Below are 112221 nucleotides of genomic sequence, written 5' to 3'. Positions count from 1 at the left end.
GACCCGGCGGATCGGTCCGTTGCCGCCGCGATGCCGTTCGAGCCAGCGCCACACCGCCGCATTGCCGCGCGCTTCCGCCGGCACGATCAGCGTCGGCCCATCCGCGGTGGTGACCAGTTGCGCGTTGAACAGATAGGAGGCGATCGCATCGGCCAGGCTGACTTCGGCCGTCGGCACTTCGACGATCTCCACCTCCGGCATCAGCCGGCGCAGTTCGGCATAGACGCCGTCGCGGTCCGCGAACGCCTGTTCGTGCGCCAGCAGGACGCGCTCGTTGGCGACCGCGACCACGTCGTTGTGGAAGGCGCCGGCTGCGATCGCCGCGGGGGATTGCTCGACGAACAGGGTCCGCGCGGGATCGAGCCCGTGCCGCCGTGCCACCGTCGCGCTTGCCTCGGGATGCTGGCGCGCGGGGAAGAGGCCTCCGGGCAACGTATAAACGAACACCTCGATTCCGGGCGCGCCATGCTCCGGACACAGCCGCATGTGATTGGCCGCGCCTTCATCGCCGAACGGTGCCGGCACCGGGCCGTGCACGGCGAAGGCGGGATCGGCAAAGGCGAGGCGAAGCTGCGCCAGCGTCTCCGGCCATTCGTGGCTGCGATGCGCCATGGTCATCAGATTGGCGACGCTGAGGTGGCAGCGACCGTCGGTGCTATCCATCGCGGGCGACACCGTCGCCGCATTCGCCGCCCACATCGCCGAGGCGGACATCGCCTGCGCCTGGAGCAAAGGCGACGCCTCCTCATAGCTGGTCGCCAGCCGGGCAAGCCAGTCGCGATCCGGCCGCCGGTGCGGCAGCAGAATGCCCTGCGTCAGACCCAGCGCCAGATTGGCGCGCATCTTCGCCAGTCCCTCCAGCGCCGCCGCGCGGGGATGCGACAGCTGGCCGGCGTTGCTGGTCGCGGCGAGATTGCCCGCCGACAGGCCGGCGTAATTGTGGCTTGGCCCGACGATGCCGTCGAAGTTGATCTCGGTTACCATGCCGGTCACCAGCGCGGAACGTGGAGGACGAGGTCGTCTTCGCCGACGCCGAGCAGATCGGCGCAGTCGGCTGAGAGGACGATCCGCTCGCCCACTTCGCGGACGCAGCCGAAAGCGCAGCGGAAGTCGTCGAGCCGGCCGACCGCGACGAGCGATTCGATGCCACCTTCGCCGTCGATCGCGACGATCCGGCTCGCCCGTGCCTCGGCGATCGACCGGACGCGATCGGTGCGGGCGGTCATCGTCGGACCGCCGTCGAAGATGTCGACGTAGTTCTCGAAATGAAACCCCTCGTTTTCCAGCATGCGCATCGCCGCCCGGCCGCTCGGATGCGGCAGGCCGATGGCGCCCCGCGCCGCCTCCGACAGCATCGCGGTGTAGATCGGATGCTTGGGCATCAGGTCGGCGATGAACTGGTGACCGTTGACGGCATTGAACTGGTCGGCATCCTGAAAGTTCATGCCGAAGAAGCGGCCGGCCAGCCCGTCCCAGAAGGGCGATCCACCCGCCTCGTCGATGACGCCGCGCAGCTCGGCGAGGATGCGATCGGCGAACCGCTCGCGATGCGCCCGGATGAACAGATAGCGGCTGCGGGCGAGCAGCAGACCCAGGCCGCCGGCCCGCTCGCCGGGATGGAGGAACAGGCCGCCGACCTCGCACGATCCTTCCAGATCGGTGGTCAGCGTCAGCATCTCGGCCCGGAACGTGCGGCCGAGCTCGCGGCTGTGCTGAGTCAGCGTGCCGATGCGATAGCTGTAGAAGGGATGCTGTTGGCCGACCTGGGTGAAGATCTGGCTGGTGCCGCGCACCTCGCCGGTGGCGGCATTCTCCAGTATCAGCACGAACAGTTCGTCGGACAGCGGCCCGCCATCGCTGGCGAACGCCTCTTCGCTGCGTTCCAGCTTGGCGCGCAGCGCCTTGCGGTCGGGCGGCAGGTTGGTGAAACCGCCACCGGTCAGCTTCGCCATTTCATAGAGGTGCGACAGGTCACGACCCGTGCCGGCGCGGATACGGAAGGTCATGCATCATCCCCTGTCACGAGCCGCCCGATCGTCAGCACGGACAGCGCCGCCCGTTCGACCAGGCTGTCGACGATCAGAAATTCGTCCGGCGAATGGATCGCGCCGCCCCGCACGCCCATCGTGTCGACGACCGGCACGCCCGTCGCGGCGATGGTATTGCCATCGCAGACGCCGCCCGTGGCCCGCCAGCCGACGGTCAGCCCGAGGTCGCGTCCTGCCGCGACGACCTGCGAGAAGAGCGTCTCGCTGGCCCCGGTCATCGGCTTGGGCGGCCGGTTGAAGCTGCCGTGGCGGGCGATGTGGACGTCGTGCGCCGCGCGCACGGTTTCGATCGCCGTCGCGATCGCGGCATCGGCCCGCGCGATCGCCGCCGCATCGCGCGGCCGGAAATTGACCCGCAATACCGCCAGGTCGGGCACGACATTATTCGGTCCGCCGCCGTCGATCCTGGCCGGATTGACGCTCAGGCCGTCGCCCGTCGCTGCGGCGAGGCGCAGGGCGAGGTCCGCTGCCGCGACCAGCGCATTGCGGCCGTCTTCGGGGTTGCGACCGGCGTGGGCGCTGCGGCCGCGGACCACGATCGAGAAATTGCCGGTGCCGCCGCGCGCGCCCGCCAAGGTGCCGTCGGGCAAGGCGGGCTCGTAGGTCAGCCCCGCCAGCTTGCCGCGCGCGGCGGCGACCAGTAGCCCGGCCGAGGCGAGCGAGCCCGTCTCTTCGTCCGAATTGATCACCACCTCATAGCCCAATCGTGCGGCGAACGGCGTCGTCTCCACCGCCTGGAGCGCGGCGAGCATCACCGCCAGCCCGCCCTTCATGTCCGAGACGCCCGGCCCGTTGACGGTACCGTCGGCGCGCTCGGTCACCTGTTGAAAGGGGTGATCCGTCGCATAGACGGTGTCCATGTGGCCGGTGAAGAGCAATTGCGCCGGCGCCTCCGGGCGGACGCGCAGGTGGAGATGACGACCATGCGCGATTGTCTCGACCTGCCCGGCGGCGGTGATCGCCTCGACCGGCGCGGGCTCGACCAACCGGCACTCGCCGGGCAATGCGCCGAATGCATCGGCAAGCACGTCCGCCATGCGGGCGAGCCCGTCGAGATTGCGCGTGCCGCTGTTGATCGCCGCCCAGCGCTGCGTCTGCGCGAGCATCGTCGCGCCATCCAGACCATCAATGAGCGCACGTGCCGCGCTGGTTCTGCTCTCCATCGGCGGCTTGCTAGCCGACCCGGCGGCAGAAGGGAAATGGCGGTGTCCTTGCGAACCTTCCGCTCAGAAGCTGTAGACCAGCGACGCGCGACTGGTGGTGTCGGTCGACACCGAGCCGACCGGCGGTTGGCTTTCGTACTGCACGTTGTAGGACAAGGCGGCCGACAGCGGGCCGATTAATTTGGCGTTGAGCGCGGTGGTGCCGCTGACCGTCGAGTTGAATCGTTCGACATAGGCGGCGGCATTCTGCGTCACCGACAGGCCGGGCAGCAACCGCCAGCTGAACGCCATCGTGCCGCGCGCGGCGAGACTGCTCTCGAGCAGGTCGTTGGTGAAATTGGTCCGCCGGAATGCCGGGCCCAATTCGACGTCGAGGCGGACTCGCGGCGTCTTCACCGCGCTGTAGCCGATGCCCGACGAAGCCGAATAGCGGTCGAAATAACCGAGGAAGCGATCGCTCTCATACTGGGCGGCACCGTAGACATAGACACGGTCGTCGATCTTGTAGTTTGGTTCGTAGCTCGCGAGGTAATGTTCGCGGGTCGGAATGCCGGCATTCTCCTGATAGTCCGCCTGGACGTGGAATTTGTGCCGCCACTGCAGGCCTTCGCGCGTCAGGTCGAGGACCGCGCTGCCGCCCTTCGAATCGGTGTTGCCGGTGGTGACATAGCCGCCCAGCTCGGCGCGACCGGTCCACAGGTCGAAGATGTTGGCCTGGCGGATCGTCGCGTTGCGCGCCGCGGCGCGTTCGTTGCGCCACTTCTGCGCGATCGCGAGCACCTGGTCGGCGCTCGCCGGATCGGCCAGCCGCGCATATTTGACGACGACCGACACGTCGCCATCGCTGCCGCTCTCGATCGCCGCGTCGAGCATCGCCTTGATCGGCCCTGGGATCGGCACCGCATTCTGATCGGCCGCCGGCGTGCCCTCGGCGTTGGCGAGCAGCAACGGAAGCAGGAACAGAGACATCGCACGGCGCATGATCGCGGGCTCTAGGCGACGCGATCCGGCAGGCAACGTTACCATCTTTCGCTTGCGGTGAGGTGAGGCCGGAATGCGGCGAGCACCGCCTCATAGAGCGCCGTCTTGAAGGGTACGATCATCGCCGGCAGATCCTGCGGATCGGCCCAGCGCCAGGCGCGGAATTCCTGGTGCTCCGTCGCGATGTCGATATCGCTGTCCTGGCCCAGGAAGCGGAACAGGAACCAGCGCTGCCGCTGCCCGCGCCATTGGCCCTTCCACACCTTGCCGACGAGATCGTCGGGCAAGTCGTAGAACAGCTCGTCGGGCGCCTCGGCGATCAGTTGCACCTTATCCGGCACGACGCCCGTCTCTTCGCCCAGTTCGCGGATCGCGGCGGTCAGCGCGTCCTCGCCGGCGTCGATCCCGCCTTGCGGCATCTGCCAGGCCTCCAGCGTCGAATCCATCCGCTGGCCGACGAAGACCCGCCCTTCGGCGTTGATCAGCATCACGCCAGCGCAGGGGCGATAGGGTAGATCGGACTTGCTCATGCCGCCGCTCCGGCGGCTTGGCGTTGTACCCGCGCCGCTTCCGCCTCGACGATCGCCGGCTTCAGCGTCGCCAGATAGGCGGCGACGTCGCCTTGGCTCGACGGGATCGCCTTGCGCAGCGTCGCGAAGCCATGGATCGTCCCCACCGCCTCGCGGAAGACGACGGGCACGCCGGCCTGCGCCAATGCCGCGGCATAGGCGCGGCCTTGGTCGCGGATCGGATCGAGGCTTGCGGTGACGATCACCGCCGGCGGCAGCCCGGCGACGTTGCCGAGGAGCGGCGATCCCCGTGGATGGGCGATATCCGCCTGATAGGCGTCGACGAACCACAGCATCGTGTCGCGGGTGAGCAGATAACCGTCGGCGAATTCCTCGAACGAGGGATAGAGGCGCGACGTGTCGGCCGCGGGATAGATCGGTGCCTGCAGGATCACCGGCACCGTCGCGGGTCGATCGCGCAGATCCATCGCGGCAACGATCGTCAGCGTGCCTCCTGCGCTGTCGCCGGCAAGCACCAGTGCGGTGACACTGCGCCCAAGCGCGGCCGGGCTGCCGGCGACCCAGCGCGCCGCCGCCTCGCAATCGTCCGGCGCCGCGGGCCAGCGGTGTTCGGGCGCGAGTCGATAGTCCACCGAGATCACCGGCAGGTCGAGCACCCGCGCGATCTCCGCGCACAGGCTGGCGTGCGTATCGATGTTGCCGATGACGAAGCCGCCGCCGTGGAAGAACACCACCGCCGGGCCCGGCTCGCGGCTTTCGCGCGCGTCGAACAAGCGCGCGGGGATCGTGCCCGCAGGCCCCGGTATCGCAAGATCGCGCATCGTCGCCAGCTCGCCGACGGCCAAGTCGGCGACGTCCTTCATCGCGACGAACACCTGTCGCGCCGCCTCGGGCGTCATCTGGTGCGTGCGCGGGCCGGGAACGGAGGCGAGATAATCGAGAAAGGCGCGAACGTCGGGGCGGACGAACGGGGCGGGGTCGGTCATGCACGGGTCCCTTGGGCAGCCTGCGGTGGCGCCCTACCTAGGTGGCGTGATCGCCGTCGTCCATCATCCCGCCTATGTCGCGCCCGCCCCGGCGCGATCGACCTACCGCTGGAACAAGAACGGCCTGATCCGCGACCTGTTGCTGGAGCAGGGGCGGCGGATCGAATGGCACACGCCCGATCCGATGCCGACGCGCTGGCTGGAGGCGGTTCACGACCCGGACTATGTCGCGGAGGTGCTGGAGGCGCGGGTCCCGCCGCTCAAGACGCGGCGCATCGGCTTTCCGGTGACCCCGGAGGTGGCGGCACGCGCGCAGGCGGTGCCGGGCGGCACCTGGCTGGCGGCGCATCTGGCGCTGCGCCACGGCTTCGCAGCCAATACCGCCGGCGGCAGCCATCATGCGCTCGCCGACACCGGGGCAGGCTATTGCGTGTTCAACGATCTGGCGGTGGCGGCGGTCCGGCTGGTCGAGGAGGGGACGGTCGACCGGCTCGCCGTCGTCGATTCCGATGTCCACCAGGGCGACGGCACGGCCGCCTTGCTGGCGGGCCATCCCGGCATCGTCACCTATTCGATCCACGCCGAAAAGAACTTCCCCGCCCGCAAGGCGCGCTCGACGCTCGACGTGCCGCTCGCCGACGGGCTCGGCGACGAGGCCTATTTGACGACGCTGGAAGAGACGCTGACGCCCTTCCTCGCCGAGCACCGGCCGCAGCTGGTCCTCTATCAGGCGGGGGTCGATCCCTTCGCCGATGATCGGCTCGGCCGATTGTCGCTCAGCCTCGACGGCCTTGCCCGGCGGGAGCGGCTGGTCGCGCGGCTGTCGCAGGCGGCGGGGGCGCCGCTCGCCAGCACGGTCGGCGGCGGCTATGGCGACGATGCGCTGGCGATCGCCCGCCGCCACGTCGATGCCATCCTAATCCTGGGCGCCGCCTTCGCCTGACCGTCTTTCGCCCGACCCGATCCTCGGGCATGAGCGCGCGGATGACCGGCCTCCTGTCCCGCACGATCGCGCCTCCGTTTCACCGCCTGCTCGATCGGATCGACGCCGGACTGGCGAGCGGCGGGATCGAGGCGCGCCTGCCCGACGGGACGCACCGGCTGCTCGGCGGCCGCGCCCCCGGTCCGGTGCCGATCGTCACCATCGTCCGCTGGCGTGCGCTGCTGCGGCTGGCGACGGAAGGGTCGGTCGGCTGGTATCGCGCCTGGGAGGCGGGCGAATGGTCGAGCCCCGACCCGGTGCCGCTGTTCGACCTGTTCATGCGCAACCGCACCTCGCTCGGCGGAACGGCGCGGGCCGGCGGCATTCCCAGGGCGGCGCTGCGCCATTGGCACCGCCTGCGTCGCAACGACCGCGGCGGCGCGCGGCGCAACATCGCCGACCATTACGATCTCGGCAACGACTTCTACCGGGAATGGCTCGATGCCTGCCTGACCTATTCGAGCGCGATCTACGACCGTGGCGACACGCTGGAAACGGCGCAGCAGCGCAAGCTCGACGCGATCCTCGCCCGCACCGCGACCCGTCCCGGCGAGACGATCCTGGAGATCGGCTGCGGCTGGGGTTCGTTCGCCGCCACCGCCGCGGCCGCCGGCCGCAAAGTCCATGGCCTGACCCTGTCGACCGAACAGAAGGCGGCGGTCGATGCGCGCGGACTGCCCGGCGTCTTGGTGTCGCTGACCGACTATCGCGACGTCACCGGCAGCTATGACGCGGTCGCGAGCATCGAGATGGTCGAGGCGGTCGGCCAGGCCTATTGGCCCGCCTATGTCGACACGCTGGCCCGGGTGCTGAAACCCGGCGGTCGCGTCGCGCTCCAGTACATCAGCATCGCCGACGACATCTTCGAACGCTATGCGAACGGCGTCGACTTCATCCAGCGCTATATCTTTCCTGGCGGCATGCTGCTGTCCGAAAGCCGCTTCCGCGCCCTGTGCGAGGAACGGGGCTTCGCCTGGACCGATCGTCACGGCTTCGGGCTCGACTATGCCCAGACGCTGCGCCACTGGCGCGAGCGTTTCGACAATGCCGACAAGGCCGGGCGCCTGCCGGCACGACTCGACGCGCGCTTCCGCGACCTGTGGCGCTATTATCTGATGTATTGCGAGGGCGGCTTCCGCGGCGGCGGGATCGACGTCGCGCAGGTCACGCTGATCAAGGCCTAGGACCGGTCAGCCGACCCGTTCGACATGGCCCGGATCGAAGCCGTCGCTCGCCAGCGCCACGATCCGCGCCGCCACCACCTCGGGCGCCTTGACCGCCTGCGGGTCCTCGCCCGGATAGGCGCGGGCCCGCATCTTGGTCCGCGTCGCGCCGGGATCGACGATTGCGGTGCGGATGCGGCTGATCTCCGCGGTCTCGTCGCCATAGGCGCCGAGCAATGTCTCGAACGCCGCCTTGGATGCGCCATAGGCGCCCCAATAGGCGCGGGGCGTGCGGCCGACGCTCGACGTCAGGCCGATCACCCGCGCGCCCGCCGACCTGCGCAGCATCGGATCGAACGCCGCCAGCATCGCAGCCTGTGCGCTGACGTTGAGCGTCAGCACCTGCGCGAACTCCTTGGCGTCGATCGCCGGCACTGCCGACAGGCTGCCGAGCATCGCCGCGTTGAGCACCAGCACGTCCAGCGCCTGCCAGCGCTCGCCGATCGCGGTCGCCAGTCGGGCGATCGCGTCGCTCTGCGTCAGGTCGAGCGGCGCGATCGTTGCCGAGCCGCCGGCCTGGAAGATCGTCTCCTCGACCGCCTCTAGATCCTTGGCGGTACGCGCGGTCAGCACAACATGCGCGCCCGCTTCCGCCAGCGCGATCGCGGTCGCGGCGCCGATCCCCCGGCTCGCGCCGGTCACCAGCGCGAGCTTGCCGTCCAATGTTTTGGTCATCGCGCTCAGTTCACCCGCTCGGCGAGCATCGCGAACTGGTCGACGGGACCGGTGTCGTCATGATCGGTCAGCGTCGTCGGATAGTCGCCCGTGAAGCAGGCGTCGCAATATTTCGGGCGGATGTCGGCACGCTGCGCCTCGCCCAGCGCCTTGTACAGCCCGTCGATCGACACGAACGCCAGGCTATCGGCGTGGATGAAATCGGTCATGCCGCCGACGTCGAGCTTCGCCGCGAGCAGCTTCGCCCGCTCCGGCGTGTCGACGCCGTAGAAGCAGCTGTGACGCGTCGGCGGGCTGGCGATCCGCATGTGGATCTCCGCTGCGCCGGCATCGCGCATCATCTGCACGATCTTCAGGCTGGTCGTCCCGCGCACGATCGAATCATCGATCAGGACGATGCGCTTGCCCTCGATCAGCGCGCGATTGGCATTGTGCTTCAGCTTGACGCCGAGGTGGCGGACCTTGTCGCCCGGCTGGATGAAGGTGCGGCCGACGTAATGCGAGCGGATGATGCCGAGCTCGAACGGAATGCCCGATTGCTGCGCATAGCCGATCGCCGCCGGCACGCCCGAATCGGGCACCGGGATCACCAGGTCCGCCTCCACCGGGGCCTCGATCGCCAACTGCGCACCGATCTCCTTGCGCACCGAATAGACCGACTGGTCGCCTGCGATCGAATCGGGCCGGCTGAAATAAACCCATTCGAAGATGCAGGGCCGCGGGGCCATCGGCGCGAACGGCTTGATCGAACGGATTTCGCTGCCCTGCACGATGACGAGTTCGCCGGGCTCGACCTGTCGTTCGAAGGTCGCGCCGCAGACGTCGAGCGCCACCGTCTCCGACGCGAAGATGATCGCCTCGTCCAATCGCCCCATTACCAGCGGCCGGATGCCGAGCGGATCGCGGCAGGCGATCATCCCCTCGGGCGTCGTCACGATCAGCGAATAGGCGCCCTCGATCTGCTTCAGCGCGTCGATGAAGCGGTCGAGCAATGTACGATAGCTCGAGGTCGCGACCAGATGGATGATCGTCTCGGTATCGCTGGTCGATTGGAAGATCGAGCCACGGCGGACCAGCTCGCGACGCAGTTTCATCGCGTTGGAGATGTTGCCGTTATGCGCGACCGCGAAGCCGCCGGTCGACAGATCGGCGTAGAGCGGCTGGACGTTGCGCAGCGCGGTCTCGCCCGTCGTCGAGTAGCGGACATGGCCGACCGCGATACTGCCCGGCAGCGCGCGGATCACGTCGTCGCGGTCGAAATTGCCCGCCACATGCCCCATCGCGCGATGCGTATGGAACAGCGTGCCGTCGAAGCTGGTGATTCCCGCGGCCTCCTGGCCACGGTGCTGCAGCGCGTGCAGCCCGAGCGCGGCAAGCGCGGCGGCGCTGTCGCTGCCGGAAACACCGAAGATGCCGCATTCTTCACGCAGCTTGTCGTCGTCGAAGGGATGAGTGGTCAGCATGGCCCGGCCCGATGTCGTGCGAGCGGCCATATAGGCAGCCGAAACGCATTTGTCGCGTGTTTGTCACGCTTTTCGGACCGATCGTGGACGACTGGCGTTGAGCGGGCGCAAGGAGACCCGCGATGGCCAAGGATCACGGCAGCCAGATCAAGGACGATTCGCTCTACGAGGAGCTGCGCAAGCAGGGGAATTCCAAGGAGAAAGCCGCCCGCATCGCCAATGCCAAGGCGAACGGCTCGCTCGACCACCGATCGACGCATCTCGAAGACCGCAGCAAGGCCGATCTGATGAAGGAGGCGCGGGAGATCGGCATCGAGGGGCGGTCGAAGATGGACAAGGTGGCGCTGGTCAAGGCGATCCGTAACCACAAGTGACCGAACCTCCCCTCCCGCTGTCGGGAGGGGCTGGGGGAGGGCAGTCGCCCCTCCCGCAAGCGGGTGGGGGAAGCGCTCGCTTAACAACCCCGTGACGCTCATCTACCGACCCGCTAATCCCGCGGCATGCCCGATCCGCGCGAAACCGAGCTTGTCCTCGATCCGAAATATGATGCCGCCGGCCTCGTCACCGCCGTGGTGGTCGACCGTGCCGGTGCCCCGCTGATGGTCGCCCACATGAATGCCGATGCGCTCGCGGCGACGCAGGCGAGCGGGGAAGCGACCTTCTGGTCGCGCAGCCGCGGCCGGCTGTGGCGAAAGGGTGAGACCTCGGGCAATGTCCTCCGCGTCGTCGAGATGCGCATCGATTGCGATCAGGACGCCATCTGGATCATCGCCGATCCGGCCGGTCCCGCCTGCCATACCGGCGCCGCCAGTTGCTTCTACCGGCGGATCGACGGCGATCGGCTCCTGCCCGTCGCATGAGGCGTCTGGCGCTCCTCGCCCTGTCGCTCCTCGTCGGCTGTCACCAGCCGGAGGCGCCGGCGGGTGGCGATACGGCCGGCGCGCGGCTGGAACGGGCGGCGACCGCCGCCGGTATCGTCGCCGATCCGGCTCGGATCAGTCTGGTCGGCGCCTGGGCGCGCGATACCGATCGGCTGTGCGTCGTCGGCGCTAATTCGGGCAGCCTGCGCGTCGGCGTCTTGGTCGACTATGGCGAAGGCCAGGGATGCGCCGCGTCGGGCATCGCCCGCCAGCGCCGCGAAACGCTGAGCGTGAGCTTTGGGGGCTGCCGCTTCGACGCCCGCTCCGACGGGGAGCGGATCGTCTTCCCCGCGACGCTGCCATCGGCCTGCGATTCGCTGTGCACCGGCCGCGCCAGCCTGTCGGCCCTGTCGGTCGACCGGATCAGCGCCGCCGCCTCCGAAGCCGCACAACTGCGTGCGACGGGCGGACGGGCGCTCTGCGGCGGTTGACGTTGACGTAAAGGTAAGTTATCTGCCGTGGCATGGATTTGACGCCTGCCTATGCGCCGATCGCGCCGCGGGACGACCGCGACAGCTATACGATCTCCGATCTGTCGGACGAGTTCGGCGTCACCGCCCGCGCGCTACGCTTTTATGAGGACGAGGGGCTGATCGCCCCCGAACGGCGCGGCACGCAACGCATCTATTCGCATCGCGATCGGGCGCGGCTCGCCTGGATCCTGCGCGGCAAACGCGTCGGCTTCAGCCTCGGCGAGATCCGCGAGATGATCGACCTGTACGACGTCGGCGACAATCGCCGCGCCCAGCGTCAGGCGACGATCGACCGCTGCCGCGGCCGCATCGCGCTGCTCGAACGGCAGAAGCAGGACATTGATGCCGCCATTGCCGAACTGACCGAATTCGTGACCGTCGTAGAAGCGGTCCACGCCCAGGACGCCTGAGAGGAAGCCCCTAAATGCCCCAGTACACGCCCCCCGTCCGCGACACCCGGTTCGTGCTCGAACACGTCGTCGGGCTGCAGAATTACGCCAATCTGCCCGGCTTCGATGCGGCCACGCCCGATGTCGTCGATGCGGTACTCGAAGAAGGTGGACGTTTCGTCGCCGAGGTTCTGTTCCCGCTCAACCAGTCGGGTGACCAGGAAGGCTGCACGCGTCACGACGACGGCAGCGTCACCACGCCCGCCGGCTTCAAGGACGCCTACAAGCAATATGTCGAGAGCGGCTGGGCGACGCTCGGCAACATGCCCGAATATGGCGGGCAGGGGATGCCGCACGTCGTCTCGACGGCGTTCCAGGAATATATGATCTCGTCGAACATGGCCTTCGCCATGTATCCCGGCCTGACCCATGGTGCGATCGCTGCACTGCTCGCGCAGGGCTCCGACGAGCAGAAGGCGATGTACGTCCCCAAGATGGTGTCGGGCGAATGGGGCGGCACGATGAACCTGACGGAGCCGCAGTGCGGCACCGATCTCGGCCTGATCCGCACCAAGGCGGAGCCGCAGGCGGACGGCAGCTATGCGATCACCGGCACCAAGATCTTCATCTCGGCCGGCGAGCATGACCTGACCGACAACATCATTCATCTCGTGCTCGCCAAGACGCCGGGCGCGCCCGACAGTTCGAAGGGCATCAGCCTGTTCGTCGTGCCCAAGGTGCTGGTCAACGACGACGGCTCGCTCGGCGAGCGCAACGCGGTCACCTGCGGCTCGATCGAGCACAAGATGGGCATCCACGCCAATTCGACCTGCGTCATGAATTATGACGGCGCCAAGGGCTGGCTGGTCGGCGAGGAGATGAAGGGCCTCGCCGCGATGTTCATCATGATGAACGCCGCGCGCCTCGGCGTCGGCCTGCAGGGCCTCGGCGTCGCCGAGGTCGCCTACCAGAATGCGGTGCAATATGCCGGCGACCGTCGCCAGGGCCGCGCGCTGACCGGCCCCAAGGAGCCGAACGAAAAGGCCGACACGCTGTTCGTCCACCCGGACGTGCGCCGCATGCTGATGGAGGCCAAGGCGTGGACGGAGGGGCTGCGCGCGCTCTGTCTGTGGGGCGCGCTCCAGGTCGACCTCGAGCACCACGCCGCGACCGAGGAGGACCGCCAGCTGGCGGCCGACCTCGTCGGTCTGCTCACCCCGGTCATCAAGGGTGTCGGCACCGACAAGGCCTATGAGGTCGCGACCAACGCGCAGCAGGTCTATGGCGGCCACGGCTACATCCAGGAATGGGGGATGGAGCAATATGTCCGCGATGCCCGCATCGCGATGATCTACGAAGGCACCAACGGTGTCCAGGCGATGGACCTGGTCGGCCGCAAGCTCGCCCAGAAGGGCGGCCGCGCGGTGCAGGCCTTCTTCAAGATCGTCGGCGAGGAAGCGGCGGCGGCCAAGGGCGACGAGGCCACGGCGGTGATCGCCGAGGCGCTCGAGAAGGCGCTCGGCCAGCTGCAGGCGGCGACCATGTGGTTCATGGCCAATGGCATGAAGAACCCGGAGAATGTCGGTGCCGGCGCGGTGTCGTACATGCACCTGACCGGTATCGTCGCGGTCGGCCTGATGTGGCTGCGCATGGCCAGGGCGGCGGCGGCGGTGCAGGCGGCCGGGGAGGGCGACGCTTCGTTCCTCGACGCCAAGCTCGTCACCGCGCGCTTCTTCGCCGAGCGGATCATGCCCGATGCGGGGGCGCTGCGCCGCAAGATCGAAGGCGGTGCGGAGACGATCATGGCGCTGCCGCCGGAGATGTTCCGCGCGGCGTGATGGCGCGTCCTCCCCCGCTTGGGCGTGCGGGGGAGGCGCGGCGTGGCGTTACGGCGTGCCGGTGGGCTTGGCGGATGTGGCGGCGGCCGGCTCGCCCTTGCGACGCACGCCGCCCAGCTCCGTCGGTCCACGCGGATCCGTAGTCGGTTTCGGCGTTGCGACCGGCGTCGCGGTCGGCGCGGCGGCGGGCGCGAGCAACACTTGCCGCTTCATGCACTGCGTCCGGTCGGGGCGCGGCAATTGCTCGCAATTCCAAAGGCTTTTTTCGACCCCGGCCGGGCGGTCGCGCAGATAGCTGAACGTCATCGCCGCCACCTGCTCCGATGAGAGCGGCAGGCTGGTCGGTACCTTCGCCGCGTCGAGCCAGGCGGAATATTTGCAGGTCGGCCGATCGCCACAGGTCTTGGCCGCGATCGCCGGAAAATCCTCCGCGAGCGTGGCGCGCGGCAACGCGACGAGAAAACTGTCCGCGGCCCCGCTCACCGGTGCCGGCGCCTCGCCGCTGCCGCCGGCGGTCGCCGCCTCGGCCAATGCCGCCTGCGCCTGCGCAAGGGCGGCGCCGGTCTTATGGGCATCGGACAAGGGCGCGAGCTGGGTTATCACCGGCTCACCGGCCACCAGCCGCCGGTTGAAGGCGGGCGGAGTGCCCCACCAGCCGCTCCAGCGGAAAAACAAATGGCTGTGCACCGCGACGATCTTGTCGAGACTGGCCTGCCAATAGGGCACCACCCAGTCGGTATGGTAATGGGTGGCATAGCCGACCGGCCGATAGACCGCGCCCGACAGCGCCATCTGGGCGACCGCGCGAGCGCGCCGCCACGCCGCATCGCCGGGCGACCAGCGGGTCAGCGCACCGTCGCAGGCGAAGGTGAACTGACAGCCGGTGCGTCGCTCCTGTCCCTCGAACACGACACCGCAGACCGTCTTGGGAAAGGCCGGGTGGCGCAGGCGGTTGAGCACGACCTGGGCGACGGCGCGCTCGCCGACCGCATCGTCGCCCGCCTCGTAGAGGACGCCGGCGGCCAGACAGTCGGTCGCCCGGGCGAGATCGTCGCCGCTGCCGGCATAGCGGAACGGCCGCGCCGCCGGATTGGGCGCGGTGGAAAAGGGCACCGACGCGTTGAAGGCGCGGGCCTCGTCCTGCGACAGATCGACCAGCCGCACCGGCTCGACCGGCGGCAGTTCGGCCGGCGGCACGACGCGGCGGGGCGGCAGGGCGATCCGCCGCGCCGGCGTCGCCGGGATCGCCGGCGGATGCGTCACGACCCAGCCGGGCACGGCCAGCGCTACCGCCGCCGTCGCCGCGAGGATGACGTGGATCGTCGCGCCGCGCGACGGCCGCGCCGGTCGCCGGGCGCGACCGGCATCGGTCGGCTCCGCCAGGTCGCCGGGACTGTCTGCGCCGGCAGCAGGCCCCGGCTTGCGTATCGGTGCGCTCACTGTTCGGGCAGGAAGTCCGGCACGGAGAGGTAGCGCTCGCCGTTATCGTAATTGAAGCCGAGCACGCGCGCGCCGTCGGGCAGGTCGGGCAGCTTCTGCAGGATCGCCGCCAGCGTCGCGCCGGACGAGATGCCGACCAGCAGCCCCTCCTCGCGCGCCGAACGCCGCGCCATGTCCTTGGCGACCGCGGCATCGACCTCGATGACGCCGTCCAGCACCTCGGTATGCAGGTTCTTGGGGATGAAGCCCGCGCCGATTCCCTGGATCGGGTGCGGCCCCGGCTGACCGCCGGCGATCACCGGAGAGGCGGCCGGCTCGACCGCGAACACCTTCAGCTCCGGCCAGTGCTGCTTCAACACCTGCGCGACGCCGGTGATATGGCCGCCGGTGCCGACCCCGGTGATCAGCACGTCGATCGGCGAATCGCGGAAGTCGTTGAGGATCTCCTGGGCCGTCGTGCGCACGTGCACGTCGACGTTGGCGGGATTCTCGAATTGCTGCGGCATCCAGGCGCCGGGCGTCTGCTCGACGATCTCGAGCGCCCGCTCGATGGCGCCCTTCATGCCCTTCTCGCGCGGGGTCAGGTCGAAGCTCGCCCCATAGGCCAGCATCAGCCGGCGCCGCTCCAGCGACATCGATTCGGGCATCACCAGCGTCAGCTTGTAGCCCTTCACCGCCGCGACCATCGCCAGGCCGACGCCGGTGTTGCCGCTGGTCGGTTCGACGATGGTGCCGCCCGGCTTCAGATCGCCCGACGCTTCCGCCGCCTCGATCATCGCCAGCGCGATGCGGTCCTTGATCGAGCCGCCGGGGTTCGACCGTTCGGACTTGATCCACACTTCGCTGTTCGGGAACAGGCGCTGGATCCGCACATGCGGCGTGTTGCCGATCGTTTCCAGGATCGTGTTGGCCTTCATGGCTTGGCTTCTCCGTGTTGGGGTTCGACCTGTAACATGTCGGGCGGATCGAAGGTCCGCGCCTGCCGTAGCTCGGGGAAAAGACGCGACCAGAGGAGCGTGACGACGATCGCCGCGCAGCCGCCGAACACCACCGCGCCGACCGGTCCGAGCAGCGACGCCATCAACCCGCTCTCCGCCTCGCCGAGCTCGTTGGATGCCGAAATGGTGAGCTGCGACACCGCACTGACCCGGCCGCGCATCGCGTCCGGCGTATGCAGCTGGATCAGCGACTGGCGGACGTAGACCGATACCATGTCGGCGCCGCCCGCGACGATCAGCGCGACGAGGCTGAGCGGGAACCAGGTCGACAGGCCGAAGGTCAGCACCGCCAGCGCGAACACGATCACTGCGATCAGCATCTTGACCCCGACGTTCGACTTCATCGGCCGGAACGAGAACCAGATCGCGGTGCTCGCCGCCCCGATGCCCATGCCGGCGGCCAGCACGCCCAGGCCCTGCGATCCGACATGCAGGATATCGCGCGCATAGATCGGCAACAGCGCGGTCGCCCCGGCGAGCAGCACGACGAACAGGTCGAGCGTGATCGTCGCCAGCACCAGCCGGTTGTTGCGGACGTATTGGAAACCGTCGAGGATGCGGTGGATCGGCCGCCGATCCTTCTGCGCCGGCGGTTGCGGCACCTTGCCGATCAGGAAGATGGTGGCCAGCGCCAGCACGAACAGGCCGGTGATGCTGGCATAGGCGACATCGGGATGGATGGCGTAGAGCAGCCCGCCGACGCTGGGCCCGGCGATCGACCCGACCTGCCAGGCGATCGACGAGATGGCGATCGCGGTCGGCAGGCTTTCGCGCGGGACGAGATTGGGGGCGAGCGCCGAATAGGCCGGCCCGGTGAAGGCGCGCGCCACCCCGATCAGCACCGCGGCGGCGAACAGCGCCGGCAGGGTCAGCGAACCCGCCCAGGTCAGCACCCCCAGCATCGCCGCGACGGCGACGATCAAGGCGGTGGTCGCACGCACGATCCAGCGGCGATCGACGCTGTCGGCAACCAGGCCGGTGACCGGCGTCAGCAGGAACAGCGGCACGAACTGCGCCGCGCCGATCATGCCGAGCAGGAACGCCGCCTGGCGGATGTCCATCGTCTGGCGCGCGAGACCGTAGACCTGCCAGCCGATGACGATTGCGAGTGCGGTCTGCGCGATCGTGCCGGACAGTCGCGACAGCCAATAGGCGCGGAAGTTGGCGATGCGGAACGGGTGGGTGGGCTTGTCCATCTGCGATGCGGTTTGGCGCGGGCGCGCGCAAAGGGCAACAAACTTGCGCTATCGCCGCGTGCGGTGAGGGCTGTCCTACACGCGACGGGTTTGCGAGGGTACAGGAATGGAGCACCCAACGCGTCATCGCCGGCAGACGTGCAGGTTCGCCGGCGCGCCTCTTCCACTTTCCCGGCGCCTCCCACTTCCCCGGCAAAGGCCGGGGGTCCACTTGGGGACGCTGCCAAATCGGCGCCGTCCGCCGCCACAGCAGCCTTTCCATCTCGACGCTGGCCTGCTCCGGGGGAAGAAGCAAAGGCCCGGCGATGAAAAACCCCGTTCAGGCGTCAATTCTGTCAAGACTCGCCGGGCAGCGGCTGGCCCGGAAACGCTACGTCACAGCCATCTTGAGCCAGGGAATTGATGTTCCCGCAGAAGCCGGACTATAGGCGCTCCCACATTCCCCCAGGACCGTTGAGGTAATCCGTGGCCAAATCGCCTGCCGCTCGTCCCGCCGAACCGCCGCTCACCAACCGTGAGCGACCGGCCGAACCCAAGCCGTTCGAGGCGAACAAGGACCAGCTGCTCGACTTCTACAAGCAGATGCTGCTGATCCGCCGTTTCGAGGAAAAGGCGGGCCAGCTCTATGGCCTCGGCTTCATCGGCGGCTTCTGCCACCTGTACATCGGCCAGGAAGCGGTTGCCGTCGGCCTGCAGTCGGCGCTGAATGGCGACACCGACTCCGTGATCACCGGCTATCGCGACCACGGCCACATGCTCGCCTATGGCATCGATCCCAAGGTGATCATGGCCGAGCTGACCGGTCGTGCCGCCGGCATCAGCCGCGGCAAGGGCGGGTCGATGCACATGTTCTCGACCGAGCATAAGTTCTACGGCGGCCACGGCATCGTCGGCGCGCAGGTCAGCCTCGGCACCGGCCTCGCCTTCAAGCACAAGTACAGCGGCGACGGCGGCGTCTGCCTCGCCTATTTCGGCGACGGCGCGGCCAACCAGGGCCAGGTCTACGAGAGCTTCAACATGGCGGAGCTGTGGAAGCTCCCGATCATCTTCGTGATCGAGAACAACCAATATGCCATGGGCACCAGCGTCAACCGCGCCTCGTCGGAAGACCAGCTCTACCGTCGCGGCGAGAGCTTCCGCATCCCCGGCATTCAGGTCGACGGCATGGACGTGCTCGCCTGCCGCGGCGCAGCCGAGGAGGCGCTCGCCTGGGTTCGTGCGGGCAAGGGCCCGGTCATCCTCGAGATGAAGACCTATCGCTACCGCGGCCATTCCATGTCCGACCCCGCCAAATATCGCAGCCGCGAGGAAGTGCAGGCGGTGCGCGACAAGTCCGACCCGATCGAGCACGTCAAGAAGCTGCTCGAAGGGCACGGCGTCGGCGAGGCCGACCTTAAGTCCATCGAACAGGAGATCCGCAAGGTCGTGAACGAAGCCGCCGATTTCGCCGAAAGCACCCCCGAGCCCGATGCGGGCGAGCTGTATACTGACGTGCTGGTGGAGAGCTACTGAGATGGCGATCGAGATCAAGATGCCCGCGCTGTCGCCGACCATGGAGGAAGGCACGCTGGCCAAGTGGCTCGTCAAGGAAGGCGACACGGTCAAGTCCGGCGACATCATGGCCGAGATCGAGACCGACAAGGCGACGATGGAGTTCGAGGCGGTCGATGAAGGCACGATCGGCAAGCTCGTCGTCGCGGAAGGCACCGACAATGTGAAGGTCGGCACGGTCATCGCGACCCTGCTCGCCGACGGCGAGAGCGCCGACGATGCCGCCGCCGCGCCCGCCGCGACCAAGGACGACGCGCCGCAGGGCGATGCCAAGGCCGACGAGACCAGGAAGCCCGACACGGTCGAGGATTCGGCCCATCCGGCGCAGGAAAAGGTCGAGACCGGCGCGCGCCAGCTGTTCGAAGCCGCCAAGCACGACGGCCGTCAGGATCCGTCGATCCCCGAAGGCACCGAGATGGTGAAGCTCACCGTCCGCGAGGCACTGCGCGACGCCATGGCCGAGGAAATGCGCGCCGACGACCGCGTCTTCGTGATGGGTGAGGAAGTCGCGCAATACCAGGGTGCCTACAAGGTCACCCAGGGGCTGCTCGAGGAGTTCGGCGACCGTCGCGTCATCGACACGCCGATCACCGAATATGGCTTCGCCGGCGTCGGCACCGGCGCGGCGATGGGCGGCCTGCGTCCGATCGTCGAGTTCATGACGTTCAACTTCGCCATGCAGGCGATCGACCACATCATCAACTCGGCGGCCAAGACCAACTACATGTCGGGCGGGCAGATGCGCTGCCCGATCGTGTTCCGTGGCCCCAACGGCGCGGCGAGTCGCGTCGGTGCGCAGCACTCGCAGAACTATGGTCCGTGGTATGCGAGCGTCCCCGGCCTGATCGTCATCGCGCCCTATGACGCGGCGGACGCCAAGGGGCTGCTCAAGGCGGCGATCCGCTCCGAAGACCCGGTCGTCTTCCTCGAGAACGAGCTGATGTACGGCCGTTCGTTCGAGGTGCCGAAGCTCGACGACTATGTCCTGCCGATCGGCAAGGCGCGGATCATGAAGCCGGGCAAGGACGTGACGCTGGTCAGCTATTCGATTGGCGTCGGCATCGCGCTCGAAGCCGCCGAGACGCTGGCGGGCGAGGGCGTGGATGCGGAGGTCATCGACCTGCGCACGCTGCGTCCGCTCGACAAGCAGACGGTGCTGAAGAGCCTCGCCAAAACCAACCGCCTCGTCGTCGTCGAGGAAGGCTGGCCTACCTGCTCGATCGCGTCGGAAGTGGCGGCGTTCGTGATGGAGGAAGGCTTCGACGACCTCGACGCGCCGGTGCTGCGCGTCACCGACGAGGACGTGCCGCTGCCTTACGCCGCCAACCTCGAGAAGCAGGCGCTGATCAACGCCGCCAAGGTCGTCGAGACGGTCAAGAAGGTGGTCTACAAGAAGTAAGGGGAGGGGGCTTCGGCCCCCCTCCAGCGCTGCTGCGCACGCAGGAGCCCATGGTCAGGCGCTGTCGATCGCGGCTCTGGGCCCCTGCGTCCGCAGGAACCCGGCTCAGTCCGCGGAGACGGGAATTCCCGACACCGCCTTCGCGGTCCGGATCGTCAGCGACGTCTTCACGCTCGCGACATTCGGTGCCGGAGTCAGATGCGTGGTCAGGATTTCCTGGAAGCTCTTCAGATCGGCGGCGACGATCTTGAGAATGAAGTCGATCTCGCCGTTGAGCATATGGCATTCGCGAATCTCGGGAATGCCCGCGACATGCGCTTCGAAGGCGGCGAGGTCGTGCTCCGCCTGGCTGCGCAGCGACACCATCGCGAACACGGTGATCGGGAAGCCCAGGCTGGCCGGGTCGAGATCGGCGTGATAGCCGCGGATCACGCCCGCTTCTTCCAATGCGCGAACCCGGCGCAGGCAGGGAGGGGCGGTCAGACCGACGCGCTCGGCGAGTTCGACATTGGTCATCCGGCCATCTGCTTGTAGATGGGCAAGGATCTGCCGATCGATCCGATCGAAGGACATTGCGCGCAACTCTCCCAAAACTCGCCGAACGACGACGACGGCTCCCCTTAGACATAAGAAAATTGCGGTGCAACGCAATTGTCCCACATTGCGACGGGCGGCAAATCGCTGCTTGCGCGGCGATTCCGCTTCGCTAGGACAGGACGAATGACGCGTCCCGACGGACGGGGCGCAGGAGCCGTGCGTGCGTTTCGATGACAGCCTCAAGACCGTGCTCTCCGCCGATATGGAGAGTGGGTTCGGCGCGCGTTCGGCGTGGCGGCAACTCGTCGACCTGATCGGTCGCGGCCGCGCCGCGCCGGATGAAGCCGCCCTGACGCGTCTGCGCGCGCTTCGCGAAATCGTACCGGTCGAGATCCGCGCCGCCAGCGGCCGAGCACTGGCCTTCGCGATGCCGCCGGCGCCGCTGGTCGCCTTGTTTGCCGAGGACGGCCTCGCCGTCGCCGCGCCGGTGCTGCGCACCGCACGGCTCGACGCGAGCGCGTGGCTCGATTTGTTGCCGAAGCTCAATCCAGAAGGGCGCGCGCTGCTTCGTCACCGTCGCGATCTGCCGCGCGAGGTGATCGATGGGCTCGCCGCCTATGAGGCGGTGGATTTCGTCCTCCCCGCCGCAGAAACGACGGCCACCGCGACGGAAAGCCAGCCAGCGGCAGAGGCTGAGCCCCTGCCCGACACGGTGCAGCCTCAGGGTGATGCGTCCGAACAGGACGTGCGTCCGGCACCATCCGTCATCAATATGGACGCGTTTCGCGACGCAGTGCCGGCAAGATCGCCGGCCCCGGCACCGGCGACGGAGCCGTCCGCCCCCGATCTCAGCCCGGCCCCGCACGGCGGCTTCCGCATCGCCGATGTCGTCGCGCGCATCGATGCCTTTCAGCGTCAGCGCGACGAGGCGCCGATCGCCGAACCGGCCGCGGAGCTGGACGCCTTCCGGTTCGAGACCGACGCGCAGGGGCTGGTCGTCGCCATCGATGGCGGGGCGCGCGGGGCGCTGATCGGCGTATCGCTGGCGGTGGCGATGCGGCAGGGGTCGGTGACGGTCGATACCGCGATCGTCGACGCCTTCCTGCGCCGACGGCGGTTCTCGGGCGCGCGGCTGGATATCGCCGGCCGGTCGGAGCTCGCCGGCGGGTGGCAGGTCGCTGGCCTGCCCCTGTTCGACAAGTCTGGCCGGTTTACCGGCTATCTCTGCACCACGCAGCGGCCGGCAGGCGGCGATCTGAACGAGGGCGCCGAGCGCCGGCGTGGTTCGGAACTCCTCCGGCAGCTCGTCCATGAACTCCGCACGCCGACCAATGCGATCGCGGGCTTTGCCGAGCTGATCGAATCGCAATTGCTGGGTCCCGTTTCCGACGCCTATCGCGGCCATGCGTTGACCATCCAGGCGCAGGCCGCCCGGCTGATCGGCGCGATCGAAGATCTCGATACCGCCGCACGGATCGAGGGCGAGGCGTTGGAACTGCACCCCGAACCGGTCCCGATCGAACCCCTGCTCGCGCGTGTCGCGCGCGACCTCTCCGCATTTGCCGACGCTCACAACACCGCCTTCGACCTCCACCCGATGGGCGGTCACGCCGCATTGACGGACAGCCGGGCCGTCGAGCGGCTGCTGTCGCGCATGTTGGCCGCTCTCGCCGGCGCGGCAGCACCGGGTGAGCGGATCGACATCGCCGAAGCGCCGGCTGACGACGGCGAGGTCGCGATCTGCTTCGCGCGTCCGGCGGCACTCGCTGCAATCATTGACGACGATTCGCTGCTCAGCCTTGGTGACCACGACGGTGGAAGCGACGGGCCTTTGCTCGGCGCCTCCTTCGGGCTGCGGCTCGCCCGCGATCTCGCACGCGAACTTGGCGGCGGCCTGTCGGTCGGCAAGCATTTGCTCACCTTGCGCCTCCCCGCCGCCGTTCCTGCCCTCGTCGGCGCGCCGGCCTGATCGTCACGCCGGTGCCGCCTTTCTGTCCGTTGCCACCCTCACCGGACGCGATCGTCGACTGGCCCGCCGATTTCGGCCGGCGCTACACGGTCTTCGTCGATGTCGAGGAGGAGTTTGACTGGACCGCACCGCTCAGTCGCGACCATCGCGCCGTCACGGCAATTGGCGCGCTTCCCGAGGCTTGCCGGCGCTTTCGCGACTGCGGCATCGGCCTGGCCTTCATGGTCGACTATCCGGTAACGGAGGACCCCGCTGCGTGCGACATCCTTCGTGAGGTGCTCGAAGAACCGCGAAACACGCTCGGCGCTCAACTTCACGCCTGGGTCAATCCGCCCTACTTTCCCGCATCGCCAGGTGACAGCTATGCGGGCAACCTGCCCATTGCGAACGAGGCGGCGAAGCTCGACGCGCTGACCGGGCGGCTCGAGCAGGCCTTCGGACGTCGGCCGCTCGTCTATCGTGCCGGACGTTATGGTCTCGGTCCCGCAACGATCAAATTGCTGGCGGAGCGGGGCTATCGCATCGACAGTTCGATGCGTGCGCGGTACGACTATACCGCCGACCTCGGGCCGGACTTCTCGCAAATCGGCAATGCCGCGTTCCGGACGGGAAATTTGCTCGAACTGCCGCTCACCACGGTGTTCACGGGCGCATGGCGCCGGCACGGCGGATCCTTATTTCCCCTGACGGGTCGCCTACCTCCGGTACGCGGCGTGGTGGCGCGCGCGGGCCTTCTGCAACGGGTCGCACTGACCCCGGAGGATATGCCGATTGAAGCTGCGCTAGAGGCGGTCGAGGTGGCGGCGGAGCGTGACGATCTGCGTCTGCTCACTTTCTCCTTCCATTCGCCTTCGCTGTCCCCCGGCCATACCCCCTATGTCCGTGATTCGGCGGATCTGGCGATTTTCTGGCGCTGGTGGAGCCGGATGTTCGAACAACTGGACCGGTTCGGCTATGCTCCGGCGTCGCTCGACGAAATCCTCCACGCCGTGGACAACATCTAGAAATATCTTCAATTTCTATCTTGAGTCGTCGGGCGAAAGCTTCGTTCGACAGTATAGTGCAAAGAATCATTTTGCGATGCGGCAATAGTCTGGCATGGGAAAGCCTCACCAGTGAAGGGGAGTTTTATGGTTTCGAAGGCTTTGATGGCGGTCGCGGTGGCCGCTCTCGCAGTGGCTCCGGCTGCCGCCGCTCCGGCAAACCCGGCCGCGAGCCTGTCGGTCGCCAAGTCGGTCCGCACCGGTTCGGCCTCGGCAAAGAAGAACGAGCTGGCAGGCGGCGGCCTGATCGTGGCCGTGATCGCCGCTGCGGCGGTTGTCGCGGGCATCGTGATCATCGCTGACGACAACAGCAGCAGCAACTAAGATCGCTGCGGCATAGCGGGGTTCCCAAGACGCACCGCGACGCCATCGTTGATCGCGCAAGGGGGGCTGCGGCCCCCCTTGTTGTACCTGCAATCGGTGCTCGGTTCACCGCCAGCCCAGCGCCGGTGCAACGTGGCGCAGGATGCTTTCAATAACATGGGTGTTGTACGCCACGCCCAATTGATTGGGGACGGTGAGCAGTAGCGTGTCCGCTTCCGCGATCGCCTCGTCGGCACGGAGCTGCTCGATCAGCGTGTCGGGTTCCGCTGCATAGGACCGGCCGAACACGGCCCGCATCGAGTCGATCACGCCGATCTGATCGCCGCCCTGCTCGCGGCCGAAGTAGGCGCGATCGCGGTCATCGACGATCGCGAAGATCGAGCGCGAGACGGAAACGCGTGGCGTTCGCGCATGACCGGCGGCGGCCCAGGCCTCACGATAGGCGCGGATCTGCTTGGCCTGCTGGACGTGGAACGGTTCGCCCGTCTCGTCGGCCTTCAGGGTCGAGCTTTGCAGGTTCATGCCCTGCTGTGCCGCCCAGACCGCCGTGGCGTTGGACGCCGATCCCCACCAGATCCGCTCGTTCAGTCCGGGTGCGTGCGGCTCCAGCCGCAACAGCCCCGGAGGATTGGGAAACATCGGGCGCGGATTGGGCCGTGCGAAGCCCTTGCCGGCAAGCAGCTGCAAGAACACTTCGGCATGGCGCCGACCCATATCGGCGTCGCTCTCGCCATCCGCCGGCGCATAGCCGAAGTAGCGCCAGCCTTCGATCACTTGTTCGGGCGAGCCCCGGCTGATCCCCAGCTGCAGCCGTCCGTTGCTGATCAGGTCGGCCGCGCCCGCATCCTCCGCCATGTAGAAGGGGTTTTCGTAGCGCATGTCGATCACGCCGGTGCCGATCTCGATCCGCTGTGTCTTGGCGCCGACCGCGGCGAGCAGCGGGAAGGGCGAGGCGAGTTGCTGGGCGAAATGATGGACGCGGAAATAGGCGCCATCGGCGCCGAGCTCCTCGGCCGCCACGGCCAGGTCGATCGACTGCAGCAGGACGTCCTGCGCGGAGCGGGTCGCCGAATGCGGGGTATCGGACCAATGGCCGAACGACAGAAAGCCAATCTTCTTCATCTTCTCGCATAGCTCCATGCGAAGCGCGTGCCATCGCTCGCGTTGGTTGAGGAGCGATGTAGGCTTGCAGCTACGAGAAAGCAGTGGCGCGGTGGTAAACCCAGCGTTTCGCTGGGCGGTCGTCTGTCTGGGGAGGTGGGCAGCGACCGGGATGCGCTGCTTGGCAGCGACGACAAGGTGATGCAAACCTCAATCTGTCAACGCTTTACTTGGTTAATGTAGTGATTTTCTAGTTAGGGAAGGCATCCCCGAATTTGTTTCGGAGTAATAAACAGAAGATTGGCGCGAAGGTAGTGCTTTGCTGCTTTTCCTTGTCAGGGACGCCATTGATGCCGCCACCCCGGCTTCGGCGGGGTGGCGGGGTAAACTTCCATGTCGCACGACCCGTGAAAAGAGCACGGCGTTCAACGCCCGCAGTGGGAAAAGCTCAGCCGCACGCATCCCGCCGAACCACGAGGAGGCGAACTTGCCGCAGGGCTTAATCCTGTCGAATCAAGGCGCTTTCTGCGACGATCAACGCCCCAGATAATGCGCGTGCGCGGCGTCGGTGGCGTTGATCGCCAGGATCGAGCGCGCGTCGCCCGGCGAGCGGACATGGCCGCGCCCGTCGCTGCTCGCGGCGATGACGCGACCGAGCAATTCCTGCCCCTCCTGCCACCAGCCGAGGCCGCTGGCGGCATTAAGATGCCCCTGCGCGCCCGCATCGATGAAATGGCTGCCCCAATTGGCGGCAAGGCTGTGCGCGCGATCGATCGTGATCCACGGATCGTCGCGGGAGGCGACGAGGATCGAGGGAAAGGGCAAGGGCGTCCGGGGCGAGGGGGCGAAGCCCTTCAGCGCGGCCGGCGCGTCGGAGCGGTCGACATCCGCCGGCGCGACCAGCAATGCCCCGGCGACCGGCCAGCCATAAGGCTGGGGGCTCAGTTCCGCCCACCACGCCACCGCCAGGCAGCCGAGGCTGTGCGCGGCCAGGATCACCGGCGCCTCCGCGGCGCGGATCGCCTGGTCGAGCTTGGTCACCCAGGCGTTGCGATGCGGCGTGTTCCACATGCCGAGTTCGACACGCACCGTGTCCGGCCGCGCCTCTTCCCACAGGCTTTGCCAGTGCGAGGGGCCGGAGCCACCCAGGCCAGGCACGGTCAGGATCGTCGGACCGGCCGATTCGAACATCGCGAAACCCGTCATCTTGCATCTCCCTCAAGGAAGGGCGTGACGAACGCATACCGTGCAGGAGCGGCTTCGTTCGGCACGCCCCCCAAGACCGAAAGTTATACCCACTATTCCGATGGGCAATAGCGACTGCGCCGAAGCGATGGCGGCATGCGGCGGGTGGATCGGCGACGATGATGCCGCTATGCGCACGGCATGGCGAAGACCCGCGTGGACCAGATGCTTGTCGATCGCGGCCTCGCCGAATCGCGGTCGCGCGCCCAGGCGCTGATCATGGCCGGGCTGGTGTTCGCCGGCACGCGCAAGGTCGACAAGCCCGGTCAGACGCTGCCGGAGGATGCGGCAATCGAACTGCGTGGTCGCGATCACCCCTGGGTGTCGCGCGGCGGCATCAAGCTCGCCCATGGCCTCGACCATTTCGGCTGGGACGTCGCCGGCGCGGTGGCGATCGACGTCGGATCGTCGACCGGCGGCTTCACCGACGTGCTGCTGAGCCGCGGCGCGGCGCGTGTCTATGCGATCGACAGCGGCACCAATCAGCTCGCCTGGAAGCTGCGGCAGGACCCGCGCGTCATCGTCCACGAACAGACCAGCGCCCGCATTCTGACCGCCGATCACATCCCGGAGCCGGTCGATCTGATCGTCTGCGACGCCAGCTTCATCGGCCTCGCAAAGGTGCTGGAACGCCCGATGCAGTTTGCGGCGACGGTGGCGAGGTTGCTGGCGCTGATCAAGCCGCAGTTCGAGGCGGGGCGTGACGAGGTCGGCAAGGGCGGGGTGGTGCGCGACCCGGCGGTGCATGCCCGCGTCTGCGACGCCGTCGTGTCATGGCTGACCGGGGCCGGCTGGACGGTGGCCGGCGTCACCCCCAGTCCGATCACGGGACCGGAGGGCAATGTGGAATTTCTGGTCGCGGCATCCCGTTTCGGACCGCAATCGGAACGATAATCGAACCGGACGCTTTACGAAGGCTGCGGGGCGGGGCAGAGCGCGATCTGTGCCATTCGGCATCGTGCGGTCGGGGTCCGTCGGCACCAACCAATCGGCTGTGCCGTCCGGCACACATCCAATCGGCTGTGCCGTCCGGCACAGGGGACAAGGAGTATCGGGTGAGCGTCGTCGCTTCCAAGGGTCAGTTGCGCATGTCGTTTCTGCGCTGGGCGGCCGTGAGCGTGCCGCTGATCCTGCTGCTCGGCTTCGCCTCGGGCCGGTCGGTGCCCGCCGGGGCGGAGAATGCCTGGTACGAAGCGTTGCGCAAGCCGGAGGTGACACCGCCCGGCTGGGTCTTTCCCGTTGCCTGGACGACGCTCTACGTGCTGCTCGGCCTTTCTCTGGCGATGATCCTCCATGCGCGCGGCGCGCGCGGGCGCGGCGTCGCGATCGGGCTGTTCGCGGCGCAGTTCCTGCTCAACCTCGCCTGGACGCCGCTGTTCTTCGGCATGCACAAGGTGCACCTTGCGCTGATCGTCATCGTCGGGATGCTGATCCTGGGCGTTGCGACGACAATTGCCTTTTCCCGAATCCGGGTGGTCGCGGCGTGGCTGCTGGTGCCGTATTTGGTCTGGATCAGCTTTGCCGGCGTGCTGACCTGGCGGATCGGGCAGCTCAACCCGGACGCGGAAACCCTTGTGCCTGCGGCGCATACGTCCCAGATGCTCTGACGACACGACGACCCGTACCGGAAAGACCCAGCATGCAGACCGAAAACCGCCTGTTCGATGATTTCGTCAAGTTCGTGAACGGCGCCGCCGGCACGCTGGCGGGGGTCGGCCGCGAGGCGGAATCGAGCGCCCGCTCGCGCGCCCGCGAATGGATCGGCGGGCTGGACTTCGTCAGCCGCGACGAATTCGACGCCGTCAAGGCGATGGCGGTGGCGGCACGCGACGAGGCCGACGCGCTGCGCGCCCGGCTGGATGCGCTCGAGGTTAAGCAGGGGGGCGCATCGGCCGATCCGCTGCCGACCGCCTGACTTTTCCACAGCTTTATCCCCGACCTTGTCCGCACCCCGGCCGGGGTGGGTTGCCGCGGCGATTTTGCCGCGGCAGCGTGACCGTGCGATAAGGACGCATGGCCATGCTCGATCACCCCGACCACGACCAGGATGCCGCCGCCCCCATCGACATGCTGGAGGCCTATTACGCCGCGCATGGCTGGGACAATGAGCGGCACGACGATGAGATCGTCGCGACGGTCAAGGGAAGCTGGACGACCTACGAGCTGCGCGCGCTCTGGCGCGAGGACGACAGCGTGCTGCAGTTCCTCGCCTTCCCCGACATCAAGGTCACCGACGATCGCCGCGGCGCGGTCTATGAGGCGATCGGTTTGGTCAACGAGCAATTGTGGATCGGCCATTTCGAATTGTGGTCATCGTCGGGCGTGCTGCTCTACCGCCATGCGGCGATGATCGACGGCGAAGATGCGGGCACCATGTCGCTGGGCGCGACCGAACTGCTGGTCGAATCGGCGATCGAGGAGTGCGAGCGCTTCTACCCCGTGTTCCAATTCGTGCTGTGGGGCGGCAAGACGCCGAAGGAAGCGCTGGCCGCCGCGCTGATCGAGACGCAGGGCGAGGCATGAGCGCGCTGCCGCAGGGCCGGATGCTGCTCGTCGGCGCGGGCAATATGGGCGGGGCGATGCTGCGCGGCTGGATCGCGGCCGGGCTGGACCCGGCGCAGGTCACCGTCGTCAGCCCGAGCGGCCGGCCGATGCCAGACGGCGTCCAGGTCGTGCCGGTGGTCCCCGCTGCCGGGGAAGGTGCGCCGTTCGACCTGATCATGCTCGGCTTCAAGCCGCAGCAGATCGGCGGATTTCGCGGCGGTCCGCTGACGGCGCATCGCCCCCGCATCCTCGTCTCGATCCTCGCCGGGGTCGAGGAGGCGACGCTGGCCGCGATGTGCCCCGCGGCCAACGTCGTCCGCGCGATGCCCAATCTTCCCGTGGCGATCCGGCAAGGCGTCGTCGCGCTGTACAGTTCGGCCGCCGATCCGGCGGCGCGATCCGATGTGCAGGCGCTGATGGCGACGCTCGGCCATGCCGAATGGATCGACGACGAAGCGCGATTCGACGACGTCACTGCGCTCGCCGGCTGCGGTCCCGGCTTCGTGTTCCGCTTCGCCGATGCGCTGACGCAGGCGGGTACCGCGCTCGGCCTGCCGCAGGAACAGGCGGCCCGGCTGACGATCGCGACGCTGGCCGGCTCGGCGGCAATGGCGGCGGCCTCGTCCGACACGCCACACGTCCTGGCCGACCGGGTCGCCAGCCCCGGCGGCTCGACCCGCGAAGGGCTCAACGTCCTCGATCGTCCCGATGGGCTGGTCGGCCTGCTGATCGAGACGCTGGCGGCCTCGGCGAAGCGCAATCGCGAGATGGCGGCCGCGGCACGCGGCTAGATTATCGGCCCGTCTCAATAGCCCAGTAGTTTGATATTGAATCGCAATAGCGTCGATATTAGTCCGCCCCTCCGATCCAGGGGGGGACGCGATGACACCTATTTTCCGCCTGCTGCTCGCCAGCGCTGCCGTGGCCATCGCCATGCCGAAGCCGGCCGTGGCGCAGGATCAGCAACCGTCGCCGCGGGACGCCACATCGTCCGACGATATCGTCGTCATCGGCGAGAAGTCGAACCGTCGCGTGCAGGACACGCCGACGAGCGTGGCGATCACCACCCCCGATCGAATCCGGCAGGAGAACCTCCTGCAGATCCAGGATATCTACGACCGTACCGCCAATGTGGGGCAGACCTGGGGCGCGTCCGGCTTTTCGATCCGCGGAATCAGCAATCGCGGCATCGGCGCCGGGGGCGCGGCCGACACGACGACCGTCTATGTCGACGGCGCGCCGATCCCGGCGCAGGCGCTGTTCGGCGGCCCGACTGATTTGTGGGACACGGCCCAGGTCGAAATCCTGCGCGGGCCACAGTCGACCATCCAGGGGCTCAACGCGCTGGCGGGGGCGATCATCCTGACGACACGCGACGCCTCGACCACCCAGACCAGCGCCGACGCGCGCGTCCTGTGGACCGATCATACGGCACGGACGCTGTCGGTGGCCGCCGGCGGACCGCTGATCCGCGATGAACTGGGCCTGCGCCTGTCGGCGGAGCGGCGTGCCGATCGCGGCATCGTCCGCAACCTGACCATCGACGATTTTGCCGACGCGCTGCGCTCGCTCAACCTGCGCGCCAAGCTGCACTGGACCCCCGCCGCGCTGCCGGGGCTGGACGTCCAGGCGACGGCGAACCGGGTGCGGCGGGACGGCGGCTATATGTTCCAGTATGTCGACGTCGACCAGCCAAACTATTTCGCCGATCGCCACGTCCGCGGCAATCAACCGGATCGCGGCTATGTCAGCAGCGACATCGCCGGTCTGACGATCGGCTATCCAATTGGCACCGGGCTGCACCTGAGCAGCACCACCTCGTTCAACCGAACCACGGCGATCATCGTCGCCGACGGTGACGGTACGCCGACCGACCGCCTGGTGTTCTTGAACGACAACAGCTTCCGGACCTGGACGGAGGAATTGCGGCTCAACATCGACGGGCCGCGGCTGAGCGGCGTGCTCGGCGCCTGGGCCTATAGCCGCGCCGGCGGCCTCGTCGCCGACAGCCGCGTGGCGGTGCCGACACCGGTCGGCACGATCGCCGGCCTGCTGCGGGCCGGAGGGTTTCCGGTTACCACGGCCAGCCAGCTCGCCACGGCTTATGCCCGCGCGTTGCCGTGGATCCCGCTTCATTACACCGCGGACCAGCCCGAGCGGGTGCGCAATGCGGCACTGTTTGGCGACCTGCGATTGCGCCTGACCGATCGCCTGTCGCTGCTCGCCGGTCTGCGCTACGACCACGAGGAAAATCGCTACGGGGCGCAGACCGATACCGCCTTCACCGGGCAGTTGCCCGATCCGTCGGCCTTCGCCACGCCCGGCACGCCAGTCTATGTGGCGGTGGGTGCGATCAACCGCGGCGTGCTGGCGATCGTAGCCGATGCGGCGGCCGCTCCGGCAAGCCGGGCGCGCCGCTTCGACGCCTTCCTGCCGAAGGTCGGCGTCAGCATGGCGTGGTCGCCCGATCTCTCGACCGCTTTCACCGTCCAGCGGGCCTATCGGTCGGGAGGCTCGTCACAGAATCCGGCGCGGGCCACGCTCGTGCCCTATGAGCCGGAATATAGCTGGAATTATGAAGCGTCCTTGCGCTCCCACTGGTGGGGAGGGCGGCTGTCGCTCAACGCCAATGTCTTCTACGTCGATTGGCGCCAGCAGCAAGTGGTCGCCTATTTCGGACGCAATGCCTATGACTATAACACGGTCAATGCGGCCGCGTCACACCTCTATGGCGGCGAGCTGGAGGTGCAGGCTCGGATCGACCGCCACTTCGATGCCTATGGGACCGCGGGCACGGTGCATACCCGCTACGATTCCTTCACCCTGCCGACGGGCTCGACCAGCCAGGTCGAATTGGCGGGGAGCCAATTTCCCTATGCGGCGCCCCTGACGCTGGCCGGTGGGATCGATGGCCATGCCGGTCGCTGGCGCGCCAATGTCAACGGTAATTACCGCGGGCCGGTGTTCACCGACATCGGCGCCCAACAGGGACGGTCACGCGTGCCGGGCCGGACCGTGGTCAACGCCCGGCTCGGCTATGATACGGGGGGATGGACGGCCTTCGCTTTCGCGCAGAATCTGCTCGATGCGCGCTACGTCCAATATCAAGCCTATGGCGTGCAGCGCGCGCTGCTCGGCGACCCACAGACCTTCGGCGCCGGATGGGAGCTTCATCTGTAGCGTCGGCCGGCAGCCCGGCAGCCGGTCAGTTGCGCAAGGCCTCGATATGGGCGCGCTCGGCGTCGGGGATCATGCCCTCGAGCACCGCCCAATAGCCCGACACGGCATCCTGGCCGGCCGACTGGTAGGCCGCGGACATGCGCGTGCGCACCGCCTCGAACAGTTCCGCCTCCATCCGCACGCCTTCCGCGGTCAATCGCAGCAGCCGCTGGCGCCGGTCGCGCTCGCCGGGGCGAGCCTCGACCAGCTTGCGGTCGTTGAGCTCGTTGAGTACGCGGCCAAGCGATTGTTTGGTGATCGCCAGCAGCGCCAGCAACTCGCTGACCGTCAGGTCGGGCTTGCGGGCGATGAAGTAGAGCGCACGGTGGTGGGCCCGGCCCAGACCTTGCGCGGCGAGGCCCTGATCGACGGAGCGGGTAAGGTGACTGTGACCGAAATAGAGCAGTTCCATCCCGCGGCGGAGTTCGGACTCGCGGAGGAATTGGGCGGGGGCGGAGGAGAGAGCTGTGGCAGCCATGTTGACCGGTTTAGCCACCGCTCCTACCCGACTGCAACCCCGAAAGCCTGAAGGATGATGATGACAGCCGATCTTCCCGCCTTTCGTTTCGATCCCAGCCAGACCCCGGTCGCGGCCAATGAGCGGGCGGCGCGGCTCGTCGATCCCGGCTTCGGCCGCGTCTTCACCGATCATATGGCACTGATCCGCTTTACCGAGGGCAAAGGCTGGCACGACGCGCAGATCACCGCCCGCGCTCCGCTGACCGTCGACCCGTCGACCGCGGTTCTCCATTATGCCCAGGAGATCTTCGAGGGGCTGAAGGCCTATCGCCTCGACGACGGCGACATCGCGCTGTTCCGCGCCGATGCCAATGCCCGGCGCTTCCGTGATTCGGCGCGGCGGCTGGCAATGCCCGAACTGCCCGACGCGCTGTTTCTGGAAAGCTGCCGCCGGCTGGTCGCCACCGAGCGCGACTGGATACCGTCGATCGACGGCGGCGCGCTCTACCTCCGGCCGTTCATGATCGCCAGCGAGGCGTTCCTCGGCGTCAAGCCGTCGGCCGAATATATCTACATGGTGATCGCCTCCTCGGTCGGTGCCTATTGGAAGGGCGGCGCGCGCGCGGTCTCCATCTGGGTCAGCCAGGAGTATAGCCGCGCCGCCCCCGGCGGCACCGGTGCCGCGAAATGCGGCGGCAATTATGCCGCCAGCCTCGCCGCCCAGTCCGAGGCGATCCGCCAGGGCTGCGACCAAGTCGTCTTCCTCGACGCGGTCGAGCGCCGCTGGATCGAGGAATTGGGCGGCATGAACATCTTCTTCGTGTTCGACGATGGCAGCCTGGTCACCCCGCCGCTGACCGGCACGATCCTGCCCGGCATCACGCGCGATTCGATCATCCGCATCGCCCGCGATCAGGGCATCACCGTGCGCGAGGAGCTGTACAGCCTCGACCAATGGCGCACGGATGCGGCGAGCGGCCGGCTGACCGAGGCCTTTGCCTGCGGTACCGCGGCGGTGGTGACGCCGATCGGCACCGTGGCGAGCCCGGAAGGGCGTTTCACGATCGGCTCGGGCGGCACCGGCCAGCTCACCCAGCGCATGCTGGATTCGCTGACCGCGATCCAGCGCGGCCGGATCGCCGAACCGCACGGCTGGTTGCAGCGCCTCGGCTGAGGCGCGGCGCGCGAAAAACGGTGGTCGGCGGGGCTTCCCAACGCCGCCGCGGCGGCTATAAGGCCGCCCTTCTTGCTGGGGCGTCGCCAAGCGGTAAGGCAACGGTTTTTGGTACCGTCATACGCAGGTTCGAATCCTGCCGCCCCAGCCAGTCTCCGAACACCATCATAGTCCGCGATGTGTGAGACCTGTTGCGGCGCTCGCGGCACGAACGTCAGCGCTGGCGCGACCATGCTGCACCCAAATTCTTTCGGGGGAGACCGGCTCGCATCTGCGCAGGGTCCGGATCGAGGCCAAACTTGGACCGCATCGCGATCAGCTCGGCCCTTACGCTATTTGAGGTGCATGAACAGCGTCAGGGCGTTGCGCTCGGCATCGGCGAAGCGGTCGTAGATCGCCCGCGCCACCTGGGCGATGCCGAGTTGGCGATCGCGGCCGCCCCTGGCAAAGACCGCCACGGCGAGCCGGCGACCATCGGGCATGGTGATGAAGCCGACGTCGTTGGTGATGCCGTCGAGCGTGCCGGTCTTGTCCTCGACCCGCGTGCCTGCGGGCAGCAGCGCCCGGATCCGGCGTGTGCCGGTCGCGCATCGGCCCATCAAACCAAACAGCAAGGCGCGGCTGTCGGCGGTGAGCAGCGATCCGTTGTTGAGCTTGTACAGCAGGGACACCATGGCGTTGGGCGTGGCCACGTCCTTGCTGTCGAGCAGATGGCCGCGCTCGCGCAGCAACTGCGCGATACTGCGGTCGACGCGAATGCCGGCGATGCCATTGGCGGACAGCCATTGCTGGACCGCCGCCGGGCCACCCACCGTGGCGAGGAGCAGGTCGGCGGCGCGATTGTCGCTGTGGATGATCATCGCTTCGAGCAGCGTGGATGCAGACCGTCCGGCGACCATGTCGGTCAGGCGGCGGCGGCCATGATCGACATCGGCGAGGTAGACGCCGGCGATCGCGAGCTTGACCGTGCTCGCCATCGGATAGGCGATGTCGCCATTCAGCGAGACGGCCGAGCCGTCGCGTAGGTCGAGCGCCGCGATGCCGTAATCGCTGGGATGGCCCGATACCAGGGACGCCAATGCGCGTTCGAGCCCGATCAGTTCGGGGGAACTCGCCATCGCGGGGGCCGGGGCCAGTGTCGCGGCGGCCAGGCAGCACAGAAGCAGGCGAGGGCAGAAGGGCAGGCGCATCGGTTGCTCTTGTGGGTGGTTCTTCGAGAACTGGCTACAAGAAAGATCATAGCGCAGGACACCGGCCTCTCCCACGCACCTGATCGCGAAAAATCGACGAGCCGAGCGCCGTATCGACAGCCCGTGGCGGCAGATCGGCGGCGACTGGCGATCTTCTGACGAGCGAGCGGCCGCCCGAACCTTTCCCTCCGAAGTCCGGCCGCACAATTATACTCACTCACATGTGAATGAGATTGACAGCCTCGTCGCAAGGATGCCAACATCGTCGTCACGCGCCGGAGAGCGCGGCCCTTAGAGAGGAAGTTTCGATGCGCTCGTTGCTGCTGACAGTTTCGGTGATCGCGATGGCGATGCCGACCGCCTCCTTCGCCCAGACCGCGCGCGACCATGCGTCGGAGACGACGGGGGAGGGATCGCAATCGTCGCAGAATCCCACCGACGCCGCCTCGCCGCAGGTCGCGCCGGGTGCGGTGGATACCAGCGACATCGTCGTCACGGCCGAACGCCGTTCGACCAGCCTGCAACGCACCGCAGTCGCCGCCTCGGTCCTGACCGGCGAGGATCTGGTCAGGAAGAGCGTCAACACGGTCGAGCAATTGCAATTCTCGACGCCGTCGCTGACCGTCAACACCTCCGGTCAGGCGAACAGCTTCAACATCCGCGGCATCGGCAAATCGGAAATCTCGAGCTCGGTGGGCGTCGGCGTCGTCACCTATCGCGACGGCGTGCCGGTCTTCCCCGGCTATTTCCAGGGCGAGCCCTATTATGACATCCAGTCGGTCGAGGTGCTGCGCGGACCGCAGGGAACGTTCGCCGGCGGCAATGCGACCGGCGGTGCGGTGTTCATCACCGAGACCAACCCCACGTTCGATTCAGTCAAGGGCTTCGCCACGGCGCAGATCGGCAATTACAATCAGGTCAAGGCGCAGGGCGCGATCAACCTGCCGCTGAGCGACACGCTCGCCATCCGGCTGGCGACGAACCTGGAAAAGCGCGACAGCTTCTTCACCATCACCGGTCCCTGGACCGGCAATCCCGGCAACCTCAATTCGGTAAGCGGCCGGGCGAGCCTGCTGTGGCAGCCGGACAGCCATCTCAAGCTGCTGGTCAAGGGCGACTACAACCACATCAACGTCGGCGGCTATCCGAACAGCCCGGCCTATTTCGGCACCGCCAATGCGCCGACGCTCAACACCAGCGATCCCTTCACGATCAGCAGCAACGCCTATCTGTCCGGCCAGGACGAATTCGGCCGTATCTCCGCCAACCTCAGCTACACGTTCGACAGCGGCCTGATGATCCGATCGATCAGCGCGTTCCAGAAGGGTACGCTGCAGGAGACGATCGACGCCGACGGCACCGCTGCCCGCAATGACACGTTTCAGGATTTCGCCAACGAGCACGTCTGGTCGCAAGAGGTCAACATCATCTCGCCGGACACCGGCCGCTTCACCTGGCTGGTCGGCGGCTTCTGGCAGTACGACAAATACGAATTCCCCGTCGGCAACGGCTATGTCTCCTTGTCGCCGACCGGGGTGGTCCGATCCCTGCGGATCGAGGGGACCAATCCGCATACCGCGCTCGCCGCCTTTGCGCAGGTCGGCTACAAGCTTACCGATGCCCTCCAGGTCACGCTCGGCGGGCGCTGGTCGCGCACCACTTCGCGCAACGACGTCAATTATCCGATCGAACTGTTCCTGGGCGCGCTGCCGACGTTCAAGACGACGTTGGTCCAGCATGACTTTGCCGCCAACAGCAACGTCGACGGCAAATTGTCGCTGAACTGGACGATCAACCCGGATCATTTCCTCTACGCCTTTGTCGCGACCGGCACCAAGGCAGGCGGGCTCAACGGTGCCAATCTATTCGGCACGACGCCGCGCGGCTTCGTGCCCGAAAAGGTCACCGACTATGAACTGGGTTGGAAGGGGACGCTGCTCAACGGTCATCTCCGCACGCAGCTGGGTGGCTATTACAACGTCTATCGCAAGTTCCAGGTGCTGATCGTCGATCCGGCCACGCCCAATTTCACCTCGATCTTCAACGTGCCGAACGTCACCAAGCTCTATGGCGTGGAGGCGTCGGCGCAGGGATCATTCGGCAATGTCCTGATGGATGTCTCGACATCGATCTCCAATTCGGAGCTGGGGCAGTTCTTTGCGCGAGATCCGCGCAAGGGCACGACCGGAGTCTGCGATCCGATCAACGGCCCCGCCAATGCCGCAGGCTGCATCAATCTCGGCGGCCGGCGCCAACCCTATGCGCCGCAATTCACGCTGAGCGCCGGTGCGCAATATGCCATCCCCGTCGCCGAAGGCCTTACGCTGACCCCTCGGGTCGATTATGCCCACATCTCGGCAGTCTGGGGCACGCTGTTCCAGGCGGCCGAGCTCGGCGATTATCTGAAGGCCCGCAACATCGTGAATGCGCAGGCGACGCTCGACAACGGCACCTGGTCGATCGCGGCGTTCAGCACCAATCTGACCGACCAGCATTATATCGGCTCGCTCAACGGCATCCGTCGGCTGGCGGCGCCGCCTCGGCAATATGGGCTGCGCGTCAGCACCAAATTCTAAGATCACCGGGCGGGCGCGTCCGCGCGTCCCGCCCGTTCCAAGCATCCTTCCCGAAAGTCTCGTCATGCTCCCCGGATCGATGCAACCTTATGCACTGACCCTCGACAAGTTCATCGACCACGCCGCCAAATGGCATGGCGACACCGAGATCGTGACCGGCGGCCAGGGCGACAGCCAGCGCATCGGATATGCCGCATTGCGCGATCGCGCCAATCGGCTGTCGGGTGCGCTGATCGCGCTGGGCCTGGCGCGCGGCGATCATCTGGCGACGCTCGCCTGGAACAGCCAGGCGCATATGGAAATCTGGTATGGCGCGATGGGGATGGGCGTGGTCTGCCACACGCTCAACCCGCGTCTGGCGCCGGCGCATCTGGCCGCGATGATCGACCAGGCGCAGGACCGGGTGCTGGCGGTCAGCCCCGGTCTTGCCCCGCTGGTCGAGGATCTGCTCGCACGATGCCCGTCCATTGCGCACGTAATCCTGCTCGACGAAGGCGGGGCGCCGGCGGATCGGCCGGTGACGACGCGCGCGCACATCTGGGATTGCGACGAGCTGCTTGCGCAGCACGGCGCGGTGGCCGCTTGGGGCGGGTTCGACGAGCACGCGCCCGCCGGCCTGTGCTTCACCTCCGGCACCACGGGTCGGCCCAAGGGCGTGACTTACACGCATCGATCCAACTATCTGCATACGCTGCACATGCTGTCGGCCGACGTGATCGGCGTGACGGCGCGCGACGCGGTGCTGGTCGCGGTGCCGATGTTCCATGCCAACGGCTGGGGCTTCGCCTTCGCCGGGCCCGCCGCTGGCGCCAAGCTGGTCTTGCCGGGCCGCCATCAGGACGGCGCCAGCCTAGCGCGGCTGATCGACGAGGAGGGCGTCACGGTGGCGGCGGGGGTCGCGACCGTGTGGCTGGGGCTGGTCGATCACCTCGAGCAGACGGGCGGTACGACCCCATCGCTACAGCGCATCCTGCTCGGCGGATCGCCGGTGCCGCAAGCGCTGATGGACCGGCTCGAACAGCGGCTCGGCTGCGTCGTGCAGACCAGCTGGGGCATGACCGAATTGTCCCCGGTCGGCACCGTCACGCCCGCGAACGTGCCGTGCCGGGTCTCGGCCAAGTCGGGGCGCCCGCCGATGGGGGTCGATCTGCGCCTGACCGACGAGGCGGGACGGCCGCTGGCCGAGCAGCGCGACGGCGAAGGACGGTTGTGGGTGCGCGGGGCGAGTGCGGTCGAACGCTATTTCGACCATATCGAGCCGGCGACCGATGCCGACGGCTGGTTCGACACCGGCGACCTCGCGCGGATCGACGCCGACGGCAATCTCAGCATCACCGGTCGCGCCAAAGATTTGATCAAGTCGGGCGGCGAATGGATCAACCCCGGCGAGATCGAGGCGATCGTCGGTGCGCTACCCGATGTCGCATTGGTCGCCGTGGTCGGGCGGGCCCATCCCAAATGGGGCGAGCGCCCGGTGCTGGTGGTCGAACCGCGCCAGGGGGCGACGCTGTCGGACGACGCGCTGATCGACGCGTTGCGCGGGCGTATCGCGAGCTGGTGGCTGCCCGATGCGATCATCCGCGTTGCGGCCATGCCGCTCGCGCTGACGGGCAAGATCGACAAGATGCGGCTGCGCGCGGAGCATGGCTGACGCGCCGGTCAGTCGCAGCCCTTGACCGGCGGCAGCGGCGACAGCGGCGCGTAAAGGCCGACGTTCCAGTTCCACGGTACCGTGGCGGCGGCGCGGCGGCGGCAGACGACCTGCTCGTTGAGCGCGAACATGCCGGGCATCAGGTCGCGCGACGGCGTCGGCGTGGCGGCGAAATGCATATAGGCGCGTGTTCGGTCATAGGCGGGCCAGGCCGCGGCACGCGACGCGGTCGGATGGCCGTCTCGGACGAAGGACGCCCAATAATCGGTCATCGCCGAGGACAGCGACCGTTCCGCCTCGGTGTCGGGCACCCGCGGCCAGCGCGGCGGCGTTCGGTCGAACGTGCCGAAGACATAGGGCAGTTCGCTGGCGTGGAAGGCGTGCAGGCCGGCATCGTCCGCAGCGGGATAGCTGTGGTCGAACAGATAGAGATAGGCGCTTTGTCCCCGCGCCGACTGAGTCCTCGCCACCCGTTCCGCCGTCCAGCCGTACAGCGCGTCCCGCGTCGTGGCGAGGATGCTCTCCGGATAAGTCGTCGCCGGATAGAGGCGCAGGAACGGCGCGGCGAGATCGCCGTAGCGGGCGCGGATGTCGCGCTCGTAGCTCGCCGCGCCTTGCGGGGCTTTCGGCGCCAGCATGCGCAATGAACGGATTTCGCCCTGGTTGAAGCCGATCAACACGGGGACCGCAGCCTGCCGGCCGGCATCGAACGCCGCCACCATTTGCTCCGGCAGCAGCGTGCCGTCGACTACGCCGAAGGGGGCGAAGCCCAGCTTCGGTGCGCTGTCGGTCAGCGTCTGCGCATCCATCGCGCGCAGGGCGGTGATGTCGGCGGCGTGCAGGGCCGCGCCAAGCGCCGACCCCGCCGCTTCGGCCGCCGGCATGCCGAACGCAGGGGTCTTCAGCGCCGGCATGGAGATCATATAGGCGCTTTCGGCGATCGCCCTGCTGAACAGACCATGCGCCGATGGTGCGCTCATCAGATACAGGACGCTGAGTCCGCCTGCCGATTCGCCCGCGATCGTGACCTTGCGCGGGTCGCCGCCGAACGCCGCGATATTGCCCTGCACCCATTGCAGCGCTGCAATCTGGTCGAGCAGGCCGTAATTGCCCGATACCTGACCGGGCGTTTCCGCGCTCAATCCCGGATGGGCCAGCCAACCGAGCACGCCGAGCCGATAGTTGATCGACACGACGACGATGCCGCGCGCGGCGAGGGCCGCGCCGTCGTACATCGGCTCTCGGCTCGATCCGCCGGCCAGGGCACCGCCGTGAATCCAGACCATCACGGGCGCCCGTTTTGCCTTGGCCGGCATCCAGACGTTCAAGGTCAGGCAATCCTCGCTGACCGGCATGGTCGGCTCGGCATAGATGGTGGTGTTCTGCCCCTGGGTCTGCATGCAGGCGGCGCCTAATTGCGTGGCGTCGCGTGTGCCCGACCAGCGCGGCAGCGGTTGCGGCGCGCGCCAGCGCAAGGGACCGACCGGCGGCTTCGCATAGGGGATGCCCTTGAACACGGCGAGCGCGCCGTCCGCGACGCCCCGCACGGTGCCGGCGGGCGCGGCGATGCTGGGCGCGGTCTGCGCGGCGGCCGGCGCGGCGGCGAAGGCGGCGGCAAGCAGAACGGTTCTCATGCGGCAAACTCCCGACGGCGCAGCGTGCGCGCCAGCGCCAGAAACAGCGCGATGGCGACGATGTAGAAGGGGGCGAGGGTGTAGAGCGACAGCTGCAGCGGATTGTCCGTGCCGGCCGCTGCGAACCGGTCGCTGGCTGCCCCCACCCAAGTGGGCCCGAGCCCGAGCCCGATGAAGTTCATCACCAGCAGCAAGAGCGCGCCGGCCAGCACGCGCTGGTTGGGCGCGGCTTCCTCCTGCACCAAAGTGACGGAGCAGGAGAGATAGAAATAGTTGAAGAACATCACGATGGTGAGCAGCGCCAAGGCGAGCGGCCAGCCCGGCGCCCAGACGAAGGCCACGTAGAAGGGCAGGGCGATGGCCAGCGATATCGCCGGGGCGATGGCGAAGACCCGGCGCGAGCGTTTCGAGAAACGGTCGATGATCCGGCCCGAGGCGATCATGCCGCCACCCATGCCGACGACGATCGCGACGGCATACCAGATGGCGATCTCCGACAGGGTCATGCCCTTTTCACGAATCAGGAAGAGCACCGCGAAATTGCCGAGGCCGTAGGTGACGAATTGCGTCGCGCCGCTGCCGAGGGCGGCGAGCATCATCACCGGGCTGCGGAAGAAGGTGGCGAGCGTCTGCCAGAACGGCGCCTTGGCCTGGGCGGGGGCGGCGACCGGATCGGATGCGCCGCGCATCGGCTCCGGGACGATCCAGGGCAGCGCGAGGGCGGCGACGAGGCCGGCGAGACCGATTGCCACGAAGGCGTCGCGCCAGTCATAGGCGGCCGCGATCGAGGCGCCGAGCGCGATGCCGAGCGCCGCGCCGATCGGCGGGCCGAGATTGTAGATGCCAAAGGCGACCCCGCGCCGCCCCGGGGCGAAGGTGTCGGTGATCAAGGCGTAGGATGGCGGCACGCCGCCCGCCTCGCCGAAGCCCACCACCATCCGCGCCGCGACGAGTTGTGGGTAAGTGCGCGCCATGCCGCAGGCGATCGTCGCCGCGCTCCAGATCGCGCAGGCGCAGGTCAGGACGCCGACCCGGCTGGTCCGATCCGCCAACCAGCTCACGGGAATGGCGATGAAGCAATAGAACATCGCGAAGTACAGGCCGCCGATCAGGCCCAGCTGGCCATCGCTGATGTGCAGGCTGTCCTGGATCGGCTTGGCGAGAATGCCGAGCAGCTGCCGGTCGAGGAAGTTCAGCACATAGACGAAGGTGAGCATTGCGAGCACGATAGCCGGCCGACGGGGCGTCGCCGTGGTCGAAGACGCATGCGGCCGTCCCGTCGCCGCGCTGCCTGCGAGTGCCATGTTCCTCTCCCGCCATGTCGCGTGGATTATGCCGGCAGGATGGGGCAGGGTCTTCGGAGTGTCAATGGACACTCACTCGCGTGAGAGTAAATTGTCGGCTGAAGCCTGCTTGACGCCGTCGGGTGAACGCCGGAGGGAAGGGGCGTGAGCCAGACCGAAAAACCCGCCCGCCGCTCTCGCAAGGCTGAACAGCGCGCCGAGACGATGGAGCAGATCTACGACGCGGCGGAGGAGCTGTTCTCGAAACACGGCCTCCACGGCGTCACGTTGAAGGACGTCGCCAAGCAGGTCGGTGTCCACCACACGCTCCTCAACTATTATTTCACCGACAAGAAGGCGCTGTTCGACGCCGTCTTTACGCGTCGCGCGGCGGTCACGGCGGACCGGCGGATGCAGGCGCTCGACGCCTATGCCGAAGCCAGCAACGGCCGACCGACCGTGGAGGGCGCGCTGCGGGCGTTCCTCGACACCGACCTCGACCTTTATATCGAGGGCGGCGAAGGCTGGAAGAATTACGCCAAGCTCGGCGCGCAGGTTGCCAACACGCCCGAATGGGGGGCGGAGCTGATGGACGAGCATTTCGACCCCGTCGTGCTGCGGCTCATCGCCTTGCTCAAGCAGGCGATGCCCGACTGTCCGGAGGACCGGATCTTCTGGGGCTATCATTTCGTCACCGGCGCGCTGATGCTGACGCTCGCGCGGACCGGCCGCATCGACAAATTGTCCGGCGGCTTGTGCCAGTCCGACGACTTCGCCGCGGTCAAGGAAGTGATGGCGACGTTCATGGCCGCTGGGTTCCAGGCGATCTGTTCGGGGCAATCGCGCTAGCGGCTTGCACTTGCCACCATGTTCGCTATCACCAGAGTGAACGTAATAATGGAGGAGCAGGATGATGGCACTGGACAGGCGGGTCGCGATCGTGACCGGAGCGGGCGGCGGCTTGGGGCGCGCCCATGCGCTCTACCTGGCCAGCAAGGGCGCGCAGCTGGTCGTCAACGACCTGTCCGAACAGGCGGCTGCCGCGGTGGTGGACGAGATCCGCGCGGGCGGCGGCACGGCGATCGCCGCGATCGGGTCGGTCACCGACGAACAGGCGGTTGCCGCCATGGTCGACACGGCTCTCGCGCGATGGGGATCGGTCGACATTCTGATCAACAACGCCGGCATCCTGCGCGACAAGAGCTTCGCCAAGATGACGATGGCCGATTTCCGGACAGTGGTCGACGTTCACCTGATGGGGGCCGCGATCTGTACCAAGGCAGTGTGGGAGCCGATGCGGAGCCGCCGCTACGGGCGGATCGTCATGACCACCTCCTCCTCGGGACTCTACGGCAATTTCGGCCAGGCGAACTACGGCGCCGCCAAGATGGCGCTGGTCGGTCTGATGCAGACGCTGAGCATCGAAGGCGAGAAATACGGCATTCGCGTCAATTGCCTCGCTCCGACGGCCGCGACGCAGATGACCGAGGGGGTGCTCGATGAGGAAAGCCTGCGCATGCTGGCGCCCGACCGCGTATCGCCGGGACTGTTGCGGCTGGTCGGGGACGACGCACTGACGCGCACGATCCTGTGCGCCGGCGCCGGCCATTTCGCCGTGGCCGAGGTGACGCTGACGCAGGGTGCCTATGTCGGGCATGACGCCGACGCGGACGTTCAGGTGGTCCGGCACTGGCCGACGATCACCGAACGCGCTGGCGCCTTCGTGCCGCCCTATGGCTTCTTCCAGGCCGAGCGGGAGGTCGCTGCTGCGCAGCGCGATGCGGAGCCGGTTGCGAGACTATCGGCCTGAGCGCCCAGCACGGCCGTCGGACTTCGGCCCGCAGGTCCGCGGCCGCCGCCTCAATGTTCGGTCAGCGCGACGACCTCAAAATCGAAGCGCTGCCAGCCGTATCTGCGGGCGGCCTGCTCGGTCAGCGCCCGTTTGCCTGCAGCTTCCTTCGCCGACACGGCATGACCCCAGAACACCTCGGTCTTGCCGTTCTGCAGATAGGCGACGATCCGCCAATAATGGGTGAAGGGCGCGGCGGTCGGACCGATCGTCTTCACATAGCCGTCCGCCATGGTCGCGGTCAGATAGCGCTTCTTCCTCGCCATGGTCGCGCCATAGCGCGGCCCGGTCGAACGTGGGAGGGGTGACGGCAGGGTTTATTGCCCGGGCGTGCCAGGGGCGTGATCTAGAGAGAACGTCATGATTCCCTCCATGCGCGAGGTTTATGCCGCGTCACTTATGATGTCGCAGTGGAAGCGGCGCCCTGGTTAGCGGCGCGCGCCCATGCCTCGGGCGGGGGCGAGGGCCAGCGCCCGGCCATGGCGTTGCGGGCCCATCCGCAGTTCGAACCCGATGACGAGGAGGTTCGCGGCGATAAAGGCGGACATGGTGAGGTAGAAGGCCATTGTTCGTCTCTCTGCGATGCCGATACTGCGGCGGTGACGATCAAGCGATGGCTTTGCAAAGGTTTACGCCGCGTGAGCGTAGTCGTTAGAAGCGCCAATCCTGCGATGGGCAGTGTTGTGCGTGCGGTGATCGGCGTTGTTTTGACCCGCCTATCATCAGCTGGCTGGGAACTGCCGCCCGCCATTACCTAGCGGCGGGCGGCGACGAAGCTTAGCGGCAGACGCGGATGCGACGATGATGGCGATAGACGATGCGGCAGCGGTCGTGACGTCCGTAAGCGTAATGACGCCCACGGGGCCCGCGATGGCGATCGAAGCGATCGGGACCGCGATCATCGCGGTGGTGGAACCGATCGGGGCCCGGCCCATGGCGTTGCGCCTCCGCCGTGCCGGTGAAACCGAGGCTGGCGGCAAACATGCCCGCGGCTACGAAGAGCGTCTTGAGTGTCATGGATCCTCCTTTTGCGCCGCCCATTCGGCGCGCGAGGGACATACGCGAGGGAAACGGCAACGTTCCTGACCGAAGGCCGCGTCGCGATGGATCTGGCCCGAGCCGCGATCCGCCGAAGCCGCGACCGCGTCGCGTCACGGCTTGCGCCGGAGGCATTGCGGCGCTAGCGGACGGCAACCGCCTGGACCCGGTGAAACCCCGGGTGGCTATTCCGGCCGCCGATCCGCCGGACAACGCATCTGCATCCGATCGTCGAACGCCATAGCGCACACGGATGCCGTGATTGCGGACCCTGTCATGACCTTATCAATCTCGCACTATCGCGCCGAATGGTTTGCCGATCCCCGCGCCGCCCGGCGTGACGTCCTCGCCGGCATGGTCGGGACGTTCGCCCTGATCCCGGAAGTGATCGCCTTTTCCGTTGTCGCGGGCATCGATCCGGAGGTCGGCCTGTTCGCCTCCTTCGTGATCGGCATCGTCATCGCCGTCTTCGGTGGCCGGCCGGCGATGATCTCCGGTGCGGCCGGATCCGTCGCGCTGGTCGCCGCCGCGCTCGTCCATGCGCATGGCTTGCCCTATCTTCTGGCGGCCACGCTCCTCGCCGGGCTGTTCCAGATCGTCTTCGGCCTGATGAAGCTCGACGTGCTGATGCGGTTCGTCTCGCGCTCGGTGCGCACCGGTTTCGTCAACGCTTTGGCGATCCTGATCTTTTCGGCCCAGGTGCCGCAGATGCTCGGCGTGAGCTGGCACAGCTATGCGATGATCGGGCTCGGACTGGCGATCATCTATCTGCTTCCCAAGCTGACCGCGGCGATACCGTCGCCGCTGGTTTGCGTCGTGGTGCTGACCGTCGTCAGCATGCTGATCCCCATGCCGTTGCGGCTGGTCGGTGATCTCGGCCGGCTGCCGAGCTCGCTGCCGTCGCTGCACCTATCGCAGATCCCATTCGATCTCGCGACGCTGCGGATCGTCGCGCCCTATGCGCTGGCGATGGCCGCGGTGGGGTTGCTGGAATCGATGATGACGGCACGTGTCGTCGATGATCTCACCGAAACCACCAGTTCGAAGGCGCGGGAATGTACCGGGCTGGGGCTCGCCAATGTCGCGGCGGGCCTGTTCGGCGGCATCGCCGGTTGCGGGATGATCGGCCAGACCGTCGGCAACGTCCGCTATGGCGGCCGGGGCCGGCTGTCGACATTGGTCGCCGGCGTGTTCCTGCTCATCGTGATGGTGCCGCTTCGCCCCTGGATCGCGCAGGTGCCGGTGGCGGCGCTGGTGGCGATCATGATCATGGTGTCGATCAGCACCTTTTCCTGGAATTCGCTGCGCGATCTCGCCCGCCATCCGAAGGTGTCGGGTGTGGTCATGCTTGCGACGGTCGCAGTGACGGTGGGGACGCACGATCTGTCGGCTGGGGTCGCGGTCGGCGTGCTGCTCAGCGGCGTGTTCTTCGCCTTCAAGGTGACCCGGATGATGCGGGTCACGATCGATTATGATGCGGCAAGCGACACTCGGATCTACACCGTGTCGGGCCAAATCTTCTTCGCCAGTGCAGAAATCTTCGCCGACCATTTCGACCTGCGCGACTCGGCGCAGCGCGTCCGCATCGACCTGACCGACGCGCACCTGTGGGATATCACCGCCGTCGGCGCGCTCGAGGAGGTCGCATCGACGATGCGGCGCCACGGCATATCGGTCGAGATCGTCGGCTTGAACGCGGCGAGCGCCATACTGGTCGATCGCCACGCGCCCTTGATGCGTGAGAGGCCGGCGTGATCGGGCGGGTGGCGTCGTCCGTCACGTCCGATCCAACCGCGCGAGCCGAGGCTCGCCCGCGACGCTCATGACCCTTGGCGCCCGTCCAGCAACAGGCGCAGCCGCTCGGCATCCGCCGGCGTCGCGGGATTGTAGACGATCATGCCCAGTTCCGGTCGGCCCTCGACGGTGAAGGTGGAAAACTCCATCGCCAGCGGGCCGGCGGGATGGTGCAGGCGCTTGATACCCTCGTTATGCGCGACGACGTCGTTGTCGCGCCACAGCCGGTCGAAATCGGGACTGAGCGCGCTGAGCTCGGCGACCAGCGCGGCGGCGGCGGCGCTGCCGGCCGCGCCGGCGCGGGTCATGTCGGCGCGAAAGGCGGCGACGACGAAGCGGGCGATGCTGTCCCAATCGGCGTTGCGGGCGCGAAGCTGGGTGTTGCCGAACATCAGGCGGAGGATGTTGCGCCCGTCAGGCGGCAGTTTGGCATAGTCGGTGAGCAGCAGCGTCGCCGCGCGGTTCCACCCGACCACGTCCCACATCGCCGTCTTGATGATCGCAGGGCTGAGCGGCATGCTGTCGAGCACCCGTTGCAACCGCGGCGAGACGCCGTCGACCGGCTGGTATCGCGCCTCAGGCGGGCGGCCGAGACCGAGCATATAGAGATGCTCGCGCTCCGGCTCGGTCAGCATCAGCCCCTTGGCGATGCGGTCGAGCACGTCGGCCGACGGTGCGCCGCCGCGGCCCTGTTCGAGCCAGGTATACCAGGTGGCGCTGATATTGGCGCGGCTTGCCACCTCCTCGCGGCGCAGGCCGGGCGTCCGACGACGCCCGCTCGCGAAGCCGAAGGCGGCGGGATCGAGACGGGTGCGACGATCGCGCAGATAGCTACCAAGCGGATTGGACACGTCGCTGGCCATGATGATCCTGTTGCCTATTATACTAGGATAAAGTCACTACTTTAACAGGTTTAAGACCGCTGCGACATGGTCTCTCGTCATTGAGGAGACTGATCCATGCGCGTGTTCCTGACCGGGGCGACCGGCTTCATCGGCTCGCACGTCATCCCCGAACTGCTCGCCTCCGGTCATCGGGTGCTCGGCCTGACCCGTTCGGACGCCGGCGCGCGTCAGCTCGAAGCGGCAGGGGTGGAGGTGCATCGCGGCAACCTCGATGAGCCCGCGACCCTCGCCAGCGGCGCGGCAGTGGCCGATGCGGTGATCCATTGTGCGTTCGACCACAATTTCGCGACCTTCGTCGACAATACCCGCAAGGACGAGCGCAACATCGCCGCGATGGGCGAGGCCTTGGCCGGAACCCACAAGCCATTGCTGATCACGTCGGGGGTCGGGATCGGCACGCCATTGCGCGGCGGCCTGGCCACCGAGGACGTGCTCAACCCCCGCCACCCCAATCCCCGTATCGCCACCGAACTCGCCGGCGCGGCGCTGACCGCGCGGCGCATCGACGTGCGCACGATCCGCCTGCCGCAGGTGCATGACACCACGAGGGCCGGCTTGATTACCCCGTTGATCGCCGAGGCCAAGCGTGCCAACGCGATCGCCTATGTCGGCGCGGGAACATCGCGCTGGGCGGCGGCGCACGTCAGCGACGTCGCCAGGCTCTATCGTCTCGCGCTCGAACGGGGCGAACCGGGTGCACGCTATCACGCCTCCGCCGAAGACGGCGTTACCGCGCGCGCGATCGCCGAGGCGATCGGACAGGGGAGCGGGCTGCCGGTCCGTGCGATCTCCGCCGACGAGGTCGAGCGATATTTCGGTTGGATGGCCCCCTTCGCGGCGCTCGACATGATCGCGTCGAACGACTGGACGCGCGCGCGGTTGGGTTGGGAGCCGACCGGCCCCGACCTGCTCACCGACCTGGCGGCGATGGACTATGACGCCATAGCGCCGGCCTGACCGCGGCTGGTGGAGGGCGGGGCCCGCCGCCGGCGACTCCGCCCTTCATGCGCCGATCCGCAGGCCGCGTTCTGCTGACCGGATAAGGGGTTCGGGGGATCGCCTATCGATCTCGGCAGCTGTATCGCCGCTGGCGATGATCGCTGAGGAGATGAGATGATGGCCTTGCCGCGCCGGTCCGCTACGCCTGCCTTTCTTAAGGCGCGATCCTCGTTCGGAATCGCATCGCCGATCCGCCTCCGCGCCATCCTCGGCCAGGCGGCCTTGATGCTGTTGGCGGTGAAAGCCGGCCCCGCGCTCGCTGTATCGACGTCGCCGGAGGCCTATGCGGTCCGAACTCTCGGCGACTGGACCCTTGCCCCGAGCAGCGATGCGCCGGGTTGCTTCATGACCCGCGACTATGCCGGCGCTGGCGGCACCACCTTGCTGTTCGGGCTGGACGCCGATGGGCAGAACCACCTGTCGGTGCTGAACGACAATTGGTCGATCAAACCCAAGGAGCGGCTGACGCTCGACTTTCGCCTGTCGAACGGCCGTTACCTCAAGCAAACCGCCATCGGCATGACGTCGGACCGGAAGCGGGGGTTCGTCACGCGCCTTCCCGCCAAATTCGCGGCCGATCTGGCGACCTCCAAATTCCTGAACATCGACCGTGGTGACGTGCCGGTCGCCAGGCTCGCGCTCGACGGCAGCGCGCCGGCGATCGCGGAACTGAAGCGCTGCATCGCCGCCGTCTCGGCCCCGCCGGCTACCGCAACGGCAAGCGGCAACGACGACCAAACAGTACCGAAAGACCCGTTCTCGCGTGGGAGCAACAAGCGGTCTCATAAGTCACGCTAGCCGGATCGCAGTCAGGTGCCGTTCACCTGTCGGCACCAAAACCCCCGCACCGAGCGCGCCCCCGGGGGAACCGAGGGTCGCTCTTTGGAATTGTTCCGTTTGATCAACAATGTGGGAGGACGCGTTATGTCGCCAGCAATGAAGAAACTGTCGCCGGTGGTCGGGATCATGATCGGTGCGGCGACCTTGGGTGGCTGCGCAACGAAATCCTACGTGCGCGAGCAGATCGCCCCCGTCAGTGCGCGGGTCGACACGCTCGAATCCCGCCTGCAGCAAACCGATGGCACCGCTCGCCAGGCGCTGGCGGAGGCGCAGGCCGCGTCCGCGCAGATCCAGGGCAACGGCCAGCGGCTGGAGCAGCTGAACGGCCGCGTCGACACGATCGATCAGCGGCTGCAGGCGCAGGAGCGCCGGCCGAAGCGCGCTCGCAACTAAGCCGACCCGCCGACCCCGTTCGGCTAAAACCTGCCAGCGTCGCCGCCATGCGACGCTGGCCTTTCGTATAGAGCGCCCTTGCCGATGATCTCACTTCTTCTGGCGCTCGCCGGCTCGATGGCGATGGGCCCCGAGCGGAAACGCCCGGTCCCGCCGCCGCCGGTCGAGCAAGCAGCGCCTTCGGTGATGCCCGCAGCGCTGGAGCTCTCCTCCGCCGCGATCCGGGTGGCGGACTGGGTGTCGGTTTCCGGCGACAACCGCGGTCTTCCATACGTGATCATCGACAAGACGAATGCGTCGATGGTGCTCTACGACGGCGCCGGCATGGAATTGGGCCGGGCGCCGGTGCTGATCGGCATCGCCGTCGGCGACGATGCGACGCCGGGCGTCGGCAGCAAGGACCTGTCGGAAATCGGCCCCGCGGAAAAGACGACGCCGGCGGGACGGTTTCTCGCGAAATTCGGCCCGGCCGCGGGCCGCCAGCGGGTGCTGTGGGTGGATTATGCCACGTCGGTCGCGCTTCACCCGATACCGACGCCGGGCAAGAGGAGCGAACATCGTCGCGAGCGCATGCTCTCGCCGACGCCGGACGACAACCGGATCACCTTCGGCTGCATCAACGTGCCGATCGGCTTTTACGCCAAAAGCGTGAAGCCGTTGTTCGGGCGCAAGGGCGGCTATGTCTACATCCTGCCGGACACCAAGCCGCTAGAGACGGTCTTTCCGCGGCTGATCGTCCAGGCGGCGATCAGCGGCACGAACTGACAGCCTTGCCGCAGGATCGCTGTCAGGAAGATCACGCGTCGTCCTAGCGACACCCAACGCTAGACCGGTTTCCGAAACCGACCGGCAGCCCAATGCACCGATAGCAGAGGGAGCGCCCACCCAGCGCCGTCGCTAGCCATGCTGGCGTTCAGGAAGCTGCGGCTGCTCCCGTCCATACCGCCGGGCATCCGCTCCGCACGGCGAGGGCTTCGTCATGCGAATGACGCGATGGGATGGTCGGGGAGACAGGATTCGAACCTGCGACATCCTGCTCCCAAAGCAGGCGCGCTACCAGACTGCGCTACTCCCCGACGAGCGGCTTGCCGACTAGGCGCTCATTGCGCCCGGTGCAAGCATTTGGTGGGCCCGGCAGGACTCGAACCCGCAACCTAGCCGTTATGAGCGGCCAGCTCTAACCATTGAGCTACAGGCCCCACCATGGTTCCCCGCCTAGCGCAGCGCCGGGCAAAGAAAAAGGGCGCTTCCCTGCTGGAGGAAGGCGCCCTTGATCAAAGAAGGTGCAACGATGCACCGGCGCGCCGGGCGAACCCGGCGCAGGCCGATTACATGTTGTCGGCCTTCGCGTCGGCCGCGTCGCGGACGTTGTCGGCAGCGGCGTTCATGTTGTCGGCCGCATTCTCGAGCACTGCCGAAGCCGTGGCGTTCGAGGTGTTGTCCGCGAGGGCGTCCATGTTGTCCGCCTGCATCTCCATGTTGTCGGCCAGCATGTCCGCGTTGTTCTCAACGGCGGCGGCTTCCGGCGACTTCGAGCACGCAGCGACGGACATCAGGCCGGCGGCAGCGAGAACGAAAGCGATCTTCTTCATTCGATAGCTCCCAAGCAATATACAGGTTCGCGGCCGGCCCGATTGCCGACGCGAGACGGCCCAAATACCGCACGACTCCCCGCGGTCAATCACCAAATTCATGTGACAGCAACCAATGCGGCCGATTTGAGGCAAGTCGTTACGCCGGCGATGGTCCGCCGCCGGTGTACGATCAGCGGTTCAGCGGCGCGGCGTGACGCTGCCAATCTCCTCCGGCGCGTTGGCGACGACCGCCAGCATCGTCGTCCACGCCGCGACGTTCTGCCGCAGCTGTTCGCGATCGATCCGGTCCAGCACGTCGTCGGGCGTATGGTGCGTGTCGAAATAGCGGGTGCCGTCCTGATTGAGGTCGATCGCCGCGACGCCGAGCGCCAGCGTCGGGCCCACATCCGTGCCGTCGCCGCCGACGCCCGCGCCGCGGCTGATGCCGAGCGGCGCCAGCGCGGTCTGCAATCGGTCCGCGATCGGCTTGGCGCTGTCGGGCAGGTTGACCTCGAACCGCCAGACGCGGTCGGCGCCGAAGTCGCTTTCGCCGGCGGTGGCATGACGTTCGCTGCCATGTTTGCTGGCGTAATCCTTGCCACCATAGCCGCCCGGCTCCTCCGCCCCGAACCACACGACGCGGATGGTGCGGCGCGGGCGTGGGCCGTCGAGCAGGCGCTTGGCGGCCGCGGTGGTGATCGCAACGCCGCTGGCATCGTCGATCGCACCGGTGCCAAGGTCCCAGCTGTCGAGGTGGCCGCCGATCAGCACCACGCCGGCCTTGGGATCGGTGCCCGGCACCTCGGCGATGACGTTGCCGGACGTGCCGGTGCCCGCGAAGCGCGGCGTCAGCACCAGCTTCAGCGTGATCGGCTTGCCGCGCTCCGCCATCCGCTCCAGCAGCTCGGCGTCGGGGACGGACAGGGCGGCCGCCGGGATCGGCGCCACGCCCTCGGGCCAGTTGGTCCCGCCGGTGTGCGGATTGCGATGGTGATCGGTGCCGACCGAGCGGATCACCGTCGCGATCGCCCCCTTGCTGGCCGCCAGCGCCGGACCGACGAAGCGGGCAGGGCCATAGGCGCCATAGCTCGACCCATCCTGCGTCGGCTCCATCGCGTTGCCGATATAGGCGATCTTGCCGGCCAGGCTGCCCGCCGGCGCGTTGGCGAGTTCGCCATAACTGCGGAACACCACGACCGGCGCGGTGATCCCGGCGGGTGGGGTCGCACCCGAATTGCCAAGCGCGACCAGCTTCAGCGTCTGCGGAAAGGGAGCGACCACTTCCGCCCCCTCCTCGCCGCGCAGCCATACCGGCATCTGATATTCCTCGACCCGCACGTTCTTGAAGCCGAGCGCCTTCAACCGCACCACCGCCCAGTTGCGAGCGCGCGCCTCCGCCTCGGTGGCGGCGAGCCGCTGGCCCACCTCGGTGGTCAGCCCCTCGACGATGTCCCAGGCGACGTCGTCCTTGAGCGCGGCGTCGCGCAGCGCCGCCACCCTGGGATCGACCTTGGCGGGAACCGGTGGCGCCGCCCGCTGCGCGAGCGCCGCGGCGGGCAGGGCGGTGGCGGCGGCGAGCGCCAGGACGAGGGCGGCACGGCTCATGATGGTCCCCTGTGTTTCCAATTGGCTGCGGGGTGTGACGCGATGCGTGGCGGAGCACAAGCGCGGCATTTGCGTGACGCCCCGCCGCTCGCTACATGCGCTGGCAAAATCCCCCAGTCTTCTCGATCAGGAGCCGTCGGCACATGGCCGTCCAGTATACCTACGTCATGAAGGGTCTGACCAAGACCTTCCCGGGCGCCAACAAGCCCGTGCTCAACAACATCCACCTGCAGTTCCTGCCGTCCGCCAAGATCGCGATCATCGGTCCGAACGGTTCGGGCAAGTCGACGCTGATGAAGATCATGGGCGGCATCGATCAGGATTTCCAAGGCGAAGCCTGGGCCGCGGAGGGGGTGCGCGTCGGCTATCTGCCGCAGGAGCCGCAGCTCGATCCGGACAAGACGGTGATCGAGAACGTCCGGCTCGGCGCCGGCCCGATCGTCGAGAAGATCGACCGCTTCAACGCCATTTCGGCGGAGATGGGGGATCCCAAGGACGACACCGATTTTGACGCGCTGATGACCGAGATGGGCGATCTGCAGGCGGAGATCGATGCCGCCGACGGCTGGAGCCTCGATTCGCAGCTCGAACAGGCGATGGAAGCGCTGCGCTGCCCGCCGTCCGACTCGCCGGTCACCAACCTGTCCGGCGGTGAGCGTCGCCGCGTCGCGCTGTGCCGGCTGCTGCTGGAAAAGCCGGACATCCTGCTGCTCGACGAGCCGACCAACCACCTCGACGCCGAAAGCGTCGCCTGGCTGGAGAATTTCCTGAAGGAATACACGGGCAACGTCATCCTCGTCACCCACGACCGCTACTTCCTGGATAATGTCGTCAATTGGGTGCTCGAGCTCGACCGCGGCCGTTACTATACCTACGAGAGCAACTATTCGGGCTACCTCGAGAAGAAGGCGAAGCGCCTCGAGCAGGAGGAGCGCGAGGAACAGGGTCGCCAGAAGGCGATCGCCGACGAGCTCGCCTGGATGCGCCAGACTCCCAAGGCCCGCCAGACCAAGTCCAAGGCGCGTATCCGCGCGTTCGACGAGCTGATGGCGGCGCAGGAGAATCGTGCGGTCGGCAAGGCGCAGATCCTGATCCAGATCCCCGAGCGGCTCGGCGGCAAGGTGATCGAGGCCAAGGGCCTGACCAAGGCCTATGGCGACAAATTGCTGTTCGAGAATCTCGACTTCAGCCTACCACCGGGCGGCATCGTCGGCGTCATCGGCCCCAACGGCGCCGGCAAGTCGACCTTGTTCAAGCTGATCACCGGCCAGGACCAGCCTGATTCCGGCACGATCGAGGTCGGCTCGACCGTCCGCCTCGGCTATGTCGACCAGAGTCGTGACCATCTCGATCCGAACAAGAACGTTTGGGAAGAGATTTCCGACGGCCTCGACATCTTCCGCTTCGGCAAGCAGGAACTGGGCACGCGCGCCTATGTCGGCGCGTTCAACTTCAAGGGCCAGGACCAGCAGAAGAAGGTCGGCCAGCTGTCGGGCGGTGAGCGCAACCGCGTCCACATGGCCAAGATGCTGAAGGAGGGCGGCAACGTCCTGCTGCTCGACGAACCGACCAACGACCTCGACGTCGAGACGCTGCGCGCGCTCGAAGAGGCGCTGGAGACGTTCGCGGGCTGCGCCGTCGTCATCAGCCACGATCGCTTCTTCCTCGACCGCCTCTGCACCCACATCCTCGCCTTCGAGGGCGACAGCCATGTCGAATGGTTCGAGGGCAATTACGAAAGCTACGAAGAGGACAAGCGGCGTCGCATGGGCGATGCCGCCGACCGTCCGACGCGCCTCGCCTACAAGAAACTGACCCGCTGATGGGGACGGGCCGGCCGCACGGGGATGACCTGGGCGGCTGGCTCGCCGCCAACGGGTTCGAGCCCGCGGCAGGGCCGGGGACGATCGCCGACGTGGGCCTGGTCCGGTCGCTGCTTGTCGCTGCGGCGCGCGACAGGCGTTCGCTGAGCTACAGCGAGCTGCTCCGGGCGCTGGGGCATCGCTTCACCCGCCCGAAGATGCGGGCGTTGTGCAAGACGCTCGACGCGATCGACGCCGATGGCGCCACGCGCGGCGAGCCGGGGCTCGCCGTGCTGGTCGTGCGCGAGAGCGACCGTTTGCCGGGGCAGGGCTGGTGGATCGGAACGTCGGACCGCGGCTATACGGGTGCCTGGGAAGGGGCGGAGGCCGCCGCCCATATCGCGGCGCTGCAGAGTGCCGTATTCCGCTTCTGGGCGGCAGAGCACCTCGAACGCGATCGAGCGCCCGCCCGATAGCCTCCGCCTAGCGCACGCGCTTGACGAACATGCGACCGTCCTCGCGTCGCTCGGTCTGGAAATTCGGCACCGCCTGGATCAGGTCAGCCAACCGGCGATATCCGTAGTTGCGCACGTCGAAGCTGGAGCGATTGCCCGCCAGCTGGCCCATCGCCGACAGGCTGACATAGCCCTTCTCGTCGCGCTTCACCGACCCGTAGACGTCGATCAGCAACGCGACCAGTTCCGGGTCGATCGGCTTCGGCTTGGCCGGCGGGGTGGCAGTGTTGGTCCCGATGGCCGCAGGCAGCGATTCGCCGATCGGCACGTCGACGTTGACCGGCTTGGCGGGCTGTACCGGGGTCATCAGCGCGTCGACGTCGATGAAGCGGGTGCAGGCCTGTTTGAACGCCTCTGGCGTCTTGGCACTGCCGAAGCCGTAGACCGGAATGCCGTCCTGGCGGATGCGCATCGCCAGCGGCATGAAGTCGCTGTCCGACGACATGATGCCGAAGCCCTGGATACGTCCGCGGAACAGCAGGTCCATGGCGTCGATCGTCATCTTCATGTCGGTGGCGTTCTTGCCCTTGGTCAGGTCGAACTGCTGCTGCGGCTCGATGCCATGCTTGACCGTCATGTCACGCCAGCCCTTGAGCCCCGGCTTGGTCCAATTGCCGTAGACGCGCCGGACATTCACCGTGCCCAATTCGGCCAGCACGGTCAGCACCGGGTCGATGGCGTGCCAGCTGGCGTTGTCGGCGTCGATCAGCAGGGCGATGTTGCGGGTGGGCGCGTCGGTCATCCGCGAGTGGTCGCGGCCGATCGCGGATCGGTCAACGAAAATCCACGTGGGCAAAAAGATGGGTGCGAGTGGCAGGGCCACCCGCACCCGAGCGAGGGACGCGAGAGACGGGCTTACAGGTGGATGTTCGCACCGAAGCGGAACGTCCGCCCGATCGCGCCGGCCTGCGTATAGGTGGGGTTGTAATTGACCGCGGCATAGTTGCCGGCGTTGAGCGGCGCCTTGGCATCGGTCAGGTTGATGACGTTCATGTAGAAGGTGAAGCGATCGTTGACCTTGACGCTGCCGGTCAGGTCGACGTCGATGAAGCGCCGGACATGGCAGTTGAAGTTCGGGTCGCTGCCCTGATACGTGCTGCTGTTGGCGCACGAGAAGTCGCCGAACTGGTCATAGCCGACCGCCTTGTAGCCCGAGACGTAATAGGCGGTCGCGGTGAGCGCATAGGCACCCGCCTCGATGCTGTTCTGCCAATTGCCGCGCCATTGCGGCGTGCCGGCGCCCGACGAGGTCACATAGGGCGACTGCGTCCCGACGAAGTCGGCATAGGGCTGGTCGGCGCTCGACTTGAACAGATAGTGGAGGATGTAGGTGGCTTCGGCCCGGCTGGTGAAGCGGATGTCGTCGCGCGGCTTCAGCGTGACTAGTGCGGAGGCGTCGATACCCGAGGTCTTCAGTGCCGCGGCATTGGCGAAGGGCGAATTGACGAAGAGCGCGCGCAGCGGGCCGTTCGGATAGGCCGGGTCGATCGAGTCCGGCGTCACCGAATAGCCGGCAGGCATCGTTCCGTTGCCGTAGAAGGCGGCGAGCGCCTGGTTCGACAGCGGCCCGCCGGTGATCACGTCGGTCTTCTTGATATTGTAATAATCGACCGTGAAGCTCAGCCAGCGCTTCGGCTGCAGCACGATGCCGCCGGTGAAGCTGGTCGACAGTTCGGGCTTGATGTTCGGATCGCCGACCGTCGCGAAGCCGATCGAATAGCTCTGGTTGTACGAGCTGCCGCCGGTGCAGCCGGTGCCGCTCGCCGGAACCGTCGCACCATGCTGCAGCTGGATCGAGCAGGGGGCCTTTGCCGACGTGAAGCCGATCACCGAACCGCTCAGTTCGGCGAAGCTTGGGGCACGGAAGCCCTTGGAGAAGGTGCCGCGGATCGCGAGCTGCTTGAACGGCGTGAACTTGGCGCCGATCTTCGGCGAGAATTTGTTATAGCCCTCCTCATAGTGATCGAAGCGGCCCGAACCGTTGATCTCGAGGCTGGTCAGCACCGGCGCGTTGACCTCGAAATAGCCGGATTCGACCGTGCGGTGACCCGTCGCCGAATATTGGTTGAGACCGATCGTCGCCAGGCTCGGATTCTGGTTGGGATCGTTCTGCGCCTCGTAGCGGAACGAACCGCCGGCGCCGAGCTGCAGCGGACCGCCGGGCAATTGGAACAGATCCTTGGTGATCACGCCCTGGATCATGTCGAGGTCGCTGGTCGCCTGGGTCCGCACCGCGGGCGCCAGGGCGCTGCGCACCGCCGCACTGTTCTGCGTCGGATCGACGAAATTGTAGCTGCCGGTGTTGATCGCGTTGGTCAGCGCGTTGAGGTTGAGATAGCCGTTCTGGGTGATGTCGAGCCACGAATGCGCGACCGTTCCCGACACCGAATAGGTCCAGCCGTCGCCGAACGCGCCGTCGATGCCGGCCGCGCCGCGGATGACGTGGTTCTTGTAATCCGACGAACCGACGATGTCGCCGAACAGATAGCGGATCGCCGCGACCTGGCCGCTGGCTGCGAAGGGATTGTTCGGATTGAGCTGGCCGTTGCTCAGCAGCACCGGCAGGACGATGTTCTGCGTATTGGTCGGGTTCACCGACCGGATGTTGGGCGGACCGCCGGGCGCGAACACCTCGTTCTGGAAATAGGAGGCCATCAGATAGGCCTGCGTCCGATCGTTGACCTGAACGGTGGCGTGGCCGGTGACGCCGAAGCGGGTCTGCTCGGGCTGGATCAGCCCGTAATCGGCGACGGTGTTCTGCGTGCAGCCGTTGCCCGCCGCGCCGCTGACCGGCGAGGTGGTGCCGGTGCAGCCATTGGGGTTGAGCACCTGCCACGGGCCGCTGACCGCGCCGGATCCCGACAGCAGATTGCCCGGCGTCTGCTGCGTCGAGGGCGCGACGATCGCGCTGGTCGTCGACCCCGGCACGACCGATCCGGCCTGGTTGTTGTCGCCGCCGATGCTGCTCAGGTCGGCGGTGTTGAGCGGGAAGCCGCGGTTGCGCGCGTAGATCGCACCGTCATGCTGATATTCGCCGCTGACGTAGAAGTTGAAGCCTTTGTCCGACAGCTTGCCGGTGCCGAGCGTCAGCGTCGCGCGCTGCTCGCCACCGTCGCCGCGCTGGCTGACCCCCGCCTCGGCGGTGCCGTAGACGCCGGTGATCTCCTTCTTCATGATGATGTTGACGACGCCGCCGATTGCGTCCGCGCCATAGCTGGACGAGGCGCCGTCCTTCAGCACCTCGACCCGGTCGACGATCGCATCGGGAATGGTGTTGAGGTCGACGAACGAGCGCTGGCCGTCGTCCGCCAGCGGATAATTGGCGGTGCGCATGCCGTCGATCAGCGTCAGCGTGGAATTGACGGTCAGGCCGCGCAGCGACACGCCCGAAGAGCCGGCGCCGAAGCCGGCCGAGAAGGCGGTCGGGATGGAGCCGCTGCTATCGGCCGAGATCGACCGGATCGCGTCGGAAACGGTGGTGATGCCGGCCTTGGCGAGGCTGTCCGCGGTCAGCACGGTGACCGGCGACGGCGTCTCGCTGTCGGTGCGGCGGAACAGCGTGCCGGTAACGACGATGTCGGGGCCGGTCGCAGCCGCCGGTGCGGTCGCTTGGGCCGCGGGATCGGTCTGGGCGGGAGCGGTGTCGGCACTCGCCGGGGCGGTCTGTGCCAGCGCCGGCGAGACGATGACCAGGCTGCCGATCAGCGCGGCGGGAGCGATCGCGGTCATCGCGGCTCCCCGAAGCAGCACGGCGCGAGATGGGGCGACACGGAACATTCTCTTACTCCTCCACACCATGGTGTCCGCCGTATCCCCGTCGCAGTGTCGCGATGCGGTGGCGGGCACCCTATGGATGCCGTGGTGGGAGCGGGCGGGCGGCCTGTAAACGGCCCGTGGGAGGCCGCTGGATGGATCGCGGCGGCCTGTGACGACTAGGTCACGGTATATGACGTATGTGTCACCCTACACATTCGGCAACATTGCGAAATAACAGTGATAAGGCACTGATTTTGTTGTCGGAAATACGCTTCTTCGGACCCTGTAAGGGACCCGTCAGCATGTTCATGTCACCTATATGTCATTCCCGCAAAACGTCGGTTCAGCGGCCCGGCGGATAGGCGATCGTGACGATCTCATACTCCTTCTCGCCGGCCGGCAGACTCACCCGGCGCAGATCGCCGACCGCCGCGCCGCGCAGCGCCCGCGCGAGGGGGGCGTTCCAGCCGATCCGCCCGGCGCCCGCTTCCGCCTCGTCGTCGCCGACCAGGGTCAGCACCCGCTCCTGATCGTCCTCGTCGGCGATCGTCACCGTCGCCCCGAACCACGCGCGACTGCGATCCTGCTGCTGGGCGGGATCGACGACCTTGGCCGCCTTCATCCGCTTGGACAGCCAGCCGAGCCGTCGGTCGATCTCGCGCAGCCGCTTGCGGCCATAGATATAGTCGCCATTCTCCGACCGATCGCCGTTGCCCGCGGCCCAGGCGATTGTCTCGACCAGCGCCGGCCGCTCGGTCGCGAACAATTGCTCATATTCCGTACGCAGCGCGGCATAGCCGGCCGGCGTGATGTAATTGGGACGGTCCATCGCCGCTCAGCCCGGCCGGTTCTTGCCGAGATACCAACTGAGGTTGGCGGGGCCGCGGCTCTTCGCCCGCGCCGGGTTGATCAGGTCGTAGACGACGGCATTCTCGAGCACGCGCTGCACGTAGTTGCGTGTCTCCATATAGGGGATCGCCTCGATCCAATCGACCATGTCGACCGTGCCGGTGCGCGGATCGCCATTGGCGCGCAGCCACTTGTTCACGTTGCCGCCGCCGGCGTTATAGGCGGCGATCGCCAGCGGATAGCTGCCGTACAGGTCGAAGATGCGCTGGAAATAGCTCGACCCCAGCATCATCGACAGGTTCGGATCCTCGGTCAGCGCCGAGGCGGTATAGGTCAGCCCCATCTTTCCCGACTGCTCGCGCGCCGTCGCCGGCATCAGCTGCATCAGGCCGCGCGCGCCGGCATGGCTGACCGCGGTACGATCGAACTGGCTTTCCTGCCGTGCGATCGCATGGATGATCGTCCACTTGTCCTCATAGCCGGCCGGCACCGCCACCGTCGGGAAGCCGGCGGCGGAATAGTCGGTCAGCCCGTTCTGCATCGCGCTGCGCCCGACCATGACGCCGAGATCGGGCCGGTTGATCTGTCGCGACAGTTCGGCGGCGAGCAGATGGTCGGTCTCGCTCTCGGCGTCGGCGGCGATCTGGCGGACGAAAGCGGTCTGGTCCTGCCAGTCGCCGACCTGCCCGAGGAAGCGTACCGCGCGCACCGTCTCGCGCCCCGCGAAGGCCTGGCGCACGGCCGGGGCGATCAGCGGCGCGCCGATCGCCGGCGGCGCGACCAGCGGCCGCCCGGTCCGTTCCAGCGCCAACTGGCCGTAGAATTGGTCCCGATACGAGGTCGCCTGCGCATAATAGCCGCTCGCCTGCGCGCTCAAGCCGGCCGCCTCCGCCGCGCGGCCGGCCCAGTAGAAGCCCTTGGCGCGCGTCTGCGGCGCCATGCTGCCGCGGCCATAGCGTTCGAACATCACCATCGCATCGGCCGGCCGGCCGAGCCGCTTCAGCGCGGTCTGCCCGGCGAGCCAGACCAGGCTGGTATAGTCGTCGCGCTCGCCATAGGGCTTCTTCGACACGTCGGTGCCGGCCGGATAGGCGTCGTCGACTTGGCGCGCGATGTCATAGGCGAGCTGATACTGGCCGTCGTTCGCCGCCTCGCGCGCGACGGTGAGCAGCACCTCATACCATTTCTCGACATTGCCCGGCCGCGCGTTCAGCGTCCGTGGCCGCGCCAGATAGCTGCGCACCGTCGGCGCCGCGCCACTGTTGCGCAGCCAGGTGGCGCGGTCGGCGATGAAGCCCGGGTCGTTGCCGTAGAGATCGGCGGCGGTCATCGCGACCGTCGCCGCGTCCGCCGCATTGGTGCGCAGCGACAGGCGCGCCGCGAACACCGGCCGCATCGCCGCGCTGGTCCAGGCGAGCTGCCGCTGCGCGACGCCGGTCGCATTCTGCCACAACAGGGCGTCCATGCGCGCATCGTGATCGTCCGCGGTCAGCGCATTGGCGAAATAGCTCTGCACGAACGTCTCGTCCGCCGCAGCCAGCGTACCGCGACGCCAGGCCGCCCGTGCCGCCGCCTGCGCTTCGCCGACGCGGCCAAGCGCCTGCAGCGCGCGTGCCTGCGCCACGAAGCCGGTCGCGGACTGGGGCGGGAAGCGGTTGAAATAGGCGACCACGCTGGTCGGCGATCCGCTTGCCGCCTGGCGCTCCGCCGCCCGCCGGTTCGCCGCCTCGCCCGGCCAGCCGGGATGGGCCATGACGAAGCCGGCATAGCTGTCGAACGGCAGCGAGTCCGTCTGCTGCAGCGCCTTCCACTGCGCGATCGTCGCGGCGATCGCCCCGTCCTGCGGCGTCTGTGGCGCCTGCGGCGACATGTTCGCCATCTGCGTTCGATAGCGATCGAGCTGATCGGTTTGCGACGGTGCGTCCTGCTGGGGCACGGCGGCGACGCCGGCGATGGCGGTGAGAAGGAGTCCGAGCGGAAGGCTGGGTGAATGCATGGCTATAAGATAGAGGATCGCGGCCAACCTGTCCTGAACAAAGGCCGGCTTTTCGCCGAATCCATTGGGCGATCCGCCGATTCACCCGATCGGTCGCCGCCGTCGCCCGCTTGACTCGCGCCCGGCGCAGTCGCACGGCGCCGGCATGTTTTCCGGATCCATTCCCGCGCTGGTCACGCCCTTCTCTGCCGAGGGCCGGTTCGACGAGGACGCCTATCGCGCGCTGATCGACTGGCAGATCGCGGAGGGCTCGTCCGCCCTGGTGCCGTGCGGCACGACGGGCGAGGCGGCGACGCTGACCGCCGACGAGCATTTCGCCATCGTCCGGATTTGCGTCGAGCAGGCGGCGGGCCGGGTGCCGGTGATCGCCGGGGCGGGCTCCAACGACACCGCGGTCGCCGCCGCCAATCTGCAGCGCGCCCGCGACGCCGGGGCGGATGCGGCGCTGATGGTGCCGCCCTATTACAACCGGCCGAGCCAGGAGGGCATCTTCCGGCATTTCGCGCAGCTCGCCGAGGACGCGCCGCTGCCGATCGTCCTGTACAACGTGCCGGCGCGAACCGTCACCGACATCCAGCCGGCGACGCTCGCCCGCATCGTCAACACCTTCCCCGACGTCTTCGTCGCAGTGAAGGACGCGAGCGGCGCGATCGCCCGCGTCTCGCAGCACCGCGCCGCCTGTCCGGATACGTTCGTCCAGCTGTCGGGCAATGACGACATGGCGCTCGCCTTCAACGCCATGGGGGGCAGGGGCTGTATCTCGGTCAGCGCCAACGTCGCGCCCCGGCTGTGCGCCGAGTTCCAGGCGGCCTGCCAGGCCGGCGACTATGCCGCGGCACTCGCCCTGCAGGACCGGCTCTACCCGCTACACGACGCGCTGTTCACCGACGCGTCGCCGGGCCCGGTCAAATATGCGATGACCCGCGTGCGACCCGGCTTCCCGGACGGCCTGCGCCTGCCGATGACCTGGCCGTCCGATGCGTCGCGCGCGGCGGTCGATGCGGCGCTGGCGCACGCCGGCCTCGTCTGAGCCGAAGGGCGCTTCCCCTCCGCGCGATTGAACCCTACATCGCATTGCAATGTCGCGTCCCAAGCCCGCCACCTTCGACAAGAAGAAGATCGTCGCCGAGAACCGCAAGGCCCGGTTCGAGTATAGCATCGACACGGTCTACGAGGCGGGCATCGCGCTGACCGGCACCGAGGTGAAGTCGCTGCGCTTCGGCGAGGGGTCGATCGCCGAAAGCTACGCCGAAGTGCGCGACGGGCAGGTGTGGCTGGTCAATTCCAACGTGCCCGAATTCAGCCACGGCAACCGCTTCAACCATGAGGCGAAGCGGCCGCGCAAACTGCTGCTGCACGAGCGCGAGATCAACAAGCTGCACGGCGCCGTCGCACGCGAGGGTATGACGCTGGTCCCGCTGTCGGTCTATTTTAACGGCCGCGGCCGCGCCAAGGTCGAGCTGGCGCTCGCCAAGGGCCGCAAGACGCACGATAAGCGCGAGGCGATCAAGGAACGCGACTGGAAGCGCGACGCGGCGCGCATCATGCGCGACCGCGGCTGATGCCCGCGGCCGGGGCGTCGGTCTGGCAGCGTCTGGCCGCCTGGGGCCACCGCAATCTCCCCACCCGCGAATCGATGGAGTCGAGTCGACTGCTGCGCCCGGTCGCGCATCGCGTCCTCGATCCCGGCCTGTGGCGCTTCACTCGCCGATCGGTGCCGCGCGGGGTCGCGCTCGGCGTCATCGCCGGCTTCTTGTTCCCGGTCGCGCAGATCGCCGTCGCGGCGCTGTTCGCCCTGCCGTTCCGGGCCAATGTGCCGGTGGCGGCGCTGACCACCTTCATCACCAACCCGTTCACGACGCCGTTCCTGTGGTATGTCGCCTATCGGATCGGCGCCTGGCTGCTGCGCAGCGAGGCGGCGACCATCGCCCAGCCGGTGACGGAGGCGGCGACCGGCTGGCTGCACTGGGTGACCAGCACCTTCCACTGGCTGTGGGCGCAGGGGCCGGCATTCGGCCTGGGCCTGCTCACCCTGACGGCGCTCTGCGCCCTGGCCGGCTACGCCGCCTCGGCGCTCGGCTGGCGGCTGTGGATTGCGCGTAAGTGGCGGCATCGACACGCAAAATCTGGCGATTGACGAGGCGTCTTAACCAGTTACAACACGCAGTATCCGATGTTACTTTCTCAAGGACCAACGATGCGCAAAACGGTTCTCGCCGCCTGTCTGCTTGCCTCCGCCGCCACCGGTGCCGTCTACGCCCAGACCGCCACGACCGGCGCGACCGCGACCGCGCCGGGCAAGCCGCAGCTCGGCGAATTCGGCGTCGACCTGAGCGCGATGGACAAGACCGTGCTGCCGGGCAACGACTTCTACAATTACATCAACGGTGCCTGGATGAAGCGCACCGAAATCCCCGCCGACCGGGCGAGCTGGGGCGGCTTTGCCATCCTCGCCGACCTTTCGGAGAAGCGGACGCGCCAGGTGATCGAGGACGCCGCGGCGGCCCCGTCGAGCAATGGTGCGATGAGCATCAACGACAAGATCGGCGTCACCTACGCGACCTTCATGGATCAGGCCGCGATCGAAAAGGCGGGCGCCGCGCCGCTGCAGCCGCGCCTCGCCAAGATCGCCGCGATCAACTCGCAGGCCGATCTCGCCAAGGCGTTCGCCGAGGCGACGATGCACGGCATCGACGTGCCGGTTGGCGCGGGTATCGAGCAGGATCTCAAGGACAATACCGTTTATGCAGTCTACATGAGCCAGGGCGGGCTGGGCCTGCCCGACAAGGACTATTACCTCAAGGACGACCCCAAGTTCGCCGAGGCGCGGACCAAGTACGTCACCTATATCGCCGACATGATGCGCCTCGCCGGCCAGCCCGACCCGCAGGGCTCAGCGCAGCGGATCTACGACCTCGAGAAGCAGATCGCCCAGGTCCATTGGGATCGCGCCGAACTGCGCCAGGTCGAAAAGGGCTATAATCCGATGCAGGTGGCGCAGCTCGCCACCGCCATGCCGGGCTTCGACTGGCAGGGCATGCTCGCCGCGCAGGGGCTGGGCAGCCAGACCCGCGTCATCGTCGGCCAGCCGTCGGCACTGACCGGCACCGCCAAGATCATCGCCGCGACGCCGCTGCCGGTGTGGAAGGAATATCTGGCGTTCCACACCATCTCCAACGCCGCGCCGCTGCTGTCGTCGCCCTTCGTCAACACCCAGTTCGCCTTCTACGGCACCACGCTCAACGGCACACCGCAGCTCAAGGACCGCTGGAAGCGCGGCGTCGCGCTGGTCAACGGCAGCCTCGGCGAGGCGGTCGGTCAGGTCTATGTGCAGAAGTATTTCCCGCCCGAGTCGAAGGCCAAAGCGGATGAGCTGGTCCGCAACCTGATCGCGGCGATGGACATTCGTCTGTCGAAGCTGGAGTGGATGGCACCCGAGACCAAGGTCAAGGCGCGGGCGAAGCTCGCCGCCTTCACGCCGAAGATCGGTTATCCGAACAAGTGGCGCGACTATTCGACGCTGCAGGTCATCAAGGGTGACGTGCTGGGCAATGCCGATCGCGTCGCCGAATTCGAATATCGGCGCCAGCTCAACAAGATCGGCAAGCCGGTCGACCGCAGCGAATGGTTCATGACGCCGCAGACGGTCAACGCCTATGCCAATCCGCTGATGAACGAGGTCGTGTTCCCGGCCGCGATCCTGCAGCCGCCGTTCTTCGACCCGAACGCCGATCCGGCGGTGAACTATGGCGCGATCGGCGCGGTGATCGGTCACGAGCTGAGCCACCATTTCGATGACCAGGGCCGCAAGTTCGACCCGAAGGGCAATTTCTCCGACTGGTGGACGCCGCAGGACGTCACCCGCTTCAATGCGCTGACCGACAAGGTCGTCGCGCAATATGGCGCCTACGAGCCAATCCCCGGCAGCCACGTCAACGGCAAGCTGACGCTTGGCGAGAACATGGCCGATCTCGCCGGCATCAACGTCGCCTATGACGCCTATCAGCTGTCGCTGAAGGGCAAGAAGGCACCGGTGATCGACGGCTACACCGGCGACCAGCGCTTCTTCATGGGCTTCGGTCAAGTCTGGCAGACCAAGGCGCGCGAGGCGTCGATCAAGAACCAGCTGACCACCGATCCACATACGCCGGGCCAGTGGCGCGCCTATGTCGTGCGCAACCTTGATCCCTGGTACGGGGCGTTCAACGTCAAGCCGGGTCAGACCTATTATCTGGCGCCGCAGGACCGTATCCACATCTGGTAAGCGGTGAGGGGGGCGCGCGACGACCGCCGCCCCTCCGCCATCGGGCAGGCGGTGGCCGCGCATCGCGCCGCATCACAGGCGCATCACATCGGGCACATCCGTGACCGTGTCGCGTCGAGCCGGGGCCGCCGATCCCATGAACAAGACATTTGGGAGGATGAGAATGAGAACGATGCTGATCGCCGGCCTGCTCGGCGCCACTGCCGTCGCCGGCGTCGTCCATGCGCAGAATGCGGCCTCCACCGCCGCCACCGGCGCGCCGCAGATCGGCCGCTTCGGCTTCGACGAACAGGGCATGGACAAGTCGGTCGCCCCCGGCGACGATTTCTATGCCTTCGCCAACGGCACCTGGGCCAAGACCACCGCGATCCCGGCGGACAAGGCGAGCTTCGGCGCGTTCGACACGCTCGCCGACCTGTCGCGCGACCGGACCCGCGGCATCCTCGAGGCGGCGGCGAAGCAGAAGGGGTCGAAGATCGGCACCGCTTATGCGACCTATCTCGATACCCAGACGATCGATGCCAAGGGGCTCGCGCCGGTCAAGCCGTGGCTAGACAAGATCAAGGCGTCGACCAAGGCCAATTACGCGTCACTGATCGCGGAGGCCGATCGCAATGGCGTCGGCGTGCCGTTCGGCGCGGGCGTCGGTCAGGACGACAAGGCGCCTGAGACCTATATCGTCGAGATGCGCCAGTCCGGGCTCGGCCTGCCCGACCGCGATTATTACCTCGAGGCGAAGAACGCCAAGGAGAAGGCGGCCTACGAGGCGCATATCGCCAAGATGTTCACCCTCGCCGGCGAGCCCAATGCCGCCGCGCGCGCCAAGGCGCTGGTCGATTTCGAGACCCAGATCGCCCAGGTGAGCTGGACGCGGATCGACAGCCGCGACGCCAACAAGACCTACAACAAGATGTCGGTCGCGCAGCTGGTGCAGAGCGCGCCCGGCTTCGACTTCGTCACCTATCTCAAGGGCATCGGTACGCCGGTCGACACGCTGATCGTGTCGCAGCCGAGCGCGATCACCGGCATCGCCCGGCTGGTCGGCGCGGCACCGATCCAGGTGCTGCAGGATCAATTGCTGCTGCGCACGCTCGACGGCTATGCCAGCGTCCTGCCGAGCGCCTTCGACCAGGAGCAGTTCGCCTTCTACGGCACGACCTTGTCCGGCACGCCGCAGCAGGAGGACCGCTGGAAGCGGGCGGTCGGCTTCGCCAGTGGTGCGCTGTCGGATGACGTCAGCAAGCTTTATGTCGCACGCTATTTCCCGCCGGAGACCAAGGCGGCGGCCGACCAGTTGGTGCGCAACGTGCTGGCCGCCATGGGCAAGCGCATCGACGCGCTGGAATGGATGGCGCCGGAAACCAAGGTCAAGGCGCATGCCAAGCTCGCCGCCTTCACCCCCAAGATCGGCTATCCGAGCCGCTGGCGCGACTATGGCGCGCTGAAGATGGTGTCCGGCGACGCCTTCGGCAACGCGCTGCGCGCCCGCCAGTGGAACCACGACTATAACGTCCAGCATCTCGGCAAGCCGCTGCAGCGCTGGGAATGGGGCATGACCCCGATGACGGTCAACGCCTACGCCAATTTCGGCATGGTCGAGATCGTCTTCCCCGCCGCGATCCTGCAGCCGCCGTTCTTCGATCCCAAGGCGGATCCGGCGGTCAATTACGGCGGTATCGGCGCCGTGATCGGCCACGAGCTCAGCCACCATTTCGACGACCAGGGTTCGAAATACGACGCCCACGGCCAGCTCACCGACTGGTGGACACCGCAGGACGTCGCCCGCTTCAAGGCGCTGACCCAGCAGCTCGTCGCCGAATATGACGCCTACGAGCCGCTGCCCGGCATGCACGTCAAGGGCGCGTTGACGCTCGGCGAGAATACCGCCGACCTCGCCGGCCTGTCGGTCGCCTATGACGCCTACAAGGCGTCGCTCGGCGGCAAGCCGGCACCGACGATCGACGGCTTCACCGGCGACCAGCGCTTCTATCTTGGCTGGGCACAGGTGTGGCGGCGCAACTATCGCGAGGCCAACCTCAAGCAGCGGCTGATGACCGATCCGCATTCGCCGTCCGAGCAGCGCGCCTGGGTCGTCCGCAACCTCGACCCCTGGTATGCCGCCTACAATCCGGCGCCGACCGGCAAGCTGGTCCTGCCGCCGGAAAAGCGCGTCCGTATCTGGTAACTCCGCCTTCCCCCTCCCGCGCATCGGGAGGGGGCGTCGCCGGGGCGCTATCCGCTTGACGCCGATGGCTCCCCGGCCCGAAGAACGCGGCAATGGCCTCGCTTCCGTTCCCTGCCGGTCCGTCCCCCCTTCGCGCGGCGGCCCTGGTCGCTGCCGGCACCGCGCTGGCGGCGGGGCTGGTCGTGTTCCTGCTGGTCGGCAGTGCCTGGATCGCCGCCGGCTTCCTCGCCGCCGCGCTCGCCGTCGCGGGCATCGCGATCGCCGTCCGCCTGCTCGCGCCGGTCGCTGCTGTCGAGGCGCGCAGCATCGACTGGGGCTTCACCCGCGCCATCGCCCAGGCGAGCGGCGACGCGATCGCGATCACCGACCGCGCCGGCCGCCTGGTCTGCGCCAACGACGCCTACGACCTGCTGTTCGCCGGTTTCCCGACCCCGCCCGGGCTGCCGCTCGACGATGATGGCGTCGCCCGGCTGAGCGAGGCCGGCCGTACCGCCTGGCGCGATGGGATGGGCGAAGTCGCCGGCCTCGGCACGCTCGGCCGTCGGCTGACTGCCCAGGTCACCCGCGCCGGTGAAGACGGCGACTTGCTGATATGGCGCTTCGCCGTCGTCGAACAGCGCGATCTCGCCGCCTCGGCCGAGCAGTTTCTTGCCGGCCCGGCGGGCGATCGGCTCGGCGCCGCGGGCGTGATGGCGGCGTTGCTCGGCCCGGACGGCCGGGTCCGTGCCGCCAATCGCGTCCTCGCCTTGCGTGCGCTCGGCGCGCCGGGGCGGCTGGAGGGGCGCGACTTCGGCCGCCTGCTGATCACCGACAGCCGCCGCCTTGTCCGATTCGAGCGGGAGGGCCTCGACGGCACGCCGCTCCGCGTCGTCCAGATCCCGTTCCTCGAGGGGCAGGACGCGCCCGTCCTCGTCATGCTGCTCGACGACGAGGACAGCGCCCCGGCGATCGGCGCCAGCGCCTCGGCGCACGTCCGCAGCCTGGTCAGCCTGATGCCGTTCGGCATGGCGCTGGTCGACCGCGAGGGGCGCTTCCTGCAGATGAACGACGCCTTCGTCCGCGCCGGCCAGGTCGACCCGCAGGCGCCGCCGCTCTATCCCGGCGACCTGGTGGTGCGCGAGGACAAGGCGGCGGTGGCGGATGCGATCCGGCGCTTCGCCAGCGGGGCGACCCATTCGTCCGACATGGCGGTTCGCCTGAAGGAACATCCCGAGGAGCCGGTGGTGCTGACCATCGCCGGCGCGCGCGGGCTGGGCGATGCCGCCGTGTTGCTCAGCCTCAAGGACAATAGCGAGGAAAGCCGGTTGAAGCGCGAGGTCGCGCAGGCGACCAAGATGCAGGCAGTGGGCCAGCTCGCCGGCGGCGTCGCGCACGATTTCAACAACATCCTGACCGCGATCATCGGCCATTGCGACCTGATGATGATGCGCCATTCGCCCGGCGACAGCGATTATGACGACATCCAGCAGATCCGCACCAATTCCAACCGTGCCGCCAGCCTGACCCGCCAGCTGCTCGCCTTCAGCCGTCAGCAGACGCTGCGCCCGCAGGTGTTGCAGCTGCCCGATGTCGTCGCCGAGGTGTCGAGCCTGCTCAAGCGGCTGATGGGCGAGCAGATCCGCCTCGACGTCAGTCACGGCCGCGGCCTCGGTGCGGTGCGCGCCGATCCGGGGCAGCTCGAGCAGGTCGTCGTCAACCTCGCGGTCAATGCCCGCGACGCGATGCTCGCCGCCAATCCGCGCGGCGGCGGCACGCTGACCATTCAGACCAAGGCGGTCAGCGCCGCCGAGGTACGGGCGATGGCATCCGACATCCTGCCCGTTGCCGAATATACCGCGCTGATCGTCAGCGACACCGGCACCGGCATCCCGCCCGAGGTGCTGCCCAAGATCTTCGAGCCCTTCTTCACCACCAAGGAGGTGGGCAAGGGCACCGGCCTCGGCCTGTCGACCGTCTATGGCATCGTCAAACAATCGGGCGGCTGGATCTTCGCCGATTCCAAGCCGGGCGAGGGGGCGGTCTTCTCCATCTATCTGCCCGTCCACGCCGCCGGCACCGCGGCCCGGCCGCAGCCGCAGCGTCCCGCCCCCAAGCCGGTCGAGATGTGGGGCACCGGCACCATTCTGCTGGTCGAGGACGAGGACATGGTCCGCGCCGTCGCCGAACGCGCGCTGACGCGGCAGGGCTATACGGTGATGACCGCAGAGAATGGCGAGGCGGCGCTCGACCTGCTCGACCGCAACGGCCGGCCCGATCTGCTGATCAGCGACGTCGTGATGCCGACGATGGACGGGCCGACGATGGTCCGCCATGCGCGTGACCGCTACCCCGACCTGCCGATCATCTTCATGTCCGGCTATGCCGAGGAGCAATTGCGCAAATCGATCGACATCGACAATGTCGCCTTCCTGCCCAAGCCCTTCTCGGTGCAGCAACTGGCCGAGGCGGCGCGCGACGTTCTGGTCTCGACCTGACACGGCAGGCGCGAACAAGCTGTTGGCAAAGCGCGACGAGCCGCGATAAGGCGCGACCATGCCAGCGCCGACCCAAATCCTGATCGTCGAGGACGAGCCCCTGATCGCCATGATGCTCGAGGATTTCCTCGACGTGCTCGACAAACAGCATGCCGGTACCGTCGACTCCGTCGCCAGCGCACTGGCGCGGGTGCAGGACGGCGGCATCGACGCCGCGATCCTCGACGTCAATCTCCGCGGTGGCGAAAAGAGCACCCCCGTCGCCGAGGCGCTGGCCGCGCAGAACATTCCGTTCGTCTTCGCGACCGGCGGCGGCGACGACAGCGTCGATGCGCAATTCCGCGATCGGCCGGTTTTGCAGAAACCGTTCACCATGGACGGGGTGGCGAAGGCGCTCGACGGCCTCTGATCCATCCAGCGGTAGCACGGCCGCCGCGGATCGTGACGCATCTGTCACGGAACTCCCGGCCGCGCGAAACGCTCGGTCGCCATGACCGAACAGCCCATAGCCATCGTCACTGGCGGTGAATCCGGAATCGGCGCAGCCTGCGTCCAGGCCTTGGCCGCGACCGGCGCCCGCGTCGCCTTCACCTATTTCAAGGACAGATCGGCCGCCGATCAGGTCGCCGACCACGCGGGCGGTGCCGGCCACGCCCTTGCCGTGCAATGCGACGTCGGTGACGAGGCGGCGGTCGAGGCGCTGTTCGCGGAGACCGAGAAAGCGTTCGGGACGGCCAATTGGCTGGTCAATTCCGCCGGTCTCAACATGAGCGGCGTCCGCCTCGTCGACATGGAGCTGGCGCAGTTCGACCGCGTCCTCCACGCCGATCTGGTCGGCCCGTTTCTCACTTGCCGCCGCTTCGCCCGCGCGCTGACCGGCGCCAAGCTGGGTGGTCGGATCGTCAACATCTCCTCGATCCACGAACGCGCGCCGCGTGCCGGCGGCGTTGATTATGACGCGGCCAAGGGTGGCTTGGCGCAGCTCACCGCGACGCTGGCGCTCGAACTCGCGCCGCAGCAGATCGCGGTGAACGGCGTTGCGCCCGGCATGATCCTGACCCCGATGAACGAAAAGGCGGTCGAAGACGTCGATTATCGCCGCAAGCTCGAAGCGAATATCCCATGGGGCCGAGCCGGTCGCCCGGACGAGGTCGCCGCCCTGGTCGCCTTCTTGCTGTCGCCGGCCGCCGATTACATCACCGGCACGACCGTGACGATCGACGGCGCCTTGGCGCAGGTCGTGGCACCGGGAGCCTGAGTCGATCATGCCGACCTATGCCGTCGAACAGCTCGACGCCGTCACCATCGCGCCCGGTTCGCCGCTCGATGGCATGGACCTGATGAGCCCCTTTGTCTGGGCGGAGGGTGGCCGTTACCGCATCCTGGTGCGCGGCGTGCCCGATCCGCTCGGGCCGCACGATCCGACCGGGCTGATCGCCAGCGGCTGGAGCGATGATGGCCTGCACTTCACGCTCGACCAGACAATCGCGATCGGCCCCGGCAGCGATCCGGCGGACGCGGACGCCGGCGGCTGCGAGGACCCAACCGTCGTCACCGATGCCGACGGCCATTATGTCGTCTATTACACCGGGGTCGATGCGGCACGCGCGCAAGGCGTGATGATCGTCGCCACCGGCCCGTCGCTCGATCGGCTCACCAAGCAGCGCATCGTGCTCGCCGCCCCGCCCGGAGAGGGCAACATCAAGGAAGCGACCGTCGTGCAGACGCCGTCCGGCGACTGGCGGCTGTTCTACGAATATGCCGCTGCGGAAGAGGGCGGGGTCGGTGCCTCGCGGGTCGGCATCGCTGCGGCGAGCCGATTGCACGACCGCTGGCAGTCGCTCGCCGACCCGTTTCCGATCCGCGCCGGGGCTTGGGACAATTGGCATCTGTCGACCGGGCCGATCTGCCAATTGCCCGGCGCCGACCCGGTGATGTTCTACAATGGCGCGACGGTCGATGCGCGCTGGCGCATCGGCTGGATCAGCTTCTCGGCCGATTATACTGAGGTGACCGGCCGCGGCCTCGAACCCGTCATCCTGCCGCCGCCACCGGTCGATCGCAGCAAGACCGACATCGCCTTCGCCGCCTCGACGATCATCGAGGACGGGATGATCTCCCTCTATTATTCGCTGGAGGATCGGACGCTGCACCGCGCGCGTATCCGTTATTACGCGTAACAAGCTTGCGTTTGAGGCGGGTCCTGCGCAATAGGCCTGCGTCATGACCCGTTTCGACAAGTCCCGCCTGCCAAGCCGCCACGTGTCGGTTGGCCCCGAACGCGCGCCGCATCGTTCCTATTACTACGCGATGGGCATCGACGAGGCGGATATCGCCAAGCCCTTCGTCGCGCTCGCCAGCGCCGGCAACAATTCGGCGCCGTGCAACACGACGCTCGACGCGCAGGCCGACGCGGCGCAGTCCGGCGTGGTGCAGGGCGGCGGCCTGCCGCGCCGCTTCAACACCATCACCGTCACCGATGGCATCGCCATGGGCCATCAGGGGATGAAGGCCAGCCTGGTCAGCCGCGAGGTGATCGCCGATTCGGTCGAACTCAGCGTCCGCGGCCATTGCTATGACGCGCTGGTCGGCTTCGCCGGCTGCGACAAGTCGCTGCCGGGCATGATGATGGCGATGCTGCGGCTCAACATCCCGTCGATCTTCGTCTACGGCGGCTCGATCCTGCCCGGCCGCTTCCAGAACCGCGACGTCACCGTCGTCGACGTGTTCGAGGTGGTCGGCAAATATGCCGCCGGCGCCTGTCCGTTGTCGGAGGTGCACGAACTCGAGAAGGTCGCCTGTCCCGGCCACGGCGCCTGTGGCGGCCAGTTCACCGCCAACACCATGGCCTGCGTCGGCGAGGCGATCGGGCTCAGCCTGCCGAACAGCAACATGACGCCGGCCCCCTATAGCAGCCGCGAACAGATCGCCGTCGCGGCCGGCGCGCAGGTGATGGAGCTGGTCGAGCGTCAGCTGCGCCCCCGCGACATCTGCACCCGCGCCGCCTTCGTCAACGCCGCGCGCGTCGTCGCCGCCACCGGCGGCTCGACCAACGCCGCGCTGCACCTGCCGGCGATGGCGAATGAGGCGGGCATCGACTTCGACCTGTTCGACGTCGCCGAGGCGTTCAAGTCGACTCCCTATATCGCCGATCTCAAGCCCGGCGGCCGCTATGTCGCCAAGGACATGTACGAGGCGGGCGGCGTCTACATGCTGATGAAGACGATGCTGGCGGGCGGTCTGCTCGACGGTGACTGTCTGACCGTCACCGGCAAGACGCTTGGGGAGAACATCGACCAAGTGACGTGGAATCCCGACCAGAAGGTGATCTACGACGTCAGGACCCCGATCACCCCGACCGGCGGTGTCGTCGGTCTGCGCGGCAGCCTCGCCCCGGACGGCGCGATCGTGAAGGTCGCCGGCATGCACCGCCTCCAGTTCGAAGGCCCGGCGCGCTGCTTCGATCGCGAAGAGGACGCCTTCGCCGCGGTCGAGGCGCGTGAGATCAGCGAGGGCGAGGTGATCGTCATCCGTTACGAAGGACCGAAGGGCGGACCCGGCATGCGCGAGATGCTGTCGACCACCGCCGCGCTCTACGGCCTCGGCATGGGTGAGAAGGTCGCGCTGATCACCGACGGCCGCTTCTCGGGCGGCACCCGCGGCTTCTGCATCGGCCACGTCGGCCCGGAGGCGGCGGAGGGTGGTCCGATCGCGCTGGTCGAGGATGGCGATACGATCCGCATCGATGCCGAGGCGGGGACGATCGATCTGCTCGTCGCCGACGACGTGCTCGCCGATCGCCGCGCGGCGTGGCGGCCGCGGATGAACGATTACCAGTCGGGCGCATTGTGGCGCTATGCCCAGAACGTCGGACCAGCCTGGCGCGGCGCCGTCACCCATCCGGGAGCGCGCGCCGAAACCCATGTCTTTGCGGACATCTGATGTCGTCGCGGCGGGCGGGCTGATCCTGCTCGCCGCCTGTTCGCGCGGCGACGACCGCACCGCCAATACCCAGGCGCTGGCCGGTTTCGAGGCACAGCAGCGCGCCGCGGCGGAGGATGACGGCCGCATCCTGTGCGCGCACGGCGATGCCGCATGGGCGCGCGCCTGTACCGTGGAGCAGACGCAGACGGCGGCGGGTCTGGTGCTGACCGTGCGCCATGCCGACGACGGGCGCTTCCATCGCCTGCTCGTGACCCACGATGGGCGCGGCGTGGTGGCCGCTGATGGCGCGCAGCCGGCGGCCGTCCGTGTCGTCGACAGCGGTATCGAGGTGACGATCGCCGGCGACCGCTACCGCCTGCCCGCGACCGTGCGGGGCCGCCCGTGATCCCGATCGAAGGCTGGCCGATCCTTGCCACTGACGAAATGCGGGCGGTGGAGGTGCGCCTGTTCGCGGGCGGGGTCACGGCCGACGCGCTGATGGCGAGGGCGGGGCAGGGGGTCGCGCTGGCGGTGCATCGCTTCGCCACCGCGGCCGAGGTGCTGGTCCTCTGCGGCACCGGCAACAACGGCGGCGACGGCTATGTCGCCGCGGCCGCACTGCGCCGCCTCGGGCACGCCGTCCGCGTCGCCGCTAGCGGTGAAGCGCGTACGGACGTCGCGACCCGCGCCCGCGCGCAGTGGCAGGGGCCGGTCGAACCGCTCGCAGATGCGGCACCGGCACCGATCGTCGTCGACGCCATCCTCGGCATCGGCGCGACGCGGCCACTGGTCGACGCGATCGACGCACCGCTCGCCCGTTTGCGTGCCGCGGCGAGGATGATGATCGCGGTCGATCTGCCCAGCGGGATGACGACCGACACCGGCGAACTGCCGCCCTGGCTCGGTGATGCCGCGGTCGACCTGACTCTCGCTCTCGGCGTGGTGAAGCCCGCGCATGTCCTGCAACCCGGCGCGCGCGGTTGCGGGACCGTCCGGCTGATTGACATCGGGCTCGCCATCGCGGAGCCGGCGGTGTCGGTCGCAGCCAGGCCGCACTTTCCCGACCCCGGCCCGGCCTCGCACAAATACAGCCGCGGCATGGCTGCGATTGTCACCGGCGGCATGGCCGGCGCCGCGCGGCTGGCGGGCGAGGCGGCATTGCGCGCCGGTGCCGGCTATGTCGCGCTCTACGGCGACGAAGGGCAGGGCGGCCCCGCCGCCATCGTCCATCGCCCCTTCGATCCCGCCGCGCTGCACGACCGTCGGATCGGGGCCATCGTCATCGGCCCCGGCCTCGGCCGTGACGATGCCGCCAGGGCCAGGGTCGCCGCGGTGCTTTCCGACCACGATCACCCGCTGCTGGTCGACGGCGACGCACTGCATCTCGTCACGCCCGCGGCGCTGCGCGCCCGTGGCGGCCGGATCGTGCTGACCCCGCACGCCGGCGAATTCGAGGCGCTGTTCGGCGACGGCGACGGAACAGCGATCGACCGTGCCCGCGACGCGGCGCGGCGATCGGGCGCGATCGTCGTGCTCAAGGGACCGACGACCATCGTTGCCTCGCCCGACCGTGCCGAGCTGCTGCCCGGCGGCAATCCGTGGCTGTCGACCGCGGGGACCGGGGACGTCCTTGCCGGCGCGATCGCCGCGCAGCTCGCGTCTCCGCACGCCGATCCCTTCGCCGCAGCGGTCGCCGGCGTTTGGCTGCACGCCCGCGCCGCGCGCCTGTGCGGGAAAAGCTTCATCGCCGATGACTTGGCAAGCGCGCTCACCGCCGCCAGAGCGGGCGCGTGACCGATACCGATACGATCCTGCGCGTCGCCGCCCGCGGCGATGGCATTACCGCCGACGGGCGCCATGCCGCCTTCGCCGCTCCCGGCGACCGCCTTGCCCCCGACGGAAGCGTCATCGCGGGGCCGCACCATCAGCAGCCGCCGTGCCGCCACTTCCCCGAATGCGGCGGCTGCCAGCTGCAGCATCTCGACGATGCCAGCTACGCGGCGTTCTGCACCGACCGCATCGTCTCGGCGCTCGACGCCCAGGGCCTTGCCGCGCCGATGCGCACGCCGGCATTGTCGCCGCCCAACACCCGACGGCGCGCGACGCTGCACGCCGAGGCCAAGGGCGGGCGTGTGCTGATCGGCTTCACCGCCGCCAAGAGCCATGCGATCGTCGACATCGTCGAATGCCATATTCTCGCGCCCGAGCTGTTCGCGCTGGTCGCGCCGCTCCGCGGCATGCTGCAGCGGCTCAAATTGCGCCGCCGCGCCGACATCCACCTGACGCTCGCCGACCAGGGCGTCGACCTGCTCGTCACCGGCCTCAGCGCGGACGGGCTCGCCGCGGCCGAGGCGATCACCCGCTTCTGCGAGACGCATCGCATCGCCCGCTTCGCGCTCGACGATGGTCTCGGTCCCGAGACGCGCTGGGAGCCACAGGGCGTGACGATCACGCTCGGCGGCGTGCCGGTGCCGCTGCCCCCAGCTGCCTTTCTGCAGGCGACGCGCGAGGGCGAGGCGACGCTGGTCGCCGCGATGCGCGAGGCGGTGGCGGGCGCGGCGACGGTCGCCGATCTGTTCGCCGGTCTCGGCACCTTCGCGCTTGCGCTGCCGGCCAAGGTCTATGCCGCCGAAGGGGCGCGCGACGCCCTGTTCGCGCTCAAGGCGGCCGCCGGCCGCGCCCAGCGGCCCGTCTTCGCCGAGCATCGCGATCTTTACCGCCGCCCGCTCACCGTCGCGGAGCTCGACCGCTTCGATGCGGTCGTCCTCGACCCGCCGCGCGCCGGCGCCCGCGACCAGGTCGAGGCGCTCGCCGCCTGCCAGGTGCCGGTGGTCGGCTATGTCTCGTGCAACCCGAGCAGCTTCGCGCGCGATGCCAAGGCAATGGTCGACAAGGACTGGCGGCTCGACTGGGTCCAGCCGGTCGGCCAGTTCCGCTGGTCGACGCATGTCGAACTGGCGGCGCGCTTCGTCCGCTGATCAGTCGGGGTAGACGGCGGCCACGAAGAACAGCCCGTCGGGCGGCGCGTTGAGGCCGAGCCGTGCCCGGTCGCGCGCCGCCAGCGCGATACCGACATCGTCGGGCGACCAGCGCCCCATGCCGACCAGGGCGAGGCAGCCGACCATCGAGCGCACCTGATGGTGCAGGAACGAGCGCGCCTCGGCGAACACCGTCACCCGTTCGCCCGCGCGCTGCACCTCCAGCCGGTCGAGCGTGCGCACCGGCGAATCCGCCTGGCAATGCGCGGAACGAAAGGTGGTGAAGTCATGCCGGCCGACCAATTGCTGCGCGCCGGCCTGCATCGCCGCCGCATCGAGCGGCTGCGGCACCTGCCACGCCAGTCCCGTCTCGACGGTCAGCGGCGCACGCCGGTTGACGATGCGATATTCGTAGGCGCGCCCCAGACAGGAGAAGCGCGCGTGCCAATCGTCGGCGACGACGTCGCAGGCGAGGATCGCCACCGGCGCCGGCCGCAGCAGCGCGTTCAGCGCCTCCATCAGCCGGAACGGCGCGATCGGCTTGGCGATGTCGACATGGGCGCGCATCCCCAGGCCGTGGACGCCCGCATCGGTCCGTCCGGCGCAATGCACCGCCGCCGCCTCGCCGGTAACCGCCAGCACCGCCGCCTCGATCGCGCCCTGCACGCTCGGGCCATGCGCCTGCCGTTGCCAGCCCATGAACGGCCGGCCGTCATATTCCACCGTCAGCGCGAACCGCGTCAAAGCGCGGTGTCCGTCGGGATCGGGAAGCCGCGCAGCATCTCCTCGGCGCTGGTCACGCCGCGGCCGGCACGCTGCACCAGCGTCGCCCGCACCGCGCCGTCGCCGCAGGCGATGGTCAGCCGATCGTCGACCGTCTCGCCCGCGCCGCCCGGGAAGGTGAACGGCAGCACGTCGCAGGCGAGCAGCTTGATCCGCTCGCCCCGCACCTCGAACCAAGCGCCGGGGGCGGGGTTCATCGCGCGCACCAGCCGCTCGACGGCGACCGCGCTCTGCGTGAAGTCGATCCGCGCCTCCGCCTTGTCGATCTTGGCGGCATAGGTGACGCCCTCGTCGGGCTGCGCGACCGCGGGATGCGCGTCGAGATCGCCGAGCACCTCGACCATCAACCGCGCGCCGAGCGCCGCCAGCTCGCCGGTCAGTTCGCCCGCGGTCTTGTGGTCCACCGCGACGCGGCCCGCGAGCCGCACCGGCCCGGTATCCAGCCCGGCCTCCATCTGCATGATGCCGACGCCGGTTTCCGTATCGCCCGCCAGGATCGCCCGCTGCACCGGCGCCGCTCCACGCCAGCGCGGCAGCAGCGAGCCGTGGACGTTGAGACAGCCATGCTTCGGCACCGCCAGCACCGCCCTGGGCAGGATCAGGCCATAGGCCGCGACCACCGCCACGTCGGGCGCCAGCGCCGCGAACGCCGCCTGCGCCTCGGTGCCCTTCAACGATACGGGCGTGCGCACCGGCACGCCCAGCGCCTCCGCCCGCTGCTGGATGGGGGAGGGGACGAGCTCGCGACCCCGTCGGCCGCCGGGGCGCGGCGGCTGGCTGTAGGCGGCGACGATCTGATGCCCCGCGGCGACCAGCGCCTCCAGCGTCGGCACCGCGAATTCGGGAGTTCCCATGAAGACGATCCGCATCGCGCACCTTCAACGCGCTGGCGGCGGGCGGCGCAACCCCCTATCTGTTCCCCATGGCGTCTCCCGAAATCGAAGCGCTCACCCAGGCGCTGGCGCGTCTGCCCGGCCTTGGTCCCCGTTCGGCCCGGCGCGCCGTGCTGCATCTGCTCAAGAAGCGCGAGGCCGCACTCGGTCCGCTGCGCGCCGCGCTGGAGGCGGTCGACGAGCGGCTGGAGACCTGCGCGACCTGCGGCAATGTCGACACCGCCAATCCTTGCGCGATCTGTGCGGACCCGCGCCGCGACCAGCGCTCGCTGTGCGTGGTCGAGGAGGTTGCCGACCTCTGGGCGCTGGAACGCTCGCGCCTGTTTCCGGGCCGCTTCCACGTGCTCGGTGGCCGCCTGTCGGCACTGGAGGGTGTCCGGCCGGAGGATCTGGCGATCGACGCGCTGGTCCGCCGGATCGAGGCGGGCGGTATCGACGAGGTGGTGCTGGCGATGAATGCGACGCTCGAAGGACAGACCACCGCCCATTACCTCGCCGACCGGATCGAGCGCTTTCCCGTCCGGGTCACGCAGCTCGCCCACGGCTTGCCCGTCGGTGGCGAACTCGACTATCTCGACGAGGGCACGCTGGCGCAGGCGCTGCGGGCCCGCCGCCCCGTAGCGTGATGCCGCCGGCTTGACGCCCCGCCCGCCGCGCCATAGCTGACCCGCCATGGCTGTCCTCCCCATCGTCGAAGTTCCCGATCCGCGCCTGCGCCTCGTCTCCAAGCCCGTCGCGGCGATCACCGACGAGACGCGCAGCCTCGTCGCGGACATGATCGACACCATGTACGACGCACACGGCATCGGCCTCGCCGCCATCCAGGTCGGCATCGACCAGCGCATCCTGGTCATCGACCTGCAGGAGGATGAGGACGAGGAGGGCAAGCCGATCCGCAAGCCGCATGCCTATATCAACCCGGAGATTCTCTCGCTGTCGGACGAGCTGTCGACCTACAACGAAGGCTGCCTGTCGATCCCGGAGCAATATGCCGAGGTCAAGCGCCCCGCCCGCTGTCGCGTGAAGTGGCAGGACGAAACCGGTGCGGCGCATGAGCAGGACCTCGACGGGCTGCTCGCCACCTGCATGCAGCATGAGATCGATCATCTGAACGGCGTGCTGTTCATCGACCATATCAGCCGCCTGAAGCGCGAAATGCTGATGAAGAAGCTCAACAAGGCGCGCCGCGCGGACTGAGGTTTCACATCAAAACCGTTGCCTGCCCTTGACGGCTCGAAAGACCGCGCCACGATAGTCCCCACATCGGGGGGTGGCATGAAGACGATCCGGGTTCAGGACGCGCCGGCGGCGGCGTGGGGAAATGTCGTCGGCATTCCGCCGCACATGACCGATTTCGTCGCGCGTATCGAGCGGCAAGCGCAGATGAATCCGCTCGCCTACCGCCGACGCGTGGCGATCGCAGGATTGCTGGGCTATGTGGTGATCGGCGGCCTGGTGCTAATCGCGCTAGGGCTTGCCGCCGCGTGCGTTGGCTTGATCATCTACGCACCGCAGGCGGTCGGTTTCGAGATCAAGCTACTCTTTGTATTCGGCATGCTGGCCGTCGGGATCGTACGGGCACTATGGGTTCGAGAGGAACCGCCCGAGGGCCACGCGGTGCATCCTGCGCAAACACCTGCGTTGTTCGCGCTGGTCGAGGAGGTTCGAGGGACGACCGGCGGCCCGGTCGTTCACGAGATACGGATTATCGACCGCCTTAACGCAGCGATCGTTCAATCGCCCCGCTGCTTCGGCCTCGGTAACCGCAACACGCTGTTCATCGGCGCCCCTCTTCTACAGGCGACCCAGGTTGACGAATGCCGAGCCATCATCGCGCACGAGATGGGCCATTTTATCGGCGCCCACGGTCGCTCCGCCGGCTTCGTCTACCGGGTGCGACGGCGTTGGTCCCAGATTGCGGAGAGGCTGTCCGACGGCGTGTTCGCTCGGCTGCTGAAACGCTTTTTCGATTGGTATGGCCCATGGTTCGCGTCCTACAGCTTCGTTCTCGCCCGACAGCAGGAGTATGAGGCCGACCGGATTGCGGCGAGCGCCGAGGGCAAGGAGGTTGCGGCGCGCGCGTTGCTCCGGGTGACCTGCCAGCATGCTCGGCACGAACAGGTCTGGCGCGCTGTCTGGGAGCAGGCTCACCTCAGGGCTGATCCGCCGACCTCACCGACAGCGATAAGCGGCTGCGCCATGGAAGGGCCGGACGATCAGGATCAGGTCGCAATCGATCGTGAACTCGAAAGCCTGCCCGGCCTCGGCGACACGCACCCCGGCCTCGCCTCGCGTCTGGCGGCCTTGGGTGTGGAGCCGTTCGTTCCGCGGCCGCTTGCAGGCGGCTCTGCATTCGACCTGCTGGGCGAAGCGCGAGTCGCCATTGCGAAGATGCTCGACGATGATTGGCATGCGGGCTGTGCCGCACACTGGGCGGAACGCTTTCGGGAGCGGCAGGACGCGATCAGCGAACGCGCCGCGCTGTCGGATTCTTTGGCTCGCGGCGAAATTGCCGATGACGGGCGCTTTCGACTGGCAGAACTGATCGAGCAAATCGATGGTCCCATTGCCGGCGCGACAGCGTTCCACGACGTCGCCAAGGTCGTGGCCGATCCTGATCCGGCTCTGTCGCGCCAGGGAATCGCTCTTCTCGATGCTGGACAAGACGCCGGCTTGCCGCTGCTCGAGCATGCGGCTGAGCGGTTTCCCGGCGTTGCCGATCGCCTGTACGACCATATCATCGCCTATTTGGAGGGGGCAGGCCGGCGCGAGGAAGCCAGTCGCTATCGCGCACTGCTTCGGCAGGCGCAGGACATTTCGGAGCAGCGCCGCATAGAGGCAGAAGGCATCGACGAGGCCGTTGAACTTCGGCCACTGACGGACGACGTGCATGCTGCCGCAGTGGCCTCCGTCGTGGGCGTTGACGGCGTTCGACGGCTTTACGTCGCATTGCGACACCTGCCCGTGGCAGGTACTGACCAACTGATCTGCGTCGTCCAGCCAGGCTCCGGGCGAAGCGGCCAGGAAGTCGTCGGCGACGTGCTGGCGCGACTGGCGCAAGTTTGCGACGTCTTGTGCATACAAGCTTCGCGCGACCGACGCTGGCTTGTCCGGCGACTCGAGGCGGTTGAGGGAAGCCGCCTCGTATGACGATCGGCATCGCTTCGCCCTACGCATACCAACTATTCCCTGTCCTACAGGCCTCGTTCGATCTATGTTCCTCCACGGGACGCCGTGTGCGTCGTTCAGGACTGTCGCGTGCAATGGTTGCACACCCGAACGGGTGAGACCTTTGGGACTTTTCGAGGGGTAAGGCGTGGAGCAGATCATCATCGTCGCCATTCTGGCGCTTGCCGCGGGCCTTCTTGTCGGCTGGCTGATCGCCGGGCGGCGCGCCGCTGGCCTGGCGGCCGAACTGGCGGTGGCGCGCAGCAAGGTCGCCGATGCGGAACTGGTCCGCCAGGCGCGCGACGCGGTCGAGCGGGAACGCAACGAGGCGATGCGCGAGGCGGCATCGCTGCGCGCGCAGACCGACGAGCGTGCCGGGCTTGCCGACCGGCTGCAGCGCGAGCTCGCCACGGTGCGCGCCGATCGCGACGCCGCCCGCGCCGAGATCGCGGCCTTGCGCGCGCAGGGCGAGGCGTTCGAAGCGCGGTTGGTCGAATTGCGCGAGGCAAAGGACGTCATGACGGCGCAGTTCGGCGAGGTCGCCAACCGCCTGCTGTCCGACGCGCAAAAGGCGTTCCTCGAGCGGGCCGAGGCGCGCTTCCGCCAGTCGGAGGAAAGCGCCGGCCAGAACCTCAAGGCGCTGTTGCAGCCGGTCAACGAGCGACTGTCGCGCTACGAGGAGGGGGTCGCCAAGGTCGAGGCAGAGCGCCGCGACGCCTTCGGCGACCTCAAGGGGCAGATCGAGCAGATGCGGCTGGGCCAGGAGCGCGTCTCCGGCGAGGCGGCGAAGCTGGTCAATGCATTGCGCAACGCGCCCAAGGCGCGCGGTCGCTGGGGCGAGCAGCAATTGCGCAACGTGCTGGAAAGCTGCGGCCTTTCCGAACACACCGATTTCGCGATGGAGGTCAGCGTCGCCGACGGCGAGGGCGGCCGGCTGCGCCCCGACGCCATCGTTCGCGTGCCGGGCGGCAAGTCGCTGATCATCGACGCCAAGGTGTCGCTCAACGCCTATCAGGACGCCTTCGGCGCGGTCGACGAGGCGGAGCGGCAGATCGGCCTCGCCGCCCACGCCCAGTCGATGCGCGTCCATGTGAACGGCCTCGGCAACAAGGCCTATTGGGCGCAGTTCGACGACGCGCCCGAATATGTCATCATGTTCGTTCCCGGCGAGCATTTCCTCTCGGCCGCGCTCGAGCACGACCCGACCTTGTGGGACTTCGCCTTCGACAAGCGCGTCCTTCTCGCCACCCCGACCAATCTGATTGCCATCGCCCGCACCGTCTCCGCGGTGTGGCGGCAGGAGAAGCTGGCGAGCCAGGCGCGCGAGATCGGTACGCTCGGCAAGGAATTGTACCAGCGGCTGGCGGTGATGGGCGGCCATGTCGCGCGGCTCGGCAAGAACCTCGACACCGCGATGGGCGCGTACAACGCCTTTGTCGGCAGCCTCGAAAGCCAAGTGCTGACCAGTGCCAAGCGGTTCGAATCGCTCAACATCGACACCGGCGGCAAGGCGATCGACGCGCTGCCGGTCGGCGAACAGAATGCCCGGCCGCTGACCAAGCTGGCGGCTGCGGTGGCCGAGGAGGTGTGAGGTGGCACGCGGCCGGATCATACGGCCGTCGCCATCTCGATGGCGCAGCAGCGGGATCGGGCGGCGTAGCGCCGGACTTCCCGTCGCCTCCACCCGTGCTGATGGCATCGACCGATGTGGCGCTGATCGGCGTGACCCCTGGCGATGCCCGACGGCTGAGCCGCGCGGCCGCCATAAACTTCGCTCAACGCGAAAAGGTCCCTGTGTCTCGGACATATTTGCACGCCCCGGCGTTGGACCGTCGAAACTGTCAGTATTTCTGACGGTTCGCGAAGGAGAGTGATGTGGGCGGCATGTATCGGGGCACGCTGGTCATGGATCAGGACGGGGTGATGGATGGGATGGTGGCGGGCGACGTGATCGTCCGGCGCGGCTGCCGCGTGCGGATCGCCGGCATGGTCAGCGGCGATCTGCACGTCGAACAGGGTGCCGAGGCGCATGTCTCCGGCATGATCGCCGGTCGTATCCATCAGGATGGCGGCCGGATTTTGGTCTCCGGTCTCGTCTGAGCGTCACCCGCGCTGCTGCGCGATCACCTCATAGGCCATTACCGCCGTCGCCACCGCGGCATTCAGGCTGTCGGCCTTGCCGAGCATGGGAATTTTGACCAGCAGGTCGCAGGCGGCGGCATAGTCCGCCGGCATGCCTTGCGCCTCGTTGCCGGTGAGCAGGAAGGTGGGAGCGGCATAGCGCGCCGCCCGGTAATCCTGGTCGGTGTCGAGGCTGAGGCCGACCAGTTGCCCCGGTCCCTGGCGCAGCCAGTCGAGGAAGGACTGCCAGTCGGTATGCACCACCGGTACCGTGAACAGCGCGCCCATGCTCGCCCGCACCGCCTCGACCGAGAAGGGGTCGACGCTCTCGCCGATCAGGATCAGCCCGCCCGCGCCCACCGCATCGCCGGTGCGCAGGATCGTACCGAGGTTGCCCGGATCGCGCAGCCGCTCGGCGACCAGCCAGATACCCGAACGGTCGCGCTCGAGATCGCCCAGGCCGACGTCGAATTCGTCGAACACCCCGACGACCGCCTGTGGATTGTCCTTGCCGGACAGCTTGGACAGGATGTCGGGGGTGGTCTGGATCGACTCACCGCCCGCCGCTTCGACCTCGACCGAAAGGGCATGGACGAGCGGATGGCCGGCGCTCTGCCCGGCATAGAACAGCAGCCGCGGGATACGCCCGGTCTCGCGCGCCTCGGTCAGGATGCGCAACCCCTCGGCGAGGAATTGGCGGGCGGCGCGGCGATGACGCTTGTCGCGCAGGTCGCGGACACGCTTGACGAGCGGATTGGAAAAGGCGGTGATCTCTCGCGGCATGCCGTCCCCTCCCGCATCCGCGGGCGGGTCTGCAAGCTCAATCTTCGCCGAACTTGGCTTCGACCAATTCGCACAGCGCTGACACCGCCTGATCGGCGCCGTCTCCCGCTGCGCTGATCGTGATGGTGTCGCCCATCGCCGCGCCCAGCATCATCAGGCCCATGATCGATGTGCCCGTGACGGCGCCGTCATCCTTGCGGACCTGCACTTCGCAGGGCTGCGTCGAAGCCAGCGTCACGAACTTGGCGCTGGCGCGCGCGTGGAGGCCGCGCTTGTTGGTGATCAGCACGGCCCGCTCCACCGCGCTCATGCGGCGGCCTCGCCGAGCACCTCGGAAGCGACCGAAATATATTTGCGCCCCGCCTCGCGCGCGGCGGCGACTGCCTCGACCACCTTCATCGAGCGACGCGCCGAGCCCAGGCGGATCAGCATCGGCAGGTTCATCCCCGCGATCACCTCCACCCGGCCTCGCTCCATCAGGGAGATGGCGAGATTCGACGGCGTGCCACCGAACAGATCGGTCAGCACGATCACGCCGCGACCGGCATCGACGGCGCCGATCGCCTCGGCGATGTCGGCCCGCCGCGTCTCCATGTCGTCGTCCGGACCGATGGAGATCGTCGCGATCCGCTCCTGCGGGCCAACGACATGGATCATCGCGGTCACGAACTCCTCGGCGAGCCGGCCGTGAGTCACCAGAACAAGGCCAATCATGTCAGACGTATTACTCATGCTGTGGCCGGCGGCCCCTCAAGCGAGTCCTGTGGCGCGGCGCCGAGGTCGCGATGCGCGATGGTGGGCGAAAAACCGTCTGCGCGCAACCGGCTTGCAAGTGTCGCGGCGACATGGACCGAGCGGTGTCTCCCTCCGGTACAGCCGATGGCGACCGTGACGTACGACTTGCCCTCGGCCCGGTAGCGCGGCAGCAGCAGCCGCAGCAGGCAGTGAATGCGGTCGACTGCCTCGGGATAGGCCGGGTCCGCGGCAACATAGGCGGCGACGTCGGCGTCGAGCCCGGTCCCCGGTCGCAGCGCCGGCACCCAATGCGGATTGCAGAGGAAGCGCATATCGAACACCAGGTCGGCGTTGCGAGGCAGCCCGCGCGCGAAGCCGAACGAGAGGATCGACAGAACCGGCGCGTCGGTACCCGATCGCGCGAATGTCTCGCGAATTTGCTGCGCGAGGGCGTGCGAGGACAGGTTGGTGGTGTCGATCAGCCGGTTCGACCATTCCCGCAGCGGCGCCAGCAATTCCCGCTCGCGGGCGATGCCGTCGCTTGCCGGGCGATCTGGAGCGAGCGGGTGCCGCCGCCGGGTCTCGGAATAGCGCCGCTCGAGCTCACCCCCCGCGCAGTCGAGGAACAGCATGCCGATGTCGAGCCCGTGCTCGTCGCGCAGCACCCGGATCCGCTCGACGATCCGCTCGGGCGCGAAATCGCGGGTCCGCGATCCGATGCCGATCGCCAGCGGCTGCCCGGCGTCGCCCGCGCCTTCGGTCAAGGGCGATTCGAGCAGTCGGTTGAGCAGGGTGAGAGGCAGATTATCGACCACCTCCCAGCCGATATCCTCCAGCGTCTTCAGCACGGTCGACTTGCCCGCGCCCGACATGCCGGTGACGAGCAGGATGTCCTTGCGATCGCTCATCGGTCCGCCTTCATGCCGGTGTCGCCTCGGGCTGGCGCAGGGCCCATTCGATCTTGATCGGCGTGGACGGGAAGGCCGCATCGAAGGCCAGCTCGCGGACCGCCACCCCGGCGATGCGTCGCACGCGCCGCTCGGGCATGCGCACCGGCTCGTCGCCCAGCCGAACGATCAGCGCCACCGGCGCCTCCGCGACATTCGGCAGCGTCAGGATGCCGACGCCGCGCACCTCGATCCGGCCACGGATCGTGTCCGGCGCGCGAGCGACGAGCATATCGCCGCGGCGTATCAGCACCGTGTAATCGTCGCTGACCAGCACCGCGCCTCGATCGATCAGGCGCAGGGCAAGGTCCGACTTGCCGACCCCCGAGGGCCCTTCCAGCACGACCGCGCGGCCGTCGATCGCGATCGTGGTCGCGTGCAAAGTTTCCGAGGAGAGCACCGCCATGGAGGGTATCGTTCGCCTTCAAAAGCCTTCGGCGCACGGCAATCGGACGACGAAGCGCGCGCCGCCCAGTCGATCCTCGCGCGATTCGACGGCGATCGTGCCCTGATGGCCTTCTACAATCGTTCGTGCAATGGCGAGGCCGAGGCCGGAGTGCTGGCCGAACGTCTCGCTTTCGGGCCGGATCGACTGGAAACGACGGAAGATCGCCTCGCGCGCTTCCTCGGGGACGCCGGGTCCCTCGTCCTCGACCTGCACGACCAGCATGTCGCCCTGTCGGCCGCCCCAGATCGCGACGATGCCGTCATCAGGCGAAAAGGACAGGGCATTGTCGATCAGATTGTCGAAGACCCGTTCCAGGCGCGCGCCTTCCCCCATCGTCACCATCGCACCGTCGCCGCGATCAAATACCAGCCGAATGTCGCGTTCGACGCCGCGGTCGTGACGTTGGGCGACCAGCGCCGTCAGCATCGCTGCGATGTCGACCGGCTCGAACTTGGCGCGACTGAGCTGCGCATCGAGGCGTGAGGCCTCGGAAATGTCGGTGATCAGCCGGTCGAGCCGGTGAACGTCATCGCGGACGATGGCCAGCAGACGGTCCTGCAGGTTCGGATCTTTGACGTGACCGAGGCCTTCGACGGCGGATCGCAGCGAGGCGAGGGGGTTCTTCAGCTCGTGCGTGACATCGGCGGCAAACGCCTCGGTCGCGTCGATGCGGGCGCGCAGTGCCAGACTCATGTCGGACAGGGCGCGCGCCAGGCTGCCGATCTCGTCGCGCCGCGACGGCAGTCTCGGCACCACCACTTCGCGTGCCCGGCCGAGTCGCACCCGTACCGCCGCCCGCGCCAGCCGGCGCAGCGGGCGCACGATCGTCCGGGCCAGGAACAGCGACAGCAGTACCGACACCATCGTCACCGTGGCCAGCACCAGGCTGAGTCGGAACCGCTCGATCCGAACCGTCTGGGTGATGTCGCGTGCGTTGGTGGTGGTCATCACCACCTGTCCACGCGGCAGCGGCGCAGCGGCGGTGATCACGGGCGTGCGGTCCGGCGCGCGCCAGACGGTGGTCGACACGACGTTGCGAGCGGTCGCCGCGACGTCCGGCCATTGGCGCCCGTCCTTGCGTTCGCGGTAGAGCGGCGCGCGCGCCGCGCCGACCACGGTGTCGATGCCGGCGTCGAGAAAGCGCGCCACCGCCTGGTTCCAGGGCTGCTTGTCGGGATCGAGCAGCACGAAGTTGCGGACGTCAAGGTCGCGTGTGTCGGCCACCGTATCGCCGTCGCCGTCGAACACTCGCACCCGGGCGCCGGTATCCTTCGCCAATCGCACCATCAGCGGATCGCGCTGCGCCGGCTCGACCATGGCCAGCGCTTCGGCAATCAGCTGTGCCTCGCGGCTCGCCTGTGCGACGCGACTGTCGACAATCCGGCTGCGGTAGGAGTCCAGATAGAAGAAGCCGCCAGCGAGGAGCAGCAGTGCCAGAATGTTGACCGCCAGGATGCGACGGGTGAGCGAAATGTCGCCCGACCAGCGAAGTGCGAGATCGCGACCTTCGCCGCCCTCACTCTTCGGAGAATCGGTATCCGGCGCCATATAATGTCTCGATTGCGTCGAATTCCGGATCGACGCCGCGGAACTTGCGGCGCAGACGCTTGATGTGGCTGTCGATGGTGCGGTCGTCGACATAGATGTCGTCGTGATAGGCCGCGTCCATCAGCTGGTTGCGCGTTTTGACGATGCCTGGGCGCTGCGCCAGCGTTTCAAGGATCAGGAACTCCGTAACGGTCAGGGTAACCGGCTCGCCGCCCCAGGTGGTGCGATGGCGCGCCGGGTCCATCGACAGCCGGCCGCGCTCCAGCGGCGCCGCGGCACCCACCGGTTCTTGCCCAGCGGGAGTCGTGACGGCATCCGTGCGCCGCAGGATCGCGCGAATCCGGGCGATCAGCAGGCGCTGGCTGAACGGCTTGGCGATATAGTCGTCCGCGCCCATCGCCAGGCCCAGCGCTTCGTCCAGCTCATCGTCCTTGCTGGTCAGGAAGATCACCGGAATCTGGCTGCGTTCCCGCAACCGACGCAGCAGTTCCAGCCCGTCCATTCGCGGCATTTTGATGTCGAAGATCGCCAGATCGGGCGGATTGTCGGTCAGCGCCTTCAGCGCCGTTTCGCCATCCGAATAGACGCGCGTCAGGAACCCCTCCGCCTGCAACGCGATCGAGACCGAGGTCAGGATGTTGCGGTCGTCGTCGACCAGCGCGATCGTCGCCGTCATGCCAAGGGGGCCCTGCCGCTCATGATCGCCAGCGGTAGGCGAAAGCGTGGCCCGGCTCAACCACATCGCACATGACGTTACGGCAGCCATGGGTTTGACGGCATCGCTTTTGCCGCCTAAGCGAGGGGTATAGCCGGCGCGGGTACTTTTCCTCCCCAGGACGCGCGCGTTGGCGGCTTTGTTGTGGGAGGATCTGTGTCTGTGAACGAGCGTATTCCGCATGCCGGCCTTGATCGCCAGGGGATTGAGACCCGGGCCGATCTTCATTGGAACATGGTCACCGCGCGACTGGTCGAGGCGGCGGTCGCCCGCAACGAAGGCAAGTTGAGCGCTGACGGGCCGCTGGTCGTCGAAACTGGCGCACATACCGGCCGGTCCGCCCAGGACAAGTTCATCGTCCGCGATGCCGAGACCGAGTCGACCGTCTGGTGGGGCAAGACCAACAAAGCGATGGCGCCGGAGGCCTTCGCCGCGCTCAAGGCCGACTTCCTCACCGCACTGCGTGACAAGGAAAATCTGTTCGTTCAGGACCTCTACGGCGGTTCCCAGCCGGAACACCGCGTCCGCGTCCGGGTGATCAACGAACTCGCCTGGCACAATCTGTTCATCCGGACGATGCTGGTTCGCCCCGAGGAGCATGAGCTGAAAGGCTTCGAACCCGAATATACGATCGTCGACCTGCCCAGCTTCCGAGCCGATCCGGCGCGCCATGGCTGCCGCAGCGAGACCGTGATCGCAGTCAACTTCTCCGAGAAGCTGATCCTGATCGGCGGCACCCGCTATGCCGGCGAGATGAAGAAGTCGGTGTTTGGGATCCTCAACTATCTGTTGCCGACCAGCGGCGTGATGCCGATGCATTGTTCGGCCAATATGGGCGCGGACGGCTCTACCGCTGTGTTCTTCGGGCTGTCCGGGACCGGCAAGACCACGCTCTCGGCTGATCCGCAGCGGACGCTGATCGGTGACGACGAGCATGGCTGGTCGGACACCGCGGTCTTCAACTTCGAAGGCGGCTGCTATGCGAAGATGATCCGGCTCTCCCCGGAGGCAGAGCCGGAGATCTTTGCGACCACCAAGCGATTCGGCACCGTGCTCGAGAACGTGGTGATGGATCCGGTCACGCGCCAGCTCGACCTCGACGACAACAGCCTCGCGGAGAACAGCCGCGGCGCCTATCCGATCGACTTCATCCCCAATGCGTCGGACGAGAACATGGGCGGCGTGCCCAAGAACATCGTGATGCTGACCGCGGACGCCTACGGCATCCTGCCGCCGATCGCCAAGCTGACGCCCGACCAGGCGATGTACCATTTCCTGTCGGGCTATACGGCGCGCGTCGCCGGCACGGAGATCGGCGTCACCGAGCCGGACGCCACCTTCTCGACCTGTTTCGGCGCCCCGTTCATGCCGCGGCACCCGTCGGTCTACGGCAATCTGCTGAAGGAGCGGATTGCCAAGGGCGGGGTCGATTGCTGGCTGGTCAACACCGGCTGGACCGGCGGCCAACATGGCGTCGGCCACCGCATGCCGATCAAGGCGACGCGCGCGCTGCTCAACGCCGCCCTCGACGGCTCGCTGAGGGACGCCGAGTTCCGCACCGATCCGAACTTCGGCTTCAAGGTGCCGGTCGCGGTGCCCGGCGTCGACGCGGCGATCCTCGACCCACGCGGCACCTGGACCGACAAGGCGGCCTATGACGCGGCCGCCGCCAAGCTGGTCGACCTGTTCGTCGAGAATTTTGCCCAGTTCGCTGAGCATGTCGACGATGGCGTGCGCCAAGCGGCACCGCGGACCACCGAAGCCGCCTGAAGCCTACCGCTGATCGTCACGCCGGCTCGACGGGCCGGGTGACGGTCAGCCGGCCGCGGCCGCGTCGGGATTCGTAAAGAAGCGGTCGATCACCTCGCGGGCGAGGCGTGCGGGCCGCAGCGTTTCCGCATCGAGGCAGCACCAGCTCGACTTGACCTCGGCGAGCACGTCCTCGCCGCGGCGGATCACCGTCTCGTAGAAGGCCCGCGCGCCCTGAACCTTTTCGAGCAGCACCGTCGCGATGACGTCATCCCCCAGGAAGGTCGGCTTGCGATAGGTGATCTCGTGCTTGAGCGCGACCCACAAATGTGTCGCCACCGCATCCGCCGGCGCAAGCTTCTGCCAATGGCTGACCACCGCCTCCTGCACCCATTTCAGGTAGCTGGCGTTGTTGACGTGACCCATGAAGTCGATGTCGGCGGGATCGACGCCGATCGGCACGTCGAAGGGGATGCTGTCGCTCACTGGTTCGTTATAGCAACGCAATCGCGGCTTGGCAGCGACAATCGGCCCGGCCGCCCCAATCAGTCGGCGATCCGCTCCACGATCACCACGCCGCCGTCCACCTGGGCGACGCGCAGCCGTTCACCTGCCGCCACAGCGACGCCGCGCGCCGGCCAGCTCCCGTCGCCGATCCGGACCCGACCGCCGTCGCGATCGATCGCCGTCTCGGCCACGACGATCTGGCCGATGAGGCGCGCCGCACGATCGTTGAGCTGCGGGTCGCTGGTCGCGACGGGATAGTCGCGGTACCAGCGCCGCCCGATCAGCACCGACACAGCGCTCCACACGGCAAAGGCGCCGATCTGCGCGGCCACCGGCAGACCGGGCAGAACGAACAGCGTCAGCCCGACCACCGCGGCAGCGACGGCGATGAACACCGCGAACACGCCGGGGATCAGCAACTCAGCGATACCAAGCGCCAGGGCGACGATCAGCCATGCGCCTGCCGCCCCGCCGATCGAGTCGAGGTTCACGGCTTGGGCAGCTCGAACGGCCCGCGGCGCGCCTCACCGGGCGCAGGGGAGGGCGTCGACTTGCCCAGTGCCTCCTTGGCGAGTTCGCCGATGCCGCCCAGCGTGCCGATCAGATTGGTCGCCTCCACCGGGAACAGGATCGTCTTGGCATTGGGACTGGTGGCGAATTTACCGACCGCTTCGACATATTTCTGCGCGACGAAATAATTGATCGCCTGCGTCCCGCCGGTGGCGATCGCGTCGGACACGACCTGCGTCGCCCTGGCTTCGGCTTCGGCGGCGCGCTCGCGGGCCTCGGCGTCGCGATAGGCCGACTCGCGGCGACCCTCCGCCTCCAGAATGCGGGCCTGCTTCTGGCCCTCGGCGCGCAGGATCTCCGACGCGCGCGTGCCCTCCGCCTCGAGGATGTTGGCGCGCTTCTCGCGTTCGGCCTTCATCTGGCGCCCCATCGCCGCGACGATATCGGCGGGCGGGCGGATGTCCTTGATCTCGACGCGGGTGATCTTCACGCCCCACGGCACCGTGGCATGATCGACTACCGACAGCAGCCGGGCGTTGATCTCGTCGCGCTTGGACAGCGTCTCGTCGAGGTCCATCGCGCCCATCACCGTGCGCAAATTGGTCGTCGTCAGCTGCAGCAGGGCGACATAGAGGTCCGACACCTCATAGGCCGCCTTGGGCGCGTCGAGCACTTGGAAGAAGACGACGCCGTCGGTCGAGACGATCGCATTGTCCTTGGTGATGATCTCCTGCCCCGGGATGTCGATCACCTGCTCCATCATGTTCACCTTGCGGCCGACACGATAGAAGAACGCCGGATAGAAGTTGAAGCCGGGGCTGGCGGTGCCGGTATACCGGCCGAAATGCTCGATCGTGTATTGATAGCCCTGTCGCACGATCTTGATGCTGCTCATCAGGTAGAACAAGACCAGCGCCAAAGCGAACGCTGCGATGGTAATCCCCATGTCGGCCCTCCCGGGCGAGCCGACTCCGCGTCGGTGCCCCACACCGCTATAGCACTGCTCGCCGTCGCATCGTAAGCGTATCGACGTGATCAGGCGCATTCTCTTCGGCAATCACGCGACGCAGATGCCGGCGATCGCGCAATATCTTGACCATCAGCGCTATGAGGCGAGCTTCGCACCCTTCGACGCGGTCGATCTGACTCGTTTCGACCTGGTCGTGCCGCTGCGCGTCGAACAGATCGCATCGGCGCGTCCCGCCACGGCGCTTGGCCGGGCCACGCTGCCGGATGCGGATCTGGTCGCGCTGTGCGACGACAAGCTGGCCTTCAATCGTTGGCTGATCGGTAACGGCTTCGGCGACACCGTTCCCGAGTTGCTCGGGCCGTCCCCGGACGTCTTTCCTTATATCCGCAAGACGCGGCAGGGCGATTTCGGCTTCGGCTGCCAAATGATCCAGGGTCCCGGCGAAGATGACGGCGCCGACACGCCCGACGTCTTCCGCCAGAGAGCAATTGTCGGGGCCGACGAATATGTCCTGCACCTGCTGCGGGTCGGCGGCCGGGTCCGCTTCCACGTCGCCTATCGATACGACATGGGACAGCCGCTCGGTGTCCGCGGCCATGCCGATCGTCCGTCGGCGATCGTGCCGACCGATCCGGGCCCGGTGCTCGACCGGTGCATCGCCATCCTCGACGCGCTCGGCTTCGAAGGAACCTGCTGCTTCAACTACAAGCTGGAGGAGGGGGCGTTGCGCATCCTCGAACTGAACCCGCGCTTCGGCGGCTCGCTGGTCGGCGTGGTCACCGACTATGTCGCGGCGCATTTGGCCGCCCTCTAGCTAAACCGGCGAACCGCGGTTACATGGCCCGCCACTTCTCCCCATCAGCGAGGAACGGCACCTTGGATATCCGGCTCGGGCTCACCTTCGACGACGTCCTGCTCGTCCCGCAGGAGTCGGACATTCTGCCGAGCAGCGCCGACACCCGGACACAGCTGACCCGCGGCATCGCGCTCAACATCCCGATCCTGTCCTCCGCGATGGACACGGTGACGGAGGCCGACATGGCGATCGTCATGGCGCAGTTGGGCGGCATGGGGGTGCTGCACCGTAATCTGACCGTCGAGGAACAGGTCGCCGCGGTGCGGCAGGTCAAGCGGTTCGAATCGGGCATGGTGGTCAACCCGATCACCATCGCGCCGACCGCGACCCTGGCCGAGGCGCAGGCGCTGATGGCCAGCCATCGGATCAGCGGCATCCCGGTCGTCGAGGCGGACGGCAAGCTGGTCGGCATCCTGACCAATCGCGACGTGCGCTTCGCCGGCAACCCCAAGCAGCCGGTCGCTGAGCTGATGACGCGCGACAATCTCGCTACCGTCTCCACCGATGTCGGCCAGGAGGAAGCGCGCCGCCTGCTCCACCAACGCCGGATCGAAAAGCTGCTCGTCGTCGACCAGGCTTATCGCTGCGTCGGCCTGATTACCGTCAAGGACATCGAAAAGGCGGTTACCTATCCCGATGCGACCAAGGACGCCGCCGGTCGCCTGCGCGTCGCCGCCGCCACCACCGTTGGCGATAAGGGGTTCGAGCGGACCGAGGCGCTGGTCGACGCGGAATGCGACCTGATCGTCATCGATACCGCCCATGGCCACAATCGCGACGTCGCTCGCGCGGTCGAACGGGTGAAGGCGCTGAGCAATTCGGTTCAGGTCGTCGCCGGCAATGTCGCCACGGCCGCCGCGACGCGCGCCCTGGTCGATGCCGGCGCGGACGGGATCAAGATCGGCATCGGTCCGGGCTCGATCTGCACCACGCGCGTCGTCGCTGGCGTCGGCGTGCCGCAGCTGACTGCCGTGATGGATTGCGCCGAAGAAGCCGCCAAGTCGGGCGTGCCGGTGATCGCCGACGGCGGCCTGCGCACGTCGGGCGATCTTGCCAAGGCGCTTGCCGCCGGGGCGTCGACCTGCATGGTCGGCTCGCTGCTCGCCGGCACCGAGGAGGCGCCAGGCGAGACCTTCCTATACCAGGGGCGGGCCTATAAGTCGTATCGCGGCATGGGATCAGTCGGGGCGATGGGCCGCGGCTCGGCCGACCGCTATTTCCAGGGCGACATCAAGGACCAGATGAAGCTGGTGCCGGAGGGCATCGAGGGCCAGGTCGCCTACAAGGGCCCGGCGCGCGACGTGATCCACCAACTGGTCGGCGGCATCAAGGCGGCGATGGGCTACACGGGATCCGCGACGATCGCCGAGTTGAAGAATCGTGCGCAATTCGTGCAGATCACCGGCGCGGGCCTCAAGGAAAGCCACGTCCACGACGTGACGATCACGCGCGAGGCGCCGAACTACCCGACCCGATGAGCGAGGAGCGATGACGCCGGCGGCACGAACCCAGGCCGCGATCGACATCCTCGACGAGGTCATTGCCGCCGCGCGCGGCGGTGGCGCGGCGGCGGACGTGCTCGTCGCGCGTTACTTCGCGACGCGGCGCTATGCGGGATCGAAGGACCGGCGTGCCGTGCGCGACCTCGTCTATGCCGCCATACGCCGTGCCGGGGAGGTGCCCGTGACCGGCCGGGCCGCGCTGGTCGGGCTTGCGCGCGACGACGACGGGGTGGCGGCGACCTTCGACGGTTCCGCCCATGGTCCCGCCGCGATCGAACATGACGAGGCCGCCGCTGTGGCAGGGGCGGTGCCAGACTGGCTGTCCCGGGCTTTGTCGGCATCCGGCCTCGCCGTCGCGGATCAGGCCGCGCTGGTGGCGCGCGCGCCGCTCGACATCCGCATCAACCGCCTGCGCGCCGATCCCGCCGCGCTTGCAACCGAGCTTGGCGGCGAGCCGATCGCCGGTCTGCCCGACGCCCTGCGCCTCCCCACCGGCACCAACGTCGAGCCGCTCGCCGGTTTGGTCGAGGTACAGGACGCCGGCAGCCAGATTGTCACGCTCGCCGCGTGCGCGAAGCCTGGCCAGCACATCGTCGACCTGTGCGCCGGCGGTGGCGGGAAGACGCTCGCGCTGGCTGCGGCCATGGACAATCGCGGAACCCTGCTCGCCACCGATATCGACCGGCCGCGCCTGTCGCGCCTGCCACCGCGGGCCGCCCGCGCCGGCGTGACGATCGTCGAACCGCGCCTGCTCGACGGTGGCCGCGAGGCGGCGGCGCTCGCCGATTGGCAGGGACATGCGGACACGGTGCTGATCGACGCACCCTGTTCCGGCACCGGCACCTGGCGTCGCAATCCGGAGGCGCGCTGGCGGCTGACGCCGGCGCGGCTCGAGCGGTTCACAACGCAGCAGCGCCATGTGCTGGCGCTCGGCGCCCCGCTCGTGCGACCTGGCGGTGCGTTGGTCTATATCGTCTGCTCCCTGCTCGATGCGGAAGGGGCGGAGCAGATCGACCGCTTCCTCGCCGATCGTCCCGGCTGGACCGCCGAGCCGCTGACGCTGCCCGCCGGCCGGCCGCGCGGCGAGGGAATACGGCTCGACCCCGCCCATGACGGCACCGATGGGTTTTTTGTCGCGCGGCTGGCGCGGCCCTGCTAGCTTGGGCTTCGTGCCCTCGTCGGAGACCTTCATGCGCGTCACGTCCGTCGCCATCGCCGCCGCATTGACCCTGGTGTGCGTATCGACGTCCCTCAACGGCCAGCGTCCCGACGATCAGGTCGACGCCCGCTCGCTTCAGCTGCTCGCCCAGGGCAAGGCGGCCAAGGCCGCGGGCAATCTCGACGGTGCGACCGACCTGCTCGAAACCGCACTCGCGGTCGACCCGCGCAACCGCGAGGCGTTCGTCGTGCTGGCCGAGACCGCCGACGCGCGCGGCCTGCCCGGCAAGGCGATCCGTCTCTACCGCGAGGCGCTGTCGCTCGAACCGAATGACGTTGCGGCGCTGCAGGGGCAGGGCGAGGCGCTGGTCGCCAAGGGCGCGGTGACGTTGGCGAAGGCCAATCTCGCCAAGATCCGCACGCTCTGCAAGACGTCCTGCCCGCAGGCGACGCAGCTCGCCGCCGTGATCGCCAAGGGACCGCCGATTACCACCGCCAGTGCCCAAACGAAGACGGCGACGGCGAAGGAATAGGCTTTAATCCGATACGGCGATTGGCAGTCTCACAGGGCCCGGGCGATCGCCACGAAGTCCTCGACGGTCAGCGTCTCGGCGCGGCGTGCCACATCGATCCCCGCCGCCTCGGCCGCGTCGATCGCGCCCGGCACGCCCTTCAGGCTCTGCCGCAGCATCTTGCGTCGCTGACCGAATGCCGCGGCGGTGACACGCTCCAGCGTCGCGACCTCGACACCCGCCGGCGGCTCGGCGGGGGTGATGTGGACGACGGCAGACATCACCTTGGGCGGCGGCGTGAAGGCGGACCGGTGGACCGGCATCGCGATCCGCGCGTGACTGCGCCATTGGGTGAGCACGGCGAGCCGGCCATAGGCATCGGAGTTCGGCGCAGCGACGATCCGCTCCGCGACCTCCTTCTGGAACATCAGCGTCAGCGATTGCCACCACGGCTGCCAAGGGCCGGTCAGCCAGCCGACGAGCAGGGCCGTGCCGACGTTATAGGGCAGGTTGGAGACGATATGCGGCCGACCGGTGAAGAGCGATGGCGCGTCGATCGCCAGCGCATCGCCCTCGATCAGCCGCAGCCGCCCCGGATAGGCGGCGCCGAGTTCCTCCAGCGCGGGGATGCAGCGCCGATCGCGCTCGATCGCCGTGACCTGCGCACCGGCGGCGAGGAGCGCGCGGGTGAGGCCGCCGGGACCGGGCCCGACCTCCAGCACCTCGGCACCGTCGAGATCGCCGGGCACCGCGGCGATGCGCGCCAGCAATTGACCGTCGAACAGGAAGTTCTGCCCCAGCGCCTTGCTTGCCGACAGGCCATAGCGGGCGATCACCTCGCGCAGCGGCGGCAGTGGGCCGCCGACCGGAACGCTGCTCACGAAACCAGCGCGTCGGTACGCGCCTGCCGCTCCGCCATCTGCCCCGCCATGGCGATCGCCGCGATCATCGCGCCGGGATGCGCGGTGTCGCGCCCGGCGAGGCCGAACGCCGTGCCGTGATCGGGCGAGGTGCGGACGATCGGCAGCCCCAGCGTGACATTGACGCCTTCGTCGAAATGCAGCGTCTTGATCGGCACCAGCGCCTGATCGTGATAACCGCACATCACCGCGTCATAGCCGCTGCGGGCGCGGGCGTGGAACATCGTGTCCGCTGCGTAGGGGCCGGTTGCGGCAATCCCTTCGCGTTGCAGTTCGGCGATGGCGGGGGCGATCGTGTCGATCTCTTCCCGTCCGATCGCGCCGCTTTCGCCGGCATGCGGATTGAGCCCGGCAAAGGCCAGGCGCGGCGCCTTGATCCCGAACCGCTCAATCAGCCCTTGCGCCGTGACCCGCGCCTTGGCCAGGATCAGATCCACGGTCAGCGCGCGCGGCACGTCGGCGAAGGGGATGTGCGTGGTGATCGGCACGACGCGCAACGATGGCCCCGCGAGCATCATCACCGCATCCTCGCCAGCGATACCGCAGCGTTCCGCAACGAATTCGGTCTGGCCGGGATGGTTGAAGCCGATGCCGTAGAGCTGCGCCTTCGACACCGGGCCGGTGACCAAGGCCCGGGTCGCCCCCGAGCGGGTCAGTGCCGTGGCCTGTTCGAGCGCCTGCAGTGCGCAGCGGGCGCCCGCTTCATCAGGCAATCCGGGTGTCACATCGCCTGCCTCGCAGACACTCAACACCGGCAATGCCCAATCGAATGTCGCTACAGCCTCGTCGAGATCGGCGACCGGCGCGACCGGCCCTTGCCAGACGCGGGAGAAAGCGCGTGGGTCGCCGATCGCCACGAACGGCGGCAGGCTGCGCAGTGCCCGGACGGCCCAGCTCTTGGCGATGATCTCCGGTCCGATCCCAGCGGGATCGCCCATTGAAACGGCCAGCGGCGCCAGGGCCTTGCTCATGTCAGCGATACTCGATCACCGCATCGCGGCGGAGGTCGCGCAATTTGCTCTGCGCGCGCAGGTTGACACGCTGCTGCTCGAGCTGACCCTGGATCTGATTGGCGCTCGGCTCCGCACCTTGCTGCGGATCGTCGCGGCCGCAGATCACCAGCGAGCGCACGCCTTCCTCGGGCGAGCCGAACGGCGGTGTCGCCTGACCGACCTTAAGGCTGAGCAGGATCTGTTGCAGGCGCGGGTCGGGGACGCTGCGCACCGGCACGGAATCGTTGTCGACGACTTCGGCGCCGACGCTCTGCGCCACCTTCTCGACGCTGCCGCAGCCCTGGATCGACTCCAGCGCCTTGGCGAACACGCCGGCCCGCGCCTGCGCCTGCGCCATCGTCGTGTTCGGCGGAAACTTGATCGTCAGCTGCTTCAGGCTGAGCCGCGCGTCACGCGGATCGGCGGCGCCGATCGTCCGCTTGTCGGTCAGATAGAGGATCGAGAAGCCGCCCGGCGTCGGGATAGGTCCGGCCACCTGACCGACCTGCATCGACTGTGCTGCCTCGGCCAGCGGCTGGGGCAGGGTGGCGAGACGGATCCAGCCGAGATCGCCGCCGACCGACTTGGTCGAGGCTTCGGAATAGCTGCGCGCATAGAATTCGAAGGGCTGCTGCCCCTTCTGCAATTCCTGGATGATCTGGCGGGCGTTGGCGGCGACCTGTTCGCGGTTACCGTCGTTGGCGCTCAGGTAGATTTCGTGGAGGTTGAATTCTTCCGTGCCTTTGGCGGCCTGAATCCGATCGATGATCGCCTTCACCTCTTCATCGCCGACATTGACGAAGGGTTCCACGTTGCGCCGCAGGTAACGGTTCCAGGCGAGTTCGCCCTCGATCGCCTGACGCAGCGAGCGCTCCGAGGTGCCGGCTTTGCGCAGGGTGACGCGGAATTGTTCGGATGTCTGGCCCGCGCGCTTGGCGACGCCCGCGACCGATTGATCGATCTCCGCGGGGGTGATGGTGATCTTGTTGGCCTTGGCTTCCTGCACCTCCAGCGTTTCATCGATCAGCTGGCGCAGGATCTGCAGCTTGATCTGGTCCAGCTGGTCCGCAGGCGGCTTGGCACCACCATTGGTCAGCAGCGTCAGCGCCAGCCGCTGATCGACGTCGGTCTGCGTGATCACCGTGTCGTTGACGACCGCGGTCGGCTTGCGGATGTTCGGATCGAGCTTGCCGAAGATCTGCAGATTTTGCGGAATGTCGAGGTTGGTTTCCGGCACGCTCTGATCCGCGACGGTCTGCGCCACCGCGCCCCCGGCGGTCGCCGCCAGCAAAGCCCAGCCCATGGCGCGGCCCAGACGGGCGATCGGTCGAACGGCGGTCGGTCGAAATGCGTGCGTCACGTCGTGTCGTGTTCCCAAAATTGCGGCGCGGCGAGCGCGCAGTCAGCGTGCAGATGCCCCCGATCGGCTGAATGACGGCTTAGCGACCGATGTTGGTCAACGCCAGCGTCAACAGGAAGGCGTTGCCGCCGCGGGCGTCACCCGTATCCTGATAGGTCCGCCGCCAGGTCAGGCCGAGACGCAGGCAGTCGTCCTCATATTGCACGCCCAGCCGATGGCGGACGGGCGAAAACCCATCTGACAGCGAGAGCGGATCTTCCGCCTTGTCGGTGAGGTCGATGACGGTCGAGCCGAACGCCGACCAGAAGCGCGAGAATTGCACGCGTCCGCCGACCCGCAATTCCTCGCGATCCTGCAAATCCTCGATACTGGGAAAGATGTTGCGGTTGAGGCGCAGATAGCCGACCAGCAAATAGGTGCTGCGCGAGCCGACGGTGGCGTCCACCTCGTTGCGGCGGACGGCGAAATCGCCCTTGTCGAGCCGATAGCGGTGAGTGATCGACACGAAGTCGTGGACGCGCAGCTCGGTACGCCCGACGATGTCGGAGAAGCGGTCGGACAGGCCGGTGCCCTGCGGCAGGATCGTCGGCCGTTCCGACAGGCGATAGCTCTGCCCGATCACGGCGTTGAAGCTGACGCCGGGCAGGTCGACCGCCCATTCCGCGCCATAGGTCGCCCGGCTCGAATCCTCGAACCGGTCGTAGCCGGCGAAGCGGTTGAGCGCGAACAGGTTCGAATCCTCGAGATCGACCGAGCGAGCATCCTCGTTGGGAACTTCGAGATTGGCGATCTTGGGCGAGGCGACGATCTGCAACCGCGGCGTCAAACGCTGCGTACCGCCCATGAAATCGCCGACGAACGGCCATTTCACGTCGACCGCCAACGCCCCGAGCGCGCGGCCGCGAAAGCCCTCCAGCCCCCGGTAGCTGGCCACCGCGGTACTGTCGACGTTCTGCGTATTGTAGACATCGGCGCGGGCGTAAGCGGTGAGCGTCACCTCCTGGCCCCAATTGGTCAGGCGGCGCAGGTCCCATTGCCCGGCTACGAAGGCGCGTTGCGTGTCCTGGCCCTCCGGCCGGGTCAGCGCCAGCGTATTGCCCTGGAGCTGTAGCTTGCCGCCGAACAGGTCGAAGCGCTGCCGATAATCGATCTCGGGCAGCGCGATCGGCTGCGTGCCCTGTCGATCGTTCACGCGTAGCGTCTGCACATACCAGCCGGTGATCGCGAAATAGCTGTCGGCGTCGATATGCTCCAGGCTGGCGGTAGTGCGCAGCCGATCGTCGCGGGAAATCTCGTAGCGGCGCAGGAACGTGCGGTCAGTGGTCACGCGCAGCGATCCGCTCGCCGTCCAGTCGGGGCTCAGCTGATAGCGGGCGACGCCGTCGAGATAGCCGCGGAAGGCGCGCGTCGTGTCGGTGATGTTCACCGTCGTCAGATCGTCGCTGCGCCGGCTCTCTGTCGCATATCCGGTCAGGCGGAATGCGCCCGTCTGGCCGAGCGCGTCATATTGCGCCTGCATCATCGGCAGCTCGCCGGAGAAGAGATGCGGCGTCAGCGTCAGCCCCTTGTTGGGGGCGAGCTTGAAGAAATAGGGGACGACCAGCTCCAGTCCGTTCGACTGGTTGACCTGGACGTCGGGCATCAGCAGCCCGCTTTCGGACCCGCCGCCGACCGGCGTGGAGAAGCGCGGCAGCGGCAGCGCGGGCAGGCCGAACAGGTGGAACGAGCCGCCGCCGTAATAGAGGCGCTCGCGATCGGGCCGATAGGTTATGCGGACCGCCGTGATCTTCCACGACGGCTCCTTCGGGCATCCCGCGGAAGTTTCCACCGCGCAGGGCGTATAGGCGGCACTGTCCAGCTCGACGACGCCGTTCGCATCGCGCGTCCCGCGCTGCGCCGCGAGGCGGCCGCCGCGATTGAGCACGATCAGCATGTTGTCGACCACGCCGTCCTTGAGCGAATCGGTCAGCTCGATCGAATCGCCATAAGCTGTGTCGCCCTGCGGATTGGTGACGGCGATATTGCCGTTCGCCACGACCTTGCCGGTCTTGCGGTTCCACACGACCCGATCCGCGCGCAGCCGTTCCGTCTCACGGTACATGCGCACCTCGCCGACCGCCGTGACGACGTCGGCGTCGCTGTCATATTCCAGCCGGTCGGTGCTGAAGCGGATCTGATCCTGCGCCGGCATCGCGGCAGGATCCTGTGGGGTAGGGGAGGCTACGGCGAGCGCGGGATCGCTGCTCGGCGCCGGCGCCACCGGGCGCGCCCCGAGGTCCTGCGCCGCCGCGGGCCCGGCCAGGATTGCGAGCGGCAGGACGCAGCCGGCCAGAAGGTGGAGACGCAACACGACGATTCGAACTCACCCCTTTGGCGACCCCGGCACCGCCCTGATCGATGCCGCACGACCGCCGCCTATCGCATCACCCGCGCGACGCTGCAATCGTTGTGCTTGGCGTCGCCGAGTCCTAGATCATGGCCTTAACGCTATGATGCAGGAATAGGATCGCATGGACGTTCGCTTCGCTCCGGCTCTCTCCCCCGCCGCGACCCTCGTCGCGGTGCCCGTCGCCAAGGGGGCGGGCACACCGGCGCTCGCCGGCGTCGATCCGGCGCTGGTCGCGGCGGCGACGCGCGCGGCGCGCTTCGATGGCGAGGCGGGCGCGCTGGTCGAACTTTTCGCGACGCAGGACGGCGGCGTCCGTCAGTGGCTGATCGTCGGCGTCGGCGAGGGCAAACCAGCCGACTGGGCCAAGGCCGGCGGCGCGCTGACCGGCAAGCTGCTCACGTCCGGCGCGACTGAGCTCGCCGTCGACGTCTCGGCTGCAGGCGCCGAACCTGCCGCGGTCGCCCGCCTCGCCGCGGCCGCCGCGCAGCGCGGCTGGCGGTACGATATCTATCGCACCAAGCTGACCGACAAGCAGAAGCCGACGCTGCAGGTGCTGACGATCGCCGGCGCCGCAACCGGCGTCGAGGACGCTTGGCAGGCCGAGGCGGCGACCACCGCCGGTCTCGAACTGACCCGCACTCTGGTGACGCTGCCGCCCAACATCCTCTATCCCGAGACCTTCGTCGATTACGTCCGGGAGTCGGTAGACGGCCTCGGCCTGGAGATCGTCGTGCTCGACGAGGCGCAGATGCGCGAGCTCGGCATGGGGTCGCTGCTCGGCGTCAGCCAGGGTTCAGTGCGCGAGGCGCGGATGCTCGCGCTGAAGTGGAACGGCGGCGGCGACGGTGCACCGACGCTCGCCTTCGTCGGCAAGGGCGTGACCTTCGACACCGGCGGCATCTCGCTCAAGCCCGGGCCCGGGATGGAGGACATGAAGTGGGACATGGGCGGCGCGGGTGCCGTCGCCGGCGTGATGAAGACTCTGGCTGCGCGCAAGGCGAAGGCGAACGTCGTCGGCGTCATGGGCCTGGTCGAGAACATGCCCGACGGCAATGCGCAGCGTCCGGGTGACGTCGTGACGTCGATGTCGGGTCAGACGATAGAGGTGCTCAACACCGATGCGGAAGGACGGCTGGTGCTCGCCGATGCGATCACTTGGACGCAGGCGACGTTCAAGCCCGCGACGATCGTCGATCTCGCGACGCTGACCGGCGCAATGATCGTCAGCCTGGGCAACGAATATGGCGGCCTGTTCGCCAACGACGACGCGCTTGCCGATCAGCTGCTCGCCGCAGGGACCGAGACGGGCGACAAATTGTGGCGCTTTCCGATGTCCGACGCTTATGACAAGCTGCTCGACAGCCCGATCGCGGACATGAAGAACATCGGCCCGCGCGGCGCCGGCTCGATCACCGCAGCGCAGTTCATCAAGCGCTTCGTCGATCAGGGGGTGAAATGGGCGCACCTCGACATCGCCGGCATGGTCTGGTCCGACAAGCCCGGCGCCACGTACGACAAGGGCGCCACCGGCTACGGCGTCAAACTGCTCGACCGCTTCGTCGCCGCGCATTTCGAGCGCTGATGCAGGTCGACTTCTACCATCTGACGGCGGCACCCATCGATCGGGTGCTGCCGCAGATCGCCGACAAGGTCGTGACGAGCGGCGCGCGGCTGCTGATCGTCGCAGAAAGCAAGGACCAGCGCGCGCACCTCGACCGGCTGCTGTGGACCTATCAGGCGGACAGTTTCCTCCCCCATGCGCGGGTGGGATCGGGCGACGATGCCGCCCAGCCGGTACTGATCGCGGCGGAGGCGGAGGCGGGCAATGGTGCGCGTCACATCGCGATTGTCGACGGACGCTGGCGTGACGAGGCACTCGGCTTCGACCGCGCCTTCCACATCTTCGGCGAGGACCAGATCGGCGCGGCGCGGGCGGCGTGGCGCGCGCTCGGCGATGCCGATGGGGTCGAACGTCGCTATTGGAAACAGTCCGATAGCGGCCGCTGGGAACAGGCCGCCTGAGCCGTGTTGCCAAGTGGGGGCGCGGCGACTAGGGCGGCGCCACTTTCCACCGACAGCCCAAGCACAGGAGCTCCGTGACCATCATGGCCGCGAACCGGACCTTTTCGATCATCAAGCCCGACGCCACCCGCCGCAACCTGACCGGTGCGGTCACCAAGATGCTGGAGGATGCCGGCCTGCGCGTCGTCGCGTCCAAGCGCATCCACATGACCCGCGAGCAGGCCGAGGGCTTCTACGCGGTCCACAAGGAGCGTCCCTTCTTCAACGACCTGGTCGAGTTCATGATCTCGGGTCCGGTGGTCGTGCAGGTGCTCGAGGGCGAGAACGCCATGCAGCGCAACCGCGACATCATGGGCGCGACCAACCCGGCGAACGCAGAGCCCGGCACGATCCGCAAGGAACTGGCCGAGTCGATCGAGGCGAACACCGTTCATGGCTCGGACTCGGACGAGAATGCCGAGATCGAGATCGCCTATTTCTTCAAGCCCGAAGAGATCGTCGGCTGATGACCGACTGGCGGCTGCGGCGTGCGTCGGTCGACGATGCACCCGCAGTCGCGCTGGTCGCGCAGGCCAGTTTCCTAGAGACTTTCGCGGGCGTGCTCGCCGGTCCCGATATCCTCGCGCATCTTGCCGCCAAGAGCAGCGTCGCGCGGTTCGCCGCCTGGGCCGCCGACCCGACGTTCGTGCTGACGCTGGCCGAGCATCCTGCCGGCCTCGCACCTGTCGGCTACACTTTGCTGACTCCGCCCGAAGATGTGGGGGAGACGCGCGCCGGCGACATCGAGTTGCGCCGCATCTATACCTTGTCCGCCACCCGCGGCACCGGCTTAGGTGCGATGCTGATGGCGCAGGCGATCGCCGATGCGCGGGCGCGTGGTGCGCGGCGGATGCTGCTCGGCGTCTTCGCCGGCAACAGCCGCGCCCGTGCCTTCTACGAGCGTCAGGGATTCGCCGTGGTCACCGAACGCGCGTTCACCGTCGGCGCAACGGCGTGCGACGATCGGGTCTACGCCCGAGATCTTTAGTCGCTGATCGTCCAGCCCTGGCGGGGGTCGCGCCCTCGAACCGACTGCTGTTCCTTGAGCGCCTGCTCGAACCGGTCTTGCGCATCGGGCAGTCGTGCTGAGACCGGCATGCGCATCGCCGGCTGCGGCGTCGGTGCGGGCGGTGCGGCAGCAACGCGGGCGCTGCCGGAATCCACTTTGCCAATGCCGAAGCCGCTAAGGAATACCGAGCGGCCGAAGCGGTCGACATGGTCGACGATGGCGACGCCCGGCTGACTACCGTCCGGGCCGCCCAAAATACGCATCACCTCCGCCGCATCGGCGGTGTAGCAGGCGTCCCGTCGGCGTCCCGCGCATTCGGTCGGCGGCGCCGAGACGTCGCTTGGCCGAGCAATAACGGTGGCGGCCTCGGTGCCGCCGCCGCGGCTTGCGCTGCCGCCGAGGAATTGCACGTAGTCATGGCCGCCCGCGCGGGCCATTTCGGCCGCGCGGTACATGGCGACGGACAGGGCATCCCCGCGGCGCATCACTGCATCGACCCGCCAGCTGCCGTCTTTTTGAAGGCGGACGTCGTAACCCACCTTCATCCCAAGGCCCCACCATCCGTCGATCTTCTTCATCGGACCGTAATAGGGCGCGTCGGCCGCGTATGCGGCGGCAGGCACGCTCGCCGCGAGCAGGAACAGGCATGCTTTGATTGTCACACGAGGTCTCCCGATTCTCGACCGTCGCAGCCGTATCGGTGCGCGGTTAAGACCCGGTATGCAAACGCGCCGCGTGCCAGCGCAGGTGATCGCCCATGAAGGTCGATACGAAGAAATAGCTGTGGTCGTAGCCCGGCTGGATGCGCAGCGTGCAATCGATCCCCGCGCGCCGGCACGCATCGGCCAGCAGGTCGGGGCGCAATTGCTCGGCCAGAAACTGGTCGGCATCGCCCTGATCGATGAGCAGCGCCGAAATCCGGGCGCCGTCCTCGATCAACGCAATTGCGTCATGAGGCCGCCAGGCAGCCTGTTCGTCACCAAGATACCCAGCCAGCGCCTTCCTGCCCCAAGGCACTTGCGATGGCGCGACAATCGGGGCGAAGGCCGATATCGCACGGAATCGCTCCGGAAAGGTCAGACCGATCGTCAGTGCGCCGTGACCGCCCATCGAATGGCCGAGGATCGACTGACGCGTAAGGTCTGCCGGGAATTCCGCGCCGATCAGCGCGGGCAGTTCCTCGGTGACATAGCTCCACATGCGATAATGCGGCGTGAAAGGCGCTGCGGTGGCATCGACGTAGAAGCCGGCGCCGAGCCCGAAGTCATAGGCACCATCAGGATCGTCTGCGACGCCCTCACCACGCGGGCTGGTGTCCGGTGCGACGAAGATCAGACCCAGCTCGGCGCAGGCACGCCGATACTCGCCCTTGTCGGTGACGTTGGCGTGGGTGCAGGTCAGCCCGGACAGATACCAGACGACCGGCAGCGTCGCGCCCGGCGCGTGATCGGGCACGAAGACCGAGAAGGTCATCGCGGTACCTGTCGCCGCGCTGGTATGACGGTAGACACCCTGCGTCCCGCCATGCGCCTTGGCCGTCGATACCGTCTCCACACCCAGGCCCATAGTCATGCGGCCGGCCCGTGCATGGCGCAGACCTTGTTGCCCGACGGATCGCGCAGATAGGCGAGGTACAGCCGGCCGAACGGACTGTCGCGCCAGCCTGGCGGATCCTCGCACGGGGTACCGCCATGCGCCACGCCCGGCTCGTGCCAGGCGTCGATCGCTTCCGGATCCGCGGCGCGGAAGCCGATCGTCCCCCCGTTGGCGTGGCACGCCGGTGCCCCGTCGATCGGCGTGGTGAGCATGAAGAAGCTGCCGCCATGCATATAGGCCACGCGTCCTTTTGGATCGCGACGTCCCGGGGGAATGCCGATCGCGGTGAGGGCGGCATCGTAGAAGGCCTGCGATGCCGCGATGTCGTTGGCACCGACCATGACGTGGCTGAACATGTCCGTTCTCCTCAGTAGATGACGACGCTGCGGATGCTCTCGCCCGCATGCATCAGGTCGAAGCCGGTATTGATCTCGTCCAGGCTCAGCCGGTGGGTGATCATCGGGTCGATCTCGATCAGCCCGTTCATATACCAGTCGACGATCTTTGGCGTATCGGTGCGCCCGCGCGCGCCGCCGAAGGCCGTGCCCTTCCACGTCCGGCCGGTGACGAGCTGGAACGGCCGCGTCGCGATCTCCTTGCCCGCCTCGGCGACGCCGATGATGATCGATTCGCCCCAGCCGCGATGCGCGCTCTCCAGCGCCTGGCGCATCACCACGGTGTTGCCGGTGCAGTCGAACGTGTAATCGCCACCGCCGTCGGTCATCGCGATCAGATGCGGCACGATGTCTCCGATGTCGCGGGGATTGACGAAGTCGGTCATGCCGAAGCGGCGCCCCCATTCCTCGCGATCCGGATTGATGTCGACGCCGATGATGCGCAGCGCGCCGGCCAGCTTCGCGCCCTGGATGACGTTGAGGCCGATGCCACCCAGGCCGAACACGATCACCGTCGCACCGGGCTCGACCTTGGCGGTGTTGACGACCGCGCCGACGCCGGTCGTCACGCCGCAGCCGACGTAGCAGGTCGTGTCGAACGGAGCGTCTTCGCGGATCTTCGCCACCGCGATCTCGGGCAGGACGGTGAAGTTGGAGAAGGTCGAGCAGCCCATATAGTGAAAGATCGGCTGGCCCTTGTAGCTGAAGCGGGTGGTGCCGTCCGGCATCAATCCCTTGCCCTGGGTCGCGCGGATCGCGGTGCAGAGATTGGTCTTCTGGCTGAGGCACGATTTACACTGGCGGCATTCGGGCGTGTACAGCGGGATGACGTGATCGCCCGGCACGACGCTGGTCACCCCGGCGCCGACCTCGCGGACGATGCCGCAGCCCTCGTGACCGAGCACGCTCGGGAACAGCCCCTCGCTGTCGAGGCCGTCAAGCGTATAGGCGTCGGTGTGGCAGATGCCGGTCGCCATGATCTCGACCAACACCTCGCCGGCCTTGGGGCCTTCGAGGTCGAGTTCGACGATCTCCAGCGGCTGTTTGGCCTCGAACGCGACGGCGGCGCGGGTCTTCATGGGCATTGGCTCCGATCGGTGACGGGCGAACCGGTATTCACTGCGCGCCTCGGCCGCAAGCATCCAGGGTTGATCGCTGACGCCGGCCTGCTAGTCGCATTTGCAACGATATGTGGAGAGGTGGCGGCTGTGACCCCCGATTTTGATTTCGCGCTCGGCGAGGCGGCGGAGATGATCCGCGACAGCACCCGGCGCTTCGCGACCGACCGGATCGCGCCGCTGGCGGCGAAGATCGACGCCGACGACTGGTTCCCGCGCGACGAGCTGTGGCCCGCCATGGGGGAACTGGGCCTGCACGGCATCACCGTCGAGGAGGCCGACGGCGGTCTTGGCCTCGGCTATCTCGAACATGTCGTCGCGGTGGAGGAGGTTTCGCGCGCCTCGGGCTCGATCGGGCTCAGCTATGGCGCGCATTCCAACCTCTGCGTCAATCAGATCCGCCGCTGGGCCAATCCGGAGCAAAAGGCCAAATATCTGCCCAAGCTCATTTCCGGCGAGCATGTCGGCAGCCTGGCGATGTCAGAGGCGAACGCCGGCTCCGACGTCGTGTCGATGAAGCTGCGCGCGCGCGAAACCGATCGCGGCTACGTGCTCGACGGGACGAAATTCTGGATCACCAACGCGGCCTATGCCGACACGCTCGTCGTCTATGCCAAGACGGGCGAAGGCAGCCGCGGCATCACCGCCTTCCTGATCGAGAAGGACATGCCCGGCTTTTCGATCGGGCAGAAGATCGACAAGATGGGCATGCGCGGCTCGCCGACCGCGGAGCTGGTGTTCGACGGGTGCGAGGTACCGCGCGAGAACGTCATGGGCCCGCTGAACGGCGGGGTCGGGGTGCTGATGAGCGGCCTCGACTATGAACGGGCGGTGCTCGCCGCGATCCAGCTCGGCATCATGCAGGCCTGCCTCGACGTCGTCATCCCCTATGTCCGCGAGCGCAAGCAGTTCGGCCAGCCGATCGGCCAGTTCCAGCTGATGCAGGCGAAGGTCGCCGACATGTATATCGCGCTCAATTCGGCGCGTGCCTATGTCTATGCGGTGGCGAAGAGCTGCGACGCGGGCAAGACGACCCGCTTCGACGCGGCCGGCGCGATTCTGCTGGCGAGCGAGAATGCGGTGAAGGTGGCGCTGGAGGCGATCCAGGCGCTGGGCGGTGCGGGCTATACCAAGGACTGGCCGGTCGAACGCTTCATGCGCGACGCCAAGCTGCTCGACATCGGGGCGGGGACCAACGAGATCCGCCGCATGCTGATCGGCCGCGAATTGATCGGCGCCGCCCCCAAGGTGGCGCAGTGAGGACGGCGGCATGAACGCCCCGGTCATCCCGACCACCGCCGCCATCGATCCGGCGCTTGCGGCGCATAATCGTGCGCTGGCGGAACGGCTGCGGGCCGACGTCGCTCGGGCGGCACGCGGCGGCAGCGTCGCGGCGCGCGAGCGGCACACCGGTCGCGGCAAATTGCTGCCCCGCGACCGGGTCGAACAGCTGCTCGATCCGGGCAGCCCGTTCCTCGAGATCGGCCAGCTCGCCGCCTACAACCTGTACGACGGCGAGGTGCCCGGCGCGGGCATGATCGCCGGCATCGGCCACGTCTCGGGCCGGCAGGTGATGATCGTCTGTAACGACGCGACGGTGAAGGGCGGCACCTACTATCCGCTGACCGTCAAGAAGCATCTGCGCGCGCAGGAGATCGCGCAGGAGAATCGGCTGCCCTGCATCTACCTGGTCGACAGCGGCGGCGCCAATCTGCCGCATCAGGCGGAGGTGTTTCCCGACCGCGACCATTTCGGCCGCATCTTCTTCAACCAGGCGAATATGTCGGCGCTCGGCATTCCGCAGATCGCCTGCGTGATGGGCAGCTGTACCGCCGGCGGCGCCTATGTCCCGGCGATGTCCGACGAGACGGTGATCGTCGCCGGCGCCGGCACGATCTTCCTCGCCGGTCCGCCGCTGGTCAAGGCCGCGACGGGCGAGGTGATCAGCGCCGAGGAGCTGGGCGGCGCCGACACGCACGGCCGCCGCTCCGGCGTCGTCGATCACGTCGCCGAGAATGACGACCATGCGCTGACCATCGTCCGCGACATCGTCGCGACCCTGCCGCCGGCGACGCCCGCCGCGGTCAACCGGATCGCGCCACGCGATCCGCTGCATCCGGCCGAGGACCTCTACGGCCTGATCCCCCAGGACGTGCGCGCGCCCTATGACGTGCACGAGGTGATCGCCCGGCTGGTCGACGGCTCGGAATTCCACGAGTTCAAGTCGCTCTACGGCGCGTCCTTGGTCTGCGGCTTTGCCCATATCCACGGCATGCCGGTCGCGATCCTCGCCAACAACGGCGTGCTGTTCAGCGAAAGCGCGCAAAAGGGCGCGCATTTCATCGAGCTCGCCTGTCAACGCCGCGTGCCGTTGCTTTTCCTGCAGAACATCAGCGGCTTCATGGTCGGCGGCCGCTACGAGGCGGAAGGCATCGCCAAGCATGGCGCCAAGCTGGTCACCGCCGTCGCCACCGCCAGCGTGCCCAAGATCACCATCCTGATCGGCGGCAGCTTCGGCGCCGGCAACTACGG

General features: G+C 67.7%; 107 protein-coding genes, 3 tRNA genes and 1 other annotated feature (2 of these 111 running past the window's edge). Of the genes, 60 read left to right on the top strand and 50 right to left on the bottom strand.

What is annotated here, in order from left to right:
- From D9601_RS06490 to D9601_RS06465, 6 genes are all read right to left on the bottom strand, one after another.
- A protein-coding gene (locus tag D9601_RS06490) for an N-succinylarginine dihydrolase (RefSeq protein WP_198353428.1) crosses the window boundary here: on the bottom strand, positions 1 to 984 show its 5' portion. 279 nt of this gene lie to the left of the window's left edge; the window shows 984 of its 1263 coding nt (coding positions 1–984); the start codon lies at positions 982 to 984; the stop codon falls past the left edge of the window.
- A gap of 5 nt (positions 985 to 989) precedes the next feature.
- Entirely contained in the window at positions 990 to 2006 is a 1017-nt protein-coding gene (locus tag D9601_RS06485) for an arginine N-succinyltransferase (protein WP_198353025.1), read from the bottom strand.
- Entirely contained in the window at positions 2003 to 3211 is a 1209-nt protein-coding gene (locus D9601_RS06480) for a hydrolase (RefSeq protein WP_198353024.1), read from the bottom strand. The genes D9601_RS06485 and D9601_RS06480 overlap by 4 nt, the downstream gene beginning before the upstream one ends.
- A gap of 63 nt (positions 3212 to 3274) precedes the next feature.
- Positions 3275 to 4192: a DUF481 domain-containing protein gene (locus D9601_RS06475; protein WP_198353023.1), complete on the bottom strand. Its 918-nt coding sequence runs from the start codon at positions 4190 to 4192 to the stop codon at positions 3275 to 3277.
- Between the two features lie 38 nt (positions 4193 to 4230).
- The gene (locus tag D9601_RS06470) at positions 4231 to 4722 is read right to left on the bottom strand and encodes an RNA pyrophosphohydrolase (protein WP_198353022.1); all 492 of its coding nucleotides are present in this window, start codon (positions 4720 to 4722) and stop codon (positions 4231 to 4233) included.
- Entirely contained in the window at positions 4719 to 5708 is a 990-nt protein-coding gene (locus D9601_RS06465) for an alpha/beta hydrolase (RefSeq protein ID WP_198353021.1), read from the bottom strand. The genes D9601_RS06470 and D9601_RS06465 overlap by 4 nt, the downstream gene beginning before the upstream one ends.
- A gap of 46 nt (positions 5709 to 5754) precedes the next feature.
- Here D9601_RS06465 and D9601_RS06460 point away from each other — a divergent pair, with 46 nt between their 5' ends.
- Both D9601_RS06460 and D9601_RS06455 read left to right on the top strand, forming a co-directional pair.
- On the top strand, positions 5755 to 6651 hold the full coding sequence (locus tag D9601_RS06460) for a histone deacetylase family protein (RefSeq protein ID WP_198353020.1): 897 nt from the start codon (positions 5755 to 5757) through the stop codon (positions 6649 to 6651).
- Between the two features lie 29 nt (positions 6652 to 6680).
- The gene (locus tag D9601_RS06455) at positions 6681 to 7874 is read left to right on the top strand and encodes an SAM-dependent methyltransferase (RefSeq protein WP_232473841.1); all 1194 of its coding nucleotides are present in this window, start codon (positions 6681 to 6683) and stop codon (positions 7872 to 7874) included.
- Between the two features lie 6 nt (positions 7875 to 7880).
- On the opposite strand, the gene D9601_RS06450 is transcribed toward D9601_RS06455, so the two are convergent.
- Together D9601_RS06450 and purF are read right to left on the bottom strand one after the other, a co-directional pair.
- Positions 7881 to 8588 carry an SDR family NAD(P)-dependent oxidoreductase gene (locus D9601_RS06450; protein ID WP_198353019.1) on the bottom strand — a complete coding sequence of 236 codons (708 nt, stop codon included), beginning with the start codon at positions 8586 to 8588 and terminating at the stop codon, positions 7881 to 7883.
- A gap of 5 nt (positions 8589 to 8593) precedes the next feature.
- Positions 8594 to 10051 (bottom strand): amidophosphoribosyltransferase, encoded by a 1458-nt coding sequence (gene purF, locus D9601_RS06445; RefSeq protein WP_198353018.1) that lies wholly within the window; start codon positions 10049 to 10051, stop codon positions 8594 to 8596.
- A 122-nt stretch (positions 10052 to 10173) separates the two neighbouring features.
- On the opposite strand from purF, the gene D9601_RS06440 reads away from it, so the two are divergent.
- The 5 genes from D9601_RS06440 to D9601_RS06420 all read left to right on the top strand — a co-directional run bounded on the left by D9601_RS06440 (position 10174) and on the right by D9601_RS06420 (position 13671).
- Complete coding sequence (locus tag D9601_RS06440) at positions 10174 to 10425, top strand: DUF7218 family protein (RefSeq protein WP_198353017.1); 252 nt, start codon at positions 10174 to 10176, stop codon at positions 10423 to 10425.
- Positions 10426 to 10551: 126 nt separating this feature from the next.
- Positions 10552 to 10911, top strand: coding sequence for a phosphoribosyl-AMP cyclohydrolase (gene hisI, locus D9601_RS06435; RefSeq protein WP_198353016.1), 360 nt, complete (start codon positions 10552 to 10554; stop codon positions 10909 to 10911).
- Positions 10908 to 11402 (top strand): hypothetical protein, encoded by a 495-nt coding sequence (locus D9601_RS06430; protein ID WP_198353015.1) that lies wholly within the window; start codon positions 10908 to 10910, stop codon positions 11400 to 11402. Before hisI ends, D9601_RS06430 begins: the two co-directional genes overlap by 4 nt.
- Positions 11403 to 11434: 32 nt before the next feature.
- Entirely contained in the window at positions 11435 to 11854 is a 420-nt protein-coding gene (locus tag D9601_RS06425; protein WP_198353014.1) for a MerR family transcriptional regulator, read from the top strand.
- A 14-nt stretch (positions 11855 to 11868) separates the two neighbouring features.
- Positions 11869 to 13671, top strand: a complete 1803-nt coding sequence (locus tag D9601_RS06420) for an acyl-CoA dehydrogenase C-terminal domain-containing protein (RefSeq protein WP_198353013.1) — start codon at positions 11869 to 11871, stop codon at positions 13669 to 13671.
- A 48-nt stretch (positions 13672 to 13719) separates the two neighbouring features.
- Here the strand turns inward: D9601_RS06420 and D9601_RS06415 are convergent, their stop codons facing one another.
- Genes D9601_RS06415 through D9601_RS06405 form a run of 3 tightly spaced genes read right to left on the bottom strand, consistent with a single transcriptional unit; the run spans position 13720 to position 17305 of the window.
- Complete coding sequence (locus tag D9601_RS06415) at positions 13720 to 15111, bottom strand: cell wall hydrolase (protein ID WP_332837908.1); 1392 nt, start codon at positions 15109 to 15111, stop codon at positions 13720 to 13722.
- The gene (cysK, locus tag D9601_RS06410) at positions 15108 to 16028 is read right to left on the bottom strand and encodes a cysteine synthase A (protein ID WP_198353012.1); all 921 of its coding nucleotides are present in this window, start codon (positions 16026 to 16028) and stop codon (positions 15108 to 15110) included. The genes D9601_RS06415 and cysK overlap by 4 nt, the downstream gene beginning before the upstream one ends.
- Positions 16025 to 17305: an MFS transporter gene (locus D9601_RS06405; RefSeq protein ID WP_198353011.1), complete on the bottom strand. Its 1281-nt coding sequence runs from the start codon at positions 17303 to 17305 to the stop codon at positions 16025 to 16027. Before D9601_RS06405 ends, cysK begins: the two co-directional genes overlap by 4 nt.
- A 465-nt stretch (positions 17306 to 17770) precedes the next feature.
- On the opposite strand from D9601_RS06405, the gene pdhA reads away from it, so the two are divergent.
- Both pdhA and D9601_RS06395 read left to right on the top strand, forming a co-directional pair.
- Positions 17771 to 18817: a pyruvate dehydrogenase (acetyl-transferring) E1 component subunit alpha gene (pdhA, locus tag D9601_RS06400; RefSeq protein ID WP_198353010.1), complete on the top strand. Its 1047-nt coding sequence runs from the start codon at positions 17771 to 17773 to the stop codon at positions 18815 to 18817.
- 1 nt (position 18818) lies between these two features.
- On the top strand, positions 18819 to 20255 hold the full coding sequence (locus tag D9601_RS06395; protein WP_198353009.1) for a pyruvate dehydrogenase complex E1 component subunit beta: 1437 nt from the start codon (positions 18819 to 18821) through the stop codon (positions 20253 to 20255).
- A gap of 105 nt (positions 20256 to 20360) precedes the next feature.
- Here the strand turns inward: D9601_RS06395 and D9601_RS06390 are convergent, their stop codons facing one another.
- Positions 20361 to 20828 carry an Lrp/AsnC family transcriptional regulator gene (locus D9601_RS06390; RefSeq protein WP_198353008.1) on the bottom strand — a complete coding sequence of 156 codons (468 nt, stop codon included), beginning with the start codon at positions 20826 to 20828 and terminating at the stop codon, positions 20361 to 20363.
- A 184-nt stretch (positions 20829 to 21012) separates the two neighbouring features.
- Between D9601_RS06390 and D9601_RS06385 the strand changes: the two genes are divergently transcribed.
- The 3 genes from D9601_RS06385 (at position 21013) to D9601_RS06375 (ending at position 24128) form a co-directional block, all read left to right on the top strand.
- Positions 21013 to 22761, top strand: coding sequence for a HAMP domain-containing sensor histidine kinase (locus D9601_RS06385; protein WP_332837907.1), 1749 nt, complete (start codon positions 21013 to 21015; stop codon positions 22759 to 22761).
- A 221-nt stretch (positions 22762 to 22982) separates the two neighbouring features.
- A complete protein-coding gene (locus D9601_RS06380) occupies positions 22983 to 23765 on the top strand; it encodes a WalW protein (RefSeq protein WP_232473840.1) in 783 nt (260 codons plus the stop codon).
- 126 nt (positions 23766 to 23891) lie between these two features.
- Positions 23892 to 24128: a hypothetical protein gene (locus D9601_RS06375; RefSeq protein ID WP_198353007.1), complete on the top strand. Its 237-nt coding sequence runs from the start codon at positions 23892 to 23894 to the stop codon at positions 24126 to 24128.
- Between the two features lie 105 nt (positions 24129 to 24233).
- On the opposite strand, the gene D9601_RS06370 is transcribed toward D9601_RS06375, so the two are convergent.
- The gene (locus D9601_RS06370) at positions 24234 to 25250 is read right to left on the bottom strand and encodes an LLM class flavin-dependent oxidoreductase (RefSeq protein WP_198353006.1); all 1017 of its coding nucleotides are present in this window, start codon (positions 25248 to 25250) and stop codon (positions 24234 to 24236) included.
- A 513-nt stretch (positions 25251 to 25763) separates the two neighbouring features.
- Positions 25764 to 26435, bottom strand: a complete 672-nt coding sequence (locus tag D9601_RS06365) for an RBBP9/YdeN family alpha/beta hydrolase (RefSeq protein ID WP_198353005.1) — start codon at positions 26433 to 26435, stop codon at positions 25764 to 25766.
- A 180-nt stretch (positions 26436 to 26615) separates the two neighbouring features.
- On the opposite strand from D9601_RS06365, the gene D9601_RS06360 reads away from it, so the two are divergent.
- From D9601_RS06360 to D9601_RS06335, 6 genes are all read left to right on the top strand, one after another.
- Positions 26616 to 27368 carry a TlyA family RNA methyltransferase gene (locus D9601_RS06360; RefSeq protein ID WP_198353004.1) on the top strand — a complete coding sequence of 251 codons (753 nt, stop codon included), beginning with the start codon at positions 26616 to 26618 and terminating at the stop codon, positions 27366 to 27368.
- Between the two features lie 194 nt (positions 27369 to 27562).
- The gene (locus D9601_RS06355) at positions 27563 to 28081 is read left to right on the top strand and encodes a TspO/MBR family protein (RefSeq protein ID WP_198353423.1); all 519 of its coding nucleotides are present in this window, start codon (positions 27563 to 27565) and stop codon (positions 28079 to 28081) included.
- Positions 28082 to 28113: 32 nt separating this feature from the next.
- Positions 28114 to 28389 (top strand): accessory factor UbiK family protein, encoded by a 276-nt coding sequence (locus D9601_RS06350; protein ID WP_198353003.1) that lies wholly within the window; start codon positions 28114 to 28116, stop codon positions 28387 to 28389.
- A 98-nt stretch (positions 28390 to 28487) separates the two neighbouring features.
- Positions 28488 to 28997: a YbjN domain-containing protein gene (locus D9601_RS06345; protein WP_443024703.1), complete on the top strand. Its 510-nt coding sequence runs from the start codon at positions 28488 to 28490 to the stop codon at positions 28995 to 28997.
- Positions 28994 to 29809 carry a pyrroline-5-carboxylate reductase family protein gene (locus D9601_RS06340; RefSeq protein ID WP_198353001.1) on the top strand — a complete coding sequence of 272 codons (816 nt, stop codon included), beginning with the start codon at positions 28994 to 28996 and terminating at the stop codon, positions 29807 to 29809. The genes D9601_RS06345 and D9601_RS06340 overlap by 4 nt, the downstream gene beginning before the upstream one ends.
- A 91-nt stretch (positions 29810 to 29900) precedes the next feature.
- The gene (locus D9601_RS06335; protein WP_198353000.1) at positions 29901 to 32198 is read left to right on the top strand and encodes a TonB-dependent receptor; all 2298 of its coding nucleotides are present in this window, start codon (positions 29901 to 29903) and stop codon (positions 32196 to 32198) included.
- A gap of 25 nt (positions 32199 to 32223) precedes the next feature.
- Here the strand turns inward: D9601_RS06335 and D9601_RS06330 are convergent, their stop codons facing one another.
- Entirely contained in the window at positions 32224 to 32715 is a 492-nt protein-coding gene (locus tag D9601_RS06330; protein ID WP_198352999.1) for a MarR family transcriptional regulator, read from the bottom strand.
- 54 nt (positions 32716 to 32769) lie between these two features.
- Between D9601_RS06330 and D9601_RS06325 the strand changes: the two genes are divergently transcribed.
- A complete protein-coding gene (locus tag D9601_RS06325) occupies positions 32770 to 33870 on the top strand; it encodes a branched-chain amino acid aminotransferase (protein ID WP_232473839.1) in 1101 nt (366 codons plus the stop codon).
- 76 nt (positions 33871 to 33946) lie between these two features.
- A tRNA-Gln gene (locus tag D9601_RS06320) sits at positions 33947 to 34021 on the top strand.
- Positions 34022 to 34202: 181 nt separating this feature from the next.
- Here the strand turns inward: D9601_RS06320 and D9601_RS06315 are convergent.
- Positions 34203 to 35267, bottom strand: coding sequence for a serine hydrolase (locus D9601_RS06315; protein ID WP_232473838.1), 1065 nt, complete (start codon positions 35265 to 35267; stop codon positions 34203 to 34205).
- A 101-nt stretch (positions 35268 to 35368) separates the two neighbouring features.
- Here D9601_RS06315 and D9601_RS06310 point away from each other — a divergent pair, with 101 nt between their 5' ends.
- A complete protein-coding gene (locus D9601_RS06310; protein WP_198352998.1) occupies positions 35369 to 37636 on the top strand; it encodes a TonB-dependent receptor in 2268 nt (755 codons plus the stop codon).
- A gap of 64 nt (positions 37637 to 37700) precedes the next feature.
- The gene (locus D9601_RS06305) at positions 37701 to 39287 is read left to right on the top strand and encodes an AMP-binding protein (RefSeq protein WP_232473837.1); all 1587 of its coding nucleotides are present in this window, start codon (positions 37701 to 37703) and stop codon (positions 39285 to 39287) included.
- A gap of 8 nt (positions 39288 to 39295) precedes the next feature.
- On the opposite strand, the gene D9601_RS06300 is transcribed toward D9601_RS06305, so the two are convergent.
- Positions 39296 to 40921 carry a carboxylesterase/lipase family protein gene (locus D9601_RS06300; RefSeq protein ID WP_198352997.1) on the bottom strand — a complete coding sequence of 542 codons (1626 nt, stop codon included), beginning with the start codon at positions 40919 to 40921 and terminating at the stop codon, positions 39296 to 39298.
- A complete protein-coding gene (locus tag D9601_RS06295; RefSeq protein ID WP_232473836.1) occupies positions 40918 to 42138 on the bottom strand; it encodes a spinster family MFS transporter in 1221 nt (406 codons plus the stop codon). The genes D9601_RS06300 and D9601_RS06295 overlap by 4 nt, the downstream gene beginning before the upstream one ends.
- 231 nt (positions 42139 to 42369) lie before the next feature.
- Between D9601_RS06295 and D9601_RS06290 the strand changes: the two genes are divergently transcribed.
- Both D9601_RS06290 and D9601_RS06285 read left to right on the top strand, forming a co-directional pair.
- Complete coding sequence (locus D9601_RS06290; RefSeq protein WP_332837904.1) at positions 42370 to 43053, top strand: TetR/AcrR family transcriptional regulator; 684 nt, start codon at positions 42370 to 42372, stop codon at positions 43051 to 43053.
- 64 nt (positions 43054 to 43117) lie between these two features.
- On the top strand, positions 43118 to 44014 hold the full coding sequence (locus D9601_RS06285; protein ID WP_198353418.1) for an SDR family NAD(P)-dependent oxidoreductase: 897 nt from the start codon (positions 43118 to 43120) through the stop codon (positions 44012 to 44014).
- 50 nt (positions 44015 to 44064) lie between these two features.
- Here D9601_RS06285 and D9601_RS06280 read toward each other — a convergent pair whose 3' ends face one another.
- From D9601_RS06280 to D9601_RS06270, 3 genes are all read right to left on the bottom strand, one after another.
- Positions 44065 to 44319 (bottom strand): hypothetical protein, encoded by a 255-nt coding sequence (locus D9601_RS06280; RefSeq protein ID WP_198352995.1) that lies wholly within the window; start codon positions 44317 to 44319, stop codon positions 44065 to 44067.
- Positions 44320 to 44481: 162 nt separating this feature from the next.
- Positions 44482 to 44619 (bottom strand): hypothetical protein, encoded by a 138-nt coding sequence (locus D9601_RS06275; RefSeq protein WP_198352994.1) that lies wholly within the window; start codon positions 44617 to 44619, stop codon positions 44482 to 44484.
- Positions 44620 to 44830: 211 nt separating this feature from the next.
- Positions 44831 to 45070 carry a hypothetical protein gene (locus D9601_RS06270; protein WP_198352993.1) on the bottom strand — a complete coding sequence of 80 codons (240 nt, stop codon included), beginning with the start codon at positions 45068 to 45070 and terminating at the stop codon, positions 44831 to 44833.
- Between the two features lie 180 nt (positions 45071 to 45250).
- Positions 45251 to 45306: a sequence feature (sul1 is cis-regulatory element that is thought to sense ions involved in sulfur or methionine metabolism; They are found in Alphaproteobacteria), on the top strand.
- A gap of 61 nt (positions 45307 to 45367) precedes the next feature.
- On the opposite strand from D9601_RS06270, the gene D9601_RS06265 reads away from it, so the two are divergent.
- The gene (locus D9601_RS06265) at positions 45368 to 46846 is read left to right on the top strand and encodes a SulP family inorganic anion transporter (RefSeq protein ID WP_198352992.1); all 1479 of its coding nucleotides are present in this window, start codon (positions 45368 to 45370) and stop codon (positions 46844 to 46846) included.
- A gap of 65 nt (positions 46847 to 46911) precedes the next feature.
- On the opposite strand, the gene D9601_RS06260 is transcribed toward D9601_RS06265, so the two are convergent.
- Positions 46912 to 47748: a helix-turn-helix transcriptional regulator gene (locus D9601_RS06260; RefSeq protein ID WP_198352991.1), complete on the bottom strand. Its 837-nt coding sequence runs from the start codon at positions 47746 to 47748 to the stop codon at positions 46912 to 46914.
- 96 nt (positions 47749 to 47844) lie between these two features.
- Between D9601_RS06260 and D9601_RS06255 the strand changes: the two genes are divergently transcribed.
- The 4 genes from D9601_RS06255 to D9601_RS06240 all read left to right on the top strand — a co-directional run bounded on the left by D9601_RS06255 (position 47845) and on the right by D9601_RS06240 (position 50787).
- Positions 47845 to 48747 (top strand): SDR family oxidoreductase, encoded by a 903-nt coding sequence (locus D9601_RS06255; RefSeq protein WP_198352990.1) that lies wholly within the window; start codon positions 47845 to 47847, stop codon positions 48745 to 48747.
- A gap of 156 nt (positions 48748 to 48903) precedes the next feature.
- On the top strand, positions 48904 to 49587 hold the full coding sequence (locus D9601_RS06250; protein ID WP_198352989.1) for a hypothetical protein: 684 nt from the start codon (positions 48904 to 48906) through the stop codon (positions 49585 to 49587).
- Between the two features lie 138 nt (positions 49588 to 49725).
- Entirely contained in the window at positions 49726 to 50022 is a 297-nt protein-coding gene (locus tag D9601_RS06245) for a hypothetical protein (protein WP_232473835.1), read from the top strand.
- Between the two features lie 84 nt (positions 50023 to 50106).
- Positions 50107 to 50787 (top strand): hypothetical protein, encoded by a 681-nt coding sequence (locus D9601_RS06240; protein ID WP_198352987.1) that lies wholly within the window; start codon positions 50107 to 50109, stop codon positions 50785 to 50787.
- A 234-nt stretch (positions 50788 to 51021) separates the two neighbouring features.
- Here D9601_RS06240 and D9601_RS06235 read toward each other — a convergent pair.
- The 4 genes from D9601_RS06235 to D9601_RS06220 form a co-directional block, all read right to left on the bottom strand.
- Positions 51022 to 51098, bottom strand: a tRNA-Pro gene (locus D9601_RS06235).
- 47 nt (positions 51099 to 51145) lie between these two features.
- Positions 51146 to 51221 (bottom strand) — tRNA-Ile (locus D9601_RS06230).
- A gap of 129 nt (positions 51222 to 51350) precedes the next feature.
- Positions 51351 to 51614 (bottom strand): hypothetical protein, encoded by a 264-nt coding sequence (locus D9601_RS06225; protein ID WP_198352986.1) that lies wholly within the window; start codon positions 51612 to 51614, stop codon positions 51351 to 51353.
- A 180-nt stretch (positions 51615 to 51794) separates the two neighbouring features.
- Positions 51795 to 53201 (bottom strand): M28 family peptidase, encoded by a 1407-nt coding sequence (locus D9601_RS06220; RefSeq protein WP_198352985.1) that lies wholly within the window; start codon positions 53199 to 53201, stop codon positions 51795 to 51797.
- Between the two features lie 143 nt (positions 53202 to 53344).
- Here D9601_RS06220 and ettA point away from each other — a divergent pair, with 143 nt between their 5' ends.
- Both ettA and D9601_RS06210 read left to right on the top strand, forming a co-directional pair.
- Entirely contained in the window at positions 53345 to 55024 is a 1680-nt protein-coding gene (gene ettA, locus D9601_RS06215) for an energy-dependent translational throttle protein EttA (RefSeq protein WP_198352984.1), read from the top strand.
- Positions 55024 to 55479 (top strand): ribose-phosphate pyrophosphokinase, encoded by a 456-nt coding sequence (locus D9601_RS06210; RefSeq protein ID WP_232473834.1) that lies wholly within the window; start codon positions 55024 to 55026, stop codon positions 55477 to 55479. The genes ettA and D9601_RS06210 overlap by 1 nt, the downstream gene beginning before the upstream one ends.
- Before the next feature lie 7 nt (positions 55480 to 55486).
- Here the strand turns inward: D9601_RS06210 and D9601_RS06205 are convergent, their stop codons facing one another.
- The 4 genes from D9601_RS06205 to D9601_RS06190 all read right to left on the bottom strand — a co-directional run bounded on the left by D9601_RS06205 (position 55487) and on the right by D9601_RS06190 (position 62119).
- On the bottom strand, positions 55487 to 56260 hold the full coding sequence (locus tag D9601_RS06205) for an NYN domain-containing protein (protein WP_198352983.1): 774 nt from the start codon (positions 56258 to 56260) through the stop codon (positions 55487 to 55489).
- Positions 56261 to 56373: 113 nt separating this feature from the next.
- Positions 56374 to 59247: a TonB-dependent receptor plug domain-containing protein gene (locus D9601_RS06200; protein WP_232473833.1), complete on the bottom strand. Its 2874-nt coding sequence runs from the start codon at positions 59245 to 59247 to the stop codon at positions 56374 to 56376.
- A 370-nt stretch (positions 59248 to 59617) separates the two neighbouring features.
- A complete protein-coding gene (greB, locus tag D9601_RS06195) occupies positions 59618 to 60103 on the bottom strand; it encodes a transcription elongation factor GreB (RefSeq protein WP_198352981.1) in 486 nt (161 codons plus the stop codon).
- A 6-nt stretch (positions 60104 to 60109) separates the two neighbouring features.
- Positions 60110 to 62119, bottom strand: coding sequence for a lytic transglycosylase domain-containing protein (locus D9601_RS06190; protein WP_198352980.1), 2010 nt, complete (start codon positions 62117 to 62119; stop codon positions 60110 to 60112).
- A 145-nt stretch (positions 62120 to 62264) separates the two neighbouring features.
- Here D9601_RS06190 and dapA point away from each other — a divergent pair, with 145 nt between their 5' ends.
- The 13 genes from dapA (at position 62265) to D9601_RS06125 (ending at position 77944) form a co-directional block, all read left to right on the top strand.
- Positions 62265 to 63149 (top strand): 4-hydroxy-tetrahydrodipicolinate synthase, encoded by an 885-nt coding sequence (dapA, locus tag D9601_RS06185; protein WP_198352979.1) that lies wholly within the window; start codon positions 62265 to 62267, stop codon positions 63147 to 63149.
- A gap of 49 nt (positions 63150 to 63198) precedes the next feature.
- Positions 63199 to 63681, top strand: a complete 483-nt coding sequence (gene smpB / locus D9601_RS06180; RefSeq protein WP_198352978.1) for an SsrA-binding protein SmpB — start codon at positions 63199 to 63201, stop codon at positions 63679 to 63681.
- Positions 63681 to 64256, top strand: a complete 576-nt coding sequence (locus tag D9601_RS06175) for a DUF2062 domain-containing protein (protein WP_198352977.1) — start codon at positions 63681 to 63683, stop codon at positions 64254 to 64256. Before smpB ends, D9601_RS06175 begins: the two co-directional genes overlap by 1 nt.
- Positions 64257 to 64316: 60 nt before the next feature.
- Positions 64317 to 66383, top strand: coding sequence for a M13 family metallopeptidase (locus D9601_RS06170; protein ID WP_198352976.1), 2067 nt, complete (start codon positions 64317 to 64319; stop codon positions 66381 to 66383).
- A 163-nt stretch (positions 66384 to 66546) separates the two neighbouring features.
- The gene (locus D9601_RS06165) at positions 66547 to 68568 is read left to right on the top strand and encodes a M13 family metallopeptidase (protein WP_198352975.1); all 2022 of its coding nucleotides are present in this window, start codon (positions 66547 to 66549) and stop codon (positions 68566 to 68568) included.
- Between the two features lie 92 nt (positions 68569 to 68660).
- Complete coding sequence (locus D9601_RS06160; RefSeq protein WP_198352974.1) at positions 68661 to 71042, top strand: hybrid sensor histidine kinase/response regulator; 2382 nt, start codon at positions 68661 to 68663, stop codon at positions 71040 to 71042.
- 58 nt (positions 71043 to 71100) lie between these two features.
- Positions 71101 to 71451, top strand: a complete 351-nt coding sequence (locus D9601_RS06155) for a response regulator (RefSeq protein ID WP_198352973.1) — start codon at positions 71101 to 71103, stop codon at positions 71449 to 71451.
- Between the two features lie 81 nt (positions 71452 to 71532).
- Entirely contained in the window at positions 71533 to 72300 is a 768-nt protein-coding gene (locus tag D9601_RS06150) for an SDR family NAD(P)-dependent oxidoreductase (protein WP_198352972.1), read from the top strand.
- Positions 72301 to 72307: 7 nt separating this feature from the next.
- A complete protein-coding gene (locus tag D9601_RS06145; protein WP_198352971.1) occupies positions 72308 to 73222 on the top strand; it encodes a glycosidase in 915 nt (304 codons plus the stop codon).
- Positions 73223 to 73265: 43 nt separating this feature from the next.
- Positions 73266 to 74984 (top strand): dihydroxy-acid dehydratase, encoded by a 1719-nt coding sequence (gene ilvD / locus D9601_RS06140; protein WP_198352970.1) that lies wholly within the window; start codon positions 73266 to 73268, stop codon positions 74982 to 74984.
- On the top strand, positions 74971 to 75372 hold the full coding sequence (locus tag D9601_RS06135; RefSeq protein ID WP_232473832.1) for a hypothetical protein: 402 nt from the start codon (positions 74971 to 74973) through the stop codon (positions 75370 to 75372). Before ilvD ends, D9601_RS06135 begins: the two co-directional genes overlap by 14 nt.
- A complete protein-coding gene (locus D9601_RS06130; protein WP_198352968.1) occupies positions 75369 to 76760 on the top strand; it encodes an NAD(P)H-hydrate dehydratase in 1392 nt (463 codons plus the stop codon). The genes D9601_RS06135 and D9601_RS06130 overlap by 4 nt, the downstream gene beginning before the upstream one ends.
- Entirely contained in the window at positions 76757 to 77944 is a 1188-nt protein-coding gene (locus D9601_RS06125) for a class I SAM-dependent RNA methyltransferase (protein WP_198352967.1), read from the top strand. Before D9601_RS06130 ends, D9601_RS06125 begins: the two co-directional genes overlap by 4 nt.
- On the opposite strand, the gene truA is transcribed toward D9601_RS06125, so the two are convergent.
- On the bottom strand, positions 77945 to 78688 hold the full coding sequence (truA, locus tag D9601_RS06120) for a tRNA pseudouridine(38-40) synthase TruA (protein ID WP_198352966.1): 744 nt from the start codon (positions 78686 to 78688) through the stop codon (positions 77945 to 77947).
- Positions 78685 to 79596, bottom strand: a complete 912-nt coding sequence (fmt, locus tag D9601_RS06115; RefSeq protein WP_198352965.1) for a methionyl-tRNA formyltransferase — start codon at positions 79594 to 79596, stop codon at positions 78685 to 78687. The genes truA and fmt overlap by 4 nt, the downstream gene beginning before the upstream one ends.
- Positions 79597 to 79649: 53 nt before the next feature.
- On the opposite strand from fmt, the gene recR reads away from it, so the two are divergent.
- The 5 genes from recR to D9601_RS06090 all read left to right on the top strand — a co-directional run bounded on the left by recR (position 79650) and on the right by D9601_RS06090 (position 84888).
- Positions 79650 to 80246 (top strand): recombination mediator RecR, encoded by a 597-nt coding sequence (gene recR, locus D9601_RS06110; protein WP_198352964.1) that lies wholly within the window; start codon positions 79650 to 79652, stop codon positions 80244 to 80246.
- A 46-nt stretch (positions 80247 to 80292) separates the two neighbouring features.
- Positions 80293 to 80817, top strand: a complete 525-nt coding sequence (def, locus tag D9601_RS06105) for a peptide deformylase (protein WP_198352963.1) — start codon at positions 80293 to 80295, stop codon at positions 80815 to 80817.
- Between the two features lie 78 nt (positions 80818 to 80895).
- Positions 80896 to 82770: a M48 family metallopeptidase gene (locus tag D9601_RS06100; protein WP_198352962.1), complete on the top strand. Its 1875-nt coding sequence runs from the start codon at positions 80896 to 80898 to the stop codon at positions 82768 to 82770.
- Positions 82771 to 82936: 166 nt separating this feature from the next.
- The gene (gene rmuC / locus D9601_RS06095) at positions 82937 to 84379 is read left to right on the top strand and encodes a DNA recombination protein RmuC (RefSeq protein WP_198352961.1); all 1443 of its coding nucleotides are present in this window, start codon (positions 82937 to 82939) and stop codon (positions 84377 to 84379) included.
- A 293-nt stretch (positions 84380 to 84672) separates the two neighbouring features.
- Positions 84673 to 84888 (top strand): hypothetical protein, encoded by a 216-nt coding sequence (locus tag D9601_RS06090; protein ID WP_232473981.1) that lies wholly within the window; start codon positions 84673 to 84675, stop codon positions 84886 to 84888.
- Between the two features lie 3 nt (positions 84889 to 84891).
- On the opposite strand, the gene D9601_RS06085 is transcribed toward D9601_RS06090, so the two are convergent.
- From D9601_RS06085 to D9601_RS06055, 7 genes are read right to left on the bottom strand one after another with little or no spacing between them, the layout of a single operon-like run.
- Positions 84892 to 85692 carry a TrmH family RNA methyltransferase gene (locus D9601_RS06085; protein WP_198352959.1) on the bottom strand — a complete coding sequence of 267 codons (801 nt, stop codon included), beginning with the start codon at positions 85690 to 85692 and terminating at the stop codon, positions 84892 to 84894.
- Between the two features lie 37 nt (positions 85693 to 85729).
- A complete protein-coding gene (locus tag D9601_RS06080; RefSeq protein WP_198352958.1) occupies positions 85730 to 86002 on the bottom strand; it encodes an HPr family phosphocarrier protein in 273 nt (90 codons plus the stop codon).
- A complete protein-coding gene (locus tag D9601_RS06075; protein WP_198353416.1) occupies positions 85999 to 86406 on the bottom strand; it encodes a PTS sugar transporter subunit IIA in 408 nt (135 codons plus the stop codon). Before D9601_RS06075 ends, D9601_RS06080 begins: the two co-directional genes overlap by 4 nt.
- Before the next feature lie 14 nt (positions 86407 to 86420).
- Entirely contained in the window at positions 86421 to 87335 is a 915-nt protein-coding gene (rapZ, locus tag D9601_RS06070) for an RNase adapter RapZ (protein ID WP_198352957.1), read from the bottom strand.
- Between the two features lie 10 nt (positions 87336 to 87345).
- Positions 87346 to 87780, bottom strand: a complete 435-nt coding sequence (locus D9601_RS06065) for an HPr kinase/phosphorylase (RefSeq protein ID WP_198352956.1) — start codon at positions 87778 to 87780, stop codon at positions 87346 to 87348.
- Positions 87781 to 87798: 18 nt separating this feature from the next.
- Positions 87799 to 89370, bottom strand: coding sequence for a sensor histidine kinase (locus D9601_RS06060; RefSeq protein ID WP_198352955.1), 1572 nt, complete (start codon positions 89368 to 89370; stop codon positions 87799 to 87801).
- On the bottom strand, positions 89339 to 90046 hold the full coding sequence (locus tag D9601_RS06055) for a response regulator transcription factor (RefSeq protein WP_198353415.1): 708 nt from the start codon (positions 90044 to 90046) through the stop codon (positions 89339 to 89341). Before D9601_RS06055 ends, D9601_RS06060 begins: the two co-directional genes overlap by 32 nt.
- A 201-nt stretch (positions 90047 to 90247) precedes the next feature.
- On the opposite strand from D9601_RS06055, the gene D9601_RS06050 reads away from it, so the two are divergent.
- On the top strand, positions 90248 to 91855 hold the full coding sequence (locus tag D9601_RS06050) for a phosphoenolpyruvate carboxykinase (protein WP_198352954.1): 1608 nt from the start codon (positions 90248 to 90250) through the stop codon (positions 91853 to 91855).
- Positions 91856 to 91900: 45 nt separating this feature from the next.
- Here the strand turns inward: D9601_RS06050 and D9601_RS06045 are convergent, their stop codons facing one another.
- Genes D9601_RS06045 through D9601_RS06035 form a run of 3 tightly spaced genes read right to left on the bottom strand, consistent with a single transcriptional unit; the run spans position 91901 to position 93797 of the window.
- Positions 91901 to 92320 (bottom strand): acyl-CoA thioesterase, encoded by a 420-nt coding sequence (locus tag D9601_RS06045; RefSeq protein ID WP_198352953.1) that lies wholly within the window; start codon positions 92318 to 92320, stop codon positions 91901 to 91903.
- 59 nt (positions 92321 to 92379) lie between these two features.
- The gene (locus D9601_RS06040) at positions 92380 to 92832 is read right to left on the bottom strand and encodes an NfeD family protein (protein WP_198352952.1); all 453 of its coding nucleotides are present in this window, start codon (positions 92830 to 92832) and stop codon (positions 92380 to 92382) included.
- Positions 92829 to 93797: an SPFH domain-containing protein gene (locus D9601_RS06035; RefSeq protein WP_198352951.1), complete on the bottom strand. Its 969-nt coding sequence runs from the start codon at positions 93795 to 93797 to the stop codon at positions 92829 to 92831. The genes D9601_RS06040 and D9601_RS06035 overlap by 4 nt, the downstream gene beginning before the upstream one ends.
- A gap of 85 nt (positions 93798 to 93882) precedes the next feature.
- On the opposite strand from D9601_RS06035, the gene D9601_RS06030 reads away from it, so the two are divergent.
- The 4 genes from D9601_RS06030 to D9601_RS06015 all read left to right on the top strand — a co-directional run bounded on the left by D9601_RS06030 (position 93883) and on the right by D9601_RS06015 (position 97870).
- A complete protein-coding gene (locus tag D9601_RS06030; protein WP_198352950.1) occupies positions 93883 to 94635 on the top strand; it encodes a hypothetical protein in 753 nt (250 codons plus the stop codon).
- A 62-nt stretch (positions 94636 to 94697) separates the two neighbouring features.
- Positions 94698 to 96155: an IMP dehydrogenase gene (gene guaB / locus D9601_RS06025; protein ID WP_198352949.1), complete on the top strand. Its 1458-nt coding sequence runs from the start codon at positions 94698 to 94700 to the stop codon at positions 96153 to 96155.
- Between the two features lie 10 nt (positions 96156 to 96165).
- The gene (locus tag D9601_RS06020; RefSeq protein ID WP_198352948.1) at positions 96166 to 97338 is read left to right on the top strand and encodes an RsmB/NOP family class I SAM-dependent RNA methyltransferase; all 1173 of its coding nucleotides are present in this window, start codon (positions 96166 to 96168) and stop codon (positions 97336 to 97338) included.
- Positions 97339 to 97369: 31 nt separating this feature from the next.
- On the top strand, positions 97370 to 97870 hold the full coding sequence (locus tag D9601_RS06015) for a tetratricopeptide repeat protein (RefSeq protein ID WP_198352947.1): 501 nt from the start codon (positions 97370 to 97372) through the stop codon (positions 97868 to 97870).
- Positions 97871 to 97899: 29 nt separating this feature from the next.
- Here the strand turns inward: D9601_RS06015 and rsmA are convergent, their stop codons facing one another.
- From rsmA to D9601_RS05995, 4 genes are all read right to left on the bottom strand, one after another.
- The gene (gene rsmA / locus D9601_RS06010) at positions 97900 to 98730 is read right to left on the bottom strand and encodes a 16S rRNA (adenine(1518)-N(6)/adenine(1519)-N(6))-dimethyltransferase RsmA (protein ID WP_332837903.1); all 831 of its coding nucleotides are present in this window, start codon (positions 98728 to 98730) and stop codon (positions 97900 to 97902) included.
- Positions 98727 to 99740, bottom strand: a complete 1014-nt coding sequence (gene pdxA / locus D9601_RS06005; RefSeq protein ID WP_198352946.1) for a 4-hydroxythreonine-4-phosphate dehydrogenase PdxA — start codon at positions 99738 to 99740, stop codon at positions 98727 to 98729. The genes rsmA and pdxA overlap by 4 nt, the downstream gene beginning before the upstream one ends.
- Position 99741: 1 nt before the next feature.
- Positions 99742 to 101121, bottom strand: a complete 1380-nt coding sequence (locus D9601_RS06000) for a peptidylprolyl isomerase (protein WP_332837902.1) — start codon at positions 101119 to 101121, stop codon at positions 99742 to 99744.
- Positions 101122 to 101200: 79 nt separating this feature from the next.
- Positions 101201 to 103471: an LPS-assembly protein LptD gene (locus D9601_RS05995; protein ID WP_198352945.1), complete on the bottom strand. Its 2271-nt coding sequence runs from the start codon at positions 103469 to 103471 to the stop codon at positions 101201 to 101203.
- A 160-nt stretch (positions 103472 to 103631) separates the two neighbouring features.
- Between D9601_RS05995 and D9601_RS05990 the strand changes: the two genes are divergently transcribed.
- The 4 genes from D9601_RS05990 (at position 103632) to D9601_RS05975 (ending at position 106559) form a co-directional block, all read left to right on the top strand.
- On the top strand, positions 103632 to 105092 hold the full coding sequence (locus D9601_RS05990) for a leucyl aminopeptidase (protein ID WP_198352944.1): 1461 nt from the start codon (positions 103632 to 103634) through the stop codon (positions 105090 to 105092).
- Positions 105092 to 105532 (top strand): DNA polymerase III subunit chi, encoded by a 441-nt coding sequence (locus D9601_RS05985; RefSeq protein WP_198352943.1) that lies wholly within the window; start codon positions 105092 to 105094, stop codon positions 105530 to 105532. Before D9601_RS05990 ends, D9601_RS05985 begins: the two co-directional genes overlap by 1 nt.
- An 83-nt stretch (positions 105533 to 105615) precedes the next feature.
- Positions 105616 to 106038, top strand: coding sequence for a nucleoside-diphosphate kinase (gene ndk / locus D9601_RS05980; protein WP_115381414.1), 423 nt, complete (start codon positions 105616 to 105618; stop codon positions 106036 to 106038).
- A complete protein-coding gene (locus D9601_RS05975) occupies positions 106038 to 106559 on the top strand; it encodes a GNAT family N-acetyltransferase (RefSeq protein ID WP_198352942.1) in 522 nt (173 codons plus the stop codon). Before ndk ends, D9601_RS05975 begins: the two co-directional genes overlap by 1 nt.
- Here D9601_RS05975 and D9601_RS05970 read toward each other — a convergent pair.
- The 4 genes from D9601_RS05970 to D9601_RS05955 all read right to left on the bottom strand — a co-directional run bounded on the left by D9601_RS05970 (position 106556) and on the right by D9601_RS05955 (position 109650).
- Positions 106556 to 107158 carry a hypothetical protein gene (locus D9601_RS05970; RefSeq protein ID WP_232473831.1) on the bottom strand — a complete coding sequence of 201 codons (603 nt, stop codon included), beginning with the start codon at positions 107156 to 107158 and terminating at the stop codon, positions 106556 to 106558. The two genes, D9601_RS05975 and D9601_RS05970, sit on opposite strands and share 4 nt — an antisense overlap.
- Before the next feature lie 130 nt (positions 107159 to 107288).
- Positions 107289 to 108146: an S-formylglutathione hydrolase gene (gene fghA, locus D9601_RS05965; RefSeq protein ID WP_232473977.1), complete on the bottom strand. Its 858-nt coding sequence runs from the start codon at positions 108144 to 108146 to the stop codon at positions 107289 to 107291.
- 2 nt (positions 108147 to 108148) lie between these two features.
- Positions 108149 to 108532 (bottom strand): VOC family protein, encoded by a 384-nt coding sequence (locus D9601_RS05960; protein ID WP_198352940.1) that lies wholly within the window; start codon positions 108530 to 108532, stop codon positions 108149 to 108151.
- 11 nt (positions 108533 to 108543) lie between these two features.
- The gene (locus D9601_RS05955) at positions 108544 to 109650 is read right to left on the bottom strand and encodes an S-(hydroxymethyl)glutathione dehydrogenase/class III alcohol dehydrogenase (RefSeq protein ID WP_198352939.1); all 1107 of its coding nucleotides are present in this window, start codon (positions 109648 to 109650) and stop codon (positions 108544 to 108546) included.
- Between the two features lie 171 nt (positions 109651 to 109821).
- On the opposite strand from D9601_RS05955, the gene D9601_RS05950 reads away from it, so the two are divergent.
- Positions 109822 to 110949, top strand: coding sequence for an isovaleryl-CoA dehydrogenase (locus D9601_RS05950; RefSeq protein ID WP_198353411.1), 1128 nt, complete (start codon positions 109822 to 109824; stop codon positions 110947 to 110949).
- Positions 110950 to 110959: 10 nt separating this feature from the next.
- Positions 110960 to 112221: the 5' portion of a carboxyl transferase domain-containing protein gene (locus tag D9601_RS05945; protein WP_198352938.1), read on the top strand. It continues 328 nt past the right edge of the window; the window shows 1262 of its 1590 coding nt (coding positions 1–1262); it begins with the start codon at positions 110960 to 110962; its stop codon lies off the right edge, out of view.

This window comes from Sphingomonas sp. MA1305 (assembly GCF_016107325.1).
GTDB lineage: Bacteria > Pseudomonadota > Alphaproteobacteria > Sphingomonadales > Sphingomonadaceae > Sphingomonas.
The sequence above is the reverse complement of the archived record's forward strand: the minus strand, read 5'-3'. Positions and strand labels throughout refer to the sequence as shown.

What these genes read in the sequence shown, in the direction of transcription:
- D9601_RS05990 (WP_198352944.1), top strand. Translation starts at nt 103,632, where the DNA reads ATGGACGTTCGCTTCGCTCCGGCTCTCTCCCCCGCCGCGACCCTCGTC.
- D9601_RS06355 (WP_198353423.1), top strand. Translation starts at nt 27,563, where the DNA reads ATGTCGTTTCTGCGCTGGGCGGCCGTGAGCGTGCCGCTGATCCTGCTG.
- D9601_RS06420 (WP_198353013.1), top strand. Translation starts at nt 11,869, where the DNA reads ATGCCCCAGTACACGCCCCCCGTCCGCGACACCCGGTTCGTGCTCGAA.
- D9601_RS06270 (WP_198352993.1), bottom strand. Translation starts at nt 45,070, where the DNA reads ATGACACTCAAGACGCTCTTCGTAGCCGCGGGCATGTTTGCCGCCAGC.
- D9601_RS06075 (WP_198353416.1), bottom strand. Translation starts at nt 86,406, where the DNA reads ATGATTGGCCTTGTTCTGGTGACTCACGGCCGGCTCGCCGAGGAGTTC.
- D9601_RS06450 (WP_198353019.1), bottom strand. Translation starts at nt 8,588, where the DNA reads ATGACCAAAACATTGGACGGCAAGCTCGCGCTGGTGACCGGCGCGAGC.
- D9601_RS06035 (WP_198352951.1), bottom strand. Translation starts at nt 93,797, where the DNA reads ATGGGGATTACCATCGCAGCGTTCGCTTTGGCGCTGGTCTTGTTCTAC.
- D9601_RS06090 (WP_232473981.1), top strand. Translation starts at nt 84,673, where the DNA reads ATGTATCGGGGCACGCTGGTCATGGATCAGGACGGGGTGATGGATGGG.
- D9601_RS06310 (WP_198352998.1), top strand. Translation starts at nt 35,369, where the DNA reads ATGCGCTCGTTGCTGCTGACAGTTTCGGTGATCGCGATGGCGATGCCG.
- def (WP_198352963.1), top strand. Translation starts at nt 80,293, where the DNA reads ATGGCTGTCCTCCCCATCGTCGAAGTTCCCGATCCGCGCCTGCGCCTC.
- D9601_RS05950 (WP_198353411.1), top strand. Translation starts at nt 109,822, where the DNA reads ATGATCCGCGACAGCACCCGGCGCTTCGCGACCGACCGGATCGCGCCG.
- ettA (WP_198352984.1), top strand. Translation starts at nt 53,345, where the DNA reads ATGGCCGTCCAGTATACCTACGTCATGAAGGGTCTGACCAAGACCTTC.
- D9601_RS06250 (WP_198352989.1), top strand. Translation starts at nt 48,904, where the DNA reads ATGATGGCCTTGCCGCGCCGGTCCGCTACGCCTGCCTTTCTTAAGGCG.
- D9601_RS06300 (WP_198352997.1), bottom strand. Translation starts at nt 40,921, where the DNA reads ATGAGAACCGTTCTGCTTGCCGCCGCCTTCGCCGCCGCGCCGGCCGCC.
- D9601_RS06380 (WP_232473840.1), top strand. Translation starts at nt 22,983, where the DNA reads ATGGTCGACTATCCGGTAACGGAGGACCCCGCTGCGTGCGACATCCTT.
- ndk (WP_115381414.1), top strand. Translation starts at nt 105,616, where the DNA reads ATGGCCGCGAACCGGACCTTTTCGATCATCAAGCCCGACGCCACCCGC.
- D9601_RS06280 (WP_198352995.1), bottom strand. Translation starts at nt 44,319, where the DNA reads ATGGCGAGGAAGAAGCGCTATCTGACCGCGACCATGGCGGACGGCTAT.
- D9601_RS05955 (WP_198352939.1), bottom strand. Translation starts at nt 109,650, where the DNA reads ATGAAGACCCGCGCCGCCGTCGCGTTCGAGGCCAAACAGCCGCTGGAG.
- D9601_RS06360 (WP_198353004.1), top strand. Translation starts at nt 26,616, where the DNA reads ATGGCGAAGACCCGCGTGGACCAGATGCTTGTCGATCGCGGCCTCGCC.
- D9601_RS06395 (WP_198353009.1), top strand. Translation starts at nt 18,819, where the DNA reads ATGGCGATCGAGATCAAGATGCCCGCGCTGTCGCCGACCATGGAGGAA.
- D9601_RS06055 (WP_198353415.1), bottom strand. Translation starts at nt 90,046, where the DNA reads ATGACGGCGACGATCGCGCTGGTCGACGACGACCGCAACATCCTGACC.
- D9601_RS06160 (WP_198352974.1), top strand. Translation starts at nt 68,661, where the DNA reads ATGGCCTCGCTTCCGTTCCCTGCCGGTCCGTCCCCCCTTCGCGCGGCG.
- D9601_RS06485 (WP_198353025.1), bottom strand. Translation starts at nt 2,006, where the DNA reads ATGACCTTCCGTATCCGCGCCGGCACGGGTCGTGACCTGTCGCACCTC.
- D9601_RS06285 (WP_198353418.1), top strand. Translation starts at nt 43,118, where the DNA reads ATGGCACTGGACAGGCGGGTCGCGATCGTGACCGGAGCGGGCGGCGGC.
- hisI (WP_198353016.1), top strand. Translation starts at nt 10,552, where the DNA reads ATGCCCGATCCGCGCGAAACCGAGCTTGTCCTCGATCCGAAATATGAT.
- D9601_RS06210 (WP_232473834.1), top strand. Translation starts at nt 55,024, where the DNA reads ATGGGGACGGGCCGGCCGCACGGGGATGACCTGGGCGGCTGGCTCGCC.
- D9601_RS05985 (WP_198352943.1), top strand. Translation starts at nt 105,092, where the DNA reads ATGCAGGTCGACTTCTACCATCTGACGGCGGCACCCATCGATCGGGTG.
- D9601_RS06200 (WP_232473833.1), bottom strand. Translation starts at nt 59,247, where the DNA reads ATGACCGCGATCGCTCCCGCCGCGCTGATCGGCAGCCTGGTCATCGTC.
- fmt (WP_198352965.1), bottom strand. Translation starts at nt 79,596, where the DNA reads ATGCGGATCGTCTTCATGGGAACTCCCGAATTCGCGGTGCCGACGCTG.
- D9601_RS06295 (WP_232473836.1), bottom strand. Translation starts at nt 42,138, where the DNA reads ATGCTCACCTTCGTCTATGTGCTGAACTTCCTCGACCGGCAGCTGCTC.
- rapZ (WP_198352957.1), bottom strand. Translation starts at nt 87,335, where the DNA reads ATGAGCGATCGCAAGGACATCCTGCTCGTCACCGGCATGTCGGGCGCG.
- D9601_RS06220 (WP_198352985.1), bottom strand. Translation starts at nt 53,201, where the DNA reads ATGAGCCGTGCCGCCCTCGTCCTGGCGCTCGCCGCCGCCACCGCCCTG.
- D9601_RS06350 (WP_198353003.1), top strand. Translation starts at nt 28,114, where the DNA reads ATGCAGACCGAAAACCGCCTGTTCGATGATTTCGTCAAGTTCGTGAAC.
- D9601_RS06390 (WP_198353008.1), bottom strand. Translation starts at nt 20,828, where the DNA reads ATGTCCTTCGATCGGATCGATCGGCAGATCCTTGCCCATCTACAAGCA.
- ilvD (WP_198352970.1), top strand. Translation starts at nt 73,266, where the DNA reads ATGACCCGTTTCGACAAGTCCCGCCTGCCAAGCCGCCACGTGTCGGTT.
- D9601_RS05970 (WP_232473831.1), bottom strand. Translation starts at nt 107,158, where the DNA reads ATGAAGAAGATCGACGGATGGTGGGGCCTTGGGATGAAGGTGGGTTAC.
- D9601_RS06240 (WP_198352987.1), top strand. Translation starts at nt 50,107, where the DNA reads ATGATCTCACTTCTTCTGGCGCTCGCCGGCTCGATGGCGATGGGCCCC.
- D9601_RS06375 (WP_198353007.1), top strand. Translation starts at nt 23,892, where the DNA reads ATGGTTTCGAAGGCTTTGATGGCGGTCGCGGTGGCCGCTCTCGCAGTG.
- D9601_RS06470 (WP_198353022.1), bottom strand. Translation starts at nt 4,722, where the DNA reads ATGAGCAAGTCCGATCTACCCTATCGCCCCTGCGCTGGCGTGATGCTG.
- D9601_RS06275 (WP_198352994.1), bottom strand. Translation starts at nt 44,619, where the DNA reads ATGGCCTTCTACCTCACCATGTCCGCCTTTATCGCCGCGAACCTCCTC.
- D9601_RS06265 (WP_198352992.1), top strand. Translation starts at nt 45,368, where the DNA reads ATGACCTTATCAATCTCGCACTATCGCGCCGAATGGTTTGCCGATCCC.
- D9601_RS06480 (WP_198353024.1), bottom strand. Translation starts at nt 3,211, where the DNA reads ATGGAGAGCAGAACCAGCGCGGCACGTGCGCTCATTGATGGTCTGGAT.
- D9601_RS06065 (WP_198352956.1), bottom strand. Translation starts at nt 87,780, where the DNA reads ATGGCGGTGCTCTCCTCGGAAACTTTGCACGCGACCACGATCGCGATC.
- D9601_RS06335 (WP_198353000.1), top strand. Translation starts at nt 29,901, where the DNA reads ATGACACCTATTTTCCGCCTGCTGCTCGCCAGCGCTGCCGTGGCCATC.
- D9601_RS06060 (WP_198352955.1), bottom strand. Translation starts at nt 89,370, where the DNA reads ATGGCGCCGGATACCGATTCTCCGAAGAGTGAGGGCGGCGAAGGTCGC.
- D9601_RS06225 (WP_198352986.1), bottom strand. Translation starts at nt 51,614, where the DNA reads ATGAAGAAGATCGCTTTCGTTCTCGCTGCCGCCGGCCTGATGTCCGTC.
- D9601_RS06260 (WP_198352991.1), bottom strand. Translation starts at nt 47,748, where the DNA reads ATGGCCAGCGACGTGTCCAATCCGCTTGGTAGCTATCTGCGCGATCGT.
- D9601_RS06340 (WP_198353001.1), top strand. Translation starts at nt 28,994, where the DNA reads ATGAGCGCGCTGCCGCAGGGCCGGATGCTGCTCGTCGGCGCGGGCAAT.
- D9601_RS06465 (WP_198353021.1), bottom strand. Translation starts at nt 5,708, where the DNA reads ATGACCGACCCCGCCCCGTTCGTCCGCCCCGACGTTCGCGCCTTTCTC.
- D9601_RS06205 (WP_198352983.1), bottom strand. Translation starts at nt 56,260, where the DNA reads ATGACCGACGCGCCCACCCGCAACATCGCCCTGCTGATCGACGCCGAC.
- D9601_RS06170 (WP_198352976.1), top strand. Translation starts at nt 64,317, where the DNA reads ATGCGCAAAACGGTTCTCGCCGCCTGTCTGCTTGCCTCCGCCGCCACC.
- smpB (WP_198352978.1), top strand. Translation starts at nt 63,199, where the DNA reads ATGTCGCGTCCCAAGCCCGCCACCTTCGACAAGAAGAAGATCGTCGCC.
- D9601_RS06165 (WP_198352975.1), top strand. Translation starts at nt 66,547, where the DNA reads ATGAGAACGATGCTGATCGCCGGCCTGCTCGGCGCCACTGCCGTCGCC.
- D9601_RS06405 (WP_198353011.1), bottom strand. Translation starts at nt 17,305, where the DNA reads ATGGACAAGCCCACCCACCCGTTCCGCATCGCCAACTTCCGCGCCTAT.
- D9601_RS06475 (WP_198353023.1), bottom strand. Translation starts at nt 4,192, where the DNA reads ATGCGCCGTGCGATGTCTCTGTTCCTGCTTCCGTTGCTGCTCGCCAAC.
- D9601_RS06175 (WP_198352977.1), top strand. Translation starts at nt 63,681, where the DNA reads ATGCCCGCGGCCGGGGCGTCGGTCTGGCAGCGTCTGGCCGCCTGGGGC.
- fghA (WP_232473977.1), bottom strand. Translation starts at nt 108,146, where the DNA reads ATGGGCCTGGGTGTGGAGACGGTATCGACGGCCAAGGCGCATGGCGGG.
- D9601_RS06325 (WP_232473839.1), top strand. Translation starts at nt 32,770, where the DNA reads ATGATGATGACAGCCGATCTTCCCGCCTTTCGTTTCGATCCCAGCCAG.
- purF (WP_198353018.1), bottom strand. Translation starts at nt 10,051, where the DNA reads ATGCTGACCACTCATCCCTTCGACGACGACAAGCTGCGTGAAGAATGC.
- D9601_RS06085 (WP_198352959.1), bottom strand. Translation starts at nt 85,692, where the DNA reads ATGCCGCGAGAGATCACCGCCTTTTCCAATCCGCTCGTCAAGCGTGTC.
- D9601_RS06255 (WP_198352990.1), top strand. Translation starts at nt 47,845, where the DNA reads ATGCGCGTGTTCCTGACCGGGGCGACCGGCTTCATCGGCTCGCACGTC.
- D9601_RS06100 (WP_198352962.1), top strand. Translation starts at nt 80,896, where the DNA reads ATGAAGACGATCCGGGTTCAGGACGCGCCGGCGGCGGCGTGGGGAAAT.
- D9601_RS06440 (WP_198353017.1), top strand. Translation starts at nt 10,174, where the DNA reads ATGGCCAAGGATCACGGCAGCCAGATCAAGGACGATTCGCTCTACGAG.
- D9601_RS06080 (WP_198352958.1), bottom strand. Translation starts at nt 86,002, where the DNA reads ATGAGCGCGGTGGAGCGGGCCGTGCTGATCACCAACAAGCGCGGCCTC.
- dapA (WP_198352979.1), top strand. Translation starts at nt 62,265, where the DNA reads ATGTTTTCCGGATCCATTCCCGCGCTGGTCACGCCCTTCTCTGCCGAG.
- D9601_RS06370 (WP_198353006.1), bottom strand. Translation starts at nt 25,250, where the DNA reads ATGAAGAAGATTGGCTTTCTGTCGTTCGGCCATTGGTCCGATACCCCG.
- D9601_RS06365 (WP_198353005.1), bottom strand. Translation starts at nt 26,435, where the DNA reads ATGACGGGTTTCGCGATGTTCGAATCGGCCGGTCCGACGATCCTGACC.
- D9601_RS06190 (WP_198352980.1), bottom strand. Translation starts at nt 62,119, where the DNA reads ATGCATTCACCCAGCCTTCCGCTCGGACTCCTTCTCACCGCCATCGCC.
- D9601_RS06015 (WP_198352947.1), top strand. Translation starts at nt 97,370, where the DNA reads ATGCGCGTCACGTCCGTCGCCATCGCCGCCGCATTGACCCTGGTGTGC.
- D9601_RS06245 (WP_232473835.1), top strand. Translation starts at nt 49,726, where the DNA reads ATGAAGAAACTGTCGCCGGTGGTCGGGATCATGATCGGTGCGGCGACC.
- D9601_RS05960 (WP_198352940.1), bottom strand. Translation starts at nt 108,532, where the DNA reads ATGTTCAGCCACGTCATGGTCGGTGCCAACGACATCGCGGCATCGCAG.
- cysK (WP_198353012.1), bottom strand. Translation starts at nt 16,028, where the DNA reads ATGAAGGCCAACACGATCCTGGAAACGATCGGCAACACGCCGCATGTG.
- D9601_RS06330 (WP_198352999.1), bottom strand. Translation starts at nt 32,715, where the DNA reads ATGGCTGCCACAGCTCTCTCCTCCGCCCCCGCCCAATTCCTCCGCGAG.
- D9601_RS06455 (WP_232473841.1), top strand. Translation starts at nt 6,681, where the DNA reads ATGAGCGCGCGGATGACCGGCCTCCTGTCCCGCACGATCGCGCCTCCG.
- D9601_RS05975 (WP_198352942.1), top strand. Translation starts at nt 106,038, where the DNA reads ATGACCGACTGGCGGCTGCGGCGTGCGTCGGTCGACGATGCACCCGCA.
- D9601_RS06305 (WP_232473837.1), top strand. Translation starts at nt 37,701, where the DNA reads ATGCTCCCCGGATCGATGCAACCTTATGCACTGACCCTCGACAAGTTC.
- D9601_RS06150 (WP_198352972.1), top strand. Translation starts at nt 71,533, where the DNA reads ATGACCGAACAGCCCATAGCCATCGTCACTGGCGGTGAATCCGGAATC.
- pdxA (WP_198352946.1), bottom strand. Translation starts at nt 99,740, where the DNA reads ATGAGCAAGGCCCTGGCGCCGCTGGCCGTTTCAATGGGCGATCCCGCT.
- D9601_RS06430 (WP_198353015.1), top strand. Translation starts at nt 10,908, where the DNA reads ATGAGGCGTCTGGCGCTCCTCGCCCTGTCGCTCCTCGTCGGCTGTCAC.
- D9601_RS06155 (WP_198352973.1), top strand. Translation starts at nt 71,101, where the DNA reads ATGCCAGCGCCGACCCAAATCCTGATCGTCGAGGACGAGCCCCTGATC.
- D9601_RS06425 (WP_198353014.1), top strand. Translation starts at nt 11,435, where the DNA reads ATGGATTTGACGCCTGCCTATGCGCCGATCGCGCCGCGGGACGACCGC.
- D9601_RS06345 (WP_443024703.1), top strand. Translation starts at nt 28,488, where the DNA reads ATGGCCATGCTCGATCACCCCGACCACGACCAGGATGCCGCCGCCCCC.
- recR (WP_198352964.1), top strand. Translation starts at nt 79,650, where the DNA reads ATGGCGTCTCCCGAAATCGAAGCGCTCACCCAGGCGCTGGCGCGTCTG.
- D9601_RS06145 (WP_198352971.1), top strand. Translation starts at nt 72,308, where the DNA reads ATGCCGACCTATGCCGTCGAACAGCTCGACGCCGTCACCATCGCGCCC.
- greB (WP_198352981.1), bottom strand. Translation starts at nt 60,103, where the DNA reads ATGGACCGTCCCAATTACATCACGCCGGCCGGCTATGCCGCGCTGCGT.
- D9601_RS06020 (WP_198352948.1), top strand. Translation starts at nt 96,166, where the DNA reads ATGACGCCGGCGGCACGAACCCAGGCCGCGATCGACATCCTCGACGAG.